Genomic DNA, 115343 nt, shown 5'->3' on the forward strand with positions numbered 1-115343 from the left:
CTGATGCGGACGTGATCGCCCAAACGGCCTCGCAAAGCTTCGACATTTCCGTCTGGCAGTTCCTCACCGCGCCGTTGTTCGGTGCGCGGGTAGATATTGTGCCGAACGCCATTGCCCATGATCCGCAAGGTTTGTTGGAACACGTTCAAGCCCACGGCATCACGGTGCTGGAGAGTGTGCCGTCGCTGATCCAGGGCATGCAGGCCCAGGAGCACATCAGCCTCGACGGCCTGCGCTGGATGCTGCCGACAGGGGAGGCCATGCCGCCGGAGTTGGCCCATCAGTGGCTGTTGCGCTATCCGGATATAGGTTTGGTCAATGCCTACGGCCCGGCGGAATGCTCGGACGATGTGGCGTTCTTTCGCGTCGACCTGGCCTCGACCCGTGGCACTTACCTGCCGATTGGTACGCCGACCGACAACAACCGGTTGTACCTGCTTGATGGTGCACTGGAGTTGGTGCCCCAGGGCGCGGTCGGTGAATTGTGCGTTGCCGGCACCGGCGTCGGTCGCGGCTACGTCAGCGATCCGCTGCGCACCGCCCAGGCCTTTGTGCCCAACCCATTTGGTGCGCCGGGCGAGCGTCTCTACCGCACCGGCGACCTGGCACGGCGTCGCAGTGACGGTGTGCTGGAGTACGTCGGGCGTATCGACCATCAGGTGAAGATTCGCGGCTACCGCATCGAACTTGGTGAAATCGAAGCGCGTCTGCACGAACAGCCCGAAGTGCGCGATGCGGCGGTAGGGGTGCAAGAGGGCGTCAATGGCAAGCATCTGGTCGGCTACCTGGTGGCCGCCGACGCAACGCTCAACCCGAGCGAGCGCCTGGACCGCATCAAGCAACGCCTGCGGGCCGAACTGCCGGAATACATGGTGCCTCTGCACTGGCTCTGGCTTGAACGCCTGCCGCTCAACGCCAACGGCAAACTCGACCGCAAGGCCCTGCCGGCCCTGGACATCGGCCAGTTGCACAGCCAGGACTACCTGGCGCCGCGCAATGAACTGGAAACCACCCTGGCCGGGATCTGGGCCGAGGTGTTGAAGGTTGAGCGGGTTGGGGTACAGGACAACTTCTTCGAACTGGGCGGGCACTCGTTGCTGGCTACGCAGATCGCCTCGCGGGTGCAGAAAAACCTGCAGCGCGATGTGCCGCTGCGGGCGATGTTCGAATGCAGCACGGTGGCGGAATTGGCCGAGTATATCGACGGGTTGGCGGTCAACGAGATCAGTGCCGAGAAGGTGGACCGGTTGAGTGATCTGATGGCGGAGTTGGAGGGCTTGTAATAGTCGTTACCAGCCAAGCTCCTCTTATCAAACTTCAATTAAGCTACTGGTTTTAAAAAGTTAAAATTTAGTCTTAACGCCGGATATTTTGGAGGCGGCCCAGGTTGCTGCACGACGGCGCCACGTCGACGATGTGACCGGGTTGTTGGGTTGTTGGGGCGAGTACATATCCGTTATTTAGGTTACGGCCACTATTGGTTCCGCTTTTACAGCGGGTCACTTTTGAAAAGAGCCCAAAAGTAACCAAAAGGCTCTTGCCCCACCACTCGGCACCTCGCCCAGGCTCGGTGTGCCCTCTCTCCGGCTTGAAACCGTGGGCCGCCGTCATGGGCCATCCTTGGCCCAGGACGGCTAACCCGGCGTCCTGCCGGGTTACCCACGGCTTCAAGCCTGCGTTCGGCCAGCGTGGTTTAACGGGGCGCCTGAGATCAAGATCAAAAGCGACTCGCTGCGCATCGCAGATACGCTGGCGGCGCTTCTGCTTTTCTGTAGGAGCGAGCTTGCTCGCGAAAAACCTGAGAACGCCGCGTTCTTTCTGGTTTCCCGCGTCATCGTTAACGACCTTCGCGGGCAAGCCCGCTCCCACAGGGGGACGCGCAAGCTTCAACGATCAGGTCGGCTATAAGGCCGCCTCGCTGTGTTTTTGATCTTAGGCGCCCCGTTAAACCACGCTGGCCGCAATTCGATGTTGATTTGGGGGGTAAACCGGCAGGGATGCCGGTTTAGCCGCCCCGCGCCATGGATGGCGCGTGGCGGCGGCCCCCCAAATCAATGTCGGATTACGGGCACACCGAGCCTGGGCGAGGTGCCGAGTGGTGGGGCAAGAGCGTTTTGCTTACTTTGCCGCTTTTGCAAAGTGAGCCGCCGTAAGGGCGGAACCTATAGTGGCCGTTGCCCAAATAACGGATATGTACCCAAGACGAAAACCAACATCCTGCTCGGCTGTCAGGCCGCCACGGGAGCAAGCTCCCTAGTTTGCTGCGCGACAGCGTCACATCGAAGATGTGGTGGGGATTCCCACATTTTTGAATGTGTTTACAGTTCAAAGTGTGGGAGGGGCTTGCTCCCGATGGCATCAGTTCAGGCAGCGCTTATTTCGGCCCGAGTATCTTCACCAACTTATCCGGCGACGGCGCCCCCTGCTGCTGCTGCAACCCGCCTTTATCATCCAGATAGAAAATCGCCGGCGTCGCCGACAACTCCAGTTCGTCCATCAACTTCATATTGGCATCGAGCTTGGCCTCGACGTCAGCCGGGATCTTCTCCAGCGCCTTGAGCTGGCTGCCCTTGCCGGCGGCTTCGTGTTCCTGCAAGGCCTTTTGCGGGTCCTTGGCGGCGAGCAGGGCCGCGGACTTGCCTGGGCTGTCTTCGCGGATGATGCCGACCATGATATGGCGCAACTGCACCTTGCCGGCCTTGACCCACGGGCGGGCCTGTTCCCAGAACATGTTGCAGTAGGGGCAGTTGGGGTCGCTGAATAGATAAACGATACGTGGCGCGTTTTTATCGCCGTCCTGGATCCAGCTGCTTTTTTCCATCTTGGCCCAGACTTCCTTGGCCATCGGCGCGTACACCAGTTTTTCCAGGGGCGCGCTGCTCAGGTCATTGCCTTGGGCATCGTAGAGGTTGCCGGCGATGACGTTCTTGCCGTCGGCCGTCAGGTACAGGGCCATGCCACGGTTCTGGTACTGGGCAGCGTAGCCGGTGAGGCCGCTGGGGGCGTCGAATTTGCCGAGGATCTTGGCGCCCTTGGCTTCGATCTGCTTGATCGGTGCTGGCCAGTCTTCGGCCTGGGCCAGGGTGACGGTTGCGCTGAGTGACAAGAAGGTCAAAGGCAGCAGGGTCAGCAGGTGGCGGAGGCGAGGCATGTCGGTTTCCTTGTCTGGGTGTTGTCGAAGGGTTCCATGGCACGGGCCAGGCTGGCATCGGAGAGTTCGCCCAGGTGGCTGTTGATCAGGCGCCCATCGGCTTGGTAGAACAGCGTGGTCGGCAGGGCCATGGAGCCCACGGCCTGGCCGAGGCGGCCGCTGGCGTCGAACAGCACGTTGTCGAGGTTCAGGCCTTGGGTGGCCAGGTAGGTGCTGACGCTTTGCATGCTTTCGGCCTGGTTGACGAACAGGAAGGTAACGTCGGGGCGCATGCGCTGGGCGTTTTCCAGCACCGGCATTTCGCGGCGGCACGGCGGGCACCAGGTGGCCCACAGGTTGATCACCAACGGGCCGCCCTGGTAATCCGCCAATTGCACTACCTCGCCATTGGCATTGCGCAGGGTGATGTCCGGCAGGCGCGTGCCTTTTTCGTAGACGCTGAGGGACAGGCTGGTCATGCCCCAGAACAGCAGGCCAGTGATCACCCCGGCGCTGAGCGGTTTGCGCAGGGCCGGGCGGCGCCAGCCGTAGACCAGCGAGCCGAGGATCAGCGTGATGATCCCGGGCCAGGCGAGAAAGCCACCGTCACGCAGGTCGACCATTTCCACCCAATCGTCGCTGTAATAACTCCAGTACATCAGCACAAAGCTGACGCGGGCCGCCAGCAGGCCCAATAGGAACAGGCTGAACAGCACCGACTCCGGGTTCTCACCACCACGCTTGGCCACCCGCCAGCCCACCAGGGTGGCGAGTATCAACGCGCTGATCAGCAGCAGGTGATTCAGGGCGATGGCGAAGGTGCCGATGGTGAAGGTCAGCATCAGAGGGCGTCCCGCGTCTGGGTCCAGCGTTGCAGGAAGGTGGCGGCATCCACTTCGCCGGTGATGCGTTGGGCACGGCGTTCTTCACCGTCCGGGCCGATCCACACGAAACTCGGTGGCCCCGGCACTTTATAGCGGCCCAGCAGCTCGCGGCTGGCGGCGTTGTCGGCGGTGACGTCCAGGCGCAGCAGTCGCACGTCCTTGAGCGCGGCCATCACCTCAGGTTTGCCGAATACCTGTTTCTCCATGATCTTGCACGACACGCACCAATCGGCGTAGTAGTCCAGCAATACCCATTGGCCCTGTGCCTTGGCACTCTCGAGCTGGCTTTGCAGAGCAGCCGGGTCGTTGATGGTGGTGAACGCATCGTGGGCGCTCGGAGCACTGGCGACCCGTGAGCCACTGTAGACCTTCAACGGTTGCCACAGCTCATCGCTGCCACCGGCTGCACCCACTACCAGCACCGCGCCCCACAGGCCCAGCACCAGGGAACCGGCGCCGAACACCTTGGCCGCCAGGCCGGACTCACGGGCCAGCGTCCAGCCGCAATAAGCCATTACCAGGGCCAAGGCACCCCACAGGCCGATCCACAGGCTGTCGCCGACCACCGGGCGAATCATCAGCACGGCCGTGCCCAGGAACAGGAAGCCGAAGATGCCCTTGAGCACGTTCATCCAGGTGCCCGGCTTGGGCAGGAAGCGATTGCCCACGGTGACCAGCAACAACAGCGGAATGCCGATACCGATACCCATGGCGAACAGGATCAGCCCACCGTGCAGCGCATTGCCGCTCTGGGCGATATACAACAGGGCGCCGGCCAGGGGCGCAGTCATGCAGGGGCCCACCAGCAAGCCGGACAATGCGCCGAGAATGCCGGCACCCACCAGGCTGCCACCGCTTTGCTGGCGGCTGACGTTGTCGAGGCGGTCACGCAGGAAAGCGGGCAGTTGCAGTTCGAAGAAGCCGAACATCGGCAAAGCGAGGATCACGAACAGCGCGGCAAAACTGCCGAGGATCCAAGGAGTTTGCAGCAGCGCGGCGAGGTTGGCGCCGAGCAACGCGGCCATCACCCCCAGGGCCGCATACACCAGCGCCATGCACACCACGTAGCTGCCGGCCAAGGCAAAGCCGCGCCGTGGGCTGGCGCCACTGCCAACCACCAGGCCGGCAAGAATCGGCAACATCGGCAGCGAGCAGGGCGCAAATGCCAGCAGTAGGCCCAGGCCGAAGAACACCAGCAGGCTCCAGCCCAGGCTGCGCTGTTGCAGGCCGCTGGCCAGGCTCTGGTCCTGGGCCTGCGCGGTAGCGGCGACGGCCGGGTTGCCGCCCAGGTCCACGGTAATCGATTGCGGCGGATAACACAGGCCCGCATCGGCACAGCCCTGCCAGCCCAGCTTGACCTGGCCGGTGGCGCCGGCGGGGATCTTCACTTCCAGGCCTTGGCGATACACCTGCTGCTCGCCGAAGAACTCATCGCTATGGGCTTCACCCTGGGGCAGCACGGGTTGTTCGGCCAGGCCGTCGAACTTCATGCGCTGCTGGTACAGGTAGTAACCGTCGGCAATTTGCCAATACAGTTGGGTCTCGCCACTTTCAAGACGTTCGGAGGTAAAGGTGAAAGCTTTGCCCACCGGGAGAAAGTCGGGTTTGGTTTCGAAGGGGTTGCCCGGCGCTGCCTGGGCGAATCCCGCGAACAACACCAGCAGAAAGATAAACAGATGCCGCATGGTCAAGCCTTAGTTCGATGCAAGTGAGGCACACAATGTGTGGCGTTGATTAACCGATGATTAACCGGACGCTATTCTAGAGTGTAGGGATAATCCGATGTTGTGAACTTTGGCGGCATAATGCGCGCTTAATCCGTGCCTTTTCTAATCACCCGCATCTTTTATGAAGGGCTCAGCATGCACGTACTGGTCTGTGAAGACGACGAACTGATTGCCAGCGGCATCGTGGCCGGCCTCACCGCCCAGGGTTTTACCGTGGAGCGCGTGGCCACGGCGGCGGCTGCGCGGGCAATGCTCAAGGCGGCGGCCTTCGACATCATGGTGCTCGACCTCGGCCTGCCGGACGAAGACGGCCTCAAGCTGCTGCAACAACAGCGCAGCCAGGGCCTTGAGATCCCGGTGCTGATCCTCACGGCGCGGGACTCGGTGACCAACCGCGTCGATGGTCTGCAGGCCGGCGCCGATGACTACCTGCTCAAGCCCTTTGACCTGCGCGAACTCGCCGCCCGCCTGCAAACCCTGCTGCGCCGGGTGGCGGGGCGCAGCGTCAACCTGATCGAACATGGGCGCCTGGCCTACGACCCCAGCAGCCGTGAAACCTTCCTGGGTGGCCAGCCGGTGGACCTGTCCCGTCGCGAACAGGCGCTGTTGCAGGCGCTGCTGCACAACAAGGGCCGCGTGCTGTCCAGCGAGCAACTCAAGGACAGCGTCTACGGGTTCAGCGACGAACTGGAAAGCAATGCGCTCAATGTGCATATCCATCACCTGCGGCGCAAATTGGGCAACGGCATCGTCGAGACCGTGCGCGGCCTCGGCTATCGCCTGGGCTCGGCGGATGCTGGAGAGAACAGCAAGTGATGAGCCTGCGCCTGCGCCTGACGTTCAAGCTGGGCGCTGCTTTTGTGCTGATCTGGGTGCTGGCGGCCGCCTGGATGCTCAACGACTTGCGCAACCAGATGATGTTTTCCCTCGACCAGCGCCTGGTGGCCTCGGCGCGCATGGTTGCGGGGCTGACCGAGCAGATGCCGGGGTTGGCCAGTGTCAGCGCCGCTACGCATCTGCGCACCGAACAGCTGAATGTGCCTGGGGGTATGGCGTGCCAGGTCAGCTCCCTGCGCGGCGAGATCCTGGCGCGCAGCCACACCACGCCGGAGGAAGGGCTGGAGTCGCGCAGAAGCGGTTTTCGCGACCAGATGATCGATGGTGTGGGCTGGCGCAGTTTCACCTTGTCCCGAGGTGACTTGCTGATCACCACCGCCGACCGCCAGGTGGAGCGCGAGGCGCTGAACCTGTCGATCCTGCTCGCCGCCTCGGTGCCCGTCGGCGTAGCCTTGCTGGGTTGCCTGTGCCTGTTGTGGCTGGGTATCGGTCAAAGCCTGGTGCCGCTCAACCGCATGCGTGACGCCTTGATGCGCCGCAGTGCCGATTCCCTCGAACCGCTGCAGATCCATCCATTGCCCAGCGAACTCAAGCCGTTGCTCGACACCCAGAACCAACTGCTGCAACGCATCGCCAAGACCATTGAGCGCGAGCGCCGCCTCACCGGTGACGCCGCCCATGAGCTGCGCAGCCCGCTGACGGCGATCAAGACCCACCTGCAAGTAGCGCGCATGACCGAAGGCGCTGCCCGCGACCAGTCCCTGGCCCATGCCGAGGAAGGCGCCGACCGCTTGCATCGCACCCTGGAGCAGTTATTGCTGCTGGCGCGGGTGGAAGGCAGCCTGTCGTTTGACGACGGCTTGCAGTCCAGTGCCGAGGAAGTCGCCAGGTTGGCGATCCAGGATGCCAACGCTGGCGACAATCGTCGGATCGACCTGGTCCTGGCCCATGATCTTGCCGCCAGCCCGGTGGAGATGCCCGTGGGCCTGGCTGTCGCGGCCTTGCGCAACTTGCTGGACAACGCCTTGCGCCACACTCCGGCCGATACCCGGGTGGAGTTGAGCGTGTACAGCAGTGTTGACCAGGTGATTTTCCGCGTGCGAGACCATGGCAAGCAGATCTCCAGCGAAGACCTGCAATACCTCACCCAGCGTTTCTGGCGTAACGGCAACAGCGAAGGCTGTGGCCTGGGTTTGGCTATCGTCCAGGCGATTGTGCAGCGCTGCTCCTGCTCGTTGGCATTCGACAGCCAGCCCGATGGGCTGCGGGTTGACCTGGGCATGCCGCTGCGTCGCTGAACCGCTTTTTCACGTGCCAAATAATTACCGCCCGCCTGACATTCTAGCCTTCAGGATGGCGGTAATTTTTTGCGCTTGAACGGGCCGAATGATTCGGTCCGAAATGAAAAGGACGGCTCTTTTTATGTTGGTGATCGATACCAGTTTTCCTGCCAGGGATTTCAATGACCGCGACGGCGAAAGCGTGCGGCAGGTGATCCTGCATTACACCACCGGGCCCTTTGCCTCGGCCCTGCGCACCCTGACCCAGGGTGGCGTGAGCGCTCATTACCTGTTGCCCGACCCGGATGAGCCCAGTTACCGTGCTGCCGGTTATGAAGAGTTGCGCGTGTTCCGCCTGGTGGACGAGGGCAAGCGTGCCTGGCATGCGGGAGTGAGTCACTGGGAGGGGTGTGACAATCTCAACAGCGGGTCGATTGGCATTGAGATCGTCAACCTGGCGCGGGACGACAAGGGCGTATTCAGTTTTCCGGCGTACCCCCAGGCTCAGGTCGATATGCTTATTGTCTTGATCCGCGACATCCTCGCACGCTATCCGCAGATTGCACCGACTGAGATTCTCGGTCACGCGGATGTGGCGTATTGGCGTAAGAGTGATCCGGGGCCGCGGTTCCCGTGGCATCGATTGCATGACGCGGGACTGGGGGCCTGGTTTGATGAGGCGACGCGCGCGATGTACCAGCGCCGGTTCAATGTCAGGCTGCCACCCGAGGTAGAAGTGGAGCGGGCTTTCCAGCGCTATGGGTATAAGCCGGCGCAGAATCGCCGGGCCTTCGAGCTGCGAACCCGGGCGTTCCAGATGCACTTTCGGGCCCAGAATTATCGCGGCGTCCTGGATGCACAGACCTGCGCGATCCTGTATGCGCTGAACGAAAAATACCGCGGAATTTGATTCGAACGCTGTTCAAATGTGGGAGGGGGCTTGCCCGATTGCGGTGTGTCAGTGAGCAAATACAGTGACTGACACTCCGCCATCGGGGGCAAGCCCCCTCCCACATTTGGCTCTTCATTCATCAGTTAACCAGCCCGTTCCCTAAATCCTCTTCTCGCTGATGCGTCTCCAGAACAGGAAATCCGTGCGCATGCCCTTGGGCCAGACGCCAACGGATTGGCAGTTTGGTCACCATCACCCGCGTATTGAGGGATCCAGAGATGTCAGTCGCTACCAGCCGTACCGAAGACGCCGCGGCGCCTGCGGAAACGCTCTATCAGTTCGACGAAAACCCGCTGCTGGCCCGCCAGCGCCAGCAGGAGTCCAACGCCCGCAGCTACCCGCGGCGCATCCCCCTGGCGCTCAAGCGCGCCAAAGGTATTTATGTGGAAGACGTCGAGGGGCGTCGCTTCATCGACTGTTTGGCCGGTGCCGGGACGCTGGCGCTGGGGCATAACCACCCGGTGGTGATCCAGGCCATCCGGCAAGTGCTGAGCGACGAACTGCCGCTGCACACCCTTGACTTGACTACGCCGGTCAAGGATCAGTTCGTGCAAGACCTGTTCGGCATGCTGCCCGCTGAATTGGCGCGGGAAGCGAAGATCCAGTTCTGCGGCCCCACTGGCACCGATGCGGTGGAAGCTGCATTGAAGCTGGTGCGCACCGCCACTGGGCGCAGCACTGTACTGTCGTTCCAAGGCGGCTATCACGGCATGAGCCAGGGCGCCTTGAGCCTGATGGGCAGCCTGGCGCCGAAAAAACCCCTGGGTGCGTTGCTCGGCAATGGCGTGCAATTCCTGCCGTTCCCGTATGACTACCGTTGCCCGTTCGGCTTGGGCGGCGCAGAAGGTGTGCGGGTCAACCTGCATTACCTGGAAAACCTGCTCAACGATCCGGAGGCCGGCGTGTTGCTGCCGGCGGCGGTGATTGTTGAGGTGGTGCAGGGCGAGGGCGGTGTGATTCCCGCAGACCTCGATTGGTTGCGCGGGCTGCGACGTATCACCGAGCAGGCCGGTGTGGCACTGATCGTCGATGAAATCCAGAGTGGCTTTGGACGCACCGGCAAGATGTTTGCCTTCGAACACGCCGGCATCATCCCGGACGTGGTGGTCATGTCCAAGGCCATTGGTGGCAGCCTGCCGTTGGCCGTAGTGGTGTATCGCGACTGGCTCGACACTTGGCTCCCGGGCGCCCATGCCGGAACGTTCCGGGGCAACCAGATGGCGATGGCGGCGGGCTCGGCGGTCATGCGCTATCTCAAGGAGCACGACCTGGCGGGCCATGCCGCCGCCATGGGTGAGCGCCTGGCGGAACACCTGCGCATCCTGCAGCGCGACTTCCCGCACTTGGGGGATATCCGTGGCCGCGGGCTGATGCTGGGGGTGGAGTTGGTGGACCCGACGGGCACGCCGGATGTCCAGGGCCACCCACCGGCGCATCGCCAGTTGGCGCCGCTGGTGCAGCGCGAATGCCTCAAGCGCGGCCTGATCCTGGAACTGGGTGGGCGCCATGGCAGCGTGGTGCGCTTCCTGCCGCCGTTGGTGATTACCGCCGGCGAAATCGACCAAGTGGCCGAGATCTTCGGGCGCGCCTTGGCGGCGGCGGTTGCCGGCGTCTAATTTTCCAGGCCCTTGATACGTTTCTACAGATATCAGTGCTGCGCGTGGTGCGCAGCCAGCCTTTGAGCGACGGAGAACAGCAATGACCTCAGTATTTGACCGCGATGACATCCTGTTTCAGGTAGTGGTCAACCACGAAGAGCAGTATTCGATCTGGCCCGACTACAAGGCCGTGCCCGAAGGCTGGCGCACTGTGGGCAAGAGCGGCATGAAGAAAGAGTGCCTGGCTTATATCGAGGAAGTGTGGACCGATATGCGCCCGCTGAGCCTGCGCCAGAAGATGGACAGCGCTGAGCTGGTCAACTGATTCACCTCGGTTCAAATGTGGGAGGGGGCAAGTCGAATCGTCGCACCGCCCCTCCCACATTAAGAAGCACTACTGCGGGGTGTGGGTGTACAGGTAATCCGTCGCCAGCGACGCCAGCGTCCTCACTCCCACCACCAACGCCGACTCGTCCACAAAGAACCCCGGGTTGTGATTCGGCGCCGCCTTGCTCATGTCCTGATCCCTCGGGGTCACCCCCAGGAACACGAACAATCCCGGCGCCTCCTTGGCATAAAACGAGAAGTCTTCGGCGCCTCCTACCAACGGGCCTTGCACCACGTCATCCCGGGCTGCCCAACGCAGGCTCGGCAGCATTTTCTCGGTCAGTGCCGGGTTGTTGATGGTGGGGTCGTACTTCTCGATGATCGTCACTTCGGCCTTGGCGCCGCCGCTTTCGGCAATTTTCTCTACGGTCTGGCGCACATCTGCATGCAGCTTCTGGCGAATGCCGTAGTCATAGGAGCGGATGGTGCCGGTCATCTCCAGCGACTCGGGGATGATGTTGTAGCGGGTGCCACCGTTGATGGTGCCGATGCTCACCACCGAGGGCGATGACGAAATATTGGTGCGGCGGCTGACCACGGTCTGCAAACCGACAATGGTTTGTGCGCCGACGGTGATCGGGTCGATGCCGTTCCAGGGCTGCCCCGCGTGGGTCTGTTTGCCGAGGATCTTGATGCGCAGGTCGTCGGAGCTGGCCAGGGTCGGGCCCGGGCGGTAGGCGATCTGCCCGGCCGGTACGCCGGCCCACACATGCAGGCCGAACACCGCATCCGGCTTCGGCGCTTTCATCACGCCTTCCTGCACCATCATCTTCGCGCCCCAGGTGTTCTTGCCGTCGGGGCTGAAGTCGCTCGGGCCTTCTTCGGCCGGCTGGAAATAGAACACCACGGTGCCGGGCAAACGCTCGCGCATGCCGGTAAGAATTTTCGCAGTGCTCAGCAGGATCGCGGTGTGGGCGTCGTGGCCGCAGGCGTGCATCACATCGACTTCCTTGCCCAGGTAGGTGCCCTTGGCCTTGGAGGCGAAGGGCAGGTCGGCGACTTCCTTGACCGGCAGCGCATCCATGTCGGCGCGCAGGGCCACGGTCGGGCCGGGCAGGGCGCCTTTCAAGACGGCGACGACGCCGGTTCGCGCCACGCCCGTCTTGACCTCAAGGCCCAGTTCGCGCAGCTGTTTGGCGACCAGCTCGGCGGTGCGGGTTTCGGCGTTGCCCAGCTCTGGATGGGTGTGGATATCGCGGCGGGTTTCGAGCAGGCTCGGTTCAAGGATCTTCGCCTGGGCGGCAATTTCCTCCCGGGCGCTATCCTGACCACTGCTGGCGGCAATCACTGCGCTGCTGGCAACCCCGCAGAGCAAGCCGAACACCCATTGATGTGTCAAACCGTTCAAACGCATACAAACCTCTCCTTCTTTATTGTTCTGGTTCTTTCTCCTGCACCGTGCCGGCGGTGACCACCTGCACACTCAAGCGCGGTGTCGCCAGGTCGAGCCCGGCTTCATCCAGGTGGCGCTTGAGCGACAGGTTGAACGCCCGCGACACTTCCCACTGCTTGATCGGTGCGGTCTTGAAGCGTGCGCGCAGGATCGCACTGCCGGACTCGAAGCTTTCCACACCCTGGATCTCCAGCGGCGACCAGATATTACGGCGTTGCAGCGGGTCGTTGCGCATGGCATGCCCGACATCGCGCATCAGCTTGATCGCATCGTCGATTTCCATGTTGTAGGGGATCGCCACCCGGAAAATCGCGTAGCCGAACTCCCGGGAGTAGTTCTTGATGCTCTTGATTTCGCTGAACGGGATGGTGTGCACGATGCCGTCGATATCGCGCAGGCGCACGGTGCGGATGGTCAGGCCTTCCACCGTGCCGAGGTGGCCGCCGACGTCTACGTAGTCGTCGATTGCCAGGGAGTCCTCGATGATGATGAACAAGCCGGTGATCAAGTCGGCTACCAGCGACTGCGCACCAAAGCCGATGGCGATACCGATCACGCCCGCACCGGCCAGCAGTGGCGTGACGTTCATGCCCATGTTCGCCAGGGCCACGATGGCGGCGATGATGAAGATGGTCACGAACAGCACGTTGCGGATCAGCGGCATCATGGTTTGCGCACGCGCGTTGGCCAGGCCTTTGCGTGAGCGGGTCAGGGCGTGGTGGATCGCGGTGTCGCTGAGGATCCAGATCAGCCAGGCAAACAGCAAGGTGCCACCGAGGCCGAACAGCTTCACGGCTATTTCATGGCCGTCACCTTCGGTAAAGCGAATCATCGACAGGCCCCACACCCGCAGCCCCAACTCGATAAACACCAGCCACACCACCAGGTGCACCAGGGTGTAGACAAAGCCTTTGAGGCGCTCGGAGTACAGCGCATGGCGCTTGTGCCCGCGTTGCGGCTTGAGGGCGTGGCGGCGCACCAAGCCGTTGATCACCATGCACAACACCAGCAGCACCGTGCACAGCAGCGACTGGCGCAGGGCGGTGCTGGTGTCGCCGGCCGACAGGAAGGTGGCGAACAGTGAGATCCCCACCAACAGCAAGGCTGGGATGTACCAGAAGGTGCCGATGATCGACAGGGTATCGGTGAGGGCGCGGCGGGTCAGGCGGCGCGACAGCGGCTGGTTGCGGATCAGGTGCGCGATCGGCCGGCGGAAACGCAGGATAAATACGCCCGTGGACAGCGCCGCCATCACATTGGCCACAGTCGCGGCAGTGTGGGCCAGGTGTTGGCCGAGCGCCTCGACCAGGCGCGGGTCGCTCAGGGCTTCACCGAAGGCGGCAAAACTGCCGATCCACCACAACGGGCGGAACGCCTGATGGCGCAGGATATACAGGGCGCGGTGGCGGTGTGGGCCGTCGAGCACGGAGAAGGCAATCACGCAGATCGCCGAGAAACAGGTACCGATCACCAAGGCATAGGCCAGCACCATCGCCAGGGATTTACCCAGGGATGACGGCAGGGCGTAGCTGAGGTAAACCGTGATGACCAGGGCGATCAGCCAGGGCCCGAGCTTGCGCAGGGCAAAGCGCAGCATGTCCCAGGTCCGCGGGTGTTGCGGCAACTCCTCGGGCAAGCCGAAGCGCTCGCGTACCCGGTGGCTGAGCCAGATCAACGCGGCGGCCAGCAGACTCCACACCGCCAGGATCACGGCAAAGCCGAAGATGATCGGCAGCCACTCGTTGGCCGGCAGCATCAGTGCACCCAGTTCATCCTTGGCCAGGTCGACTTCATTCGACCAGCGCCCCAGCGGGCTGTCGGCGCCGGAAAACTGCTGCTCAAAGCCCGACAGCGTGCTGCCGATCAACCCGAGCACGCCTTGTTCGGCGGCGGGCTGGGCCTTTTGCGTGGCGGCACGCAGTTTCTTCAGGTCGCTCAGCAATTGGGTGCGCTGCTGGTCGTTCTCCAGGGTCTTGATCACCTCGTCCAGCGACTGCCCCAGTGGCACTTCGGCCTGGGGTTGGGGCTTGCTGGAGCTGCCCAGCATGCCGGGCAAGCCTACGGCTTGGGCGGACGTCAGCGGCAGCAGTGTGAGCAGGGCGATCAGCAGGTAGCAGGGCAGGGCAAACAAACGGGAGAACACGAGGCGGTCAACCTTGAAAACGACGAATTGACCGAGTGTACGAGGCCGCTATGCCCAATGCGAGCGCATTTATCATTCCGCCAGTTTGGCGAGAATCTTGTACACCACGGTACCCAGGATCAACAGCATGCCGATCCACATGCCGAACACGCCGAGGGGCTTGTCGCGAAAGTTGAAACCGACCGCGAGCATGATCATGCCGATCACGATGGGAATCAGCATGGCGTGGAAGGAGGACATTGAGATCATGGGAGCAATAGCCTTGTCACAGTGGAAGTTTTGACAAGTCTAGGCGTGATTGCAGGAAGTGCAGGTGATGCAAGTCAGTTTGGCAGTACACAGAACCCAATGTGGGAGGGGGCTTGCTCCCGATGGCGGAGCGTCAGTCACTGAATCTATTGGCTGACCCACTGCTATCGGGAGCAAGCCCCCTCCCACATTCGATCACATTTCGCCCATCAAATCAGGGCAGGTCGCGGCTCGCATAAAACGCACCCAGCACCTTCACCAGATGCGCCAGGTCATGGCTGCCGCACAGTTCACGAATGGAGTGCATGGCAAAGGTCGGCAAGCCGATATCCACGGTACGCACGCCCAGGTGGCTGGCGGTAATAGGCCCAATTGTCGAGCCGCAACCCATGTCGCTGCGGACTACAAAACTCTGCACCGGCACTTCCTCGGCCATGCACAAGTGGCGGAAGAACCCGGCGGTTTCGCTGTTGGTGGCGTAGCGCTGGTTGCTGTTGACCTTGATCACCGGGCCGGCGTTGAGTTTCGGGCCGTGGTTGGCGTCATGCTTCTCGGCGTAGTTGGGGTGCACGCCGTGGGCATTGTCGGCCGATACCAGCAGGGACTTCTGAATGGTGCGTACGAACTCATCACCTTCGGGCAGCAGGCGGCGCAGGGTCTGTTCCAGCATCGGGCCATCGGCGCCGCAGGCCGAGCAGGAGCCGACTTCTTCGTGGTCGTTGCACACCAGCACGCAGGTTTCGTCGGTCTCGCTGGTCAGCAAGGCTTGCAGGCCGGCGTAGCACGACAGCAGGTTGTCCAGGCGCGCACCGGCGATGAAGTCGCCATTGAGGCCGATGACCGCGGCACTTTGGGTGTCGTAGAAACTCAGCTCGTAGTCGAGCACCACATCAGCGTTCAACCCGTGCTCGCGGGCCAACTGCTCGGTGAGAACGGCACGGAAGTCCACGCGTTCGTCGCCTGCAAATTGCGCGAGGATCGGCGGCAGCTCGGTCTGGGCATTGATCGCCCAGCCTTGGTTGGCTTCACGGTTGAGGTGAATGGCCAGGTTGGGAATGATCGCGATGGGCAGTTTGAAGTCGATCAGCTGGCTTTCGACCTTGCCGTCACGGCGGAAGGTGACGCGGCCGGCCAGGGACAGGTCGCGGTCGAACCACGGTGCCAGCAGCGCGCCGCCATAGACTTCCACCCCTAACTGCCAGAAACCCTGGCGTTGCAGCTCAGGCTGGGGCTTGACCCGCAGGCATGGGCTGTCGGTGTGGGCGCCGACCAGGCGGATACCGCCCTGCAGCGGCGAGTGACGGCCGAGCTTGAAGGCGATGATCGAGGAATCGTTGCGGGTCACGTAATAGCGACCGTTGGCCTCGGTCGCCCAGGTGTCGCGCTCGTCGAGACGCTGGTAACCGGCCGCTTCCAGGCGCTGGGCGAGGGCGGCAGTGGCATGAAAAGGAGTAGGGGAGGCCTTGAGGAAGTCGATCAGGCCTTGATTCAACGCTTCGCGCATAAATAGCTCCAGACAGCAATGCGCGGAGTTTACCGTTCGATGGCCAGAAGTGCACAGAACAAATGTGGGAGGGGGCTTGCTCCCGATTGCGGTGTGTCAGTGAGCAAATACAGTGACTGACACTCCGCCATCGGGAGCAAGCCCCCTCCCACAGTTTTGATTGTATTGCCAATTCTAGAACGGGGCAGGGCACTCAAAGCGCAGCCGCTCGCCGCTTTGCGGATGGGTGAAGCTCAACATGCTTGCATGCAGGCACAGCCGCGGCCAGGCAGCCAACGCTTGTTCATGGGCATACAAGCCATCACCCAGCAACGGATGCCCGATGGACAGCATATGCACACGCAACTGATGCGAACGCCCAGTGATCGGCGTCAGTTCCACGCGGCACCAGTCGCCACAACGCTCCAGCACTTTCCAGAAGGTCAGGGCGTGCTTGCCGAACTCGTGGTCCACCACATGCCGTGGCTTGGTCGGCGGGTCGTAGCGCAGGGGCAGGTCGATGCTGCCGCTGTCCAGTTCCGGCTGGCCCCATGCCAGGGCGGTGTAGGCTTTTTCTGTTTCGCGGTCGTGAAACTGGCGGGACAGTTCGCGGTGGGTGTCGGCGTCGCGGGCCAGCAGGATGATCCCCGAGGTTTCCCAGTCAAGCCGATGGACGATACGGGCTTCGGGGTAACCGTTTTCCTGCAGGCGGGTAATCAGGCAATCCTTGTTGTCGTCGGCGCGACCCGGCACCGAGAGCAGCAGGGTCGGCTTGTTCACCACCAGGACGGCATCGTCCTGATGCAGGATATGGATATTGGACAGCGGCATTAAACAGCCTCGTAACAAACGCCAACGGCCGCTCGACCACCTGGCTCCCGAAGAGGGATCAAGGTGACCGAGCCGCCGTAGCGACCGCCCTTTCGATCAACGATCGGGCAGGGTGATATTGAGTTCCAGAATCGAGCAACTGCCGTCATTTTCCAGGGCGACATGCACGTCATCGTTACCGATATTGACGTACTTGCGGATCACCTCCACCAGTTCCTTCTGCAAGGCTGGCAGGTAGTCCGGCGTGCTGCGTTGGCCGCGTTCGTGCGCCACGATGATCTGTAGACGCTCTTTCGCTACCGACGCGGTACTTGGCTTTTTGTTGGCGCGAAAGAAGTCGAGAAATTTCATTGTTTAGTTGCCTCCAAAGATACGCTCGAAGAATCCCTTCTTCTTGACATCGAGGAAGCGGTGTTCCACGGTCTTGCCCAGCAAGCGATCCACGGCATCGCTGTACGCCTGGCCGGCGTCGCTCTGGTCGTCGAGGATCACTGGCACGCCCTGGTTGGATGCCTTGAGCACGGCCTGGGATTCCGGGATCACGCCCAGCAGGGTCACGGCGAGGATTTCCTTCACGTCTTCAACGCCGAGCATTTCGCCATTGCTGACGCGCTCAGGGTTGTAGCGGGTGAGCAGCAGGTGTTCCTTGATCGGGTCCTGGCCTTCTTCGGCGCGCTTGGACTTGCTGGCCAACAGGCCGAGCATGCGGTCCGAGTCACGTACCGAGGAGACTTCCGGGTTGGTCACCACGATGGCTTCATCGGCGAAGTACATCGCCAGGTGAGCACCGGTCTCGATACCGGCCGGGGAATCGCATACCACGTATTCGAAAGTTTCTTTCAGCTCGGCGAGGACCTTGCCCACGCCCTCCTTGGTCAGCGCATCCTTGTCACGGGTCTGGCTGGCGGCCAGCACGTACAGGTTTTCAAGGCGCTTATCCTTGATCAGGGCCTGTTGCAGGTTGGCTTCGCCGTTGACTACGTTGACGAAGTCGTACACCACGCGGCGTTCGCAGCCCATGATCAGGTCGAGGTTACGCAAACCGACGTCGAAGTCGACGATGACTGTCTTGTGGCCGCGCAGAGCGAGGCCGGTACCGATAGCGGCGCTGGTGGTGGTCTTACCCACACCACCCTTGCCGGATGTAACCACGAGAATCTTGGCCAAGGTGTTTCACCCCTAAGGAAAAAGGACTTTTCAGTCCCTGAAAAACATCTCTTGGAACTCGCTGCAGGCGGACAGCCTTTGTAGGAAAAAGATGCAGTTTCCGCAGGGAAACACCAACTTCCAAATATTCCTACACAAGTCTTGCCGGTTTCGCTTTGCTATCAGAGTCTAGAGATGCTTGGAAAATGCGGCAGTATCCGTTAAAGACGAATGATGTTCAACACATCGCCCGACAGGTTGACCTGCACCGAAGCCCCCCACAGCGGATCACGGCGCAAATCTTCTGAAACCTTGTACTGGCCTGCGATGGACACTAGCTCAGCGGTCAACTGCTGGCAAAAAATCCGGGCCTTGGTATCACCCTTGATGCCGGCGAGGGCGCGTCCGCGCATCGGGCCGTATACATGGATGTTGCCATCGGCAAGAAGTTCCGCCCCCGGGCTGACCGAGGAGATCACCACGAGGTCGCCACCCTGGGCGTAAATCTGCTGCCCGCCGCGTACGGGCGAGGTGATGATCTTTGTTGGCTTGATCGCAGGCTCGGGCGGTTTTTCCGGTTTTTTCTTCTCTTCACCGACCAATGGTTCGAGCGGACGCTCACGGGCGCCGGACGGTGGCAGTACTGGCAGTTCAATGGCGATGGCTGCGGCAATGTCTTCGATACGGCTGGCGCGAATCGCCAGGGTACGCAAGCCATGGGAGCGGCATACGCGCATCAGCCCGGGCAAATCAATCGCCCCTTGGCCGGCCGGGAGCTTGTCCAGGGCCAGCACCAGCGGGGCATTGTTGAAAAAGTTCGGCGCCAGGGCGACCTTGGCGGCCAGTTGGCGGTCCAGGGCATCGAGGTCGTTGCGGGCCAGTTCCAGCACGGTAATGGCGAGCATGCTGCCTTTCAGCTGGAACACGGGATCTTGGTCTAGCGGTTCGGTTTGGCTCATGGTCGGCGAAAGCGGCTTGTCACGAAAAGTGTCGAGACTTATAACGAGAACACTCACCCGCCGCAAGCCGAGTCGAACCGTTGTAGAATGCGCGGCCCTTGTCTTTACCGGAATCTGTAATGGATCGCCCGCGTTTTCGAGCTGTATTTCTTCACCCGCGTTTTTGGCTGCTGTGGCTGGGGCTCGGCCTGCTGTGGCTGGTCACCCAGTTACCGTACCGGGCGCTGTTGACCATTGGTCGCCTGCTGGGCGCGGGCATGTACCGCGTGGCCGGCGATCGCCGCCGTATCGCGGCGCGCAACCTTGAGCTGTGCTTCCCGGAAAAGTCCGCCAAGGAACGCAAACGCCTGCTCAAGGAAAATTTCGCCTCCACCGGCATCGCCTTCTTTGAGATGGCCATGAGCTGGTGGTGGCCCAAGCCGCGCCTGGCGCGCCTGGCCCATGTCGAAGGGCTGGAGCACCTCAAGCAGGCGCAGTTGGAAGGCAAGGGCGTGATCCTCATGGCCTTGCACTTCACCACCCTGGAAATCGGCGCGGCGCTGCTCGGGCAGAAACACACCATCGATGGCATGTACCGCGAGCACGGCAATCCGCTGTTCGACTTTATCCAGCGCCGTGGCCGCGAACGCCACAACCTCGATTCCCTGGCCGTGGAGCGCGACGACGTGCGCGGCATGCTCAAGCTGCTGCGCGCCGGCCGCGCCATCTGGTACGCACCGGATCAGGACTACGGCGCCAAACAAAGCATCTTCGTGCCGCTGTTCGGCATCCAGGCCGCCACTGTCACCGCTACCAGCAAGTTCGCACGCCTGGGCAAGGCGCTGGTTGTGCCGTTCACCCAGGAACGCCTGGCCGATGGCAGCGGTTACCGCTTGGTGATCCATCCGCCGTTGACCGACTTCCCCGGCGAAACCGACGAAGTCGACTGCCTGCGCATCAACCAATGGGTCGAAGCCTCGGTACGCGAATGCCCCGAGCAATACCTGTGGACCCACCGCCGCTTCAAGAGCCGACCGGCGGGTGAACCCAAGCTGTACGAAAAACGCCGCCGATAAGCGCTGGCTTTTCCCACATGGAGTGACGCAATGCGCCCAGTTGAACCGGTCACAGGCTTGATTCTTTCTGGCGGCGGGGCGCGAGCGGCGTATCAGGTGGGAGTATTGGCGGCGATTGCCGAGCTGCTGCCGCCAGGGGCGCCGAATCCTTTTCCGGTGATTGTCGGCACGTCGGCCGGTGCGATCAATGCGGTGAGCCTGGCCAGCGGGGCCACCGATTTCCGTGCGGCTATCCAACGATTGACGGCGTTCTGGCAGGGCTTTCGCAGTCACCAAGTGCTGCGCAGCGACTGGCCGGGGGTGATACGCCAGGCCAGTCGTTTCCTCATCCACAGCCTGTTGGGCCTGGGCGCACAGGTACCAGTGGCACTGCTCAACAGCTCGCCGCTGCGCGAATTATTGCAAGAACGCCTGAACCTGGACGGCATCGACGAAGCCATTCGCTGCAAGCATTTGCAGGCGGTGGCGGTCACGGCCTTCGGTTATGAATCCGGGCAAGCGGTGACCTTCTATCAGGGCGGCGGCACCATCGATGCCTGGTTGCGCCATCGCCGGATCGGCGTGCCCACCCAACTGACGGTGGAGCACCTGCTGGCGAGTTCGGCGATTCCGCTGTTGTTTGCGCCGGTCAAGCTTGATCAGGAGTACTTCGGTGATGGCGCGGTGCGCCAGTCGGCGCCGATCAGCCCGGCCCTGCACCTGGGCGCCAGCCGCGTATTGGTGGTCGGCGTGAGCGGCAACCCACGGGGCAATGAACCTTCGATGCAACGCACCTACACCGGCCAGCAGCCGACGCTGGCGCAGATTGGCGGGCATATGCTCAACAGCACCTTCATCGACAGCCTGGAAAGCGATATCGAACTGCTGGAGCGCTTGAACCAGTTCAGCCGCGTCGTGCCTGCTGATGCAGCGGTACAGGGCCTGGCGCCGGTGGAAGTGCTGGTGATTGCGCCCAGCCAGCCGATCGATGAGATCGCTGCGCGGCATCGCCAGGAATTGCCGGCGGCGTTGCGTTTGTTCTTGCGTGGGCCGGGGGCGACCAAGACCAGTGGCGCGGGGGTATTAAGTTACTTGCTGTTCGAGGCGGGGTATTGCAGCGAATTGATCGAGTTGGGGCGCAAGGATGCGCTGGCCAAGCGCGAAGAAATCACTCGGTTCCTCGGCCTGACGCCGAACTGAAAATGTGGGAGGGGGCTTGCTCCCGATGGCGGCGATTCAGTCACAGATACTTTGAATGACACACCGCTATCGGGAGCAAGCCCCCTCCCACATTTTGTCCAGCAGTGTTTATTAGAAGTGGTACTTGACCAGGAAGCTCGCCGTGTCCTGGGTAGTCTTGAAGGCACCGCTGTCTTCGATCCCGTACTTGTTCTTCCAGTAGTCGTATTCAAAACCCACATACAACTGCTTGTCGCCCCAATGCAGCGCCTTGCCCAGGTCGTATTTGACCTGCGGGTTGAAGTGCAGGTTGGCGTGATAAGTGCCACGGGCGTTCTTGTCGTTATCCACCACCCAGTCCATGAAACCGTCGATCAACACATCGGAGTTGCCCACGGGAATGGTGTAGGACCACACCGGGGTGATCTGCCAGACACCATCACCCGGGCGGTTGCCTTCGGTCTGGCGCTGGTAGAAGTTCAACTGGAAGTAGTCGAAGCCAGGAATGTTCAAGTCGATGGCAGGACCGAGCAGGTAGGATTCGTTATCGCCTTCGCCGAACTCGTAGGTGAAGGCCAGCAACACATCCTTGATCGGGCCGAACGACAGGTCCTTGTCGAAAATCTTGCCGAATGACAACCGTGGGCTGAACTCGCCGTAGTAAGTATTGGGGCCGACGTTGCCGTCTTCCTTGCCGTTGTAAAAGATACGGTCCAGGAAGAAGAAGTTGTCGCCATACTTCCAGGAGTCAGCATGTTCGAAGGTGACGGTTTGTTGGATCTGCGGGTTGACGGTAAAGCTCTTGCCCCACAGGTAAGTCAGGCTGTTGTTCTGCCACTGCAACAAGTCGCCGGCTCCGGCTTGGCCAGCGGCCAGCAGGGATCCTGCCAGCATCAGGCCCTTGAACATAGGTTTCATTCGGTTGCTCCCGAGTTAAAGTTTTTTATGGTTTTCTAATCTGGCGCTCTGATGTGGCGCCTTTGGATTCGCTGAAAAAATCATCTGTTTGGTCAGCTTTTATGCTTACAGCAAAAGCCGCGCCAAGGCGGTTAAAAACCGTCGATTCAAGCGGGCGCGGAGAATACTGGCTCCCACGGCCGGGCTCAAGTGCGCCGTTACAGCGCACGCAGGACGGCCATGGAGCATGCTTCAGGTGTGGACGTGCTCAACGGCAACGCGCTCAGCGCCGCCTAGGATGTTGAACAGTATGTTCAGCGACAACGCGCTGAGGGTGGCCATAGCGATGCCACTATGGGTAATCGGACTCATCCATAGCGGCAATTGCGCGAAGAACTCCGGGCGTACCACGGGGATCAGGCCCATGCCGATGCTTACCGCTACCAGCAACTGGTTACGGCGATCAGCAATGTCGGCTTCCTGCAGGATCTTGATCCCGGTCGCCCCCACCATGCCGAACATGGCAATCGCCGCGCCACCGAGTACCGCCGGCGGGATCGACGCCACCAGGTAAGCGGCTTTGGGCAGCAGGCTCAGCACAATCAAGAAAGCGCCTGCCATGATGGTGACCGAGCGGCAGCGCACGCCGGTCATCTGTACCAGGCCGATATTCTGCGCGAAGGAGGAGTGGGTAAAGGTGTTGAAGAAACCGGCAAAGAACGACGCGCCGGCATCACACAGCAAGCCGCGACGCAGCATCTTCGGTGTGACCTCCTGATCGGTGATCTTGCCCAGGGCGAGGAACATGCCGGTGGACTCGACAAAGATGATCACCACCACCAGGCACATCGACAGGATCGGCGCCAACTCGAACCTGGGCATGCCGAAGTGCAGCGGCGTTACCACCTGCACCCACGGTGCCAGGGCCAGGCCGCTGAGGTCGACCATGCCGAGCAGGCCGCACAAGCCGTAGCCCAGCGCCATGCCGATCAACACCGAGATGTTGACCCAGAAGCCGCGCATGAAGCGATTGATCAGCAGGATGGTGGCCAGTACCAGGGCGGCAATCGCCAGGTAGACCGGTGAGCCGAATGTGGCGGCGGCACTGCCACCCCCGGCCCAGTTCACGGCCACGGGAAACAGCGAAAGGCCGATGGCGGTAATCACGGTGCCGGTCACCAACGGCGGGAAAAAGCGCACGACCTTGGACATGAACGGCGCGATGAGCATGCCGAAGAACCCGGCGGCGATGGTCGCGCCGAAGATGCCCTGCAAGCCGATACCGGGCATGCCGGCCATGGCGACCATGCTGCCGACGGCGGCAAAACTGGCGCCCATCATCACCGGCATGCGGATGCCCACCGGGCCGATACCGAACGATTGCACCATGGTGGCGATCCCGGCCACCAGCAGGTCGGCGTTGATCAGGAAGGCGATTTCTTCACGGCTCAAGCCCGCGGCCTGGCCAATGATCAGGGGCACGGCGACGGCGCCGCCGTACATCAGCAAGACGTGTTGCAGGCCAACCAGAATCAGTTGCAAGAGGGGCAGCCGCACCATGGCGGGCGCGGCAGGAATCTGCGGTTCGACTAACTCGGTCATGCAACACCTCGGATCTTTTTATTTTTGTGTTGTTTGCAAAGCAATTTTCAAAACACAGCAGAACCCCTGTGGGAGGGGGCTTGCTCCCGATAGCGGTGTTTCAGTCACTGATGCTTTGAATGACACACCGCAATCGGGAGCAAGCCCCCTCCCACATTGATCCTGTGTGAACCTGTCAGTTGGTGCGGGCTCCTTGGTTGATCCAAGTGCCGATCAGGTCTCTTTCCTGCTGGGTCATCTGGGTGATGTTGCCCAACGGCATGATCTGGCTGGCGACGGCCTGCGCTTGAATGCGTGCCGCCTGCTGCTGGATCTGTGCCGGCGTGTCGAACATCACCCCAGCCGGCGCGGTGCTGAACAACGGGCTGGTCGGCTTGGCCGAATGGCACACAGTGCAGCGTTGCTCGATCACGTGGTGCACCTGGCCGAAGTCGGTGGTGGCCTGGGCCGGTGCCGGTTCAGCGGCAGGCGCGGCAGGCGCTGCGGGCTTCAAACCCCCGCCCAATGCCGTTTCCGGCAGTGGCTGGTATTCAATCGCCGCAGGCGCCTTGGCCACTTCCGGAGCCGGCTTGGGCCCGGTCACATACGCCAGGCTGATCATCGCCAACGCGCCCACCGGCAAGGTCCACGCGTACTTCTGGCTGTTGTGCCGGGTGTTGAAGTAGTGCCGTACCAACACTGCCGCCACCGCGATCCCGGCCAGGATCAGCCAGTTGTATTGGCTGCCATAGGTGCTCGGGAAGTGGTTGCTGATCATGATGAACAGCACCGGCAAGGTGAAGTAGTTGTTGTGCCGCGAACGCAGCAGGCCCTTGGCCGGCAGCGCTGGATCCGGCGTGCGGTTCTCGGCGATGGCCGCCACCAGTGCGCGTTGCGCCGGCATGATGATGCGGAATACGTTACCTACCATGATCGTGCCGATCACCGCGCCCACGTGCAGGTAGGCACCGCGGCCGCTGAACACCTTGCTGAAGCCGTAGGCCGCCGCAATCAACAGCACGAACAGGATCAAGCCGAGCAGGGCAGGGCGCTTGCCCAGGGCCGAGTCGCAGAGGAAGGAGTAGATGAACCAGCCGGCGAACAACGAGCCGATGCCCAGCAACACGCCTTCGGTGCCGCTGAGGCTGCTGCCGGGGGCGAGCAGGTACAGCGTCGGGTTCCAGTAGAACACCACGCACAGCAGCGCGACGCCCGACATCCAGGTGAAGTAGGCTTCCCATTTGAACCAGTGCAGGTTGTCCGGCATGGTCGGCGGGGCCAGTTTGTATTTTTCCAGGTGGTAGATACCGCCACCGTGGATCGCCCACAAGTCACCGGCCAGGCCGCTCTTGGGGTTGACGCGATTGAGGTTGTTTTCCAGCCAGACAAAGTAGAACGAAGCGCCGATCCAGGCGACGCCAGTGATCATGTGAACCCAGCGCACGCTCAGGTTCAGCCATTCCATCAAATGTGCTTCCACAGTCTTTACCTCTCGCCTGTCACCCTGTTGTCGGGTGATCCGGCCTTCTCTTATTGGTGGGGGGCGAGGATCAACCGCTCATCCTCTTTGAAAAAATGCTCATCGCAGTTATTGCCTGTGCCACTGCGATCAACCACCAGGAAGTCATCCCGCTTTTCGATCGTCAGCACCGGGTGGTGCCAGACGCCGCGATGGTAATTGATGCCCTGCCTGCCGTTGGTGACGAAGGCGCGGACCAAGCCTGATACAGGTGCATCGCCAAGTGGCGCGACCACGATCAGAAAGGGGTTGCCGAGCAGCGGAATAAAAGCCTGGCTGCCCAGCGGGTGTCTTTCCAGCATGCATACGGTCAGCGGCATGTCCTGCGCATCGGCGCGGAAGATGCTGATGATGGCGTGGTCTTCAGGTTGTGCTGTTTCGACCGTAGCCAACTTGTGAAAGCGCATGGTCGACCCGTTGTTGATCATGAAGTGATCGCTGCCGTCGGTTTCGATAACGTCTCCGAAAGGGGCGAAGGCTTCTTTGGTCAGGGGTTCGATCATCAGTGTGCGCATGGCTGTCTTCTTAAGTTTCCAAATTTGATGTTGTCTGGTCTACCGCTATCGCGGGCAAGCCCGGCTCCCACATTTGACCGCGTACCCCTGTGGGAGCCGGGCTTGCCCGCGATTGGGTTCACCCTTATTTCGCTACCTTGCCCAAGACGCGCAGGCGACTCACACCGCCATCCGGGAACACATTCAAGCGGATATGGGTGATCGGCCCCAGCGCCTTGATCTGCTCGGCGAAGGTGTGTTCGGCGTGCATTTCCAGTTTCTGCGCCGGCAGCAGCTCGCGCCAGAACAGCGATTGGGTTTCGATCTGGCTGTCAGTGCCGCCCTTCACGAACGCGCCCTGGATCGAGCAGGTGTCCGGGTAGTTGCCCTTGAAGTGCAGGGTGTCGACGACGATCTTCTCGATCTCGCCCGGGTGACCCAACGCGACGATCACCCAGTCATTGCCAGGTGTACGACGGCGTGCGGTTTCCCAGCCGTCGCCCATGTTGATGCCACGGCCCGGGTTGAGGATGTTGCTCATGCGCCCGAAGTGTTCGTCAGAGCAGGCCAGGGCACGCCCGCCATTGAGCGCGGCAGCCAGGTCGACCTGTTCGTTGTCGCCCACCGAAGACCAGTCGCGGAACGGCACGCCATACACGCGCAGACGGGCTACGCCGCCATCCGGGTAGATGTTGAAGCGCAGGTGGCTGAACGCCTGGTCGTTGTTGATTTCGTGGTAGTGGTGGCTGTTACCTTGCAGCTCTACCGCCGACAGCACTTCCACCCACTGGGTGTTGGCATCCGGCTCGCCCGAGGCCAGGAAGCAGGCCTCCAGGGACGCCGATGGCGGGTAGTTGCCGGTGAAGAATGAAGTGTCGATGTCCACGCCCTTGATCGAGCCGGGCACGCCCAGGCGGATCACTGCGCTGTCGTAGCCTTCGAAGCGCTTGCGGCGTGATTCCCAGCCGTCCATCCACTTGCCGTTGTCATCGAAAACGCCCTCCTTCCACACGGCCGGGGTCGGCTGGAACAGGCGGTTGGCGTCGGCGAACCAGTCATCGGTCACCGAGATGATCTTGGTGCCCAGGCGGGCGTCGGCCAGGTTGACGAACTTCTCGAAAGGTACGGCGTAAGCTTTCATTCTTCTTGTCTGCCTTAGATAGAGTGGCTGGGGATGGTCGTTTAGAGGGTCAGTAAACGGAACAACGCGATCTTGTTGATCTCGTCCAGCGCGCACTTGAACTCGGTGTCTGTCGAGTTGTGTATGCGCGTTTCGAACGCGGCGAGGATCTGGTGCCGGTTGCTGCCTTTTACCGCCATGATGAAGGGAAACTTGAACTTGGCCTTGTAGGCGTCGTTCAGCTCGGTGAAGCGAGAAAACTCTTCGGCCGTGCATTGGTGAATCCCCGCGCCAGCTTGCTCATCGGTGCTGGCTTGGGTCAGTTGGCCCTGGACGGCGGCTTTACCGGCCAGGTCCGGGTGAGCGTTGATCAATGCCAACTGGCGGGTGTGATCAGCACTCAACAGGATATCGCTCATGCGCTGGTGCAGGGTTTCGATCTGGTCGATCGAAGCATCCTGGCCCAGCTCGAAGGCCTTTTCGGCCACCCATGGCGAGTGTTCGTAGATATCGGCAAAGGCCTGGACGAAAGCTTCGCGGCTCAAGGTCGAAGGTTTCAAGGTCTGGAATGCAGTCATTTCGCCGCTCCCGTGCAGGGGTGGGTTTGCTGCCAATGGCGGGCAATGTCGACACGCCGGGTGAACCACACCTGTTCGTGGCTCTTGGCGTATTCGATAAAACGCTTCAAGGAGGCCAGGCGGGCAGGGCGACCGATCAGGCGGCAATGCAAGCCGATGGACAGCATCTTCGGTGCCTCGGCGCCTTCGGCATACAGCACGTCAAACGCGTCTTTGAGGTACTCGAAAAAATCATCGCCCTTGTTGAAACCCTGCACCTGGGTAAAGCGCATATCGTTGGTGTCCAGGGTGTACGGGATCACCAGGTGCGGCTTGCCGGTGGGGTTGTTGGGTTCCCAGTAGGGCAGGTCGTCGTCGTAGGTGTCGCAATCATAGAGGAAGCCGCCTTCCTCCATCACCAGCCGCCGGGTGTTGGGGCCGGTGCGCCCGGTGTACCAACCCAGTGGGCGCTCGCCGGTCAGCTCGGTGAGGATGCGGATCGCTTCGAGCATATGCTCGCGTTCCTGGGCCTCGTCCATGTACTGGTAGTCGATCCAGCGATAGCCATGGCTGCAGATTTCGTGACCGGCATCGACCATCGCACGGATCACATCCGGGTGGCGTTGGGCGGCCATGGCCACGGCGAAGATGGTCAGCGGGATATCGAATTGCTTGAACAGCTTGAGGATGCGCCACACGCCGGCACGACTGCCGTATTCGTACAACGACTCCATGCTCATGTTGCGCTCGCCTTGCAGCGGCTGGGCCGAGACCATTTCCGAGAGGAAGGCTTCGGATTCTTTGTCGCCATGCAGGATATTGCGCTCGCCGCCTTCTTCGTAGTTGAGTACGAACGATAGCGCGATGCGTGCCTTGCCCGGCCAATGGGGGTGAGGAGGGTTACTGCCGTAACCGATCAGGTCGCGTGGGTAGTCAGCGCTCACTGCAGTCTTCCTTCTTGTTCGTCGAGGTGGCGATGAGTGATTGTATACAACTTATTCGCCACTTTGTAAGTGTGCATTTCTGCATTTTTTCTGAACGGTCGGTTTACAAGGGTTGCAAGAAACCTGCCTGACTGGTCAATTTAAACAAAATAACTCCGCTGTCTGCGTAGGTGCATAGAACTGTAGGAGCGAGCTTGCTTGGGAAAAGCTTTAAGTCACCGCGTTTCTCCTGAAGACCCGCGGTATCGTTGGCGTTTTTCGCTAGCAAGCTCGCTCCTACTGGGAGCAGGTCAAGAGACGCGATGAGTAGGTTGAATTTATTGTGTACAATTTTAGTGGAAAGTGTCTTAATCGCTCATCGCCGACTTTTTCACTGCCCTGAAAAAGTGCGGGTTTCTCTTCTACTGACTTCAGGAGGCGCGTAAACGCCATGGGACGTTTGACCACACACGTTTTGGACGCTGCGCACGGCTGCCCCGGCAGCGCGATCAAGGTCGAGCTGTACCGCGTCGAAGGCGCGCAGCTGGAACTGGTTGCCAGCGCCCTGACCAACAGCGACGGCCGTTGCGACGCGCCGCTGCTGCAAGGTGACGACTACCGCAGCGGTGTCTACCAGTTGCAATTCAGTGCCGGCGACTATTACCGCGCCCGTGGTGTGCAATTGCCCCAGCCCGCGTTTCTCGATGTGGTGGTGCTGCGCTTCGGCATCAGCGCCGAACAGGATCATTACCATGTGCCCCTGCTGATTTCGCCTTACAGCTACTCCACCTACCGCGGTAGCTAAGTCGTCGCCGCGCTTGCCCCCAAATGCTCTTCGTTGGTTTCGCCCGCGCACACTGCGGGCTTTTTTTTGCCCGCGGCTTGTGCGCCGCACGCCCAACTATGTAACGCACCCTGGGGGGGCGGGGTGCCTAGGCTCGGCTTTTTCTGTACGGGATAGCCCACCATGAGCACTGACACCACCTCCACCTGGGCCGATAAGCTCGACTTCGACGACCCGCACACTTCACCCGCAGACCGTGAGGAGGCGATGCGTACGTTGCTGACCCGTCGGCTCAACGCGGTCGCGCAACCCAGCCTGGAAATCAATCGGCTCCACGAAGCACAGGCCAGCGCCAGCGAAGCGGCCAAGACCCTCAGTGGCTTGCTCGGGCGCGCGCCCAGAGTACTGGGCATCATGCGCAGCGCGCTGCAGGAGGCGTTTGGCCTGGACCCGGACACCGTGCTGTTCACCGAACCGCGGCCACCGGCCCCGCCCCAGAAGGTCGACAGCCTGACCGAACGCGCACTGGCCTTGCTGATCCAGCCCCACGTGCCAATCAATATCAACCACTTCACCGCGCTGACTATCAAGGGCGATCCGGCCCGTACCTTGCCCTATACGGCCTGGGATGCGCTGGTGCGGGTCAAGGGGTTGGCCTTGCTTGGGCGCATCGAACAGGCGACCCGTGAGTACTGGCAACAGCTGGCCCATGGTTCGTGGTTGACCCGTCGCAGGCGCTGGGCGCAATTGCGTACGTCAATGTTCGCAGCCAATGCGTTGCTGGCCCATCGCGTATACCAACTGTCCGACAGCGGCTTTGACATGCTGCGCAAATTGCTCGAAATACCCGACGCTGACCAGCGCCAGCGGGCCGGCGGCGAATGGGCGAATGTGCACGTGTGCAGGGTCATGTGGCCCGGCACCAACCAGCGCAGCGTGCCGGTTCCAGGGGCCTTGCATATCTATCGCGAGGGCGGTGAGGGGGATTCGCCACACGTGGTGTATCTGCCCGGCCTGTTTCGCCAGTTCTACGAGTTCGGTTCCTGGCACCAATTGGTGTGCGACCTGCCAATACTGGTCAATGGCCCGCTGAGTCGCGTGTTGTGGCAGTGCCTGCCGTTGCGGCGCTGGCATGAACTGTGTGAGGCGCCTGGCGTTACCCCTACGCCGTTCATCCCTCAGCGTGGGAGCCTGTTGCGTGACGACGCGCTGTTCGCCAGCGCCAGCGAGGTGCTGGACGGGCAATGGGATAACGAACTGGCGTGCGCCTTGTCGATCAACCACGCCGCGGTGGGCCTTCAGGGCGCGAACGCGTCCGCGGCTCCCGATGTGTGGCGCTTGCTCAAATTCATCGAGAAAGGGCGTCGGCGCCTGGTCGCCTTCCCGCGCTTGGGACATACCCTGCAGATTTTGCTGGAGTGGGATCGGCAGCGCCGCAGCGGCGAGATCGTGGCGGGGCACCTGGCGCCGGAACTTGCGTTGAAAACCCGCCAGGCGCAGCTCAAACGTTATGAAAAAGCCTTGATGGGCTTGCTCGATGCGACGGATGTGGGCAAGGACAGCGTGGCCTACGAGGATTTCCTCAGCCTTGAACGCCAATGGCAGGCCCAGGTAGCGGCGGCGCGCAAGTGGGCCCAGGGGCCGCTGGCCCGTGTGTTCGAAAAACAGCATTGGCAGGAGCAACCCGAGGGTTCGCGCAATCGTGCTTCCTTGCTGGGCGCGGCACAGCTGCAGGCTCTGCTGTACGAGGCGCAGATGCAGCAGCGCTTGAATCTGATCAGCGATGTGCACCTGGCGCATCTGGAAGCGGCGCTGAGTGAAGCCTGGCAGCCTGGGCAACAGGCCACGGATACCTGCGTGCTGCAAGTCGCGGTAGGCGGCGATGCCGCTACCTTGTACCCGCTGCTCGGCGCGGTGCTGGTGACCGGCAACGCGGCCCAGGCCGACCCCGGCGCCTCGTACCCGGTGCTGCTATATGTGGCCGGCCAGTACGGAGGGCTGGTAGCGTTTGACTCCCTGAATGCTTTTGCCGAGGCGCTTGACGCCAGCCTGAAAAGCCGCGATGGCTCTATGCTGTGGCGCTGTATCGGGCGGCACCAGCGGGAACAAGTGCGCACGGCGATCAGCGCGTTGCCCACGGAGGCCTCCCTGGTGGTGAGCTATGAAATGATCAAGCGTGCCTTGCTCAAGGACCTGTTCATCAAGCATCTGCAACATCACGTCGCGATGAACAAGCTGATTGATCAGGGAGAGCGGCTGTTCAGCGAGGTGAGTGACCGGCAGTTGAGCCGCCTGTTATTGGCCCAGGAATTGTTCGACGGCCTGCAGGTGCCGGCCAATGATGCACGAACCCTGGCCTTGGCCAACCTCAACCTGCTGCAGTCGGCAGCCATCCAGGCGAGCAAGCTGCCCGCCTGGATGGCCACGGCAACCCGCGCCCAACGCCAGCACTACAAGGGTCTGTGTCGCCGCTACCTGGCCAATGCCTGGGCGGTTGAACACAAACTGTGGCTGGAGTTGCCCGACCTGGAATCCTATGCCCGCCAGGCACTGATCGCCCGTTTGAGCCAAGACGGTTTGTACCCGCAATTGGATATCGATAAACCCCTGCTCGATATGCCCGATGATGTGAATTCCCAAATGTGTAGCTGGTCAAGCCAATGCGCGGTAGGGGACCGCAATGTAAAAATCACCGTCAGTCAGCAGCGCACCACCTTCAGCCTGCTGCAATTGGCGCTGCATAACCTTGATCCCAAGGCCCCCTGGACTCGCTGGCGCTTGAACCGTGCACGCTGGCTGGACTCGGCCTGGAAAGACCGACTGAGTGTGTCTTACCTGATCAAGACTCTTGCGTCCCTGGACGTGGGCGGGGAATACGACAAGCTGATCCAGCGTGCATTCTACCCGTCTGGATCGACCCAGGTGCCCGCCCCGGGCCTATCCCAGGCGTTGGTTTATCGGGCCTTACAGCAAAGGGCCCAGATGCAGGTGTACAGCGCCATTCGCCAAGGCTTGAGCGAACAGGCGCAACGTGTGTTCAGTCGCGTCATGGCGGCGCAGGTGGCGAGCGATCTGAAAGGTGATGGGCTGGATGTGCAATTGGGCTTGGTGCGTCTGGTGGGCCATACCCTGGAACATGACCGCCATATCGCCGGGATACTGGTCATGCAGGACAGCCTTTCCGGACTGTGCGTCGTGTACTGGCCCGCCGCTCTGGAAAGCCCACCCATCGCCGAGTACGCCAGCATGGCCCTGGCCGAGCAAGCCTTGAACAAGGTCGGTGCCTTGTCCTTGAACCTGAAAGCGTTGGCGCGCCAGGTGGCGCCCGGTTGGGAGGCCCAGGCCGTCGACAGCTATCCCGGGGAAGATCCGCAGGTGGAACCCCGCCGATTGTTTATACACCGGGTCTATGTACCGGCGGTTGCGCGTTTTGTCAGGCAGCTCGTCAGTTTTTTCACGGTGCGGCACAAGGTGCCAGCGGTAGACCAAGGCAGTGTCGAAGTACAAATCAGCGAGCAGATTGCGCTGGCGCCCGACGGTTGGCTGGCGACGGTGGCCACCTCCCAGGGCAACGCCAGGGCGCTGCTGGCCCACGCGCGGATGTTCGAGCTGCAACGCCGTGCCCAGGCCCAGTCCAATTCTTCCCTGGCATTAGAGGCGTATCGCGAGCAGCGCTTGGGCGAGCAGCACGCCGCGAGCATTCGTGGGCTGTTGTCATTCGTACCGGTGTTGGGCGTGGGTATCAGCTTGTATGAAATGCTGCTCGCGGCGCGGCGCTATCATTTCAGCGGCGATGCCCATGACGCCGTGGATGTAGCGTTCCTTACCCTGATGGCGTTTCTCGATGTGTTGTCGTCCTTTGGTCCTGCCCCCAAGGGCACGCGTGTTGCGCGGGCCTCCCTGTCGCATTTGCATCGTCACCATGGGTTCGCCAGTGGCGTACTCGCCGGCCTGAAAGTGTCGCCTGGCAAACCGCTCAGCCTGCTGAGCCATTTCAAATCCTTGAACAGTCTGGAGGGCGCCGTTGAGTTGAAGTGGCCGGAAGGCAAGGGGCGGTATGTGAAGAATGGCCAGCAGATGGTTACCGAGGGCCAAGAGGCCTACTCGGTGTATCAACGTAAGAATGAATCGGCGCTGCGCCTGAAAGTAACGCAGGGCGATGGACAAGATGAGTTGCTCTTGAACATCGACCAGCCCAGGGAATGGTTGCTGGGGGCCGATGCGCCGCAACCGGGACCCAGTTCGGGCGTGCTCAACCCGTGGCGCGGGCAGGCAGAGACGGTGCAGGACTGGCAACCACCGATTGTGCGTACTGCTACGCAAACCAGAATTGTGCAATCAAGCTCAACGGCTACCCATTGGCAAAATTGGCGCATCCCACCCGGGGAAGTGGGGCAAATATCGCGGTCTCCGTCTGCCGGGGTGTTTTACATTGATCCGGATGCCCGAGGTTTTCCCCACAATGTCATCCGAGTGGCACCTGCCAATACCCAACTGATGTATCCGGTGAGCAGCTATTACAGAATGCTCCCCGAGGGCAACCGGGCTCCGCTGCAGGGCATCCAGTTTATCCACAGGAACGAGCCGCTGGTTTCGTTGGCCCGCGCTGATATTGAGCGTTGGACGATTACGCAAACGCTTGAGCAGCCTGTTCCGGTAACCCATGTTCAAGCCAGTGAATGGCGGTTCCATGCCCCCCTGTTCGACAGGCCTTTGACGGACTATGTGGGCACGGCGTTCCCCACCATGACACCCCAAAGCCGGGAGTTCACCGTCGCAAGGTTGATTGAGTTATCAGGCCCAGAGCGCCCTGCAACGGCCACCCATCTGCTCAACCTGCGAGCGGCGATCGACGATTGGATACCCCAGCCCCCTGCGCGGCCTGGCCAGACGGATGACTTGCTGCGGATGTTGCGCCCTCACGACCTGGGCGAGGCGTACATACACATCGGTTTCGATGGTAAAGCGCCTGGTTTCACGCGCGTAGACTTCACTCCGCCTGTCCCTTTAGAGGCCAGGCTCCAGAGAGATAAGCACCTGGTTGCAGCTCGACAGGCTACGCAACGAGTGGCAATCCGCAGAGTACTCAATGATCAGGGTTTCACTGTACGGGAGCTCCCGGTAGGACGCGACGGGGCAGGTGTGATACCGGACTTGATCGCAACCCATCCCAATTCTCCAAACCGACTGTACTACGTGGCATATCAGTGGCTTGAGAAGGGGAGCATCAGGATGTTGAGCAAGTTCAAGGAGCGTTGGCTGCGCAAAAGTGCGACAGCAGACGCCGAGGTTAAACTTGCGCTGGAGGAAGGGCGCCTGGTTCCCATCATGTCCGGCATTCAATGGCCAGTCTTTGGACGGGTGCCTGCCAGTGTTTACTTCATCAAATTGACTACTGTCCCTTAAGCAGCGACGCCACACCGGCACCGCCGAACAGTGTGGCGCTCACCCGGTTGAACCAGCTTTGGCCCTTGCCGCTGCGCAGATACCGCGCGGCGCCATGGGCGCCCAGGCCGTAAGCCAGCTTGCACAGCAGGTCGAGCACGGCCCAGGTGGCAATCATGACCAGCAGCTGTGGAAAGAACGCTTGCTGACTGTTGAGAAATTGCGGCAGGAAGGCGGCAAAAAACAGGATGTCCTTGGGGTTGCTGGCACCCAACACAAAAGCCCGGCCAAACAGAGCGCCAAAGCGTGGCACTGCCGGCGCCTGCGGGGACTGCGCCACGTGGGCCGGTTGCCGCGCCTGCTGCCAGCTCTGCCAGGCAAGATAGAACAGGTACAGTGCGCCGACGATTTTCAACGCGCTGAACCACTGCTCCGACGCCAGCAACAGCGCGCCCAGGCCCAAGGCCGAGGCGCTCAGCAGGCAGATCGAGGCAAACACGCCGCCCAGAAACGCCGGGTATGAACGGCGCAGGCCGTAGTTGAGGCTGTTGCTGATCATCAGCAGCGACAGCGGGCCGGGGATCAGGATCACAATCAATGCAGCGCCGCTGAACAGCAGCCAGGTTTCCAGGGTCATTCACAGTCCTCCATTGGTGCAAAAGCCTCACCCGGAGGTGAGGCGATTTTTTCAGCTATTCCCGGCCTACAGGAAGATGAACTTGGCGATAAAGATCACGCACAGTACCCACAGGCTGACGGAAATCTCGCGGTACTTGCCGGTGCCAGCCTTGAGCGCCACATAAGTGATAAAGCCCAGGGCGATCCCATCGGCGACCGAGAACGTCAGCGGCATCATGATCGCGGTGACGATCGCCGGGATGCTGTCAGTGGCTTCATCCCAATTGATATGGGCCATGCTCGCCATCATCAGCATCGCGACGTAGATCAGCGCGCCGGCGGTGGCATAAGCTGGAATCATGCCAGCCAGCGGTGCGAAGAACATCGCCGCCACAAACAGCACGCCCACGGTCACCGCGGTCAAGCCGGTACGACCTCCTGCAGCAACACCCGCAGCACTTTCCACATAGCTGGTCACCGGCGGTACGCCGACCATGGCGCCAAACACGCTGGACGCACTGTCGGCTTTCAATGCGCGCGACAGGTTATCGATCTTGCCATCGGCATTCACCAGCCCGGCACGTTGGGCGACGCCCATCAGTGTACCGGCGGTATCAAACATGTGTACAAAAAGAAATGCAAATACCACGCTGATCATGCTGACATTGAATACACCTTTGATGTCCATCGCCATCCAGGTGGGTGCCAGGCTCGGTGGCGTGGAAAGAATGCCGTTGTAGTGCACCAGGCCCAGGCCCCAACCGGCCAGGGTCACGACGATGATGCTGATCAGGATCGCGCCGAATACCCGGTGGTAACTGAGAATGGCGATCAGCAGGAAACACACCGCCGCCAGCAGCGGTGCAGGTTCGTGCAGGGAGCCGAGCTTGATCAAGGTCGCTGGGCTGTCGACGATGATGCCCGCGGTTTTCAGACCGATCACCCCGAGGAACAAACCGACGCCTGCGCCCATGGCATGACGCAGACTCACCGGAATGCTATTAAGCAGCCATTCGCGCACCCGCGACAGTGTCAGGCCCATGAACAGCACGCCGGAAATGAACACCGCGCCCAGTGCGGTTTCCCAGGTGTAGCCCATAGTGCCGACGACGGTGTAGGTGAAAAACGCGTTCAAGCCCATCCCCGGCGCCAGGCCCACCGGCCAGTTGGCGTACAAGCCCATCAACAGGCAACCCAGGGCGGCGGCGATGCAAGTGGCGACAAATGCCGCGCCGTGATCTATACCCGCATCGGCCATGATGTTGGGGTTGACGAAGATGATGTAGGCCATGGTGATAAAGGTTGTGAGGCCGGCGATCAGCTCGGTCTTCACTGTGGTGCCATGCAAGCGCAGTTTGAACAGGCGTTCCAGCCAACCACCTTGCGGCGCGGCGAGGTCAAGCGTAGGGGCTTCGGTTTTGCGGCTATCCACAGCGAGTACTCCTCAAGCGTTTTATTGTTATGTCCAGCGCCGGTTACCTTAAGTGGGCACAGCGCTTTGAGGTACTGGCGGGTTTTGTTGACTGAAAGGTCAGGAACTCGCACGAAACGAATTATGCTTTTGTATACAAATAAAGCAAATAATGTTTTCGATTGTCTGGGCGAAAGAAGATGAAAGGCGGATTTTCATGAAGCAGGAGCAATTTATTCGGTCCGTTACCTTGAAACAATCCTTCGACACCCGCACCTTATCGGCGCAAGCATTCGGTCAGAGCGCACCAGTGGCATAAGGGGAGCCCCATGTACAAGGTTTATGGCGATTACAAGTCGGGCAACTGCTACAAGGTCAAATTGATGCTTAACCTGTTGGGCATCCCGTATCAATGGATCGATGTCGACATCCTCAACGGCGACACCGAGACTGCCGAATTCCTGGCCAAGAACCCCAATGGCAAGATCCCGGTGCTGGAGCTGGAAGACGGCACCTGCCTGTGGGAGTCCAATGCGATTCTTAACTTTCTCGCCGATGGCAGTGAGTTCCTGCCGTCCGAACCGCGCCTGCGCACCCAGGTATTGCAGTGGCAGTTTTTCGAGCAGTACAGCCATGAGCCGTATATCGCGGTGGCGCGGTTTATCCAGTTCTACCTGAACATGCCGGAAGATCGCCTTGAGGAATACAAGACCACCCACAAGGGCGGTTACAAGGCCTTGAGGGTCATGGAGCGCCAGCTGCAAGCCACGCCGTACTTGGTGGGTGAGCAGTATTCGATTGCCGATATTGCGCTGTATGCCTACACCCATGTGGCCCATGAAGGAGGCTTCGACCTGGCGCCTTACCCGGCGGTGCAGGTGTGGTTGCAGCGGGTGGCCAGGCATCCGAAGCATGTGACGATGGTGGATTAATCGCAGGCGCAAAGGTAGGAGGGCTTGCTCCTACTAGCGGCCTGACAGCGTACAGCTATCTGACTGATGCACCGCGATCCAAGTGTGGGAGGGGGCTTGCTCCCGATAGCGGTGGGTCAGTTAATAATTTATGACTGTTATTCCCCCATCGGGACATGGGGATCTACACAACTTCTGGTACGCCGCCGGCCCATGTGGGAGGGGGCTTGCCCCCGATGGCGGCCTCACAGCCGACCAGGATGTTCGGTTGGATCGCGTACATATCCATTGTTTAAGTGACGGCCGCTATTGGTTCCGCCCTTACGGCGGGTCACTTTCGAAAAGCGCGAAAGTAACCAAAGCAGAGCAAGATCAAGAGCGGCTCGCTTCGCATCGTGGTTACTGACGGTCGCATGTCAGAGTTGTGCAGATACCCATGCCCATCGGGAGCAAGCCCCCTCCCACAGTTAGATAGCGATAAGCTGCCAGGCAGCAAGCCCCCACATTCAGCGCAGCGGTGTATCAGGTAATTCCTCATTGAGCAGTTCATAGCAGCGTTGTGCTGCCGAGCTCAATGTCATCCCGCTGCGACTGATCAAGCCAATCTCTCGATTCACCCCGGGATGCTCGATATCGATCCGCTTCAACCCTTCCAGGCTGTCTGCCGCTGACTCCGGCAGCACGCTGATCCCCAATCCCTGGCGCACCAACGCCAATACCGTCGACATGTAGTTGGCCTCCATGCCCGCGTTCAGCGTCAACCGGGTCTCGTCAAACAGGGCGTCCACCTGTTCGCGCACGCTGCTGTCGCGTCCGGTAAGGATGATCGGCTGCTCTGCCAGTTGTTGCAGGGTCAGTGACCGATAGCGTGTCAGCCGATGGTCCAGCGGCACAAACGCACACAAGCGGTCATTCAGCACCGGCACGAATTCCAGGCCATGACTCAAGCGCGCACGTACCCCGATGCCAAAATCCACCTCGCCGTTGCGGACCTGGGCATGAATGCGATGGGCCACCAGATCATGCAGGCGCACCTCAATACCGGCGAAGCGTTCGCGAAACAGGCGCAAGGCCGGGGGCAGGGCGCCGGCGCATACCGAAGGCAGGGCGGCGATGGTCACCACGCCCCGACGCAGGGCGGCCAGGTCGCGGGAGCCGGTGACGATGTTGTCCAGGTCCAGCAGCAGTTTTTCCATCGGCCCGCGGGCCTCATGGCCGGCAGCGGTAATACTCACGTGGCGCGGGCTACGGTCGAGCAGGGCGACGCCGAGCCAGTCTTCCAGTTGTTGCACCTGCACGGTCAGGGCCGACGGCGACAAATGCAGCTCGTTGGCGGCCTTGGTGAAACTGCCGGTGCGGGCAACGGCAAGGAAAGCCTGGATGTGCTGGATCGAGTTTTTCATTCTGTTTTTCCGAACGTGCTAGGCCGAATATTCCAATTTACAAAGACTAACCCGCTTCCAATACTCCAGGGAAAACAATAATCGGCCAACCAGGCCGCCCTGGAGTAACCCATGCTCGCAACCCTGGGTGTCATCACCATCCTCTGCCTGCTCGCTGCCGTCATGAGCAAACGCCTCTCACCGCTGGTGGCCCTGATCGCCTTGCCGATCATCGCCGCGCTGCTCGGTGGTTTCGGTCTGCAGACCAGTGCCTTCATCATTACCGGGATCAAGAACGTCGCCCCCGTGGTCGGCATGTTTGTGTTCGCAATCCTGTTTTTCGGGATCATGACCGACGCCGGCATGCTTGACCCCATCATTGATCGCATCCTGCGCACGGTAGGGACGCGTCCTACGCGCATTGTTGTTGGTACTGCCACCCTGGCTCTGCTGGTGCACCTGGACGGTTCCGGCGCAGTCACCTTTCTGGTGACCGTGCCGGCGATGCTGCCGTTGTATACGCGGCTGGGCATCGACAAGCGCATCCTCGCCTGCGTCTGCGCAATGGCGGCGGGGGTCAACTTTCTGCCCTGGACCGGGCCGGTACTACGCTCGTCGGCAGCCCTGCATGTGCCTGTCGCTGACTTGTTCCAGCCGTTGATCCCGGTGCAGATCGTCGGGCTGATCTTTGTCTTCGCTTGTGCCTGGTGGCTGGGCCATCGTGAAGAAAAACGCCTGGGCCTGGGCGCTGGTTCGACGGTGGATGCGGTACCGCAACGGGTGCTCAGTGATGAAGATATCAAGCTGCGCCGCCCTCGATTGTTCTGGCTCAACCTGATTTTGACCGTGCTGGTGATGGTGGTGATGATCGCCGGTTGGGTCGACCCGGTGGTGATGTTCATGCTCGGCACCGTGATCGCGCTGTGTATCAATTACCCCAACGTCGACGCCCAGCGTGCACGCATCGACGCCCATGCGAAAACCGCGCTGACGATGGCCAGTATCCTGCTCGCCGCCGGGGTGTTCACCGGCATCATGCAAGGCACCGGCATGCTCAAGGCCATCGCTGAAGTGGCGGTGGCGCAGATTCCGGCGGGTCACGGCAAGTTGATCCCGGCAGTGGTGGGCTTTTTATCCATGCCCCTGAGCATGTTGTTTGATCCCGATTCCTATTATTTCGGTGTGATGCCGGTGATCGCCGAAGTCGGCAAGGCCTTGGGCGTCGACCCACTGCAAGTGGCCCAGGCCTCGTTGCTGGGCGTGCACACCACTGGTTTCCCGGTCAGCCCGCTGACCCCTGCGACCTTCCTGTTGGTGGGCCTGTGCAAGATCGAACTGGCCGATCACCAGCGCTTCACCATCCCTTTCCTGTTTGCCGCGTCGGTGTTGATGACCCTGACGGCATTGCTCCTGGGAGTGATTTGAGATGAATACATTGCGTATCGGTTCCGGCGCCGGCTATTCCGGCGACCGTATAGAACCGGCTGTGGAACTGGCCGAACAGGGCGACCTGGATTACCTGGTGTTCGAATGCCTGGCCGAACGCACCATTGCCCTGGCGCAGCAGGTGCGTATCAGCGACCCGCAGGGCGGTTACGACCCGCTGCTGGGTGAGCGCATGCGCCGGGTCCTGCCCTTTGTCGGACGGCTTGCAGGGCGTCGCCGCTTGCGCGTGATCACCAATATGGGCGCGGCCAACCCGCTGGCGGCTGCCATTGAAGTACGGCGTATTGCCGCCGAACTCGGCCTTGGCCTCAAGGTGGTGGCCGTGGTGGGCGATGATGTACTGCATGCCTTGCCTGGCGAGCAGTTACTGGATAACGGCCAGACCGTCGGGTCCCTCGGCGAGCGGCTGATTTCCGCGAATGCCTACCTGGGTGTGGACGGCATTCTTGAGGCGCTGCGCGTCGACGCTGATGTGGTGATCACTGGGCGTGTGGCCGACCCTTCGTTGTTCCTGGCGCCGCAGATGTTTGAGTTCGGTTGGGCCTTTGATGACTGGCAACGCCTGGGCCGCGGCACCTTGGTCGGGCATTTGCTCGAATGCGCGGGCCAGGTCAGTGGCGGTTATTTTGCCGACCCGGGTTTCAAGGATGTGGATGACCTGGCGCGCCTGGGTTTTCCACTGGCTGAAGTCGATGCGGATGGCCAAGCCTTGATCACCAAAGTCGCAGGCTCCGGGGGGCGGGTCAGCCGGGCCACATGCGCCGAGCAATTGATCTACGAAGTGCATGACCCTGCCGCCTATTTGACCCCGGATGTGATCGCCGATTTTTCCCAGGTGGGGTTTGTCGAGGAGAACGTGGACCGGGTGCGTGTCCAGGGCGCTGATGGCCGAGCCCGGCCTGAACAGTTGAAGGTCAGCGTCGGTTATCTGGATGGCTGGATCGGTGAGGGGCAGATGTCCTACGGCGGTCCGGGTGCAATCGCACGGGCCCAACTGGCGCGAGACGTTGTACTCAAACGTCTGGAATTGATGGGCGTGAGGATGCAGGAGGTGCGCGCCGAGTTGATCGGCATGGACGCGCTGCACGGCCAGCGCAGCAGTGTTGAACCCTGGGAAGTACGTCTGCGGGTGGCGGCCCGTTGTGAGGATCGCAGTGAAGCCGTGCACGTCGGCAATGAAGTGGAAACCCTCTACACCAACGGCCCCTCCGGTGGTGGTGGCGCAAGCAAGAGCGTGCGCCAGGTGGTGGCAGTGGCTTCGCTGCTGTTGCCCCGTGACGCGGTCAAACCGAGGATTGAAGTATGAAACTGCACACGCTGGCCCATTCCCGCACGGGCGATAAGGGCGACACTTCGAACATTTCCATCATCGCCTATCGCTGCGAGGATTATCCGTGGCTATGTGAACAGCTGACGGCTGAACGCGTGGCCGAGTTCTTTGCCGGTTTACGTGAGCCCGATGCGGCACCGGTTCAGCGTTATGAGTTGCCGAACGTGCAGGCGCTGAACTTCGTTCTGCCGGGAATCCTGCGCGGCGGCGTGACCCGCTCGCTGGCCCTGGATGCCCATGGCAAGTGCCTGGGTTCGGCACTGCTGGACCTGGATTTGCCAACACCGAACTAGATGCGGGATGGGCGGTGCGACGATTCGACTTGCCCACTCCCACAGTGGTTTCGTGTAGGCCGGTCAGACTGCAGCGAAGCGCTTGTCCAGGTAATCGATGATCACCTTGGAGTCGTACATCCAGGTGGCCTGGCCATTCTCTTCGATGCGCAGGCACGGCACCTTGATTTTGCCACCTTGCTCCAGCAGAGTCTGGCGGTCCTGCTCGTTGTTCTTCGCGTCTTTGAGGGCGACCGGCACGTTGAGGCGATGCAGTGTACGGCGGGTCTTGACGCAAAACGGGCAGGCGTGGAACTGATACAGCGTCAGGCTCTTGGCCGCTTCGTTCACGAGTGCCTGTTGTTCGGCGGGGCGCTGTTTTTTGCGTGGGCGAGTCAGGAAATCGCCTGCGATGATGATTTGGCCGAGGCCCACTCGAAGTGCTTTGACGAACATGGCTGTTACCTCTTGCCCATAACTGAGGGGGCGCAGCTTACCTGATTTCTGCAGGCGAAAAAAAACCGGCGATGAACGCCGGTTTTTTTACCACTCGCCCGTTACTTGATCAGGCTGAGGAATTCGCTGCGGGTAGCCGCGTTGTCGCGGAACTCACCGAGCATCACCGAGGTGATCATCGACGAATTCTGTTTCTCTACACCGCGCATCATCATGCACATGTGCTTGGCCTCGATCACCACGGCCACGCCGAGGGCGCCGGTCACTTCCAGCACGGCATCGGCGATCTGGCGGCTGAGGTTTTCCTGGATCTGCAGGCGGCGCGCATACATGTCGACGATCCGTGCGACCTTCGACAGGCCCAGCACTTTGCCGCTTGGGATATAGGCAACGTGAGCCTTGCCGATAAACGGCAGCAGATGGTGTTCGCACAACGAGTACAGCTCGATGTCCTTGACCAGCACCATTTCGCTGTTGTCGGAGCTGAACAAGGCACCGTTGGTGACTTCTTCGAGGGTCTGTGCATAACCGCGGCAGAGATACTGCATCGCCTTGGCGGCACGCTTTGGCGTGTCGAGCAGGCCCTCGCGGGAGACGTCCTCGCCGAGTTGGCCGAGAATCTCTGTGTAATTCTGTTCCAGGGACATGAAACTACCTGTGGGATTTTCGCAAAGTGCAAGGTTACGGTGGCGGACACATCGCTGCAAGCCTGACGATGGCACTTGTTACTCGTCGCGCCCTTCCAGCATGGTGCGCTTGAGCATCACATACACCGCGCCGGCACCGCCATGGCGGGGCTGGCAGGAGGTAAAGCCGAGCACCTGGGCATGCTGGCGCAGCCAGGTGTTGACGTGACTCTTGATCATCGGCCGCTTGCCGTCCAGCCGCACAGCCTTGCCGTGGGTGACGCGCACGCAGCGGATTTCGAACCGGGTGGCTTCGGCGAGGAAGGCCCACAGGGTTTCCCGGGCTTTTTCCACGTTCATGCCGTGCAGGTCGAGGCTGCCTTCGAACGGGATCTGGCCGGCCTTGAGCTTGCGTATCTGGCTTTCCTGCACGCCGTCGCGAGCCCACATCAGCTCATCTTCGGGGCCGACGTCGATAACGAACTGGTCTGACAGGCCATCCACCGTGGTGGCATCGGTGCGCACGGTCGCGGCCTGGCGCAGCTTGGCGATCTGCGCCCGGTCAGTCTTGGGTTTGCCGGTGTCGGCGCGGTCGTGCTTGATCGGCTTGACGCCGCGCAGCTCGTTCTTGAACAGGGAAAAATCGTCGTCTTGCATGTCAGCCTCCGCGAAGGGCGGGCAGTTTACCTAAATCGCGGCGGCCAGGGCGCAGCAAATGCTATCCAAGCGCCATCAGTCGTGCTTTTTCATCAGGTGCGAGGCGATATTCAACGACAACGGCTGGCGCATCCGCCGACGACTGCGGCGCCACAGCCATACACCCAGCCATATTACGAGCAGGCCAATCACTAACAGGATCGCCGAGACGCCGGGGCTGGCATTCAGTTCGCCCAGTGCCGGTGAATGCCCAAACAGGCCGGCGCCACCAGCGCCCGCCAACAGCACGCCTACTATGGCCAGCAACGCGGCAATGCCGGCTACCAGGCGCAGACGCCAGTTGCTCGGGCCCTTGGGGCGCAAGCGACGAGCATCAAAACCATCGGATATCTTCATTCCGACCTTTCCTCCAGGGTATCGGCCCTTCGACCGGAAGATACACAGGTTGTTCCAGTGCTCGAGGTAAAAGCGCCAAATGAGAGGGCTTTGCGGATGAGCGGCGCAGTCAATACGCCGCTCATTGGGGAGTGATCAGATCAGATCTTTGGTCAAGGCGAGGGTGGCGAAGTTGTCGGCCATGATCGCCATTTCGGTCTGCTGTACGTGCTCGGCACTCAGGATGCCGCCCTTGTAAGGCAGGTCGCGGGTGGCGCAGGCGTCTTCCACGAGGGTGCAGCGAAAGCCCAGGTTCTTGGCCGCACGCACGGTGGTACTGACACTGGAGTGGCTCATGAAGCCGCAGACGATCAGATCCAGAGAGCCAAGGTCCTGCAGGTGTTTTTCCAGGCCGGTGCCGTGGAAGGCGCTGGGCAGCAGCTTGCCGATAATGGTTTCGTCACCCTCAGGCTCCAGGCCCGGAATGAACTCGCCGCGCTCGCCCTGGGGGTCGAACAGGCCGCCGACGGTGCCCAGGTGGCGCACATGCACGATCGGGCGCCCGGCGTTGCGTGCCGCCGCCGACAGTTGCTTGATATGCTCGACAGCCGCGTCCATGCCCGAAAGGGCGAGTGGGCCGCTGAGGTATTCCTTCTGGGCGTCGATGATCACAAGAGTCGCATGATTGAGGTTGGCTGCTGCGTAACCGCGACCGCTGAGTTGAAACATCGTCTTTGGAACGGACATTCTGGGGGCTCCTGTGAGTGGGGCTTTTGCGACATTGTCCACTGGCTGAGCGCTTCTGTGAATCGCTACTATCGTAAGGTACGCCGTTGCTGGCGTGCAGCCATGTCAAGAGGTGGGCCTGTTTAACACAAAGCGGGCCAATTGGATGAAATCCGACGTACGGCGCCGGGGTTTTCGTACATCGTCGGTACAGGTGAAGGCTGTTAGAATCGCCAGTCGTTTTTTCCAGGAGTCTGCCCCCGTGATCACTTCCCGCCTGCGCACCTTGCGCGACCACATCCGTTGGGCTGTCAGCCGTTTCCATGGGGAAGACCTGTTTTTCGGCCATGGTACCGACAACGCCTGGGACGAAGCCCGGCAATTGGTGCTCGGCGCCTTGCACCTTCCGTGGGAAATTGCCGACAGCTACCTGGATTGCAACCTGGAAGAAGAGGAAATCTCCCATGTGCAGCGTTTGCTGCATCGCCGTATCCACGAGCGTGTGCCCACTGCCTACCTGTTGAAAGAGGCGTGGTTCTGCGGCCTGTCGTTTATCGTCGATGAGCGCGTGTTGATTCCGCGCTCACCGATTGGCGAACTGATTGAACACCGCTTCGAGCCATGGCTGGCCCAGCCGCCGGCACGCATCCTCGACCTGTGCACTGGCTCTGGTTGCATTGGCATAGCCTGTGCCTACGAGTTCCAGGACGCTGAAGTGGTGCTGGGTGACTTGTCTTTCGAAGCCCTGGAAGTGGCGAATCAGAATATCGAGCGCCACGGCGTCGACGAGCGCGTCTATACCGTACAAGGCGATGGTTTCGACGGCCTGCCTGGCCAGCGTTTCGACCTGATCGTGTCCAACCCGCCCTACGTGGATGCCGAAGATTTCGCCGACATGCCAGATGAGTACCAGCACGAGCCGGAATTGGGCCTGGCCTGCGGTGACGACGGCCTGAACCTGGTGCGCCGGATGCTCGCCGAAGCGGCCGATCACCTGACCGAGAAGGGGTTGCTGATTGTCGAAGTGGGCAACAGCCAGGTGCACGTCGAAGCGCTGTACCCGGAAGTGGACTTCGCCTGGCTGGACTTCCAGCGCGGTGGGCATGGGGTGTTCATGTTGACGGCTGAGCAGTGTCGCCAACACCAGGCCATTTTCGCTGCCAGGGTTTAACCCAGGTTTAACTGAAGAAACTGGGCCAATGTGGGAGGGGGCTTGCTCCCGATGGGGGAGTGTCAGTAGATGCATTGCTAACTGACACACCGCTATCGGGGGCAAGCCCCTTCTTATCAAACTTCAAGTAATCTACTGATTTTAAAGAGTTAAAATTTAGTCTTAACGCCGGATATTTTGGAGGCGGCCCAGGTTGCTGCGCGACGGCGCCACGTCGACGATGTGACCGGGTTGTTGGGTTGTTGGGGCGAGTACATATCCGTTATTTAGGTTACGGCCACTATTGGTTCCGCTTTTACAGCGGGTCACTTTTGAAAAGAGCCCAAAAGTAACCAAAAGGCTCTTGCCCCACCACTCGGCACCTCGCCCAGGCTCGGTGTGCCCTCTCTCCGGCTTGAAACCGTGGGCCGCCGTCATGGGCCATCCTTGGCCCAGGACGGCTAACCCGGCGTCCTGCCGGGTTGCCCACGGCTTCAAGCCTGCGTTCGGCCAGCGTGGTTTAACGGGGCGCCTAAGATCAAAAGCAAGATCAAGAGCGACTCGCTGCGCATCGCAGATACGCTGGCGGCGCTTCTGCTTTTCTGTAGGAGCGAGCTTGCTCGCGAAAAACCTGAGAACGCCGCGTTCTTTCTGGTTTCCCGCGTCATCGTTAACGACCTTCGCGGGCAAGCCCGCTCCCACAGGGGTACGCGCAAGCTTCAACGATCAGGTCGGCTATAAGGCCGCCTCGCTGTGTTTTTGATCTTAGGCGCCCCGTTAAACCACGCTGGCCGGAATTCGACAGGGATTTGGGGGGTAAACCGGCAGGGATGCCGGTTTAGCCGCCCCGCGCCATGGATGGCGCGTGGCGGCGGCCCCCCAAATCAATGTCGGATTACGGGCACACCGAGCCTGGGCGAGGTGCCGAGTGGTGGGGCAAGAGCGTTTTGCTTACTTTGCCGCTTTTGCAAAGTGAGCCGCTGTAAGAGCCAGCCCTTTCAAGGTCTTTTCGTTTTGGCAGCCTTAAGTACCCTGTCCGTTGAAACATGCGCATTCACCGCGGTGCCTTTAACCCATGTTTTGGGCTTGGGTACCTTGGGGCCACGGGGGCTTTTCGCAACTTGTTTAGGTTGGATATTTTTGGCAAGCGCCAATAAGTGCTGAGCCAGTTTTTCCAACGGAATGACAGGAAGATGTTCCGAGGGCAGCGCAATCTGCATTCCCTCATATCCACTCCTGACCTGAACCGCTAAATGGTAAATCGAGACTTCCCATCCTTCAGGCTGGGTATCCCGATGAGCTTGTTCAACACTGCGTTTGAGAACAGCCAGGACGTTGTAAGCCAATACCGCCGTTGCGAACCCGAGTAAGGCAGCCTTTGGGCTGCCAAGGGTTTCGATCTCACTTTCCAGGATCGCTTCCAGTCGCTGGAACATACCTTCAATGCTCCAGCGGCGGCGATACAGTTCGGCGATCTGTTGTGCACTGACGCTCTCAGGCAGGTTGCTCCAGAACATCAAGCTGCTGTCGCCGGAGTCCGTTGGCGAATGAAGCGTCAGTTCGACACGCCGACATTGGTAACCGCCTTTGACCTGGATGATCTGCTCACGCACAGTGCCAGTTTCCACAGGTACTGGCTCTTGCCACTCACCCTCTTGAATCAAACGTGGATGCTTGGCTTGCTGACGAATGACAAAGCAAGTTTGGACTTGCTCACAAGCCTCCATAACCGGGAGCGTGCAATAAAGCCGGTCAGCCAGCCACACTTGGCCGGGCTCGGCATTGGCCAATAAAGGCAGCACACAAACGCGCTCGCTTGCGTAGGCATCCTCACACGCCTGAAGGTCGACGACCTGATCCAGATCGGGATCGTATGCAACAACCGAAAAACCGGGACGAGCGGCGCCGCGCTCGTTGCGTAAAGCTCCCAGACGTTTCTCAGTGGATGCCAGGTGATTACCATCCACTACCCGAACCTGCCAGCCCGGCAGCATCGCCGTGCAGCCCAGTTCCCGGATGGTTGGAGCCAGGCGCTGTGCACAGCCCGTAATCAGGGCGCGCAACAGAGCAGGCTCGGTACGACTGATCTTGTCGTAGAGCGCCGCCAGGCTAACAGGAAGGTCTTCCAGTTGTCGCGCAGCGGCGTGCAGAGATGGCTTAAAACCCAATGAAACAAGGGACATTAGCTTGATGATGGTCGAGAACAATAGCTCACGAGAATACTGCCGTTGCCGGTGTTCTTCGAAAACCTCATCAATCCACTCGGGGGCAATAGCCTGCTGCAGCGCCAGTTTGGCCATGACACTGGCAGGTGCTTTTTTCTCGAAACGCGCTAGAACTTCCGCCCACATCGTTTAGGTACCCCCTGAATGAAATTTCAGGGGGATTTTACAGAAGACCTTGAAAGGGCTGGCTGTAAGAGCGGAACCTATAGTGGCCGTTACCTAAACAACGGATATGTACCCAGGACGAAAACCAACATCCTCGGCTGTCAGGCCGCCACGGGAGCAAGCTCCCTGGTTTGCTGCGCGACAGCGTCACATCGAAGATGTGGTGGGGACTCCCACATTTGTAATTGCATTCCAGTCTGCTACCGGTGCGTGGCAATCCAGATCAACAAGCCCGCCTGAAACACCGTAAACGCCACCAGGCATGTAATGGTAAAGCGCAGCCCGCTGTCCTCCCGCTTGAACTTGGTGACCTTTTCCTCCTCCTTGCGCAACTTCACTTCCTGTTCCATCAGGTTCTGCTCGGCCTGTTGCAGCATCTGCGCGGCTTCGAGAATCTCCACGAACTGCACCTTCTCGGTGTTCCAGCTGTCGAGCACGCCGCTGACCTTGCCCGGCTGTACATTGCCTTTGAGGTGCTGCACATCGGCATAGGCCACATCAAAGCCCTGGATACGCAGGAAATGATCGCGGCGCAGGCGCGTGGCTTCGTTGAGGGCGTCCTTGTTGGCCAGGTCCACGCCATCGACGCGGTAGTGTGACCACTTCTTCTTTGCCCATGCCGCTGCCTGGGCGACCAGGAAACGGCCGAGACCACGGTTGGCCGGTTCGATTTCCAAGCTGTTGCCTGGGCCAAAGTGCACGCGGTGTTTATCGTGATCGACCCAGATATCCAAGTGATTCTGCTCGCGACGCACCCGTTGGCCGGGCAACTGAATGACCATGCGCAGCAAGCTGTGATGTTTGTCATGGCGCTCGGCATAGCCGAACTGCACGAAGCGCAACGGCCGGGCGCCGGTGGCGCGGTCGGTGGCCAGGGGCGCCAGACGCAGCATCTTGAAATGTTCGGCGTGGACGTCCGCCCACGGCAGGGCCGGCGCCACGACGGCCTCGGGCCCAGTCGGGGTGTCGGCAGTCGATTCGGGTGTTGCTTCGGTGGTTGTCATGCGGCGCGATCCTGTCCAAGCCCGGCGAGCCGACAGTCTTTTTACTGTCGACCCAGGGCTTATCGGCCGTTTTTCCCAGGACTGGAGGCCAATAGTCGCTTAACGGGGTTGAAGTCCGTCGATAAAGCCGACGATGCGCTCGCCCAGCTCAGCGGCGAGGGGCAGTTTCGGGTCGTTGTAGGACGCCAGTTGCTGCTTCACGTTGTTGGGCACGATGCGCATGACGTGGTTCATGCCTTCGATCACCGTCAACTGCGCGTCGGGCTTGGCCTTCTTCAGTTGCCGGGCATCCGCTACACCGACCTGGATGTCGTTGGTGCCCTGGATGATCAACGCCGGCATGCTCAGCTTGGCGAAGGCGGCCGACGGGTCGGCGCGGAACAGGCTGATCAGGTAAGGCTGTACGCTCGGCCGGAAAATGCCCTCCAGCGGACGCGGCACATCGGCATCCACCTGGCCGGCCTTGAGGTGATCGAGGATTTGATTGCTGCGCAGCAGCAGGGCGGGGGGTAAGTGATCGGCCAGTTGCTGGCGAATCACCTGGTCCACCGGGCGGGCGCTGCCGGACAAGGAAATGACCCCCGCCGGCGCCAGTTGCGGGGCGGCGAGTGCCGCCACCAGGGCGCCTTCGCTATGGCCCAGCACGATCAAAGGGCCCATGCGCGGGTCGGCCTTAAGCAACTTGCCCCAGGCCACGGCGTCGGACACGTAGGCGTCGAGCGTCAGGTTGCGCTCATCCGGCGTGGCCGCCAGGCTCGCGGCCACGCCGCGCTTGTCGTAGCGCACGCTGGCGATGTTGTGCCGGGCGAGTACCCAGGCCAGGCGCTTGAGGCTGTCATTGCGGGCGCCGTCGGCGCTGTTGCCATTGCGGTCGGTGGGGCCGGAGCCGGCGATGATCAGCACCACCGGCACCGGTTTATCGGACTGCGGCAACAGCAACGAGCCAAATAGCTCGCCGCTGCCGGTGTCCAGGCTGATCGGGCGTTGCAGTACGACAGGGGAGGCGGCCTGGGCCACAGTGGTCAACAGGGTAAGGGTGAACAGTAAAACTCGCAGCATCATCGCGCCATCATCAGAGAGGTGCCGGTTGGACCAACGTCTACCGGTAAGGTTTCGAGGATGAACTAGTCGGTTAGCCTGCGTATACTGGCCGTCTTAAGTTATTACGGTTGACTTGATTCAACTGATTTCACGGAGCGCCCTGCATGTCCGGCAATACCTTCGGCAAATTGTTCACCGTCACCACCGCGGGCGAAAGCCATGGCCCGGCGTTGGTCGCCATTGTCGACGGCTGCCCGCCAGGCCTGGAGCTGAGCCTGGACGACCTGCAGCGTGACCTCAACCGCCGCAAGCCCGGCACCAGCCGCCACACCACCCAGCGCCAGGAACCGGACGAGGTCGAAATCCTCTCCGGGGTCTTCGAAGGCCGCACCACCGGCTGCGCCATTGGCCTGTTGATTCGCAACACCGACCAGAAGTCCAAGGACTACTCGGCGATCAAGGACCTGTTCCGCCCGTCCCACGCGGACTACACCTACCATCATAAATACGGCGAGCGCGACTACCGTGGCGGTGGCCGCAGCTCGGCGCGGGAAACTGCGATGCGCGTGGCTGCCGGTGCCATCGCCAAGAAATACCTGGCCACCCAGGGCATCGTCATCCGTGGCTACATGAGCCAGCTGGGCCCGATTGAAATCCCGTTCAAGAGTTGGGACTGCGTGCAAGACAACGCCTTCTTCTGCCCCGACCCGGACAAGGTGCCGGAACTGGAAGCCTACATGGACCAGTTGCGCCGAGACCAGGACTCCGTCGGCGCCAGGATCACCGTAGTGGCCGAAGGGGTGAAGCCGGGTCTGGGCGAGCCGATCTTCGACCGCCTCGACGCCGAGCTGGCCCACGCACTGATGAGCATCAACGCGGTGAAGGGTGTGGAAATCGGCGCCGGTTTTGCCTGCGTCGCCCAGCGCGGCACCGAACACCGCGATGAGCTGACCCCGGAAGGTTTCCTCAGCAATAACGCGGGCGGTATCCTCGGCGGTATTTCCTCCGGTCAGCCGATCGTGGCGCACCTGGCGCTCAAGGCGACCTCGAGCATTACCACGCCGGGTCGTTCGATCGATGTACACGGCAACCCGGTGGACATGATCACCAAGGGCCGCCACGACCCGTGCGTCGGCATCCGAGCCACGCCGATTGCCGAGGCCATGATGGCCATCGTGCTGATGGACCACCTGCTGCGCAACCGTGGGCAAAATGCCGATGTACGCGTGAGTACGCCGGTGCTGGGCCAGCTGTGATGTTCTGTGGCGAGGTGCGAGCTTGCTCGCGCTGGGCTGCGGCGCAGCCCCCCATACAATGACCCCACCGCTCCCGTACTGGCGCCTCTCCAGCTTCTACCTGTTCTACTTCGCCCTGCTGGGGGCGACGGCGCCGTTCCTGGCGCTGTACTTCGATCACCTGGGGTTCTCTAGCGCGCGCATCGGCGAGCTGGTGGCCATCCCCATGCTGATGCGCTGCGTGGCGCCGAACCTGTGGGGCTGGATCGGCGACTACACTGGCCGGCGCCTGGCCATCGTGCGGTTTGGCGCGGCGTGCACCCTGGCCAGTTTCTGCCTGATCTTCGTCAGCAAGACCTACGCCTGGCTGGCGATGGTCATGGCCCTGCACGCGTTTTTCTGGCACGCGGTGCTGCCGCAGTTTGAGGTCATCACCCTGGCTCACCTGCACAAGCAGACCTCGCGCTACAGCCAGGTCCGCCTGTGGGGCTCCATTGGTTTTATCCTCACCGTGGTGATCATGGGGCGTCTGTTCGACTGGCTGAGCCTGGATATCTACCCGGTGGTGGTCGTGGTGATCATGGCCGGCATCATTGGTGCCAGCCTGTGGGTGCCGAACGCGCAGCCCACCAGTCACGGCAAGCGCCTGGCCGGAGACGGTTTCCTCATGCAATTGCGTAGTCCCGGGGTGCTGGCGTTTTATGCCTGCGTGGCGCTGATGCAAATGAGCCATGGCCCGTACTACACCTTCCTCACCCTGCATCTGGAACACTTGGGCTACAGCCGTGGGGTGATCGGCCTGTTGTGGGCGCTGGGGGTGGTGGCGGAGGTGCTGATGTTCCTGGCCATGAGCCGCATCCTTGCGCGTTTTTCCGTGCGTCGGGTGCTATTGGCAAGTTTTCTGCTGGCGGCGTTGCGCTGGCTGCTGCTGGGTTCATTCGCCGAGTTTTTCTGGGTGCTGCTCCTGGCGCAGCTGCTGCATGCCGCCACGTTCGGCAGCTTTCACGCGGCGGCAATTGCCTTTGTGCAACGCAGTTTCGGTGACCGCCAGCAAGGCCAGGGCCAGGCGCTGTACGCGGCATTGGCCGGCACGGGCGGCGCCCTTGGTGCCCTGTATTCCGGCTATAGCTGGAACCTGTTGGGGCCAACCCTGACGTTCAGTATCGCCAGCGCCGCGGCCCTGGCTGCCGCCATTATCATTGGCCTTCGATTGCAAGAGCCGAACCAAGGAACCGTGCAATGAGTTATGTAGCCGTCTACCCCATCGCCACCGCGGATACTCCGAACAAGGTGCTCACCCATGTCGCTGACATCCAGTCGACCCTGGCCGAGCACGGCGTACGCTTTGAGCGCTGGCAGCCCAGCCCGGTCGAGAAGGGCGCCAGTGAGGCTGAAATGATCGAGGCTTACCGGGCGCAGATCGATGCCCTTGGGTACGCCGCCGTGGAAGTGATTCGCGTAGAGAATGATCATCCACAGAAAGATGAGTTGCGCACCCAGGGCCTGGCCGAACGAACCTACAGTGAAGATCACGTACGCTTCTTCGTCGCCGGCCAGGGGCTGTTCACTCTCCATATAGACGATTATGTATACGGCGTGCGCTGTGAGAAACATGACCTGCTGATCATCCCGGCAGGTTTACCCCACTGGTTCGATATGGGCGAGAACCCGCACTGTGTGACGCTGCGCTTGTTCAACACCGCTCACGGCCGGGTGCCAAAACTCACCGGCGACGATATAGCGGTTCGTTTTCCGGAATTGGACGACTAAGCATAAAAAATTGAATATTCAACCCAGGCAAGTTGGAATTTGCTGTGGGAAGAAACTTAATTAGTTGTAGGGCGAAGCTGTTTATTCTGTGCTTTACGCTTTCACCCCATTCGTTATGTAACTCTCTGTTCCGCGTCAATGTTTAAGCCATCTGTCAATAGGAGGAATCCGAAAGGTGGCAGCGCATCAGCAGATATCAAAGGAGAGAGCAATGAATGGCCCAGAGCAGACATATCCCCCGTTGGTTATCGTACCCACGGCTGTCAGGAAGCGCCTGAGCTTGTCTGGCAAGCCCCTGACGCCGACGGAGCTGGAAATCCTGCGGTGGGCCTCAGAGGGCAAGACCGTCTGGGAGATCAGCCAGATTCGCGCCACCTCCGAAGCCACAGTGAAATTCCATCTGCGCAATATCTACGGCAAGCTGGATGTCACCAACCGTGTGCAGGCGATGAATGAAGCCTCCCGCCAGGGCTTGTGTTGAAGGCATAAAAAAGGGCCGCGAAGCCTAAAAGCGTCGCGGCCCTTTTCACGTCGATGGCTTAAGCCGAATGGTAAGTCGGCAGCGCAAACCGGTTCTGGCTTTGCAGCATCGAAATCTGTGGCAGCTCACTGGCTTGTTCGGCCAGGTCGCGGCGAATGGCGCTGATCACCCAGGTCAGTTGATCAGCGGTGTGCAGCTGCTGGTAAGAGATCGAACGCTTGACCTGCTTACCTTCGCTGTTGCGCAGGGTCAACAGGATGCCGCCGTCTGGACGTGGTTGGGTGGTGACGTCGTAGTTGGAGAATACTGAAGCGAATTTATCTTGGATCAGGCTCATGTCTATCAGCTCCGTTGGCTCAAGTTGGCAAGCATGGAGTGATAGGTGCAGTGATTGTGCCAGTATTGCTTGTCTCAAAAAAACGTTACAAATCAGCTAGTTATAAATTTTTGCAGTTTTCATTTTCGTGCATTTTGCATGAAGGCCCATCGTGCATCCTGCATTTTGCGTTATCGGGTCGAGCATTTTTCACGCTGGGCCGTCGGCCCTTCACACTATTGACCACGATTTTTTCCAGAAAATTCCATCGCCAATGGCCGCCGTTGCCTGGGATACAAAACTTTTCAAATCCTGCGTGTACAGCCAAAGAATGGCTGACGTATTTTCCTGCGAGCCATTCGGCGAATTCCCATGGGGCCGTCGATGTTTCTGGACCAGACCAAGAATAAGAAAAAGGGACGTTCCGCCATGAGTCATCCGCAAAACGACCTCATCACCTGGAGCATGATGCTGCGCAAGGTGCCTGCTATCGTACGAGCGCTGCCGCGAGTGGTTCGCGGCATGCGCGCTGCCAATGTCACTGACCCCAGGCAACCCTGCGGCTTGGGCTGGCATTTCGAGCAAGCCACGCTGCGCAACCCAGATGGCAACGCCTTGCTTTATGCGGACAGCGCGATCAGCTATCGCGACGCCAATCAGCATGCCAATCGCATGGCCCACTACCTGCAGGCCCAAGGCATTCGCAAGGGGGACGTGGTGGCGCTGTTTATCGAGAACCGCCCCGAGTTGCTGTTGAGCGTGTTGGCCGTGGCCAAGCTGGGGGGCATCTGCGCCATGCTCAACACCTCGCAAACCCATGCGCCGCTGGAGCACAGCCTGACGTTGGTCAGTCCGGCAGCCATCGTGGTAGGCGCGGAGCTGTTGAGCGCCTATGCGGCGGTGCGCGATCAGATCGGGATCCCGGCCGAGCGGACCTGGCTCGTCGCGGAACAACCCGGCAGCGCGACGCCCGCAGGCTACATCGACCTGATGGCCGCCAGCGTCGACGGCCCGGTAGACAACCCGGCGAGCTCCGCGCAGGTTTTCTTCAACGACCCCTGCTTCTATATCTACACGTCCGGCACTACCGGCTTGCCCAAGGCCGGCATCATGAAGCACGGGCGCTGGACCAAGACCGCCGTGAGCTTCGGCAGCATCGCACTGGACATGGGCCCGCAGGACGTTCTCTATTGCACCTTGCCGCTGTACCACGCCACCGGCCTGTGTGTGTGCTGGGGCTCGGCGATTATTGGCGCGTCCGGCTTCGCCATCCGGCGCAAATTCAGTGCCAGCCAGTTCTGGGACGATGCGCGCAGGTTCAACGCGACCACCCTTGGCTACGTCGGCGAGTTGTGCCGCTACTTGCTCGACCAGCCGCCCAGCGAACAGGATCGCGATAACCGTGTGACCAAGATGGTCGGCAATGGCCTGCGCCCCGGTGTGTGGGCAACGTTCAAGCAGCGTTATGGGGTCGAGCATATCTGCGAACTGTATGCCGCCAGCGACGGCAATATCGGCTTCACCAATGTGCTGAATTTCGACAACACCATCGGCTTTTGCCTGCAGCATTGGGCGCTGGTGGATTACGCCCACGACACGAATGAGCCGCTGCGCGGCAGTGACGGGTTCATGCACAAGGTCGCCACCGGCGGCCAGGGCCTGTTGCTGGCGCGAATCGATGAGAAATCGCCTTTCGATGGCTATACCGACCCCGCAAAGAATCGCAAGGTGGTGCTGACCGACGTGTTCGAAAAGGGCGACCGCTATTTCAACACCGGCGACCTGGTGCGTAGCATTGGCTTTGGCCACGCGCAATTTGTCGATCGCCTGGGCGATACCTATCGCTGGAAGGGCGAAAACGTCTCGACCACCGAAGTGGAAAACGTCCTGCTGCAACACCCGCAGATCGCCGAGGTGGTGGCCTACGGTGTCGAGATCGAAAACACCAATGGTCGTGCAGGCATGGTCGCCATCACCCCCAGCGAATCGCTGGCCGCCCTGGACATGCGCCAATTGTTGCAATTCGCCCACGGGCAGTTGCCGCATTATGCGGTGCCGCTGTTCCTGCGTATCAAGGTAAAGATGGAAACCACCGGCACCTTCAAGTACCAGAAAGTGAAGCTCAAGGAGGAGGCGTTCGACCCGGACAAGGTCGGCAATGATCCGGTCTACGCCTGGTTGCCAGGTACGGACAGCTACGTGCCCGTCACCGGGCAGTTGTTGGCGCAGATCCAGGGCGGGCAGTTGCGTTATTGATTCTGGCTATGGCGGCTTTTGACAAAAAAGCCATGACACTGGGGAACTCCCTCGCAACACTGAGCGCCTTATTCAATTACATAAGCCGCCTCAGCAAGGAGCCCCCATGTCAGACCAGCCCAAACAAATGACCGAAGACGAAGCTGCCGAGTTTGCCGAGCAGGTCTTCGACGTTGCCCGCCGCGGTGACGCCGCCATGCTCGCGGCGTTGTTGGCAAAGGGCTTGCCGGCCAACTTTCGTAATCACAATGGCGATACCTTATTGATGCTCGCGGCCTACCACGGCCACCCCGAGGCGGTAAAAGTACTGCTGGAACACCAGGCCGACCCCTTGATCGCCAACGACAAGAACCAGTTGCCGATTGCCGGCGCGGCGTTCAAAGGCAACCTGCCGGTGGTGCAGGCGCTGATCGACGGCGGCACACCGGTTGAGGCGGCGTCGTCGGACGGGCGTACGGCCTTGATGATGGCGGCGATGTTCAATCGCGTTGAAATGGTGGATTACCTGCTCAGTAAGGGCGCAAACCCCAAGGCCACCGATGCACAGGGTGCCACTGCGCTGGCGGCGGCAAAGACCATGGGCGCGGTGGATACGGCGGCGCAGTTGCAGAAACTGGTGTAGGCTACGCGCCCTCCAAAACCCGCCCGCCATAGGATCGCCCATGAAAACCGCCCTCGTCGAACTCATCAGCAAAATCAGCGCCGGCGTCATGGGCGACGATGAGGTCGTGCGTATCGCCGAAGAAGCGGCCCAGGCCTACGCGGACCCGGCGGCGTTCCTGGCGGCCAACCCGGATATCAACTACGACGACAGCTTCCCGATCCCGCTGGGTGAATGGGTGGTGGTCGGTAGCTTGCCGGACACGGTGTTGTTCCAGGCCGATACCTATGTCGACCTGTTTGCCCAGATCGTCGCGTCGTTCGGCCCGGGCGTGGCGTTCAACCTCAAGCCCAAGCAATTGGCCAAGACCGAAGACCTGACTGCGCTGAACCGTATCCAGATCCAGATGAGTGCCCTGAGCCCGGAAGACGGCGGTTATGTGCTGATGAACTTCAGCCAGTTGCTGGACGACGAGATCCAGGCGGTACTGGTATTTGGCAACGACCTGCCACGGGTGCTGGAGTTGTGCGCCGAAGTCGGCATCAAGGCCGAGCCATCCCTGGAAGCCTTGAAGATTGCCGTACACGTCTGAAAATAAAACGGAACCCCCGCCAGGCCTGGCTATCCTACAAGGGCATGCCCTCACTTAGGAGCGACACCATGGGTTCCACTTTTAATGGCCTGATTGGCCTGATCATCCTCGCGCTGGATATCTGGGCGATCATCAACGTGTTCAAAAGCGGCGCGAGCACGGGCGCCAAGGTGCTGTGGATCTTGTTGATCCTGTTGTTGCCGGTACTGGGCCTGATCATCTGGGCGATTGCCGGGCCACGCGGTAACGTGCGGATCTGAAGCCGCCGTAGAGGCGGTGCAGCGCGGCTGGGTCTACGGTGCGTCTGATGCACCGCAGGCGCAGCCGCGTAGCTGGTCACGCTGCCTGTGACAATCGAGCCAGCGCTCTGCGGAAGCCATCCACCTTGTTCGCATCCCCGCGGGTCCTGTGGGTAATAACGCCATAGGCGTAAGGAAGCAGCCCCTCCAGCCAGTCTCGAGGGCGTGCCTCGACGCTATCGTCCAGGGTCGCGACGACCCAGTCCGGCAACCATGACATATCGCGATCAGAGAAGTTGACCTCACCTGCGATCAGCAATGCCAGAGTGGTGCGCAGCGATGATGGGTCTTTCAGCAGGCGCTCCTGCAGTGCCAGGCAAGCTTGCGGGTGATCCAGCAGCTCAAGCAGATCGCCGGGTTTGTCCAGCACCAACGGCGGCACAAGCAGTGCGGACAAGGCCGGTAACGCACCCACCCAACGTTTATGCACCTCCCGATCAATCCCTGCGAAGTCCAGTGCTGGCGGTACATTCGGCGTGTCTTGGATAACCGTTGGCGTCAGGTAGCGCAGGCGAAGGCCCATGAGGTCCATGAACAGCCGGTCACTGACACACAACGACCCCACGGCTGCAGTGGTGGAGGGCGGTGGGCCGATGATGAACGTCGCATTGCGTCGGTGGGGCAGGTGGTGAATGTCGCCCCAGCTGTCATTCAGGCGCTTGGCCAGCCAGGCCTGCGGCGTAGAACCTATGAACGGCTCAAGGTTCATGGGCACGCCAAAACCGTTGAATACCACATGACCGCGAGGGTTCAGGCGGCTTTTGAGCCGTTGGTGAAAACCCTGATCAAACACGATCGGGGCGTAACCCTCCTCGGTGTAGAGATCGACGATGATCACATCGAACCGCTCGGAGGTCGCGCCCAGGAAGTGCGCGGCATCGTCGACCACACTGTCAAAGCGCAGATGCGCTGCCAGTCGGTTGCGGTTTTCCAGGCTTCGCACGGCGGCGGTCTCGTCCAGGTCGACGGCCAACAGGCGGGTCACCCGGGTACTGGCTGCGATGGGCGCCAGCGCCACGCCATCCGAAAGCCCCAGCATCAACACCGAGATGCCCGCCTTCGATGGGTCGCCCAGGAAGCCGATGCAACCCATGTCGTCATAATATTGGCCGCAGAAGATCTGTTCATGGCGAGCGGGTTCAAGCCGGTCCTTGAGGTCTGGCGTGGTCAAAGGCAACTCCATTTGCAAGTGGTGGGTGATGACGAGACGCGTCAGCGCGCGAACGCTGCCGGGTATTTTTCCAGGTAGGCATCGCTCAGTTGCGTGTCCTGGGTGCGCATGAACGTTTTGAAGTCGGGTACCAGAAACACCAGCAACGACAACAGCAGCACCATGACGCCCAGCAGGGTGATGGTCAGCGCGACGCCCAGATGTGCGATCAGGCCGGTCATCGCGAAACTGCCCAAGGGGCTGGCTGCGGCAGAGAGAAACGCCACCGTGGCAAAGATCCGGTTGCGATGGAGTTTGGGGGTTGCCAGTAACCTCACGGCCGAGGTGGGGATGTTGATCAGCATCAGGCCGACGCCCCCGCAGAAAAAGGCCGCCGGCACCAGCAACGACGAAGACACGGTGCCGACCACCACCAGGTTTAACCCCAGTAACGCAAAGCCTGCGGATACACACAGGTCGCGGGGGAGGCGATCGGATAACCAGCCGATGATTTTGTAGCTGCCTGCCAGAATCCCCAGCCCGAAACATGAGTCCAGAAGACCGATGTAAGTGACCGGGTAATGGATGACGTCTTTTACGTAAAGTGGCAGCAGGATGGTGAAAAAGGGAAACAAGGCAAAGTTGATCAGCATCGCGACAATGGCCAGGTAAAACTCGACCTTCACGCCATACACCACCTTGAAGCCGGAGTAGATCATGCGCCAGCCGCTGGTGGAGGGGGCATTGTCGCTGTGGCTGGTGGCACCGACGGAGTTAGGTATGGTCGCTATCAGCGCCCCGGCGAAGAGAATCGCAACGAAATCGGCGGCAAACGCAAATGTGATCCCGAACCCATAGATCAACCCACTGGCCATGACGGGCCCCAGCAGGATCGAAAAGGACGACATCACACTTTTGGTGCGAAAGGCCAGGGAGACTTTATCGTCGTGCGCAAATAAAGGAATGATCGAGGCCTGGAGCGGATCACGTACGCCGACAATCGCGCTGCTGACCATCATCAGCGCGCCCACCGTCCAGGGGTTGAAAGACCCCGTGGCAGACAGTATCACCATCAACAAGGCGGTCAGCAAACTGAGCCAGGAAGCCAGCTTGATGATCAGGATCTTGTTGTACTTGTCCCCCAGCCACCCCAGCAGGGGTTTGGCTAATACCTCGGCTGCGATGGAGCAGGCAATCATATTGGCAAAATAAAGTGCAGACCCGGTTTCCTGCAACGCCCACCAGGCCACCGCCAGTTGATTGCAGCGGCCCCCCAGCACCATCAACAAAAAGCTGAATTGCACTTTCAGCAGACGTCGGTCGATGCCGGGAAAACCCCAGGTGATGCCTGAAGAATTTGCACTCATTGAGGGACCTTTGATCCGGAGGGGATAACTGCGCAATCAGCGGCGTTCACGGCGCGACCAGCGTGGCGTTGTCAGGAAAAGTCGTCAGGTAGCGCTCGATGCCGCCCTCAAGGCTGAAGAGCTCCGCGTGTGGGTGGATGCTGCGAACCGCCAGCAGGGCGGCCTTGCTCCTGACCCCGGATTTGCAATAGAAGACGATACGGCGGGTGGTATCCAGTTCTTGCCGGCGATCGAGTATGTCTTTGAGCGGAATCAAGCGGCCGCCCAGCGAAGCGTGCAGGTGTTCATGGCTGTCGCGTACGTCGACCAGTTGAAAGGGCGCTTGTGACTCGAGCCAATCATGCAATTTGTCGGGCGACAGCCAATCGCTGTCACGCCATGCAGGCGTGGTGGAAGCCCCCAGGGCGGGTGCGGGAAGGCGGTTCCGGTTTTTATGGACGCTCAACAGGTGGAAGGTGTTGTCCAGGCAGTCGATGGACAACAATTTGCCGCTCAATGGCTCCCCGGCCTGGAGGATGAGTTTGAGCACTTCGTTGGCTTGAAAGCAGCCGAGCAGGCCAGGTATGACGCCCAGCACGCCGGCTTGCGCACAGTTTTGCGTCAAGTGTGGAGGCGGTGGGGTTTCGAACAGATCGCGAAAGCACGGCCCCCGCTCCTGGGTGGCTTGGTGGTAGTGATTAAATACCGACACCTGGCCTTCGAACTGACTGATCGAGGCATAGACCATCGGTTTCTCACCGGCGACACAGGCATCGCTGATGAGGTATTTGGTGTCGAAGTTATCCGTGGCGTCGACGATGATGTCGTAGCTCGCCAGCAGCGACAGCACATTGTCCGGGTTCAGCGTGGTGGCAAAGGTATCGACGACGATGTCCGGGTTCAACTGGTTGACGCGCCGCTTGGCGGCCGACACTTTCAGTTCGCCCACATCGGCCACCCCATAGAGAATCTGTCGATGCAGGTTGCTCAGGTCGACGATGTCGTTATCAACGATGCCGAGCGTGCCGACCCCGGCGCCTGCCAGGTACAAGAGCACCGGGCAGCCCAGCCCTCCGGCGCCGACCACCAGCACCTTGCTTTCTTTGAGGCGTTGCTGGCCCTGGGCACCGACTTCACTGAGGATTATCTGGCGGGCATAACGGGAGGTGTCCGTCTTCAGGTCGCACTGCATGTCAGCCACCTGCCACGGCGTTGATCAGAATCAACTGCGCATTACTGTCCAGGACGCGGCCGCGGTCTTGCGCACTCATTACCGGAACCCCGTTGACGAACAAGCCCACGAACGGCAGTGGGTGAAGGTCCTCGGAGAACACCGGGCCAATCAACGCGGGAAACCGCGCGGTCAGGTTGCCCAGTACATCATTGACACACAAACCCTCGGCCTCGTGGGTTTTATGTTGGTCGGTGTAAGGCATGAACTGCCGGGGAAAGTGTACGACTGCCATGGGTCATCCTTGAGCGTTGTCAGTGGTCAGTTCACTGGAGAACGTATCCAGCCTGGAGGTGATCAGCTTGCCGATTTCAGACAATTCGGCGGATGCCTGGAGCGTGGCCAGGCTCTGCAGGAAATACTGGTGCAGAAAATCCAGCCGTTCGGGGCGCGCCCGCCCGGAGCCGCTCGCCACCAGGCGCTGGTGATAGTTCACGGCGCTGACCGCGAACAGGCAAGCCAGCAGGACACCTCGAGGGTTCTTGCCGCCGGTGCCCGATGGCAGCACGTAGTCGTTCGCGCTGTCCTTGAGCTGGAAGTCGTAAATCTCGGCGATCATGCTGCACCAGATATGCGACAGCTCATGCACGAGCAGTTCCTCAAGATCGGTGATGCTGGTGAACGCGTCTTCACCCAGGAACATCTGTTGCGGCAGCACCGGATTGGTCAGGCTGACCTGGTGCGTCAGCAACTTATAGATATTCACTGGCAGATCGAACAGTTTGCTCCAGTGCGGCAGCAAGGCTTTAAGGTTGCTCCTGGCTTCGGCCAGCATGAACTGCTCGGCGTTACCCAGCGCTTGATGGGGTGGAAACTCAGGCGCGCCTTCGACGTGCTGGTGATACAGGTCGGTGGCAAAATCAGGTTGCAGATAAGTGGCTAACGGTAACTCGCTGCCCGCAATATTCCTGCGTACAACGGCGACGAGGGTTAGAAGTTTGGTGCTGTTGAAGTGTGGATTTACAAACGGCAAGCCGTTTATTTCACACAGTATCTCTGATGGCGACATTCTGTTTTACCGTCTTCGTCCATGGTTTTAGTTTGAGAAAATCGATCAAGTCCAGACTTTTTATTCTGTAGGCCGAAAAGTTGGCCAGGGCACTGTCTATGGTGGGTTCCGCGACAGGCAGTGCCATCAAGGCGTCTTTCAGACAACTGAGCGTGCGATGTCCGTACCACATGTTTTTCAGGTAGTGCAGGGTTTGCTGTGCGTGGGCTGGCGTGATGATTTGCTCCGCCGTCCAGTGCTTCAAAAACTGCCGGATATGGATAAGCGGCTCGCTGAGCGAAAGGTAAGGTGCTTGTGCCTGGTGCACCAATGTCACTTCGTCGTCGGACATGTCCGGGTCGCTGGCGAATTGCCGATAGACTTCGCCAAAGCCGGTCATTCCCAACCTGTCCATTTCACAGGCGCGAATGGCCCCCATGGAAGACAGGCCCCAAATGCGCCAACCGGCGTTCAGGGCCGTCAGGATCTCGGCATGCCCGACAGCAGGGTGTGCATGGAAAACGCCATCGACAATCGCAAGATCCGAAGGCGGCGATTGCGCAACCAGGCGTTCTATGTCGCCGCGTTTGACGGGAGGGCATACCACCAGGTCGTCGCTGCACAGCAGTCGGCTGTCGATGCCTTGCAGGGAAGGGCCCGCAAATAGCATGCAGGTTTCAAGCGCTTTGTTTGACATACGTAAGTAACCTCGGACCGACCCTTTTCAACCCGGGTTCAAAGGCTTCAAGTCCCGGAATCATGATTCTGACCACCGTGATGTCGTCCGTGGCCTTGCTAAGCACAACCCTCAGCACGCTACTCAGGCCGATGGCCTGCAACCGCTCGATAAGCAACGTCCAGGCCGATTCGATGGTGGGGATCGCGGCTTCCTGGCAGTTGATGGCGGAGTAATCGATCATCTGTTCACGGGAGGTCGCCACGTTACGCAAGCGTGAGATCGCTTCAAGCTCCACGGAGCGGCCTTTCTTCTCGAAGTATTTGACCCGCTCAATGATGTCGTCCCGGCCTCCGTGGATGTGACTCAGACGGCTTTGGGCCGCTTCGCAGATTGCCCGGATCAAGGCGATTTCCTTGATCGGATGCAGCCCTGAGCCAGTCGCCACAGAGATAGGGGCCTGGGGGGACTCTTCCATGATGAACGCCTGGAAGTAGGCCAGTCCAAAGCAGTTCTCGGTGTAACGGACCGACAGGCTCAGGCCCGCGTCATTGACCTTGCTGATCAGGGCAGCGATCTCTGCGCTGTATTGGTCCAGATGGACGAGGCAGGAACGGTCACGCAGGTGATTAAAGGCCTGGACATCGCGCTCCATCAGCTCGCACACCGCATGCACCGAGGCTTCCACCAAGTCATTGCCGGAGGCCAGGCCACTGGAGCTTTCCCCAAAGAGTTGTTGCCCTGGGTTCTCGGGGTAGGGAATGAACACTAGTTCGGCGGGTGCAAGAACCTTTTTCTCGCGCAATACGTCTTCGACTTCGACGGCCATGATGAGCGCGTCGGCATTGGCAGAGAAGCCATACAGCATGCAGAACTGATTGAACGCTATGCGGCCCTCATGGCTGTCGATGAGTTGCCGGGGAGTGGTCTGCACCAGTGTCAGTTGGGCTGTATTGTATTGCGCAAGGCTGAATTCGATAGCCTCCATGTACGCGCCTATCTTGGCTTCGGCTGGCCTGAGGCCTTTGCCTGCATTGACGCACAGCGAGCCCTTGAGGGCATCGGGTCGGATACTGGCAAACACTGGGATACCGATACGGTCCAGCCAGGTTGTGTCGGTTACACGAGTAATGCCCAGGCGTGGGGCAAGGTCGTTGGTGATGATGGTTAATGTTTCTTCGGCACTGCGACGACGAAGGCTCGAACTAAGCCTTTGCATAAGTTGTTACCTTGGCGTGATGAAAGTTAAACAAGCACACACTGGAAACGGGAGGGAATGACTTCCCTCCCGTTTTTTCAGGCTGCGATTTTCACTTCTTCAGCCAGGGCCAGCGTCAACACGTTGTTGTTCGACTGGTGTGCAACAAAGCCAGCATGCATCAGGCTTTCATCGTTCAGAATGACGGAAAACTTCTCCGCTGTTTCCGAATCCAGTTCCAGTTCAAAGGTTGCATTGTTAACGAGAGCGTCCATTTTGTTTTTCCTATCCATAGCATTGCGTTTAAGGATGTGTGTTGCGCAACGGCTATGAAACTTGCAGGCGGGGGAGCGGGTGTCAAGACAATACAATTATTTTCAATTCTGCCTTTTTGCGATGAAAGGACTGAATGGTTAATTGAAAATATAGGCTGATAGGCGCGTCTGCATTTCATGCAAAAGGAGCCGAAGTCTAATGCAGCAGCAGGTTTGCGCCGTCGCGCGCAACAGCGATGCATAGCTTGGTGTATGACTTTGGCTTCGGTGATTGGGCGCATGTTCAGTCGGTTTCATGACCCCCATAATGGGGACGACTGCCTTCGGCAAATTACCGGTGCGATTGGCGGATACACCGCGCAAAAGTGATGGCGTAAGAATGGCATCTGCGATGCGTCACCCGTACCGATCATTTTTTTTCAGCTGCGTGGACTAAGAATGACCGGGCAATTCGTATTTTGTGTATCGAGATATTCGCTGCACAGAATTTTCACATTCCATCCAAGACAATTCGCCGGCTTTAATCGCCTGGCAAGGCTCTATTCCTGGGATTTCTAAAGACCCTGCCACGTTGCACGTTCAGTAATTAATAGCCTTGCCGGCCTTGATCGGGCACCATTTGTGCCGCCGCGTTAACCGCCTACCCCAGCCAGCCTGGGCGAGGGACGGACGCCACTGCCTTATTTCGCAACTTAAACTTCCAATGGGTCCTAAAACGACATGGCAAACCCGGACGCCCTGAATCAGCAGCGAGCTGCAAATCGCCTGCTGCAACCGACCGTCAAATCCCATCTGGCTTACACGCTGCTGTGCGCACTGGTCATGATGGTGATGTTCTCCCTGCTGCGCCTGGCGTTGCTGGTCTACAACCGCGAGATGATCCTGGATACGCCGGCCTCGACGTTCCTGGAAGCGTTCGCCAACGGCCTGCGCCTGGACATCCGCCTGGTCATGTACCTGCTGATTCCGCTGTTGTTGGCGCTGTTCAGTGTGCGGGCCATGGCGGCGCGCGGGTTCTTCCGCTTGTGGCTGACCGTTGCGTCGAGCATCGCCTTGTTCCTGGGCCTGATGGAGATGGACTTCTACCGCGAATTCCACCAGCGCCTCAACGGTCTGGTCTTCCAGTATGTGAAGGAAGACCCGAAAACCGTGATGAGCATGCTCTGGTACGGGTTCCCGGTGGTGCGTTACCTGCTGGCCTGGGCTGTGGGCACGCTGATCCTGAGCATGGCCTTCAAGGGCGCCGACCGCGCAACGCGCCCGCGTGGACCCTTCAGTGGCGGCACCATCAGCACGCGCCAGGTGGCACCGTGGTACAGCCGCATCGCGGTGTTCGTGGTCTGCCTGCTGGTCGCCGTGGTCGCCATCCGGGGCACCCTGCGTCAGGGCCCGCCGTTGCGCTGGGGTGACGTCTACACCACCGATTCCAACTTCGCCAACCAGCTGGGCCTCAATGGCACCCTGTCGCTGATCGCTGCGGCGAAGTCGCGCTTCTCCGAAGATCGCACCAATATCTGGAAAGCCACCCTGGAACAGCCATTGGCCACCCAGACCGTGCGTGACATGCTGGTGTTACCGCAGGAAAAACTGGTGGATACCGACACCGCCGCCGTGCGCCGTGACTTCACGCCACCGGCCGAGAAGACCCTGCCGATCAAGAACGTCGTGGTGATCCTGATGGAAAGCTTCGCCGGTCACTCGGTGGGTGCATTGGGACGTCCGGGCAATATCACCCCGTACTTCGACAAGCTGACCAAGGAAGGCTTGTTGTTCGACCGCTTCTTCTCCAACGGTACCCACACCCACCAGGGTATGTTCGCCACCATGGCCTGCTTCCCGAACCTGCCGGGTTTCGAATACCTGATGCAGACCCCGGAAGGCAGCCACAAGCTGTCGGGCCTGCCGCAGTTACTCAGCGCCCGTGATTTCGACGATGTGTATGTCTACAACGGCGATTTCGCCTGGGACAACCAATCGGGCTTCTTCAGCAACCAGGGCATGACCAACTTCATTGGCAGAAATGACTTCGTGGACCCGGTGTTCTCCGACCCGACCTGGGGCGTGTCCGACCAGGACATGTTCAACCGTGGCCTGGAAGAATTGAAAGCCCGTGAAGGCGGCAAGCCGTTCTATGCTCTGCTGCAGACCTTGTCCAACCACACACCGTACGCGTTGCCGACGCCATTGCCGGTTGAAAAAGTCACCGACCGTGGCAGCCTCAACGAGCACTTGACGGCCATGCGCTACTCCGACTGGGCCTTGGGCCAGTTCTTTGAAAAGGCCCGCAAGGAACCGTACTTCAAGGAGACCCTGTTTGTGATCGTGGGTGACCACGGCTTCGGCAACGAGCAGCAGATCACCGAGATGGACCTGGGCCGCTTCAACGTACCGATGCTGATGATCGCGCCGGGCATGCAAGAGAAGTTCGGCGAGCGTGATCACACGGTGGGCACCCAGATCGACATCGTGCCGACCATCATGGGTCGCCTGGGCGGCGACACACTGCACCAGTGCTGGGGTCGTGACCTGCTCAACCTGCCGGAAGGCGACAAGGGCTTCGGCGTGATCAAGCCGTCGGGCAGCGACCAGACCGTAGCCTTGCTCACCGGTGACCGTGTGCTGGTATTGCCCAAGGAAATGCCACCCAAGTTATGGGAATACACACTGGGTGCCGAACCGACCGGCAAGGTGATCCCGGAGTCGCCGGACGAGGCTGCACTCAAGCAGAAACTTGAGTCGTTCCTGCAAACTGCAACCAAGAGCCTGCTGGATAACACCGCGGGTGTCGTGGATGGTAAGCCGGACTAACTGACTGGCAATAAAAAAGAGGCCTTCCAGAAGGCCTCTTTTTTTTGCTTCTTAAACGCTTGGCGCGGCGTTTATATCCGGCCGAGCAACAACAGTACCAGCAGCACTACCAGCACGACACCGAGGATACCCGACGGGCCATAGCCCCAGTTACGCGAGTGCGGGAACACCGGCAGGCCACCCACCAGCAGGAGAATCAGGATAATGATCAGAATGAGGCTCATGGTTTTTTCCTTATAGGTCTTTGATAAAGACCGGTTATTTACGATACCCCCGTCTATCTGATTACGGGCGCCTTACTAACTCCGACTCTGTCATTGCACAGAAAATTCAGTGTTTTTTAAAAGCATTTCGTTCAGACGCTTATTTCTTTTAACACGTACGCAGATCTACCTGACTAGTTGAAGTTTATTGAACTTAGGCTATAGGCCGGTATCTGACCGAGCCCGCGGTTTGCCTGGGGCATTCATCACTCTGATGGTGAGTGGGTGCAGGAAAAACCTTCGCTACACTGCCGGTCACTTCTTTCGTGAACCACAAGGCTACTTCCTATGCAAAACCGCATGATGATCACTGGCGCCGGGTCCGGCCTGGGTCGTGAAATCGCTCTGCGCTGGGCCCGTGAGGGTTGGCAGTTGGCCTTGTCGGATGTCGGCGAGGCCGGGTTGCAGGAAACCCTCAGGCTGGTTCGCGAGGTGGGCGGTGACGGTTTCACCCAGCGCTGTGACGTGCGTGACTACAGCCAGCTCACCGCGTTGGCCCAAGCGTGCGAGGTGAAGCTGGGTGGCATTGATGTGATCGTCAACAATGCCGGCGTGGCCTCAGGCGGGTTCTTCGCCGAACTGTCCCTGGAGGACTGGGACTGGCAGATCGCAATCAACCTGATGGGCGTGGTCAAGGGTTGCAAGGCGTTCCTGCCGCTGCTGGAAAAAAGCAAGGGCCGGATCATCAACATTGCGTCGATGGCCGCGCTGATGCAGGGCCCGGCCATGAGCAACTACAACGTGGCCAAGGCCGGCGTGGTGGCGTTGTCGGAAAGCCTGCTGGTGGAACTCAAGCAGCAGGAAGTCGGCGTGCATGTGGTATGCCCATCGTTTTTCCAGACCAACCTGCTCGACTCCTTCCGGGGGCCGACCCCGGCCATGAAGGCACAGGTGGGCAAGCTGCTCGAGAGTTCGCCCATCACCGCGACTGACATCGCCGATTACATCTACCAGCGTGTGGCCGCAGGCGAATTCATGATCCTGCCCCATGAGCAAGGGCGCATGGCCTGGGCGTTGAAACAGAAAAACCCGCAGTTGTTGTATGACGAAATGACGCTGATGGCTGACAAAATGCGCGCCAAGGCCCAAGCAGTTAAAGGCTGATCAGGGCGAGGTCTGTCAGTTAAATTACCTTCTTGGGTAGGCAGCGCCTGATTTGATCGCAAGCCATTGCCGGTCCATTTTCAAGGGCGCATGGTCAAGGTCCTGTCACTCGAAAAGGACAACCGCCATGCTGGTCTTGAGCCGCAACCTAGGCGAAGCCATCTCCATCGGCGATGACATCGTCGTGCATATCCTCGAAGTAAACGGGACCCACGTGAAATTCGGCATCGACGCGCCAAAGGACGTGAAAGTGCACCGAGCCGAGGTGTACCAGAGGATTGTCAAACACCAGGGGCCCGCCACCCATCCGGTGCCGGTCCCCAATCTCTAGGCGCAGGTGTTCAGTCGAACAGATGCTTGGGCACATCGTGCTTGAGCATCAGTTGGCATTGCTCGCTCTCGGGGTCGAAGACGATCAGTGCCTGGCCCTTGGTCAGCGCCTGGCGCACGCGCAGCACGCGGGTTTCCAGGGGCGTATCGTCGCCATTATCAGTGCCGTCGCGGGTGACGAAGTCTTCGATGAGGCGGGTCAGGGTGTCGACTTCAAGTGCATCGTAGGGAATCAGCATACAAGCCTCTGGGGTCAGGTCCCGGCGATGCTACTGCGCCGGGACCTTTGTTGCCAGTACCAGGAATTGCCCGTGTCAGGACTTCTGACCGACCAGGCTGTCCACTGACGGCACGCGGGTGTCGCTTTCCATTTGCGTTTCATGCTCAATCTGATGACTGAACCGATCCAGGGAGCCCTGGGCCGGTTGCGCATCGCTGGCGAACACTGGCGGGCTAAGGATGTACGCGCCCAGCAAGCGACTCAGAGCGGCCAGGCTGTCGATGTGGGTGCGTTCGTAGCCATGGGTGGCATCGCAACCGAAGGCCAGCAGGGCGGTGCGGATGTCATGACCGGCAGTCACAGCCGAGTGCGCATCGCTGAAGTAATAACGGAACAGATCGCGGCGCACCGGCAGGTCGTTATCAGCCGCCAGGCGCAGCAGGTGCCGCGACAGGTGATAGTCATATGGCCCGCCGGAATCCTGCATCGCCACGCTCACCGCATGTTCGCTGGAGTGTTGGCCGGGGGCGACCGGGGCGATATCGATGCCGACAAACTCACTGACATCCCAGGGCAGGGCGGCCGCCGCGCCACTGCCGGTCTCCTCGGTGATGGTGAACAGCGGGTGGCAGTCGATCAGCAGCGGCTCGCCACTGTCGATGATCGCCTTGAGCGCGGCAAGCAGGGCGGCGACACCGGCCTTGTCATCCAGATGGCGAGCACTGATGTGCCCGCTCTCGGTGAACTCCGGCAGCGGGTCGAAGGCCACATAGTCACCGATGCTGATGCCCAGGGAGTCGCAGTCGGCGCGGGTGGCACAGTAGGCGTCCAGGCGCAGCTCCACGTGATCCCAGCTCACTGGCATTTCATCCACGGCGGTGTTGAACGCGTGCCCGGAGGCCATCAACGGCAACACGCTGCCGCGAATCACGCCGTTATCGGTGAACAGGCTGACACGGCTGCCTTCGGCAAAGCGGCTTGACCAGCAGCCCACTGGGGCGAGGGTCAGGCGGCCGTTGTCCTTGATCGCACGCACGGCGGCGCCGATGGTGTCCAGGTGCGCGGAGACGGCCCGGTCCGGGCTGTTTTTCTGGCCCTTGAGAGTGGCGCGAATGGTGCCGCGCCGGGTCATCTCAAACGGGATGCCAAGTTCTTCCAGGCGTTCGGCGACGTAGCGCACGATGGTGTCGGTGAATCCTGTCGGGCTGGGGATGGCGAGCATTTCCAGCAGCACTTTTTGCAGGTAGGCGAGATCGGGTTCGGGGATAGTTCGGGTCATGGAAACTCCTGATGAGTTGGGGGCATCGATGGTTTCGATGAAAGGGTTGAGAGATTCGTTGCCTGTGCCGGCCTCATCGGGGGCAAGCCCCCTCCCACAGGCAAATGTGGGAGGGGGCTTGCCCCCGATAGCGGTTTCACATTCAACACAATCCTCAAGCGGTCGGCTGACTGTGCGGAAACAACAAATCCACAAACTTTTCTGCGGTAGGTTGCGGTTCATGGTTGGCCAGCCCGGCCCGTTCGTTGGCTTCGATAAACACGTACTCCGGTTGGTCGGCCGCCGGCACCATCAGGTCCAGCCCGACCATGGGAATATCCAGGGCGCGGGCAGCACGCACGGCGGCGTCCACCAGCGTTGGGTGCAGGATCGCCGTGACATCTTCCAGGCAACCCCCGGTATGCAGATTGGCGGTACGTCGCACGGCTAGTTGCACGCCCTGGGGCAGGATGCTGTCGTAGCCATAACCTGCGGCTTTGAGGGTGCGCTCGGTTTCCGCATCCAGGGGGATTTTGCTCTCGCCATCGGTGGCAGCCTGGCGACGTCGGCTCTGGGCTTCGATCAACGCGCGGATGGAATGCTGGCCGTCGCCGATTACCTCGGCCGGGCGACGAATCGCGGCGGCGACCACTTCAAAACCGATCACCAGGATGCGCAGGTCCAGGCCCTCGTGGAAGCTTTCCAGCAACACACGACTGTCGAACTGGCGCGCCGCCTCAATGGCTTGCTGCACCTCCTCAATGGTTTGCAGGTCTACCGCCACGCCCTGGCCTTGCTCGCCGTCCAGCGGCTTGACCACGATGCGCTGGTGTTCATCGAGGAACTCCAGGTTGTCGTCGGCACTGCCCGCCAACTGCTGCGAGGGCAGTTGCAGGCCGGCGGCCTTGAGCACCTTGTGGGTCAGGCTCTTATCCTGGCACAGGGTCATGCTGATGGCGCTGGTCAGGTCGCTCAGGGATTCCCGGCAACGCACGCGGCGCCCGCCATGGCTGAGGGTGAACAGGCCCGCGTCGGCATCGTCGACCTGCACATCAATGCCGCGCCGATGGGCTTCCTCGACGATGATCCGTGCATAGGGGTTGAACTCCGCCTGCGGCCCGGGGCCGAGGAACAGCGGCTGGTTGATGCCGTTCTTGCGCTTGATCGCAAAGGTGGTCAACGCGCGGAAGCCAAGCTTGGCATACAGGCTCTTGGCCTGGCGGTTATTGTGCAGCACCGACAGGTCCAGATAGCTCAAGCCACGGCTCATGAAGTGCTCCACCAAGTGGCGCACCAGCACTTCACCCACGCCTGGGCGCGTGCATTGCGGGTCGACGGCCAGGCACCACAGGCTGCAACCGTTTTCCGGATCCTGGAAGGCTTTATGGTGATTGAGGCCCATCACGCTGCCTATCACCGCCCCAGTGTCTTCATCCTCGGCCAGCCAGTACACCGGGCCGCCTTGGTGGCGCGGGGTCAGGCGCTCGGCATCGACGGGCAACATGCCGCGGCCTTGATACAGTTGATTGACCGCCTGCCAATCGGCATCGCTTTGCACCCTGCGAATGCGAAAGCCGCGAAACACCCGGGTTGCCGGGCGATAATCGCTGAACCACAAGCGCAGGGTGTCGGACGGATCCAGGAACAACTGCTGAGGGTCTATCCCGAGGATCTGCTGGGGCGCTGCCACATAGAGCGCGATGTCGCGCTCGCCGGGCTGCTCATTGAGCAGTTCCTGGGCCAGGCTGGCCGGGTCCGGGAAGGTATGGCCGATCAGCAACCGCCCCCAGCCGCAATGCACGGCAATCGGCTCGGCGGCCAGTGGGCTGCCATCTTCGGCCAGGCGCGCCTGCAGGCGCTCGTAGGTCGGCGCCTGGCCCTTGAGTAAGCGTTGGCTATACGCCGCGGCATTCGGTTTCATCGATCAGATTCCTTGTTCGCTGAGCCACAGGTTCAGCGCCGCCAACTGCCATAGCTTGGAGCCGCGCAGCGGGGTCAGTTGACCCTGGGGGTCGGTGAGCAAGCGGTCGAGCATGGCCGGGTTGAACAGGCCACGGTCCTGGCTCGGGTCCAGCAGCAGCTCACGCACCCAGTTCAAGGTGTCGCCTTGCAAGTGCTTGAGGCCGGGCACCGGGAAATAGCCTTTCTTGCGGTCGATGACTTCGCTGGGGATAACCCGGCGTGCCGCTTCCTTGAGTACCTGTTTGCCGCCGTCGGGCAACTTGAACTTGCCCGGCACGCGGGCCGACAGCTCCACCAGGCGGTAGTCGAGAAATGGCGTACGCGCTTCCAGGCCCCAGGCCATGGTCATGTTATCCACGCGCTTGACCGGGTCATCCACCAGCATCACCGTGCTGTCCAGGCGCAGGGCCTTGTCCACGGCGGCATCCGCTCCTGGCATGGCAAAATGTTCGCGCACAAAGTCACCGGCGGCGTCGTTGGCGGTCAGCCATTTCGGCGCGACAGTGGCCGCGTAGTCGTCGTAACTGCGATCGAAGAAGGCATCGCGGTAAGCGGCGTAGGGATCGCTCGCGCCATCCACCTGCGGGTACCAGTGGTAACCGGCAAACAGTTCGTCGGCGCCCTGGCCGCTCTGCACTACCTTGCAATGCTTGGCCACTTCCCGCGACAGCAGGTAGAAGGCGATGCAGTCATGGCTGACCATCGGCTCGCTCATGGCGCGGAACGCCGCCGGCAATTGCTCGATGATTTCGCTCTCGGCGATGCGCAGTTGGTGATGACGGGTGCCATAGTGCTTGGCGATCAGGTCCGAGTACTGGAATTCGTCGCCGCGTTCGCCACCAGCATCTTCAAAGCCGATGGAAAAGGTCGACAGGTCCTGCACGCCGACTTCACGCAGCAGGCCGACGAGCATGCTCGAATCGACGCCGCCGGAGAGCAGCACGCCCACATCCACAGCGGCGCGTTGACGGATGGCCACGGCTTCGCGGGTGCTGTCGAGGACGCGGTCGGTCCAGTCTTCAAGGCTGAGGTTCTGCTCATCCTCATGGGGGCCGTAGGGCAGGGTCCACCAGGTTTTCTGCTCGGTCTTGCCGCTGGCATCGATGCGCATCCAGGTGGCGGGCGGCAGCTTTTCGATACCCGCCAGCAAGGTGCGCGGTGCGGGCACAACGGCGTGGAAATTCAAATAATGATTAAGGGCCACTGGGTCCAGGATCGGGTTGATATCGCCGCCCTTGAGCAGCGCCGGCAAGGCCGAGGCAAAGCGCAGGCGCTGGCCGGTGCGCGACAGGTACAAAGGTTTTACGCCCAAGCGGTCACGGGCGATGAACAGGCGCTGGGCGTCACGTTCCCAGATGGCGAACGCGAACATGCCATTGAGCTTGGGCAGCAGTGCCTCACCCCAGGCGTGATAACCCTTGAGCAGCACTTCGGTGTCGCCGCCCGAATAGAAGGCGTAACCCAGGGCTTCCAGCTCTTGACGCAGTTCCGGGAAGTTATAGATCGCGCCGTTGAAGGCCAGGGACAGCCCTAGTTGGGCGTCGACCATCGGTTGGGCGGAGCCATCCGACAGGTCCATGATTTTCAGGCGACGGTGGCCCAGGGCAATCGGCCCTTGGGCATGGAAGCCCCATGCGTCGGGGCCTCGGGGGGCGAGGTGATGAGTGATGCGTTCTACCGCTGCCAGGTCGGCAGGTTGATGATCAAAGCGTAACTCGCCAGCTAATCCACACATAAAGTCCTTACCGGTTTTTCCGTTGGGGAGAGGTCAACACATCGCGCGCTGAACGCGCAGGTACTCTGAAACTGACCCAGGCATACCCGTGGAGTTTTAGAACGATAAGTTATAAGCGATCAGGGCATGAGGCGCTGATCAGTGTTCGCGGCTTGGCGCAGGCTCTGGGGCCAGTGCGTTAGATAGGTCAAGGATGCACGCAAATTGTGGGCTGATGGACCGCGCAAACCAGCAGGTATTCAAACCCATTCCCGGAGGCGGCGGGCATATGGTGGAGCGTCATTATTCAAGGTTGTCATGGAGGTCATGGATGTCACAGGTAAGTGAGGTGGTTACGCCAACGGTGTGGGCACAGTTGCCCGGCAAGCTGCTGGAGGCCACCCAGGATCTGGATATAACCCAAGTGCTGCTCGACCGGTTGCCCGGCTGGATGGTTCGTGCTGACGCTCGCAGCCTGGCGCATATCAAGCGCGAGCACGTGGACAGTGAAGTACTGCGCGAGGCGCTCAATACGCTACTGAAGAACCTGGAACCGCTCGATGAGTTCTGCAGCGAGCGACTTGAAGCGTTGCTGGTTTCCAAGGGGCAGCATCTGGATGTGAAACACGATGTGCTGGAGTTGCCCCACCGCTCAATGACCAACGCCAACCCGGACCTGCTGGGCCCGCTGTTGATGACGGTGACGGTCGAGAAGCGCACGCTGCTGCAGGCCGCCATGCAGAATTTCAGCGCTTCCCAGGCTGAGGACGGTGGCCTGGGGATCGGCGCACTGGTGCGTAACGTCGGCACGGGGCTTGAGGTCGAGTCAATGAGCGCTGTCGAGTTTGCCGGTTACTGTCGCGAGCTGGATCTGGGCGCGGCCTATCAGGAACATCTACGGGAGGTCTTCGATTTGCCCGCCCCCGGTGAAGTGATGGCGGCGGATGCCTTTAACCCGGCGGCCAGGGACATTGGCCGGCTCAAGTTGAGCGACATGCGCCTGGACCTGCATATCGCCCTGGGCAAGGGGCACGTGCGCCAGGAGACCGGCACGCTGCTGTTCAAGGTGCTTTGGTCAGGCAGGGACACTTATCCAACCCGCGACCTGTTGCTGGAGGGCCGCGCGCTGGTCTGGCATGGGTTGAACATCGACCAGGCCTGCGCGTGGAGTGTGCTGGTGTTTTCCGGCAGTGCCGAGCAAGACCTGTCCTCGGGTCGCTGCGTGGTGTACATGCCCAACGATCCAGCCCGCCCATGGTTCGAGTACGACACCCTGGCGGCGTTCAAGGGCTATCTATCGTCCAAGCTGCAGGAGCCTGCCTATCGCGAGTTCTTCAAAGGCTATCTGGATGAATCCGAACGCGTGGACTTTTTCCAGCGCTTTGATACCCGCAAGGCCGTGGAAAGCCTGGAGGCGGTATCGGCCCCGGTCAGCGTGTCGCGGTTTTTTTTCGATGCCTACGTGGGCAAGGCGCAATTGGATGCCAGGGTGTTGGCGGTGCCGGTGGCAGAGGTCGACGAGGAGGCCCGCCGATCACTGATCGAGCGGTATGTGGAGCTGGGGCTGACATTGGCCAATATCGCCGGTTTTTTCGTGCCGGGCCTGGGCCAGTTGATGCTCGGGGTGGGTGTCGGCCAGCTGTTGGGCGAGGTCTATGAGGGCGTACAGGACTGGCAGCACGGGCACAAGACCGATGCGCTGGAGCACATGACCAATGTGGCTGAAGGCATTGCGTCAATGGCGCTGATGGCCGTCGGGGGCAAAGCCGTGGGGGCTCTGTTCAAGGACGCTTCGCGTATGCCGGCGAGTTATTTCGAGCAGTTCGAGGCGGTCAAAGCCGCGCAGGGCGAGTCACGGTTATGGCGACGCGACCTGCGCCCTTACCAGCAGTCGGTGGCTGCCGAGGTGCTCGCCACGCCCAGTTACAAAGGCATCTACCAATATCAAGGGCGCTCTTATATCGCGATTGACGGCGCGATCTACCGGGTGTCTTTCGATGCTGGCGTCGGTCGCTGGCGGGTACTGCATCCGGTGCGTCAAACGGCTTATCGCCCGCTCTTGGAACACAATGGTTTCGGCGGCTGGCGCCATCAGGCCGAGCAGGTCGAGCAGTGGAACAGCCCGGCTTATGTACTCGAACGCCTGTCTCCCGGACTCAGATCACTGCCCGACGGCCGCCTGGATGAAATCATCAGCACCACCAACAGCCGGTTGCCCTGGTTACGCCAACTGGCCCAGTACAACCAGCCCTTGCCGCAGCGGCTGCGCGACTGTGTGATGCGTTGGCGCCAGGAGCAATTGATTCGCGACCTGGCCTGGCAACTGGAATTCCAGAACCAGCCCGATGCCGGTACGGGGGTCGTGCAAATGCTGGCTTTGCCGATGCTGGAAGGGTGGCCCAAGGGGCGTTTTTTCGAGCTGCTGGACGCCGAGGGAAACTTGCTCAAGCGCTATCCCGATACCGCTCCATTCGATTACGAAGACATGAGCATCCACGTCAGTGAGCAGCAACTCAAGGACGGCCAGGTGATGCACACGCTGCTCGAGACCTTCAGCGCCAAGGAGCGCGACGTGCTGCTGGGTGAAAAAGCCGACATCCAGCAGGCCCATAAGCTACTGCGTGCGCGTTTGCTGGCGGGGGTAAAACGGCATTACCGCACGCTGTTCGACCAGCTCTGCGAACATGCTGATCCGCCCGCTTCGGGCATTGCCGACGTGCTCAAACACCGCTTCCCAGAATTGCCCACCGGGATGATCGAGGAGCTATTGTCCCAGGCGTCATCGCTTGAGCGTCTGTATCTGCGTGAGACTGGCAGCGTGCCCTTGCGCCTTTTTCAGCGTGCCGGGCAGGCGTTGCGCGAACTGCAGGAAGACCGTGCGGTGGCCGGTTTCTACCTGCCACCGTTGGCCACCGAATCAACTGAGCGCCTCGCGGTCAGCCTACTGGGGCGGTTACCGGGATGGCCGGCGCAACTGCGCTTGCAAGTGTATGAACAGGCGCTGGACGGCGCCTTGCTCGGCAAGCTGGAAACTCCCACCGCGACGCGTTTGCGCAAGCTGGTCAAGTCCGCCCGGGGCTACCAGGCCTTCGACGAGCAGGGCCAGGCCCTGCATGAGCCGCTGCCGGGGCCGTTGGGCTTTTACCAGGCGCTGCTGAGCACGCTTTCGGCCACAGAACGCACCGGCCTGGGGATTTACTCCACCGGCGAGCGGGGGGCCAGACAGCTGCAGTTGAAACTGCGCTGGCGGGTCGGGGATGAACGTGACCTGGTAGCCGGGCATCTGCGCCGCGCCTCTGCCGAACCCCTGCCGTTGTGGCGCGAGGGTTGCGTGCAGGCTTCACCGCCTGAGGTCACGCCACAGCCGGCGGCACTGATACGCAAGGTGAAAAAACTCTATCCCTTGCTGAACGACGCCCAGGCCTCAAGCCTGATCGAAGAGCTGGGGGCTGACCACATGGCCCGTGCCCGCGCGGTCAAGGGCCTGCAGAACGACTATGAAACCCTGCGCTCAGTGCTCAATACCTGGCGCCATGACCGGGCCGCGCTGGCGAAAATCCCCGGTACGCCTGCGGACGCCCGGTTTGGTCGCAAAATCATCGCACGGCGGCTGAAAGCCTGCTGGCGGCGGATGACCACCTTGAATAAAGAGGCCGGCGTGTCCCTCGACGGGATGCTCGGCGGGCCGCTGCCGATATTGCCACCCGAGATCAAATTCACGCATGTACGCCAACTGTCGATGAAGAACATGGGCGTCGGCGATGAAGTGGCGTATTTCCTCAAACACTTCCCCGGGCTCAAGTCCCTGGAGCTGTCGGGCAACCGCTTGACCCGTCTGCCGGAGGTACTGTCGCACATGCCGCAGTTGCAAGCCTTGTACCTGGATGACAATCAACTGGTGCTGACCAACTACATGCGCACCAAGCTGGCAGACCTGCGCACCCTCAGGATCATGAACCTGGCGGGCAACCCGCTGGTTGATCCGCCTAAGGTCGATCACCTGTTCGACTTGCACCAATTGATCCTGCATGACTGCCGGCTCAAGACCTTTCCCGAACACTTGTGGCGTTTGCCCTACCTGACCAGTGTGGACCTGCGCGAGAACGACATTACCGAGCTGCCGGCGTGGTTGTTCACGGCGCATCGGGATCGCACCCGGGGTATCAACTTGCGCCACAATCCATTGTCGGCATCCACAAGCCGGCAAGTGCTCGATTATCGTCGCCAGCGCGGCGTGGGCATGGGCTTTTACGAAGACGATGACGCACGCTTGAACGAGCAGGCCGCTCGCGAGTTGTGGATGCCCGATTCGCGGCAGACGGACTACGCGCAGAAAGACCTGATGTGGCAAATGTTGAAGGATGACAGGCACAGTGACGGCTTGTTCAAGTTGCTGGCCGAGCTGGGCGGAGCGGCCGACAGCGAGCATGTGCGTGAAGACATGACCCGGCGCGTGTGGCGGGTACTCGAGGCGAGCAGCCAGCGCGCCGACCTGGCCACCGAAGTATTTGAACGTGCATTCACCCCGTATAACTGTGATGACGGCGCGGCGGTGAGCTTCAGCGCCCTGGAAATCCTGGTTGAAATCAGCGATGCGCGCATGCAGGTCGAGGGCGGCCAGCTGTCCGCCAAGCCCTTGTTGGCGCTGGGGCGCGGCCTGTATCGGCTCGATCGCCTGGAAAGCATTGCGCGCAACCACAGCATCGCCAACCCCGGCGGCGATGCCTTGGAGGTCAGCCTGGCCTACCGTACCGGCCTGGCCAGCCGTTTCTATCTGCCAGGGCAGCCTAAGCACATGCGTTATGCCAGTTTGGGCGGTGTCACCCCGGCGGCGCTGAGTGATGCGGAACTGAAGATCAAGGCCGCGGAAATATCGCCTCTACTGTTGCGTTTCCTCATTAATCTGCCGTTCTGGACGGACTACCTCAAGCGCGCCTATGCCGCCAGTTTCAGCACCCTTAACGAGCCGTTCGAGACGCGTATGCAGGCAGTGTTCGAACAAGGCGCGGATCTTGATGACGAAACCTACCGATCACGCATGGATGGCATTCTGCGGGAGCAGGTCACCGCCGAAGAGGTCGCCTTCGAGCGCCTGACCCTGGCGGCCATGCGCGCTGATGAACTGGGGGTGTGCGAAATTCGCTAGGCAGGGTTCATGGGGTCTGCCCAGGCTTGCCGCGAATCAGCTCGCGCAAGACAAAGCGGTTGGGATGGCACGCCTGGGCGACAGGAGCGGGCAATGGCAGCGGTTCGTTATCCAGCCAGGCGGCCAACAGTTCTGCCGACAAGGGCGCGGTGATCAAACCGCGTGAGCCATGGCCGCTGTTGATGTACATGCCGTCCAGCCAGGGGCAGGGCATATCGGGCACTTGCCGGGCATCCCGGGCGAGTACGCCGTAGGCTTGGGCGAAGGCCGCTGCATCGGCCAGCGGGCCTACGATGGGCAGGTAGTCGGGGCTGGTGCAGCGAAATGCCGCACGGCCTTTCAAGGTTTCCAGCGGCAAGGCATCGGCTTGCAGGGCATGCAGCAGCGGTGGGGAGATTTCCCTCAGCAGGGCCAGGTTATCGGCATGTTCGGCCAGGGTGGGGGTCAAGTCGTCGCTGTTGAAAGCAAAACTGGCGCCCAGGGTATGTTCGCCCAGGCGTGCGGGGGCGACGTAGCCTTGGGCACAGACCACCGTGCTCAAGTGTTGGCTTTCAGTGGTTTGCGCCAAGCGGGTGATTTGCCCACGAATCCGCTTGAGGGGCAGGGCGGCACTGAAGGGGAAGCGTTTGACCTCGGCGGCCCCGGCGAGGACCACCACCGGTGCACTGGCGATCAGCGCCTCGGCGTCACGGGCCTGCCATTGGCCGTCGACCTGCTGCAAGGTCAGCGCTTCCTGATGAAGGCGCACCTCAATACCTGGATGGCGGGCCTGCCACTCGCACAACGCTGGCGGATGGACCCAGCCGCCCTCGGGGAAAAACAACCCGCCCTGGTCCAGCGCCACGCCAGCGAGGGCTTGGGCCTGGGCTGCATCCACCGGGTGCAGCAGGTCCGGGGCAAACGCCTGCGCCAGTTGTGCCTGGCGCTCGGCTTCCTTGGGGTTGAACGCCAGTTGCAGCACGCCGCAAGCGTCCCAATCCACACCGCGCTGCAACTGCTCGAGCAGCCTGCGGGTGTAGCCGAAGCCGCTCACAATCAACTGCGACAGTGTGGTGCCATGGGCCGACAGCTTGAGGTACAGCACCCCTTGCGGGTTGCCGGACGCCTCCTGGGCCAGCGCCGCATGCCGCTCCAGCAGGCACACCTGCCAGCCGCGTGCCGCCAGGCTGGCCGCGGTGGCACAACCGGCCAGCCCCGCGCCGATCACCAGGGCGCGGCGTTCTGCATAGTGGGTGGTTGGGCGGGCGAACCACGGTGGTGTAGCCGTGGGCCTGGGAATATCGGCTGGCCAGCCGACGAACTCACCGCGCAGGATTTCCCACTTGTGGCCGATGCCCGGCGTGCGCTTCATCTTGAAGCCCGCCGCGTTGATCAGGCGCCGCACCCAGCCAGTGCTGGTGAAAGTGCTGATGGTCGAGCCCGGCGCCGCCAGGCGCGCCAGTTCGGCAAACAGCTCGGCGGTCCACATATCGGGGTTTTTCGCCGGGGCAAAGCCGTCGAGGAACCATGCATCAATCTGTGCATCCAGTTGCGGCAGTTGTTCCAGGGCATCGCCGATCAACAGGGTCAGGGTCACGCGGCCTTGGCCCAGCACCAGGCGCTGGAAACCCTGGTGGATGGCGATGTATTGCGCCAAGAGTTGTTCGGCCAAGGGTTGCAGTTCAGGCCAGAGGGCCAGGGCACGTTGCAGGTCAGTGTGGCTGAGCGGGTATTTTTCCACGCTGACAAAGTGCAGCCGTGCGCCGGCCACCGCATGCTGCTCGAACAGTTGCCAGGCGCAGAGGAAATTCAAGCCGGTGCCGAAGCCTGTCTCGCCGATTACCAGTCGCCCGCCGGCAGGCAAGGCGGCGAAGCGCTCCTGCAGGCGGTTTTGCTCAAGGAACACATAACGGGTTTCTTCAAGGCCCGACTGGTCGGAGAAGTACACATCGTCGAACACCCGCGAGTGCGGGCGGCCTTGGTCATCCCAGTCGAGCTGGGCGTGGGTGATGGGGTTCATGGCGGCTCATAAAGGAAAGCGGGCAAAGACAAGGCGGCCATTCTAGCCGATCAACAGGGGTTGGATTGACCCAAGGCAATCCCGGGTGGAATTTCCTGCCACAGGCCGTTGCCCAATCCGCTAGTCTTGAGCCATCTTGAAACGGAGCTGCCCATGTTCGAATCCGCCGAAATCGGTCACGCCATCGACAAAGACACCTATGACGCCGAAGTGCCGGCCCTGCGCGAAGCCTTGCTGGAGGCGCAATACGAACTGCAGCAGCAGAAGCGCTTCCCGGTGATCGTTTTGATCAACGGCATCGAGGGCGCCGGCAAGGGCGAGACCGTCAAGCTGCTCAATGAGTGGATGGACCCGCGCCTGATCGAAGTGCGTACCTTCGACCAGCAGACCGACGAGGAACTGGCGCGCCCACCGGCCTGGCGCTACTGGCGGCAACTGCCGGCCAAGGGCCGCATGGGTATCTTTTTCGGCAATTGGTACAGCCAGATGCTGCAAGGCCGGGTCCATGGCCAGATCAAGGACGCCCGTCTCGACCAGGCCATTGCCGGTGCCGAGCGCCTGGAAAAAATGCTCTGTGACGAAGGCGCGCTGATTTTCAAGTTCTGGTTCCATCTGTCCAAGAAGCAGATGAAAGCACGCCTCAAGGCCCTGGCAGACGACCCGTTGCATAGCTGGCGCATCAGCCCGCTGGACTGGCAACAGTCCAAGACCTACGACAAGTTCGTGCATTTCGGTGAGCGCGTGCTGCGTCGCACCAGCCGGGATTACGCACCCTGGCATGTGATTGAAGGGGTGGACAGCAATTACCGCAGCCTTACCGTGGGCAAGATCCTGCTCGAAGGCCTGCAAAATGCCTTGAAAATGCCCAAGGGCAGGGCCAGCGGCATGAACCCGGCGCCGCTGCCGTCGGCCGTGGACCAGGTAAGCCTGCTCAACAGCCTCGACATGACCCTGCGCCTGGACAAGGACGACTATGAAGAGCAACTGATCACCGAGCAGGCGCGCTTATCCGGCCTGATGCGCGACAAGCGCATGCGCAAGCACGCGTTGGTGACGGTGTTCGAGGGCAACGACGCGGCGGGCAAGGGCGGCGCGATCCGTCGTGTCGCCGCGGCCCTGGACCCACGCCAGTACCATATCGTGCCAATTGCCGCGCCCAGCGAAGACGAACGCGCCCAGCCCTACCTGTGGCGGTTCTGGCAGAAGATCCCGGCACGCGGCATGTTCACCGTGTTCGACCGTTCCTGGTATGGCCGTGTGCTTGTGGAGCGCGTCGAGGACTTCTGCACCCCGACGGACTGGATGCGCGCCTATGGGGAGATCAATGATTTCGAGGAGCAGTTGCGCGATGCTGGCGTGATCGTGGTCAAGTTCTGGCTGGCCATTGATAAGCAAACGCAGCTGGAACGTTTTCAGGCCCGTGAAGAGATCCCGTTCAAGCGCTTCAAGATCACCGAGGACGACTGGCGCAATCGCGACAAGTGGGACGACTACCGTGCAGCCGTGGGCGACATGGTTGATCGCACCAGCACCGAGGTGGCGCCCTGGACCCTGGTGGAAGCCAATGACAAGCGCTGGGCGCGGGTCAAGGTGCTGCGCACCATCAATCGTGCGTTGGAAGACGCATTCGATAAAACCGACAAGCACGACAAAAAGAAAAAGAAATAGCGCGGATCAAACATTGGTCCAAATGTGGGAGGGGCGGTGCGACGATTCGACTTGCTCCCGATAGCAGGCTGTCAGTACCTGCATTTGCAACTGACCCACCGCTATCGGGGGCAAGCCCCCTCCCACATTGGATCGCCACACATCAGGTAGGCCGTGTGTTGGCCCCATGCTTTTGCATTTACGCAGTGAATGATCATCGCAGCCGGCCGGGCCTGGCTCTATCCTCGATCCACAACCACAAGATCGAGGTAAGCCCATGCGTGAAGTAGTGATCGTCGACAGCGTGCGAACCGGCCTGGCCAAGTCCTTTCGTGGCAAGTTCAACCAGACCCGTCCCGATGACATGGCAGCCCATTGCGTCAATGCGCTGCTGGTCCGCAATGGCATCGATCCGGCCATGGTGGAGGATTGCATTGTCGGCGCCGGCTCCAACGAAGGCGCCCAGGGCTATAACATCGGGCGTAATGTGGCGGTGCTCTCTCAACTGGGTACCGGCACGGCGGGCATGACCCTCAACCGTTTCTGTTCGTCGGGCTTGCAGGCGATTGCCATCGCCGCCAACCAGATTGCCTCGGGCTGCAGCGACATCATTGTCGCTGGCGGTGTGGAGTCCATCAGCCTGACCATGAAGAGCGTCAACACCGACAACCTGATCAACCCACTGCTCAAAGAGCAGGTGCCGGGCATCTACTTCCCCATGGGGCAGACCGCCGAAATCGTCGCCCGTCGCTATCAGGTCAGCCGCCAGGAGCAGGACATCTACGCCCTGCAGAGCCAGCAGCGCACTGCCCAGGCCCAGGCCGATGGCTTGTTCAATGATGAAATCGTGCCGATGGCGGTCAAGTACAAGGTCGAGGACAAGCACAGCGGTGAAGTGCAGATCCTCGACGGCGTGGTGGACCGCGACGACTGCAACCGCCCGGACACTACACTGGAAAGTCTCAGCGGTTTGAAGCCGGTATTTGCCGAAGATGGCTCGGTGACGGCGGGCAATTCCTCGCAGCTCTCCGACGGGGCCTCGATGACCCTGGTGATGAGCCTGGAAAAAGCCCTGGCGTTGGGGCTCAAACCCAAGGCGTTTTTTCGTGGCTTTACCGTCGCCGGTTGCGAACCGGATGAGATGGGCATTGGCCCGGTGTTCTCGGTGCCCAAGCTGCTCAAGGCCAAGGGCTTGCAGGTGGCAGATATCGACCTGTGGGAGCTCAATGAAGCCTTTGCTTCACAGTGCCTTTATGCACGCAACCGCCTGGAAATCGATAACGCCAGGTACAACGTCAATGGTGGCTCGATCTCCATTGGCCACCCGTTCGGCATGACCGGGTCGCGGCAGGTGGGGCATCTGGTGCGCGAACTGCAACGACGTAATTTGCGCTATGGGATTGTCACCATGTGCGTGGGCGGGGGTATGGGCGCTACCGGGCTCTTCGAAGCCGTACGCTGATCAAAATGTGGGAGGGGGCTTGCCCGCGAAGACGTCGACCCAGCAAACATTGATGTTGGCTGACCCACCGCTATAGGGAGCCAGCCCCTCCCACAGTTGGCCATCCGCGTATCCGAATCTGGTCACTTACCCCTAGAATGGCGGCTCCTCCACCTCTGGCTTTTTTTGGGGCACTCATGCACATCTCTTCCGGCCGCTGGGTCTACGGTTTCTTGCTGACTCTGCTGACCGCCTTTCTGTGGGGCATTCTTCCGATCAAGCTCAAGCAGGTCCTGCAGGTCATGGACCCGATCACCGTCACCTGGTTTCGTCTCACAGTGGCCGGCACTTGCTTGTTTGTGTACCTCGCCGTCGCCAAGCGCCTGCCCAGCCGCAAGGTGCTCGGCCCCAAGGGCGGTTGGCTGGTGGCCATGGCCGTGTGCGGGCTGGTGGGTAACTACGTGCTGTATCTGGTTGGCCTGAAGATGCTCAGCCCCGGCACCGCTCAACTAGTGGTGCAGATGGGCCCGATCTTCCTGATGATCGCCAGCGTGTTTGTCTTCAAGGAGCGTTTCAGCCTGGGGCAGGTCCTCGGCCTGGTGGTGCTGATTATCGGCTTCGGCCTGTTTTTCAATCAGCGCCTCGTGGAGTTGCTGACGTCCCTGGGCACCTATACCGCCGGGGTGCTGACCATCCTGCTGGCCACCTCGATCTGGGTGTTCTATGCCTTGGGCCAGAAGCAATTGTTGACGGTATGGAATTCCTTGCAGGTGATGATGGTGATCTACCTGTTCTGCGCGCTGCTGCTCACGCCGTGGGCGCACCCCTTGGAAGCGTTGCAGTTGAGCCCGCTGCAAGGCTGGTTGTTGCTGGCGTGCTGCATGAATACGCTGGTGGCGTATGGCGCGTTTGCCGAAGCGCTGGCCCACTGGGAGGCGTCGCGGGTGAGTGCAACCCTGGCGTTGACGCCGCTGGTGACCTTTGTCGCAGTGGCGCTGGCGGCGTGGCTGTGGCCGGATTATGTCCAGGCAGAAGAGATCAACGCCCTGGGCTACTTCGGCGCATTCGTGGTGGTCTTGGGGTCGGCTGCAGTCGCCCTGGCGCCGTCGCTGCTCGCCGGGCTCAAGGCCCGGCGGCTGCGTATGATGGTTTAGTTACCCAACATGTTTTCCGGGCGTACCCACTGGTCGAACTCGGCGTCGGTGAGGTAGCCCAGCTCCAGCGCGGCTTCGCGCAGTGTCAGCCCTTCGGCGTAGGCCTTCTTGGCGATCTCTGCCGACTTGTCGTAGCCGATATGCGGGTTGAGTGCGGTGACCAGCATCAGCCCGCGCTCCAGGTGTTCGGCCATTTTCTCGGCGTCGGGCTCAAGGCCTGCGATGCAGTGCTCCTGGAAGTTGTTGCAGCCGTCGGCCAGCAGGCGGATCGATTCAAGCAGGTTGTGAATGATCACCGGCTTGTACACATTCAACTGCAAGTGCCCTTGGCTGGCCGCCATGCCGATGGTCACGTCGTTGCCCAGCACCTGGCAGGCCAGCATGGACAGGGCTTCGCACTGGGTCGGGTTGACCTTGCCCGGCATGATCGAACTGCCGGGCTCATTGGCCGGCAACTTGACTTCGGCCAGGCCGGCCCGTGGGCCTGAACCCAGCAGGCGCAGGTCGTTGGCAATTTTCATCAACGCTACGGCCAGGGTTTTCAATGCGCCGTGCAAGGTCACCAACGGCTCATGGCCGGAGAGGGCGGCGAATTTGTTCGGCGCGGTCACGAAGGGCAAGCCCGACAACGCTGCCAGCTCGGAAGCAATCGCCTCGCCAAAGCCGTGGGGTGCATTGAGCCCGGTGCCCACCGCTGTGCCGCCTTGGGCCAGCTCGCACACGGCGGGCAGGGCGCTGCGGATCGCTCGCTCGGCGTAATCGAGCTGGGCGATAAACGCCGAGAGTTCCTGGCCGAAGGTGATCGGCGTGGCGTCCATCATGTGGGTGCGCCCGGTCTTGACCAGCTTCATATGCCGTGCAGCCAGCTCCGCCAGGCCACCGGACAAGGTCGCAATCGCCGGCAGCAACTGCTGATGCACCGCCTGCACTGCGGCAATGCTCATGGCAGTAGGGAAGCAGTCGTTGGAGCTCTGGGAGCGGTTGACGTGATCATTGGGATGCACCGGGCTCTTGCCGCCGCGGTTATTGCCGGCCAGTTCGTTGGCGCGACCGGCGATCACTTCATTGGCGTTCATGTTGCTCTGGGTGCCACTGCCGGTCTGCCAGACCACCAGAGGGAACTGGTCGTCATGTTGACCCTCGAGGATCTCGTCGGCGGCCTGTTCGATCAGCCGGGCGATATCGGCGGGCAGGTCGCCGTTGCGATCGTTGACCCGGGCGGCGGCCTTCTTGATCAGGGCCAGGGCATGCAATACCGCCAGCGGCATACGCTGCTCGCCAATCGCGAAGTTGACCAGCGAACGTTGGGTTTGCGCGCCCCAATACGCATCATCAGGGACCTGTACTTCTCCCAGGCTGTCGGTTTCGATACGGCTCATCGGGCACCCTCCTTATCCAGTCGTGATTGGTCAGTTTAGGCCCTGGCGGCCGCCATGGGTTCCCTAAACCCACATTTGTGTCATCGCGCCCCGCAAAACCAGGGCCTGCGTAGGGGTGGGGTTGAGCCCTGAGGTTTTTTAGGCGCAGAATGGTCGCCCTTGGGGTCTTACCTCGCCTGCTAGAAAAGGAAACTCGATGACTCGTCTTCGTGCCATCTGTACCGCGGTTGCTCTGGTTTGCGCCAGCGGCCAGGTTTTTGCCGATACCGCCAGCCACAACGCCAGTGCCGAAGCCTTCCTTACCCTGGCCCATGCTGACAAGCTGGGGACCCCGGTGTACATGCAAGTGCAGCAAATGTTCGCCCAGCGCTTCGAACAGACCAAGGCGCCTGCCGCCAAGCAGTCTGTACTGGACAGCTACCAGGCCAAGGCCAACGCCGCCCTGGACCAGGCTATCGGCTGGCCGAAGCTGAAACCGGACATGGTCAAGCTCTACACCACCAATTTCAGCGAGTCGGAGCTCAAGGACCTGGTAGCCTTCTACCAGTCGCCACTGGGCAAGAAAGTCCTGGAAAAAATGCCACAACTGACCCAGCAATCGGCCCAGATGACCCAGGCCAAGCTGGAAAGCGCGGTGCCGGTGGTGAACAAGCTGTTGGAAGACATGACCAACGAGCTGACGCCAAAAGCCGCCGCACCGGCCAAGAAGAAGTAAGCAGGAATGACCATGCAACAGCGTATCGAAACGGCGCTCGCCGCCCTGGAGCCGCAACACTTGAACGTGCTGGATGAAAGCCATATGCATAGTCGTGGGTTGCAGACCCACTTCAAGGCCGTACTGGTCAGCTCGCAGTTCGAGGGGCTCAACCGCGTCAAGCGCCACCAGAAGGTCTACGCCATCCTGGGTGACCTGATGAGCGAGTTTCATGCGTTGGCGCTGCATACCTATACGCCTGATGAATGGGCGAAAATCGACGCAGCCCCGGCCTCGCCGACCTGCGCCGGCGGGCATTGAGCGCAGCCTCGACCCGCGCTAGCGGGTCGGGGCGATGCCAGTACCTGGATACACAAAACATCCTCCAGCACCACCTTTCTCCACACCTCATCCCTAGGCTTTCAGGACTACTTATCCAGCAATAAGGTCTTGAGGTCATGTCTGCTTCCATCCATCGAAATACACCTATCTTGAAGGCCACGGATCCTCGCGGACTGGCTGTACGTACTGTTGAATATCACCGCCAGAGCGTGACCCAGACTCCGCAGGCACGGGTTACCCGCCAGGTTTTTGGGGCCAATGGTTTTTTGTCCAGTCAGTGGGACCCGCGGCAATGTGCGCGCGGAGCTGGTGGTGCGGCATCGCAATCGAACATTTTAAGTCTGTCGGGCGAGGCGGTTCGCACCGAGAGCGCCGATGCCGGCTGGCGCCTGATATTACGCGGCGAAGCGGGCCAGCCGCTGCACACCTGGGATTCGCGTCAAGCCCACCAGGAGCAACGCTACGACCGTCTGCTACGCCCGGTGGCAGTATTTGAACAGACTGCGAATGAGCCACGGCCGCGTTGTGTAGAGCGCCTGGCCTATGGGGCAGCCGAGGTGGCCGGCAACCGTTGTGGACGGCTGATTCGTCATGCGGACCCGGCCGGTGTTGTGTTGATGGATGAGTACGGGATCGGTGGGAACGTCATCAAGCAGACTCGACGGTTTCGCATGGACACTTCGGCAGTTGACTGGCCATCGAGCGATGACAATCAAGCTGAACAGCTGGAAACCAAAGCCCATACCACGACCTGGCGCTACGATGCCTTGGGGGCGCTGCTGGAGCAGATCGACGCCAGGGGCAATCGCCGGCACTGGCGCTATGGGCGACAAGGTTGGCTGCAGGAGGTTGCGCTGACCCTGCGTGAGGGCACACGCCAAGTGTTGATGAACCAGCGGGTGTACAACGCCAGCGGCTTGGTGGAGTCCGAGCGGCTGGGCAATGAAGTCACCAAGGTGGCGAAATACGCCGCTGAGGATAACCGTTTGCTGCAGTTGACGGTGTATCGCAAGGGCGAGGCCGCCCAGCCTTTACAGGACCTTGTGTACGAGTACGACCCGGTCGGTAATATCCTCAGCCTCAGCGACCAGGCCCAGCCGACTCAATGGCACAGCAATGCGCGCATTGATGCGGTCAGTCGTTACCGGTACGACAGTCTTTACCAGTTAACCCAGGCCAGCGGTCGGGAAAATGCTGCTGGCAGCAGTGGTCAGGCAGCCCCGGGGCGGGTGGCGTTTGGTGCAACCGACGACGGACTCTGGCGCAATTACACCCAGCATTATACCTACGACGAGCATGGCAACCTGACACGCCTGCGCCATGTGGCGAGCAGTGGCGCAGGGTATACCCGGGACATGAGTGTAGCGGTGGGCAGCAATCGCGCCTTGTCGGTCACTGACGGTGCGGCGCAACATTGGGCGACGATGTTTGATGCCAACGGTAACCAGCAAGCGCTGGGCGGCGGCCAACAGTTAGGCTGGAACGTGCGTAATCAACTCACCCATGCCACCCAGGTGCGGCGTGACCAGGGTGATCCTGATGTGGAAAGTTACCTCTACGACGGCCAGGGCCAGCGGGCTGCCAAGATCAGAAGCCAACGGGTCGCGGGTAAACCCCATAGACAATTGACGTGCTACCTGCCGGGTTTGCACCTGCATGTACAACCTGGCAAGCGTTTGAACGTGCTGGAGATTGATACGGGCGGTGGTCGTGTCACGGTGTTGCAATGGGAGCACGGTCGCCCCAGCGATATGAGCGCCGAGCAGTTGCAATTCAGCATCCTCGATCACCTCAGTAGCAGTTTACTGGAGCTGGACGAACACGCGCAGTTGCTGAGCCAGGAGCACTACTATCCTTATGGCATGACGGCGTGGTGGGCTACCAACGATACGCAGCGAGCCAACTATAAGGTTCGCCGCTACGCGGGTAAGGAGCGCGACGCGACAGGATTGTATTACTACGGATATCGGTATTACGCGCCGTGGCTGCAACGCTGGATCAGTCCGGATCCACAGGGTGACGTGGATGGCTTGAATCTGTATGTGATGGCGCTGGGCAATCCCTTGCGGTTCAGGGATGCCGATGGTGGGCAAACGTTGTTCGGCGAGCAATTCCAGCCAGGTCGAGGCGATATCCTTTTCGGCTTGGCGAATACTGTGCGTATCTATCGTAGCTTCTGGTCGAAGCTGACGGCACGTGGAGACATCATGGCCGCCTATGTCGGAATTGATGAAATAGGGCCGGCAACGGCGGCGCTGGTAGAAAGCGTCAGTGCGCACGTTCGGTACGGGCTCGGCAGGATCAGCGAGGCCAGGTACAGGCAAACGATCAGTGAGCAAGGCGTACAGGTCGCACGACAGTTCTATGGCGCTGTTGTGGCGAAGTATTCGGGCTGTACATCGACCACCGCCAACCGGGAGTTCGCGAAGAAATTTGTCAGTGATCTTGCTTCTGGCGACTATTCATTCGAGCGCACCCTTGAAGACTACATAGACGTGGACTTGATTGACTTCCAGCATAAGCTGGTCAGCCGCATCAGTAAGTCGTCATTGAAGACCCTGACGGCCCCTGAAAGCATGCGTCATGTGCATTTTGCTCTTGATGATCTGGACCTGAATCTGGTGATCGATAAGTCCCAGTCTTCTGCCACAGGTTCGGAACTGCGCTGGCTTTATCGGCATCGACAGCAACTGGCAGGCCGCGTGACGTTCTATCGGCGCCAACAGCGGGTCGATGCGCCTTGGGAGTCCAACTCGTCCGCGTGGCGCAGCTATAAACCCGCCAGTACCAGGGCTTCAAGGCGGGCGGTACGCTGATTGAACGAATCACCGTGGCGGTGCCTCAACGGCGTCGGCCACGGTGGTTACATGGTTAAGGTTTAGAGGTTTGCTCTGTCGGAGGCGGCTCCCAGGTATCGTTTTCATCCTCGCTGACGGTGTACCAGGCCCAGTAGGTGGTTTGTCGCATTCCCCCTCGGGCCGTGAGAGTACGCACGGGCCGCCCCAGGGCGTCATGAAACTGTGTGTCGCTGTGCAGCAGGGGGTTACCGTCGATGTACCTGTGATGATCGGCGTAATAGGTGCGATACACCCGGATAATCAGCCCCCTGGGGCTGTATTCGTTGTGCTCGTTGACGCACCAGCGCGGGTCAGTCTGAACCGTCTGGAGGGCGCCGTTTTTGACCCTCAGGTCACCCTTGTCGTCCACGGCATAGGCCGGCCCCGGCTCGGCTTTCTGTTTACTTTGCAAGATGCGGCCAAAGCCGTCCTGGGCGACCAGGGTCATGTGGATGAGCTGTTCCTGATCGTCGGTATAGCGATCAGCGGCCAGCATCAGGCTTCGTGCGGGTTCGCGCCTGGCCTTTTGGATCAAGTCAGACAAGGCTTTCTCACTCGCACTCAACGTGCTGGCCTTTTTTTTCAAGCGCAACCTGGCGGTGGCGCGTATATGCCCGTCGGGCAAAAGGTAGCGCTGAGTGACCCAGTCCGCCTGCCTGTCTGTGGTGGCAATCGAGCCCATCCAACTGAACGCGTCGTAGAGCCAGGCTTTGGCCGCTTCGCGCAGGAGGGTTGCGGGTGTTTGAATTGCGAGTTCAATAGGTGTGTCTAGCGGCCTGCGATACGCTGACAATTGCCCGAAACCGATGGACTTTCCCGATTCTTGCCCTTGGATGCTGGTCGCGATCAAACGACCGAACCCATCGTAGAGGGCTTGCTCGGTCGTGCCGTTTGGATCGGTGATACTGATCGGCTGCAGCAGACGGTAGTCGTGCTGGACGCGGGTGATGCAGCCATCGGGTTGTTTCACCTGGATGACCTGAAGCCCGTAAGTGTCATAGGTCAGCGTGGTTTCGTTCTCGGCCAGCGTCAGACGCCAGGTGCGTAAGCGATAGAAGTGCTTGGCGTTGAAGTAGCGTGGAAACTGACGGCGGATCGACCAAAGGGAAGGGGCTTGGCGTTCCTGATCATTGGCATGGAAAAACACCGCCATGGGGCGATAGCCGATTCGGCGCAGCCGGCTCGGAAGGTCTTCGGCGGGTTGGCCCGGCATGTCGGGAATGCTCTCCAGCGCCTGCAGCGCGTCAGGGGCCAGCTCCGCGGTTTCTTGATAATCAGCCAGCCCCTGGAAGGTTGCCGTTCCAGGGGCCAGGGTCAGCCCCTTGCCGCCCGGCTCACGATAGTACTGGATCGACAAGCCGCTCAGCTCGCGTGGTGCCTGCGGCCCCAGCGGCCCTGACAGCCGGTTGATCAACGTCTCGTAGTTGATCGCCGTCGTGTTCAACCCGGCAGGTGGCTGGCCGTTGGGCAGGGTCCAGGCGTTGTCGCGTCGACGATAGGGCAAACCCAATCGCCATTGGTCGTCGTTTGATAGATGAATCCATTGCGCCAAGGTTTCGCTCAGGTAAAAGACCTGCTGAGCCGGGTCGTGGGTATCACGCCACCATTGTTGCTGATGCTCATCCTTGAGCAGTGCCGGAGGCGCATCGCGGGCGGCCTTGCGCCGCGCGCCGTGCACAGTGACGTTGTGGACCAGGCTGCCATAGGCGTCCCAGCGCAGGTTGACCTGGTGTTCGCAGACCGGATCATCGGGCACCTGTTCGTATTGATAGTGTACGGACTCCAGCGTCAGCGGCAGCATGCGTGGCCTGGGGTGTGAGCCAGCCTGGGGCAACCGACGGACCATATAGCGGTACTGCTGCACCGAGCAGGGTGTGCGCTCGGCCGAGTCAAGGGCGAACACCTCCACCCGTACCGGCAGGCCCCTGAGCGCGTAGGCTGCTGCCCGTGCTTCCTGTGGCGTGGGCGACGCGATCAGGCTGTCGTGGTGGTCGGTCGGTTGCGGCTGTTCGGGGGCATCGTGTGTGGCCAGCAATGTGGGGCCGAGTTTGGTGGCGTCGGCGTCATGGCGGCTGTAATGGTCTTGGGGCATGTCCAGCGCTTGGCCGGTGTGAAACCAGCGCTTGGTTTGCGAACCTGCTACAGAAACTTCACTGGCGCGGGTTTCTTCGCCGGTTTGCAGCAACAAGCCGAAACCCTGGAAGGCGCGCTCATCGGCATCGTAATACGCCTGACGGTAGCTGAAACGCTGAGTCAGTCGCTGATGGCTGATCTCATCGCGCCATTCCTGGTGTTTAATCAGGTTGAGCGCGAATGGCAGCTGGCTAACCACAGGCCTGTCTTCACTTTGACATTGCTGTTTCTCGTCCAGCCATTCCTGGGCGCTGCTGCGATAGCGCACCTCGACTTGCGCGCCGAGGTTGTTGTGAGTACCGCTGAGCAAACAGGGCTTGCGATCAAAAAAATCGTAGCGCCAATGGCGCGGATGCGGGTGCGTGACGCTGATGACCAGGCTGGCGTAACCATTGCCTTGCAGATCCGCCACGTTCACCTGGCACAGGGAGTCGTACTGTACGCCGGATGGCCACGGTAATACCAAGGGGGTTGTGGCAAAGCCATTGCCGCCCTTATTGGTGAAAATGCGCACTTCATCGGTCGTCAGGTACAGCAGGTCGCTGGCACCGCAGCCATCCAGATCGGCCAGCAATACGTTGGCGGCGTTGAAGGTTGTTTCTCTGAAGGGCAGGGCAGCCAACACTCTACCCTTGCCGAACCGCCCATGGCCCAGATTGGGCCAGCATTTGATTTCGTTGTGACGGATACGCACCAAGTGCTGCTGGCCGCTGCCAAGTATGTCGCTGAAGCCGACCCAGTCGGCGGAAGAACGGGTGAAGGACGGCAAATCATCGCCGTCAACCTTGTGCGCCTGCTCGACGCCCTGCCCGAAACCGCTTTGCCGATTGGCATACAGGCGCACGCTACGCGGGCCCACGAGCGTGAGATCAGCCAACCCGCTGCCCATCAGGTCGGCAAATATCGCATGGGGGTGTAAGAACTCCACCGGGAACGCGTCGAACCGTACGAAACCCGCTTCTTTGCGCTGGGGGGCCAGGCTGAAGAAGCCGCTCATACCCGGTCGGGCCAGCACCCATTCCAGACGTCCGTCCCCATTTATATCAAGCAAGGCCTGATAGACGGGGCGTGAACGGTCGGCCACCGCAATAGCAGGCAGTTCTTGAGGAGGAGCGTATGCCACCTGGTCGCCTGTGGACGCCTCGGCCCGCTGAGGTGCGCGGTAATACCAGGCTTGATCACCGCGATACAGGATCCCCGGCACGCCTTCGCCGTATAGATCCACCAGTTGATAGCGCTGGCCGTCATTGAGGCTCGGCACGTCAACAAAACGCTGGTAGCGACGGGTATCCAGTTTCAGGCTGGAGGATTGATACAGGTATTCTTGCGGCGGCAGGCTGGTGAGTGTTCCTTGGGCATCAACGGCCTGCTCGTAGACCGCGAGCAGAGTGTTGAGCCCGTTGCGAAAGGTGTAGTGTTCGAGCCTCAGGCGCTTGACCAGTATAGGGCTGGGGCCCATGTCGGGCTCATCCGCAAAGGCGTGAAACATCAGGATTTGCCGGCATAGGCGCAGTGTTCGTAATTCAAAGCCAAAGATGAAGCTGGAAAACGCATCTTCGCGTGAGAGCCACGGGTTGAGGGCCTCATAGGAAGGCAGCGCGTCGCTGGCGGTGTTGCGTTGGCCATAGTCGAACAGCAAGTAAAAATGCCATGCCTGACTGGAAAGGTCGTCGCTTTTGAGCAGATACAGTGTCTCTTTTTCCCTGGCCTTGACGTTGCCATAACACACTTTATGCAGATAACGCTGGGCTCGGCAGTCATGGGGGGCAGTGCCGGTCTCGGTCTCGGTCAGGTACTGGTAGCCGATATGCTCGCCATGGGCGTTCAGGCTTTCCTCGAGCAGCCATTGCGCCACATGGCTCAGGTTGTCGGGGTCAGCGATGCGCGCCGCGTAGGTTTTGCCGTAGACATGCCGGCTGCCGTCAGCCGCCTGGATCAGCCAGAACCCGGCGGCGTCGCCGTCTGAGTGCCAATGCTCGATGCGCTCGAAACGCTGTTCGACCCTGGGAAAGTAGCGCGTGACGAGGTAGTGGCGTCCCAGCGGCACCTGATCAAAATGATCACGCGGCGTCTGTACAAGCGTGCCCTCAGTGGTGCGTTCGGGCATCCAGTGCTGTGCATCCGGGCCTTGGAACGTATCGGCTGCGGTGTAATGTGGGACGCCCTGCTGAGTGCGCCGTGTGACGGCACCCGGCTTGACGTCCCAGCCGAAGCCGAACGCACTGTTACCCGCCGTGCTTTGATAGGTCAATGACAGCGTGGGTGCATAACCACGGCCAGTGGAAATCGGCAACGCAACCTCGAAGGTCGCCGTGCCATCGGCGCCCACGTTGCCCCAGCCTTTGGCGGCCCCTTCGATGACGGTGCCGGCATTGGGCAGCGAAGGCACCTTCAGGGGCGATTCATTGGCTGGGTTGCTCATGTATCGCTCCTGCCAGGCCTTGCGGTATAGCGCACATGGACAATGATGTCGGTGATGGATTCAAGCAGGGCTTTTTGTTGCAGCGCATTGGTAAAGTTCAAGCGCCAGCACGACACTGCCCCGGTGTATTCAAACGGCAGGTAACGTGGATCGTTGTCGAAGTTGAGGGTAAACAGGCCGTCGTCGTCCAGCCCGCGTGACAAGGCGATTTGCTGGTGTGCCCTGAAGTCGGTCCTGGTGGTGCCGTCGGGCATCTGGATTTCATTTCGGGTCTGGGTCAGTGTTGCCTTGATGTCTTCATAAGGCCCCAGCAAGGCAGGTAGTGAGACGCTGACGTGCTTGATGCGGCGCAGGGTGTGCCCTGGGTAGTCCTCATCCAGCAACGCTTGAGTCAGGGCGAAACTGATCGTACCGCTGCTTACCAGTTGCGCCTTATGCTCAGCCCAGGTTTTGGCGGGAGCGGTGATTTCGGGGGGGCGTTTGTCGGTCGTGACCAGGCACTCGATCAGACGATGGCGCAGTGACACGGTTTTGCTGATTTCCAGCTCGCGTGGCGTGTGTTGCAGGTACGCGGTGTTCATTTTTACCAGGTTCAGTTTCAAGCTTTCGGCACTTAACAGTCCGCGGGATGTGTGATGCCAGGCCCCACCTTGAAAGAACTGTCGGCTGTCGGCGGTCTCATACTGCCAGCAGGCTTCAGCGGCGAGGCACAGGGAGTGGACGCTGTCATACAGCGCGTAATAGAACGTGCTCAGTTGCGCGGTGAGCCATTGATAGAGTTGTGCTCCGGTAAAGCGCATGCCGAGCAGTTGGTAAGCGGACTTGGCCTGGCTCAATGCGGTGTGGGCGCTGTGTAGTTGCAGGCGAGTGGCTTTTTCCTGCTCGGCATGCACCAGCAGCAGGGTGTCGATCTGGGCCAGTTCAAGGCGGGCCTGTTGCTCGGCATGGGCCCACTCCTGAGCGCGACGATTTAACTGTTCAATGCGCTCCAGTTCATTACCGTTGGCGCGAGCGGTGTTGGCTTCACCCTGGGCGAAGGCCTGGAAGGCATGGAACGCGCCCTCAAAACGCATGCCACCGAACGACGTACCGAAGATATTGGGCGCGAGCATGGCGGCCCCGGCGCCCATCCCGGCAATTGCGACTTTTCTCTCCCATGCGGCGCTCTCCAGATAGTGCTGGCCGGCCGAAATTTCACCGGTGCTGATACCTTCACGCAACTGACGCGTCACGAAGTCCAATCGCCCCTCGACGATTGCTCGGCTGCGGCGCAGCGCGTCTTTGTTTTTTTCATCGATGGCCAGGGCCTGGGTCTGCTGGGTCAGCACCAGTTCGGCCAACTGCCAGGCGTTTTGCTGTTGCACCTCAAGGTAATGCGCCTGTTCCTTGCGCTCGATCAGCGTGAGCAGCGTGGTGCCGAACTGCGCCAGGCTGTCGACCGCACTCAAAGCGTGCCCCAGCATGACCTGGAACCGGTAGTGACCCACTTCAGGACGGCTCGGTAGATAGGCACTGGTGCCACCCGCAGCGCCCGGTGCGTTGCGCGTCAGCAACGCGGCAGGGGACAAGGGGGGCGCAAAGAGTGTCTGGCGTAAAGGCTTGCCGGAAATATCCAGATGATGGCGTAGCCCGTGCAGGCGACTCTCCAATGTGTCCCAGCGTGCTACCAGTTGCGTATTCAACGGCCGGTATAAATAGGGGCTGTCTGTAAACCAGGCGTGTTGCCCGGTGAATTTGCACTGCTGGGACAATAGCGAGGTGTATTCGGGTTGATGTTCCAACCGGCGTATTGCCTGGGAGGATGTCGTCGCCAGTGCGTTCAGATCACGCGACGTCCAGGTATCGGCGCGCGTGACCGTCGGACGCATGCCGAGCAGGTTCTGCGCCTGGATGTACCAGAGTTTGGCTTCGGCCAGGCTGTCGGGGCTCAGTTGGCGATAAGCCGCGTCGCCCCGGTTGATCAAAATATCCACATTGAGGTGGTACAACGCTTTGCGCAGGTATATCGGAAAACTCAGCGCCCGGTAATGCGGGCTCTCGGGGTGCTGGCAGGCGTAGCTCAGCTCTATGGGGTTGCTTGGCAGCGCGCCGAGAGCGCCCTTGTTTGGGTGGTGAGGGTCGAACAGGTAGTGCAACCAGGTTTCGGCGTAAGCGTATTGCTGTTGCTGGTTGAAGTAATGAGCGATGGTCCAGGGTAAATAGATAAACAGTTCGCGCAGACTTTTACCGTGGGCACCCTGAAAATCCAGAGGCTCGGGGGAGGCACCTGCGTCCAGCGCCGGTTCTGTCCAGTCCTCGGGGGAACGTAAAAATGATGGGTCGAAGCCGAGCCTGGCAGTCTGCGTCAATTTACTCGCAACGGTGGTATTGAGTCGAATGGCTGGGATAGCCGGGGCGAAGCTTGTGGAAAAATCAATGTACTCGGTTGTCTCTCCGGTATTTTGCTGTTGGCGCGTGATACGCGGAGAATGCGCAGACTTGTCAACGGCAACGGATGTGGCAAGGGAGCATTTGACTGCCTTGAGCGCATAGCCGAGAACCTTCACCTTATACTCTTGGCTCTCAAGCGTGATGACCCCATGGATCACCGTGATGGCTGATGCGGGTTGCTCACTGGGTAACGTTATCCGTGTACTCGCCAAATGCCCGGCTGCTAATTCGGGGGAGGCACCCGCCAGGCTTTCGTGTTCGGTGTCCGTGTAGTTGAGGATTTGGGCGGTGTTGTTGTTGATGGCTTGCGGAGTCGGCACGTCTGTGAGTTTGGACTGCATGATGACGTGCTTGTAGAAACGCAAAATGGGCGCGGAAGTGTTGGTGGACTCTAGCCTCACGTCATTCACAAAGTGCAGTTTTTGGTTGGCGGTCTCGTCACCTGGCAGGTTATAGCCGCTGTAGCGGTCGAGTATCGTCAGGAAGGGATCCTGATAATGGGTATATAAGTGCAGGAATGCATTTTTGTTGAGAAGCTTCCCGGCCAGGGAGAATTCAAAGGCGGTGTAGGATTGACCTTCATAGCCTCTTCTCAAGTCGTTCCTCGTTATCGTCTCTTTTTTGTCGAGGCTAAATAATATGGAGCCTTTGTCATAAATGGCGTTGGAATAGCTTTTTCCGCTCCTAGGGTTTTTGAAAAACATCGAGTGATACGTAGCCTTCACTTCGGGGAATATCGCGCAGTCGATCCTCAGGACCGAGCCGCTGATGAGTTCAACTTCGGATAAAGCCGGGTCATGCAACGCAGAGTTGGTGACCAGGGTAATGCTCATCTGCGCGTAATGGGAGGCAAGGGTGATGCTGTACGTCTGCAGGAAGGGCTTGGCGATTTTCGAGGTGAAGACGAACTCGTTGGTGACGGGATCAAAGTTTTTGCTGGCAGTATCGGTTACGACTATATCGGTGCTTTTGGATTCAAAGTTCCACTTCTGTTGATCTTCTATTTGGGGGGGGTGAGCTTCCAGGACTACCGTGCTTTTGTCCTCTCCCTGCGCTACGTGAGTCTTGAATTGTAAGTTGTCCTTGTTTATATCGAAAAACAGACGGAAGTATTGGTGGGCGAACGAGGGGAGCAACACGCTGGAAAATACGTTGTCCTGATCGACGCCGCCCAACAAAGCGGTCTGCAGTGGGGTATTTTTTGTGGACTCATAGGCTTCCAGCAACCTCACGGTTTCCTGGGCAACTTCTGAGCCCGGCACGATCTTGTATCGGCCAGGGCTGCCCGCGCAAGCGACGATTTTTATCCCTAATGACTGATCGACACTGATGGCTTGGAAGAACTCGCCCATTTGGCCGCTGCCATGATTGAGCGTATTGGCCCTTATACCCAGGAACAGTGTGTGAGGGGAGCGGCTATCGACCACGGCAACGGTCTGCGTGAGGCTGATTAGTTGCGCTGACGTGAGTGCGTTGATGCCCCGCGTAACGCAGTGCTCTTCCAGGCCCGTGTGCGGAAGGCTCCAAGTGCCATCCAGTTTTTTATAGGAGAAACACAGGCGAAACTTCACGAACCGGCTGTTCAGCCACTCAGCCTGGCGTTGTTTTTCGTCGTTGTCGTCGTTCTCATACTCACCATTGCCGTTTCCCGGTGCCTTGAAGGATTGGTAGGGGGCGGGCTTGATGCTCTCGGCCCAAACAATGAACAACCGATGATTGAACATTACGGGGCGAATACTGTGGGCGGGCGTATCGGCGCAAAACGTCAGGTTGATCGGTGTCCAGTCTGTCCAGGCCAGGGGCGCAGGTCCCTCGGTCTTGACGGTGGAGCGTTTGGACAGGTCCAGCGAACGCCAGTAATAGAGCTCATCGCTGGTGGATTTGCCGACGAAGTAGTAGGTGCTGGTATTCCACTGTTTGACATTGCCATCGATGTAGCCATTGAGCGTTTGAATGTTGGCGACTTCTTCGAACCGTGACAGGTAGCCTTGTACGGCGTTCTGCAGGGTGTCAGGCTGGATTCGATGCTGGTTGAGCTCGTTTTCCAGTTGCTCGAAGCTCTGGCTCTTGTCCTCGCGCAGCGTGGGGTCGAGGAAGTTTTGCGGGTGATAGCGCAGTTGCTGGCTAGCGCTCCACAGGGGGTAACTGTGCAGGGACTTCTGCCAGGCGAGGGTTTCGTGAACCGACATGCCCCGGGTTTCATAACCTGGTTCGAGGCCCGAGTGAATCCGGTTGATGTAGTGCTGCAGGCTGGTGATCGCACTGGCGACCGGGCTGGTTGGCACCGCTTGGCTGACTTGTACGTCCACTAGCCAGTAGTCGTACAGGTCGCTGGGTGTGCGCAACGAGTCTTTAAGGGCGGGGCTGATGCAGTGAGCCAGATAGTAGCTCAGCATGGCATCACGCCAGGCTTCATTGAGGCGCTGGTCGAGGGGCTCAGACATGGTCATTCCTTGAGTCTGCTGGTAGAGAGTAAGCGGTTATTGATGTGCGGCGATGATGGCTTCGCCCACTAGCTTCCATTGATTGAAGTCGCTGGCGTTATCCAGTTCGCTGGTGTTGAGCAGGGTTTGGCTGGAGAGCCGGGTGATGGTGCAGGCTTGTCGACAGCGCATGATCCAATCCAGTTGGTCCATGGACTTGACCGCGCCTGTGGGCAAGGTCTCAGTGAGTACCCGCAGTTCTTTTTCGTCCCACCCCAACCATTGGCTTAGCCGGGTATCGAGGGGTTGAGGCCCGTTGCTGTTGGCGCTCTGGAAGTACGCCAAGAGGCTGTCCTGTGCCAGGCCATACGTATCGCAGCAGTCTCTGAAACGCTGCAATAGATAGAGTGTGCCCAGGTTCAGCTCGACCAGTTCCGTGGGGGATTTTTTGCTGTCCAGCCAGTGGGGGTTGATCAGTAATTGACGCAGTGAGGCGCTGTTGACTGGCAACGGCAACAGCGTGGTGATGTCCGGCGCCAGCAGAATCAGGTGGTTGGGCTCAGTCTGCGTTTTTTTGAAATGTAGGTTGTAGTAAAGCTTAAGCTCATTGCTGTAGAGGGCCGGCGCCGGTTTTTCCAGGAACTGTTGGATGCAAGCCTCAAGTCCCTTTGGCAGTAAGTCGACCCAGCGCTTGAGCGCTGGGTTATCAGTGGCGGGTTCCAGCAGCAGTCGCTGGCGCAACTGCGTTACGCTGGTGTTACTGTTCCTGAGCCAGGTGACGGCCCAGTCCAACTGCATGAGTACATCGAGAAAGTCCATCTCGGTGCTCAATGTGGGGGTGGCCAGCTTGCTCCAGGTGGACGGGCCGAGCACGTCGGCCAGCTGTTTGCAGTGCAGCACAGAAAGGCCGAAAACCTGGGCGATACGTGCCAGCCGATAGATCCGGGAGTATGTGACAAGGTTCCTGAGGACAGGGGTGGGGAGCACGTCTGTCAGCAGTTGCAGCGAATCCGGGGTGTCACTCAACGCCAACGCGGCGCAAAGCTGCTGGCGGGTATGCGAATCGAAGACTTGGTCGTCCAGCGCCAGTGGTCGCCCGGACAACAGTGTGCGATTGAACACCTGATCGAATAAGGGTTGCTCGTTGGCGCTGGCCTGTACGGGCAGGCGATCCAGCCACGCCGCAAACTCCAGCGGCTTGAGCCGGTAGCGCCCACGGAGGTAGCGGTAGACACCTAGTGCGCGCAGGGTGGTGTGGCTTATCTGAAGAGCGGCGTTGGCGGTGCCCTCAAGCACCATGGCGCTGACGATCAGCGTATCCAGTTCGGCAAACGGTAGATCGACCCACTTTTGCAGGCGGATCATCCGATGCAGACGGTCGAACCGGTCGGGGCTGGTATTGAGTAGTGTCGCAATTTTCCCGCCGTCGGCGTGGCCGACTTCCAGCTTGGGCAGACGGTCTGTGCCATTGACATAGCGGGCACCATAGATCAGCAACGTTTGTTTAGGCGCCGAGCGGGAGGCATGGGGGGCGAAACTGTTTTGCGCCAGGAGGGCTTGCAACTGGGTACTGTCCAGCGCCGTACATCTCAAAAAGTCGTCAAGGTTTTCCGGTGCACGGGATCTGCCAAAGTAGGTTTCAAATAGTGTGCTCTCCGTGACGGGCGGTTGCGTCAACAGCTTTTGCTGCTGCGGATTCAGTTCGCTTAGCAGGCATTGCGCGTCACCATTGCGCTTTTTGACCGTGCCGTACAGTGCGTTGCCGGCATCGTCAAACGGCAGCCGCTTGCTGAGTCGATAATTCAATTCGCCCAAGGCGTGTTGGGTTCCCGACAGCCCCAGGCGGCATTGCAGGTGATGATGGTGGTAAGGCAGCGTCAAGGGGTAGTGTTGCTTGCTGAGCAGCAGGTGCAGCTCTTCTTGCGGGTGATGGTGTTTGATCTGGTTGCGCAACAGGTCATCGATCAGCGTCAGCAGCGGGCGCTGGGCAAAGGTCGTGTCGTGGTCAATCAGTAAGTTTTTCAGGTCCGGGCGCCGCTGGCTCAGGAGGATTTTGTGTTGCGTTCCCGTCCCGTTGTTTTCAAGCTGAGTTGCAAAAAGAAACAGTGTGCGCAGGTAGGCAACCGGTGAGTCGATAGCGGCGATGGCATCGGGATGACAGACGTTCCCCCAATCCTCGTTGAGCAGGCTGGGTACGTTGGATCCCAGGTCGCGTTTGCTACGCGTGGAGGCTGGGGGGGCGTTGACTGGTTGTTGGTCGTACAGCCATTGTAATTGCGTGGCGTAGGACAACGCGTTTTCGTAAGCGTGGGCGCCATCGTCATCATTGTAGCGGGCCAGTTGACGGATGAACTCGGCCTTGGGCAGCTCGACGATGTCGAAGACGCTGGTGAAGCCTAGTTGGTTCATGGCGCTGGTGAAGTCGACCTTCCCAACACCTGGAGGGGCGGGCCGTTCCACCAGTCTGGCCAATAAAGAACGGTTTGAAGTTTCCATGTCATCGATCTTCCTGTGAGCCCAAAGGTGGATCCAATGGACGACGCAAGACGCTATCACGCAGGCTGTACGGGCCGAGGTCAGCCAATGCCGTGAGCGAGTCAGGGAAATATCGGTGACTGAGTGTCGATGCAGTGGTGTTGTGGTTTTGCTAGAATGTGCGCCGCGCGGCTTGGCCTGCATTTTTCTGCATCCGGTTCACCCCTTACGAGGGTAGCCACCTGGAGACAACACCCATGACTCAACCGATTGTCGTGGCGGCACTGTATAAGTTCGTCACCCTCGAAGATTACGTCGCCCTGCGCGAGCCCCTGTTGCAGGCGATGGTCGACAACGGCATCAAAGGCACCTTGCTGATCGCCGAAGAAGGCATCAACGGCACCGTTTCCGGCAGCCGCGAAGGCATTGATGGCCTGATGGCCTGGCTGAAAAAAGACCCCCGCATGGTCGATATCGACCATAAAGAGTCCTACTGTGACGACCAGCCCTTCTACCGCACCAAGGTCAAGCTCAAGAAAGAGATCGTGACCCTGGGCGTTGAAGGCGTCGACCCGAACAAGAAGGTCGGCACCTATGTCGATCCGAAGGACTGGAATGCGCTGATCAGCGATCCGGAAGTGCTGTTGATCGACACCCGTAACGACTACGAAGTGTCCATCGGTACCTTTGAGGGCGCAATCGACCCGAAAACTACCAGTTTTCGCGAATTTCCCGACTATATCAAAGCCAACTTCGACCCGGCCAGGCACAAGAAGGTCGCCATGTTCTGCACCGGCGGCATTCGTTGCGAAAAAGCCTCGAGCTACATGCTCAGCGAAGGTTTCGATGAGGTTTACCACCTCAAGGGCGGCATCCTGAAGTACCTCGAAGAAGTGCCCCAGGAAGAGACCAAATGGCAGGGCGACTGCTTTGTGTTCGACAACCGTGTCACCGTGCGCCACGACTTGAGCGAAGGCGACTACGATCAATGTCATGCTTGTCGCACGCCGGTGAGCATCGAAGACCGCGCATCCGAACATTATGTGGCCGGCATCAGTTGCCCCCATTGCTGGGATAAGCTGCCGGAGAAGACCCGTCGCAGCGCGATCGACCGCCAGAAACAGATCGAACTGGCCAAGGCCCGCAATATGCCGCACCCGATTGGCTTCAACTATAAGCAAACCCCTTCCGAGGCCTGAGCCATGTCCGCGCGCCTGCTCTATGTAATGGACCCGATGTGTTCCTGGTGCTGGGGTTTTGCTCCGGTAGCGCAGGCGCTGGTTGAGCAGGCCCGGGAGGCCGGCGTGGACGTGCACCTGGTGGTGGGCGGCCTGCGCACCGGCAGCGGCGCGGCGTTGGAGCCGACCACCCGGCGCTATATCCTGGAGCACTGGCAGGCCGTCACCGAGGCCACCGGCCAGCCGTTCAAGCGCGAGGGTGCGTTGCCCGACGGTTTTGTCTACGACACCGAGCCGGCCTGCCGCGCCATCGTCACGGCGCGCAGCCTGGCGCCGGATTGCGCATGGACGTTGCTGGGCCTGATCCAGCATGCATTTTATGTCGAGGGCCGCGATGTGACCCTTGCCAGTGTGCTGGTGGAACTGGCGGAGCAGGCGGGCATACCGCGCATCGAGTTTGCCGGCGCCTTCGACCGTGCCGAGCAGCATGCGGCGACGGCGGCCGATTTTACCTGGGTGCAGGATTTGGGCATCGCTGGCTTCCCTACCTTGCTGGCCGAGCGCGATGGGCAACTGGCCTTGCTGACCAACGGCTACCAACCGTTGTCCGAACTGTCGCCATTGCTCGCCCGCTGGTTGGAGCGAGCCGCCTGTGTATGAACAACCCCAACGCACCGACCGCCTGACCTGGGCCGAAATTCGCCGCCTGGCCCTGCGTCACAAGAAGTCCCTGTGGGTCGCCAACGGTGTCGCTGTACTGGCGACCCTGTGCAGCGTGCCCATCCCGCTGCTGTTGCCCTTGCTGGTGGACGAAGTGCTGCTCGGCCATGGCGACGCCGCGCTCAAGGTGATGAACCACGCGCTGCCCCTGGGTTGGCAGAAAGCTGCCGGCTATATCGGCCTGATGCTCTTGGTGACCCTGGCCCTGCGTTGTGGCGCGCTGGTGTTCAACGTAGTGCAGGCGCGCCTGTTTGCGCGCTTGGCCAAGGACATCGTCTATCGCCTCCGCGTGCGCCTGATCGAGCGCCTCAAGCGAATCTCCCTGGGCGAGTACGAAAGCCTGGGCAGCGGAACTGTCACCACGCACCTGGTCACCGACCTGGACACCCTGGACAAGTTCGTCGGTGAAACCCTCAGCCGTTTTCTGGTAGCGATGCTGACACTGGTCGGCACTTCGGCGATCCTGGTGTGGATGCATTGGCAGCTGGCGCTGCTGATCCTGTTGTTCAACCCGCTGGTGATCTACGCCACAGTGCAGTTGGGCAAACGCGTCAAACACCTCAAGAAGCTCGAGAACGACAGTACTTCGCGTTTTACCCAGGCGCTGACTGAAACCCTGGATGCCATCCAGGAAGTGCGCGCCGGTAATCGCCAGGGCTTTTTCCTGGGGCGCCTTGGCCAGCGTGCCCAGGAAGTGCGCGACTACGCCATTCATTCGCAATGGAAAACCGACGCGTCCAGCCGCGCCAGTGGTTTGCTGTTCCAGTTCGGTATCGACATCTTTCGTGCGGCGGCCATGCTGACCGTGCTGTTTTCCGACCTGTCCATCGGCCAGATGCTCGCCGTGTTCAGCTACCTGTGGTTCATGATCGGCCCGGTGGAACAACTGCTGAACCTGCAATACGCCTATTACGCGGCCGGTGGCGCGCTGACGCGGATCAACGAGCTGTTGGCGCGTGCCGATGAACCGCAATACGCAGGCGGCGCAGATCCGTTCAGCGGGCGGGAAACCGTCGGCATCGAGGTGCGCGGCCTCGACTTCGGCTACGGCGAAGACCTGGTGCTTGATCAATTGAACCTGGCCATCGCACCGGGTGAGAAGGTCGCGATTGTCGGCGCCAGCGGCGGCGGTAAAAGTACCCTGGTGCAACTGTTGCTGGGGCTGTACACGGCGCAGGCGGGCAGTATTCGTTTTGGCGGTGCGACCCAGCAGGAGATCGGCCTGGAAACCATTCGCGAGAACGTCGCGGTGGTGCTGCAACACCCGGCGTTGTTCAATGACACCGTACGCGCCAACCTGACCATGGGCCGCACGCGTTCCGACCAGGCCTGCTGGCAGGCGCTGGAAATCGCCCAGTTGGAGGCGACGGTCAAGGCACTGCCCCTGGGCCTGGACAGCGTGGTAGGGCGCTCTGGCGTGCGTTTTTCCGGTGGGCAAAGGCAACGCCTGGCCATCGCCCGCATGGTGCTTGCCGAGCCTAAGGTGGTGATTCTGGACGAAGCCACCTCGGCGCTGGATGCGGCTACCGAATATAACCTGCACCAGGCACTGGCGCGGTTTCTCAGTGGGCGTACTACACTGATCATCGCCCACCGGCTGTCTGCAGTGAAGCAGGCTGACCGGGTGCTGGTATTCGATGGCGGGCATATCGCCGAGGATGGCGACCATCAGCAACTGATCGCCGATGGCGGATTGTACGCAAAACTGTACGGTCATCTGCAACAAGTGCGTTGATTTAGCTTAGGCTGTGCTATCGGAGGCGGATTTTCGCGTGCGTATTGAGCTGTGCATGTGCAAGGGACTTCATGAAGCAAAAGCGGACTCTCGGAACGCCACGGCTGCTGGGTATCGTCTGGCCCTTTATCGCCGTTGTCTTGTTCCAGGCATTGTTAGGCTGCGGCAGTCTCTACGTGCTTTCTGCGGTGCGTGGCTATGTGGCTGGCGAAAGCTTGTGGTCCAAGGGCCAGAAAGACGCGATCTACTACCTGACGCTCTATGCCGATAGCCGTGACGACGCCACTTACCTCAAATACCAACAGGCCATTGCCGTGCCCCAGGGCGGGCATGAATTGCGTGTCGCCCTGGACAGTGCCAAGCCTGACCTGGCTGCCGCACGCCTGGGCATTCTCAAGGGCGGCAATCACCCGGATGACGTCCCCAGCCTGATCTGGCTGTACCTCAACTTCCGCCATTTCAGTTATCTGGAAAAAGCCATTGAACTGTGGACAGTCGGCGATGCTTATCTGGAACAACTGGATGAACTGGCCCGGGAGATGCACCGCGCCATCGGCACTGACCAGGTCACGGACAATGATGTGCGTAGCTGGAAGGCGCGCATCATCGCCATCAACGAGGGAGTGACCCCGGCGGCCAAGGCGTTCAGCGATGCCTTGGGCGAAGGTTCGCGGATGATCCTGCGCCTGTTGTTGATCACCAACCTGGCCACGGCCCTTGGCTTGATCATCCTGGCGCTGCTGCGCACCCACAAGTTGCTGGCCCAGCGCCATGCATTCGCCGACGCCCTGCAAGCGGAGAAGGAGCGCGCGCAGATCACCTTGGAGTCGATCGGCGATGGAGTGATTACCACTGACGTCGACGGGGCCATTGCCTATATGAACCCGGCGGCCGAAGTGTTGACCCACTGGAAGTCGGAACAAGCCCAGGGCTTGCCGTTGGCGGCATTGTTCAAGTTGCTGGATGAAAACGCCGAGCCCGATGGCTTCACCTTGATCGAACACATCATCAAGGGCCAGCTCAGTGGCGGCAGCGAGCATTCCAAGCTGATCCAGCGCCTGGACGGCAGCACCGTCTCGGTCACCCTGGTCGGCGCGCCGATCCGCAGCGCCGGCAAGATCAGTGGTGCGGTGCTGGTGCTGCACGACATGACCCAGGAGCGCCAGTACATCGCCAACCTTTCCTGGCAGGCGACCCACGATGCCTTGACCGGCCTGGCCAATCGTCGCGAATTCGAGTTCCGCCTTGAACAGGTGCTGCAACACGTCACACGCCAGCAAACTGGGCGACATGCGCTGATGTTCCTCGACCTCGACCAGTTCAAGCTGGTCAATGACACCTGCGGCCATGCCGCAGGCGACGAGTTGCTACGCCACATCTGTGCGCTGTTGCAATCGGACTTGCGCGAGGGCGACACGTTGGCGCGCCTGGGCGGCGATGAGTTCGGCATCCTGCTGGAGAACTGCCCGCCGACGGTGGCGGAAAAGATCGCCGAGAGCTTGCGTCATACCGTGCAAAGCCTGCACTTTGTGTGGAAGGGCCGGCCGTTCATGACCACCGTCAGTATTGGCCTGGTGCATATCTCGCAAACCCCGACCACCTTGGAAACCTCGCTGCGCGCTGCCGACATGGCCTGCTACATGGCCAAGGAGAAGGGCCGCAACCGCGTGCAGGTCTACCACGCCGACGATTCCGAGCTGTCCCTGCGCTTTGGTGAGATGGCCTGGGTGCAGCGGCTGCACATGGCCCTTGAAGACGATCGCTTTTGTCTCTACGCCCAGGAAATTGCGCCTTTGGGCCAGACCGAAGCCGGCAACGGGCACATCGAAATTCTCCTGCGCCTGCATGATGAGGCGGGGCGAATCATCCTGCCTGACAGTTTTATCCCCGCGGCCGAACGCTACGGCTTGATGACTTCCCTGGATCGCTGGGTGGTGGAGAACGTATTCAAGATTATCGCCCGTTGCATGAATGAACGTCCGGGCCGGCCCATGGCGATGTGTGCGATAAATCTGTCAGGCATAACTATTGGCGATGATGATTTTCTCGGTTTTTTGCGTGAGAAATTCGACACTTACAACATACCGCCAGAAATGATTTGTTTTGAAATAACTGAAAACAGTGCTATAGCCAATTTGGGTAGTGCGATTCGCTTTATTAATGAACTCAAAGCCTTAGGCTGCCATTTTTCCCTCGACGACTTTTGCGCCGGAATGTCCTCATTCGCATATTTGAAACATTTACCTGTAGACTTCCTGAAGATCGATGGAAGTTTCGTAAAGGATATGCTGGACGACCCGATTAACCGCGCTATGGTCGAAGTGATCAACCACATCGGCCACGTCATGGGTAAGCGCACAATTGCCGAGTTTGTTGAAACACCCCAGATCGAACAGGCGTTGCTTGAGATCGGTGTGGATTACGCTCAGGGCTACCTGATTGAACGCCCGCAGTTGTTTACCTTTGATAGCTTGCAGTGTCGACCTGCCCGGCCGCAGCCACTGTTATTCAAGGCGCCCGGCACTTTCCGCTGAAACATTTGCTGGTCTGTACAATCACACTTAAAAGGAGCCCTACAGTGATCGACACCTTCAACAGAACCGGCCCGCTTATGGAAGCCTCGAGTTACCCCGCCTGGGCGCAGCAATTGATCCAGGCCTGTAGCGAGAGCAAGCGCCGGGTTGTCGAGCACGAACTGTATCAGCGCATGCGCGACAACGCCCTCAGCGCCCAGACCATGCGCCACTACCTCATTGGTGGTTGGCCGGTGGTCGAACAGTTTGCCTTGTACATGGCGCAGAACCTGACCAAGACCAAGTTTGCCCGCCACCCGGGGGAGGACATGGCACGACGTTGGCTGATGCGCAATATCCGCGTGGAACTCAACCATGCCGACTATTGGGTGCACTGGGCGCGCGCCCACGGCGTCAGCCTGGAAGAACTGCAGGCGCAGGACGTACCGCCGGAACTGCACGCACTGAGCCATTGGTGCTGGCACACAAGTTCGGCCGATCCGTTGATCGTCGCGATTGCCGCCACCAACTACGCGATCGAGGGGGCGACTGGGGAGTGGTCCGCCGTGGTCTGCTCGACCGGTGTGTATGCTGCCGCCTTCCCTGAGGAAGATCGCAAGCGCGCGATGAAGTGGCTCAAGATGCACGCCCAGTACGACGATGCCCACCCGTGGGAAGCCCTGGAAATCATCTGCACCCTGGCCGGGACCAACCCGAGCAAGGCGCTCCAGGAAGAGCTGCGCCAGGCGGTGTGCAAGAGCTACGACTACATGTACCTGTTTCTGGAAAGCTGCATGCGCCTGGAGAACGCGCAGAAAGACCAAGACAAGGCGGCGGTTCGCGAGCGCCCAATGCGCGTCGCCAGCGAGGCATGAGGTAAGTGCGATGGCGGGGGCTTACCCCGCCATTGCCAAGCGGTTACGGCCTTCGCGCTTGGCCACGTACAACGCGTTGTCTGCCCGGCGCAACAGGCTTTCAGCCGACTCGGCCGCCAATAGCGTCGAGCAGCCCAGGCTCACCGTCAATTCGATCCGCGTGCCCTCCACCCAGTAGTCCTGGGCTTGTGCCGCCTGGCGCAGGCGTTCACCGACCATCCTCGCGGCCTCGCGACTGGTGTTGGACAGCAGGATCAGAAACTCTTCCCCGCCAAAGCGGAACACCATGTCCACGTTACGCAACTGGCGCTTGATCGCCCCGGCCACGGCGCGCAGCACGCTGTCGCCAGCGGCGTGACCATGGGTGTCATTGATTTTTTTGAAATGGTCGATGTCCAGCATCAGCAACGACAGAGGATGCAGGTGCCGCCTGGCCATGTCGATTTCCCGTTGCAGGGTCTGGTCCATGGCGACGCGGTTGCCGGTTTCGGTCAACGGGTCACGCAGGGCGCTGCGGGTGGCGGCGCGGTAGAGCAGGGCGTTGCGCATCGGGTAAAGCAACGTTACCAACAGCGCCTCGAGCTGGTTCAGCTCCTCTTCGATCAGGCGTTGGTTACGGCGCAATACCAGTTCGCCCAAGTGCTCGCCCTCGTGGCTCAAGGTGTAGCTCACCGAATGGTGGCCACGATGGCCGAACTCCAGGCGCAGGTCGCTGGCGGCATGGCGATATTGCAACGCATCCAGTGGTACCAAGCGCTGTATTTCGCGAAAGAACAGACTGAGGATACGCTCCGGCTCAAGGCTGGTTTGCAGCTGCTGGCTCAATTGCTGGCGAAGTTCGGTGAGGGTTGCAGGGCGACGTGGGCGAAGGGAAGGCTGACCCAACCCCAGGCGCTGCAATTTGGCACTGTCGAAGTCAATTGCGTTGGTCTGGGTGGGTGTTTTCATAAACGAATGGCCTCTAAGCACTTGGCTGTCTTACAGGCGGGATGAGAGTGGCGAACGCCAAGCGTCTTACTGTTCCTTCAGTACCGTAAAACATTGGAAACAGTTTAAACCGCTTTGCCTCGGGTTATAACCCCGGGGCACTGCCGCACGTCTTGTCATCGCCTCACCTGCTTGAAGAGTATTAGAGCGAGATTCGTGCCAAGTTTATACAGTCAATAAAAATCGTTATGGAAATCCTGAAAAAGACTTCCTGATTTGGCAAAATCTCCGGACACCAATCGCCGAGCTTTTCAATGAAGCAAATGACCTTCGCCGATGCCGAGTACGCCGGTAAGCGCAAGCAGACCCGCAAGGAATTGTTCCTGATCGAGATGGATCGGGTCGTACCCTGGAAGGGTTTGATTGCCCTGATCGAACCTCATTACCCGAAGGGCGAAGGGGGTCGTCCGGCCTATCCTTTGATGGCGATGCTGCGGGTTCATCTCATGCAGAACTGGTTCGGTTACAGCGATCCTGCGATGGAAGAAGCGCTGTACGAGACGACGATCTTGCGCCAGTTTTCCGGTCTGAGCCTGGAGCGGATCCCAGATGAAACTACCATCCTCAACTTCCGTCGCCTGCTGGAAAAGCACGAGTTGGCCGTTGGTATTCTCGGCGTGATCAATGGCTATCTGGGCGACCGTGGCTTGTCGCTGCGACAAGGCACCATCGTCGATGCCACGCTGATTCATGCGCCCAGTTCGACCAAGAACAAGGACGGCAAACGCGACCCTGAGATGCATCAAACCAAGAAAGGTAACCAGTATTACTTCGGTGCCAAAGCTCACATTGGTGTCGACGATGAGTCAGGGCTGGTGCACAGCGTGGTGGTCACTGCGGCCAACGTCGCGGACATAACCCAACTCGACAAACTGCTACACGGTGCTGAGAACGTGGTCTGCGCCGATGCAGGCTATACCGGTGTCGAGAAGCGCGAAGAGCATGCGGGACGCCACGTCATCTGGCAGATTGCAGCCCGGCGCAGTACCTACAAAAAACACGGTAAACGCAGCGCGCTGTACAAAGCGATGCGCAAGATCGAGAAAGCCAAGGCCCAGGTTCGCGCCAAGGTTGAGCATCCATTTCGAGTGATCAAGCGTCAGTTTGGTTATACGAAAGTGCGTTTCCGAGGCTTGGTGAAAAACACTGCTCAGATGGTGACGCTGTTCGCCCTGTCGAACCTTTGGATGGCGCGTCGATATTTGCTCTCCAGCGCAGGAGAGGTGCGTCCGTAATGAGGAAAATAGCTGCTGCGAGGAGCGTTCAGCGGAAAAAATGGATGGAATAGGCGGCAGACGTGATCGGTTTTGAACGGCCGCCGTTTTTTGAAAGCACCTATGGCTCAGCAGTCGAAAAATAGCGGCCTACTTCAGACTATCCTTATAAATCAATCGACTGTATTTAAGGTCAGAAAAGTCTGGCAAACAATGGCGCCAGTTAATTGGCTGGTTGGAGCTGGAGTTGCTACAGCTTGCCCAGTTTTACTCTTTTTGCGGGTCAGGTTGTTTGTCGAAAATAAAGAAATCTGGATTGAGCCGCAAATACAGCACGGCTCCCATCACGATAAAATCCAGGCATACGTTAAGGTCGAGAGGTATCGCCGAGCAGCAAGGCTAGACCAGGGTGCTGCGATCGATCTGTGCGATTGAAGTAACCCCGGTCAGGGTCATCGCCACGCGCATTTCCTTGGCGAAGATATCCAGCAGGTTCTCCACCCCGTGCTGGCCCTCGGCGGCCAGTGCATAGGCGGCGGCACGCCCGAGCAGGCATGCCTTGGCACCCAGGGCGAGCATGCGCACTACGTCGAGCCCCGAGCGAATGCCGGAGTCCACCAGCACAGTCAGGTCGTCGCCCACGGCTTCGGCAATCGGCGGCAACGCCTTGGCCGTGGACAGCACGCCGTCGAGCTGGCGACCGCCATGGTTGGAGACCACGATACCGTCGGCGCCGAAACTCACCGCATCCTTGGCATCCTGTGGGTCGAGGATGCCCTTGATGATCATCGGGCCTTTCCAGAACTCGCGGATCCATTCCAGGTCTTTCCAGCTGATCGATGGGTCGAAGTTGTTGGCGAGCCAGCCGATGTAGTCTTCCAGGTGGGTGGGTTTGCCCAGGTACCTGGAGATATTGCCCAGGTCGTGGGGGCGACCCATCAGGCCTACATCGAAGGCCCATTGCGGCTTGGTGATCGCCTGCAACATGCGCCGTTGCGCCGCGTATGGGCCGGACATGCCCGAGTGTGCATCGCGGTAGCGTGCGCCGGGTGTCGGCATGTCGACAGTGAACACCAGCGTGGTGACTCCAGCCGCCTGCGCCCGCTCCAGCGCGTTGCGCATAAAGCCGCGATCCTTGAGCACATACAGTTGGAACCAGATCGACTGCGGGCTTTGCGAGGCCACTTCTTCAATCGAGCACACCGATACCGTCGACAGGCAGAAGGGAATGTTTTTATTGGCCGCCGCCTTGGCCGCTTGCACTTCCCCGCGCCGCGCATACATGCCGGTCAGGCCCACTGGGCTGAGGATCACCGGCATCGCCAGTTCAGTGCCAAACAGCTCGGTGCTCAGGCTCAGGTTGTCGACATTGCGCAGGATGCGCTGGCGCAGGCTGATCTCGACCAGGTCCGAACTGTTGGCGCGCAGGGTGTGCTCTGCATAGGCGCCGCCGTCGATGTAGTCGAACAGAAAGCGCGGCAACTTGCGCTTGGCTGCAGCGCGGTAGTCGGAAGCGGACGAGATGATCATCTACGGTGTCTCCACAGGGCAAAGTGCTACACCATAAGCAAAATCGTGACATGATAAAAACAACTTTTATCACTGATATCCAGTCGCAAAAGGAATACTGATGAACCTGCGAACCCTGCGTGCGTTTGTCGAGGTGGTGCGCCAGGGCGGCTTTTCCCAAGCGGCCGATACGGTGGCGCTGACCCAGTCCACCGTCAGCAAGGCGGTCAAGACCTTGGAGGACGAGCTGGGCACGCCGCTGCTTAATCGCCTCGGCCATAAGAACGAACTTACCGCTGCCGGTGAAATTGCCTACCGCCGCGCCCTGGTGATACTCGCCGAACGCAACGACCTGGTGGCTGAAATCAATGACCTGCGCGGCCTCAAGCGTGGTGTGCTACGCATTGGCCTGCCGCCCGTAGGATGTGGCGTGTTGTTTGCCGCCATGTTTGCCGCTTACCGCAGCCGTTACCCGGATATCGATATCGAACTGACCGAATACGGCAGTAAAAAACTGCGCGAATGCCTGGAGGCGGGGGAGGTCGACCTCGCGGCCCTGCTGTTGCCGGTAGACGAAGGCTTCGACTACCAGCCGGTACGCAACGAACCCCTGATCGCTGTGCTGCCTATCAGTCACCCGTTGGCGCGTCGCAAGCGCATCGACTTCACCGATCTGGCGGACTCGCCATTTATCCTGTTCGAGGCCGGCTTCGCCCTCAACGCCAAGATCCTCAGCGCTTGCGAGCGCAAGGGCGTGGCCCCCAAAGTCACCGCCCGCAGCGGGCAGATCGACTTTATCGTCGACCTGGTCGCCGCCGGGCTGGGAGTCGCCTTCCTGCCACGCATGCTGGCGCACAAGCACCAACACGCCGGCATCGCCTTGATCCCCCTGGACGAACCCCACACCGACTGGCACATCGCCCTGGCCTGGCGCGCCAGCGCCCACCTGCCACCCGCGGCCCGGGCCTGGCTGGATTTGGCCCTGGAGCCGGCGTTTTCAAGCGGTCATGGCGGTTAATCGCGACAAGTGTCAGGGAAGGCTTGACTTCTTCTTTTTAATCAGTAACATACGGCGCATTCCGCGATAGCTCAGTTGGTAGAGCAAATGACTGTTAATCATTGGGTCCCTGGTTCGAGTCCAGGTCGTGGAGCCAGATAGAGAAAAGCCTGCAGAGATGCAGGCTTTTTTTTTGCTTTGCGCCCACCATGGGGCGCAATCTTGTGGGTAAAAGTCCCACCGTAAGCTGATCACAGCGAACGAAGTGAAGCGCAACTGCATGAGGGCGACCGAATGTGGGGAGCAAGCGTGAATCGAAACCGCGAACAGCGGGGAGGCGTGGGTCAAGTCATTGCTACAGGGAACTGACGCGCCGGTTAACCCACCATACGAAGGTAGCTCCCAATCATTAGCTATCTGCCAACCATGAACGAAAATCCGGTAACTGTTGGGCCAAATCTGCGTTTCTACATCCAAGACTGGCGAGATTGATCGACTCACCCATTGGTACGCAGCGGACTTTAAATCTTGATATTCAACATTCGATAGCCGAACCATAGGTCCAGCGTGACCTATTGCTCGACCTTGTTCAGCGCTGTCTGGCTTGCTTCGACATACGGAATTGGAAGGTTAGTCCGAAACCTTTAGAGCATCGTGAACTCAGTAACCCACCAAAATTTCCGCTGGCTTTTTTGAAGCGTTATATGCAAGCGAGAAGGCCTTGCAGAATGCAATAAAACCTTAACTTGGCCT

90 protein-coding genes, 1 tRNA gene and 1 pseudogene (1 of these 92 cut by a window edge) are annotated in these 115343 nt (G+C 60.3%); 41 read left to right on the top strand and 51 right to left on the bottom strand.

Annotation, left to right across the window (positions count from 1 at the left end):
• A protein-coding gene (locus tag BLU48_RS04335; protein WP_057023001.1) for a non-ribosomal peptide synthetase crosses the window boundary here: on the top strand, positions 1-1283 show its 3' end. Its footprint begins 11614 nt before the window's first position; 1283 of the gene's 12897 nt are visible here — the last part of the coding sequence; its start codon lies beyond the left edge, outside the window; it ends in the stop codon at positions 1281-1283.
• Positions 1284-2374: 1091 nt separating this feature from the next.
• Here the strand turns inward: BLU48_RS04335 and dsbG are convergent.
• From dsbG to dsbD, 3 genes are read right to left on the bottom strand one after another with little or no spacing between them, the layout of a single operon-like run.
• Complete coding sequence (dsbG, locus tag BLU48_RS04345) at positions 2375-3151, bottom strand: thiol:disulfide interchange protein DsbG (RefSeq protein WP_057022999.1); 777 nt, start codon at positions 3149-3151, stop codon at positions 2375-2377.
• Positions 3127-3972: a TlpA disulfide reductase family protein gene (locus tag BLU48_RS04350; RefSeq protein ID WP_057022998.1), complete on the bottom strand. Its 846-nt coding sequence runs from the start codon at positions 3970-3972 to the stop codon at positions 3127-3129. The genes dsbG and BLU48_RS04350 overlap by 25 nt, the downstream gene beginning before the upstream one ends.
• The gene (gene dsbD / locus BLU48_RS04355) at positions 3972-5699 is read right to left on the bottom strand and encodes a protein-disulfide reductase DsbD (RefSeq protein WP_057022997.1); all 1728 of its coding nucleotides are present in this window, start codon (positions 5697-5699) and stop codon (positions 3972-3974) included. Before dsbD ends, BLU48_RS04350 begins: the two co-directional genes overlap by 1 nt.
• A gap of 177 nt (positions 5700-5876) precedes the next feature.
• Between dsbD and BLU48_RS04360 the strand changes: the two genes are divergently transcribed.
• The 5 genes from BLU48_RS04360 (at position 5877) to BLU48_RS04380 (ending at position 10733) form a co-directional block, all read left to right on the top strand.
• The gene (locus BLU48_RS04360; protein WP_057022996.1) at positions 5877-6557 is read left to right on the top strand and encodes a response regulator; all 681 of its coding nucleotides are present in this window, start codon (positions 5877-5879) and stop codon (positions 6555-6557) included.
• Complete coding sequence (locus BLU48_RS04365; RefSeq protein ID WP_057022995.1) at positions 6557-7876, top strand: sensor histidine kinase; 1320 nt, start codon at positions 6557-6559, stop codon at positions 7874-7876. Before BLU48_RS04360 ends, BLU48_RS04365 begins: the two co-directional genes overlap by 1 nt.
• Positions 7877-8000: 124 nt before the next feature.
• Positions 8001-8768, top strand: coding sequence for an N-acetylmuramoyl-L-alanine amidase (locus BLU48_RS04370; protein WP_057022994.1), 768 nt, complete (start codon positions 8001-8003; stop codon positions 8766-8768).
• A 260-nt stretch (positions 8769-9028) separates the two neighbouring features.
• On the top strand, positions 9029-10426 hold the full coding sequence (locus BLU48_RS04375; RefSeq protein WP_057022993.1) for an aspartate aminotransferase family protein: 1398 nt from the start codon (positions 9029-9031) through the stop codon (positions 10424-10426).
• An 82-nt stretch (positions 10427-10508) separates the two neighbouring features.
• Entirely contained in the window at positions 10509-10733 is a 225-nt protein-coding gene (locus BLU48_RS04380) for an MbtH family protein (RefSeq protein ID WP_057022992.1), read from the top strand.
• A gap of 69 nt (positions 10734-10802) precedes the next feature.
• Here the strand turns inward: BLU48_RS04380 and BLU48_RS04385 are convergent, their stop codons facing one another.
• The 8 genes from BLU48_RS04385 to minC form a co-directional block, all read right to left on the bottom strand.
• Entirely contained in the window at positions 10803-12149 is a 1347-nt protein-coding gene (locus BLU48_RS04385; RefSeq protein ID WP_057022991.1) for an amidohydrolase, read from the bottom strand.
• A gap of 16 nt (positions 12150-12165) precedes the next feature.
• On the bottom strand, positions 12166-14331 hold the full coding sequence (locus tag BLU48_RS04390) for a mechanosensitive ion channel family protein (protein WP_057022990.1): 2166 nt from the start codon (positions 14329-14331) through the stop codon (positions 12166-12168).
• Positions 14332-14403: 72 nt separating this feature from the next.
• On the bottom strand, positions 14404-14580 hold the full coding sequence (locus tag BLU48_RS31970) for a hypothetical protein (protein ID WP_164484829.1): 177 nt from the start codon (positions 14578-14580) through the stop codon (positions 14404-14406).
• 214 nt (positions 14581-14794) lie between these two features.
• Positions 14795-16084 (bottom strand): M18 family aminopeptidase, encoded by a 1290-nt coding sequence (locus tag BLU48_RS04395; RefSeq protein ID WP_005789967.1) that lies wholly within the window; start codon positions 16082-16084, stop codon positions 14795-14797.
• Positions 16085-16258: 174 nt separating this feature from the next.
• A complete protein-coding gene (locus BLU48_RS04400; RefSeq protein WP_005789965.1) occupies positions 16259-16894 on the bottom strand; it encodes an RluA family pseudouridine synthase in 636 nt (211 codons plus the stop codon).
• 96 nt (positions 16895-16990) lie between these two features.
• Positions 16991-17245, bottom strand: coding sequence for a cell division topological specificity factor MinE (gene minE, locus BLU48_RS04405; protein WP_003175252.1), 255 nt, complete (start codon positions 17243-17245; stop codon positions 16991-16993).
• Positions 17246-17248: 3 nt separating this feature from the next.
• Positions 17249-18061 (bottom strand): septum site-determining protein MinD, encoded by an 813-nt coding sequence (minD, locus tag BLU48_RS04410; protein ID WP_003175251.1) that lies wholly within the window; start codon positions 18059-18061, stop codon positions 17249-17251.
• 200 nt (positions 18062-18261) lie between these two features.
• The gene (gene minC, locus BLU48_RS04415; protein ID WP_034117002.1) at positions 18262-18999 is read right to left on the bottom strand and encodes a septum site-determining protein MinC; all 738 of its coding nucleotides are present in this window, start codon (positions 18997-18999) and stop codon (positions 18262-18264) included.
• 119 nt (positions 19000-19118) lie between these two features.
• Between minC and BLU48_RS04420 the strand changes: the two genes are divergently transcribed.
• A complete protein-coding gene (locus BLU48_RS04420) occupies positions 19119-20054 on the top strand; it encodes a lipid A biosynthesis lauroyl acyltransferase (RefSeq protein WP_057022989.1) in 936 nt (311 codons plus the stop codon).
• A 30-nt stretch (positions 20055-20084) separates the two neighbouring features.
• Positions 20085-21233 carry a patatin-like phospholipase family protein gene (locus BLU48_RS04425; protein ID WP_057022988.1) on the top strand — a complete coding sequence of 383 codons (1149 nt, stop codon included), beginning with the start codon at positions 20085-20087 and terminating at the stop codon, positions 21231-21233.
• 111 nt (positions 21234-21344) lie between these two features.
• Here BLU48_RS04425 and BLU48_RS04430 read toward each other — a convergent pair whose 3' ends face one another.
• From BLU48_RS04430 to puuE, 7 genes are all read right to left on the bottom strand, one after another.
• Positions 21345-22130: an outer membrane protein OmpK gene (locus BLU48_RS04430; RefSeq protein ID WP_057022987.1), complete on the bottom strand. Its 786-nt coding sequence runs from the start codon at positions 22128-22130 to the stop codon at positions 21345-21347.
• Positions 22131-22361: 231 nt separating this feature from the next.
• Positions 22362-23711 carry a nucleobase:cation symporter-2 family protein gene (locus BLU48_RS04435; RefSeq protein ID WP_057022986.1) on the bottom strand — a complete coding sequence of 450 codons (1350 nt, stop codon included), beginning with the start codon at positions 23709-23711 and terminating at the stop codon, positions 22362-22364.
• Between the two features lie 175 nt (positions 23712-23886).
• Complete coding sequence (locus BLU48_RS04440; protein ID WP_043049811.1) at positions 23887-25170, bottom strand: urate hydroxylase PuuD; 1284 nt, start codon at positions 25168-25170, stop codon at positions 23887-23889.
• A gap of 50 nt (positions 25171-25220) precedes the next feature.
• Positions 25221-25724: an ureidoglycolate lyase gene (locus tag BLU48_RS04445; protein ID WP_005789953.1), complete on the bottom strand. Its 504-nt coding sequence runs from the start codon at positions 25722-25724 to the stop codon at positions 25221-25223.
• A 124-nt stretch (positions 25725-25848) separates the two neighbouring features.
• Positions 25849-26844: an allantoicase gene (gene alc / locus BLU48_RS04450; protein WP_057022985.1), complete on the bottom strand. Its 996-nt coding sequence runs from the start codon at positions 26842-26844 to the stop codon at positions 25849-25851.
• 41 nt (positions 26845-26885) lie between these two features.
• Entirely contained in the window at positions 26886-27401 is a 516-nt protein-coding gene (uraD, locus tag BLU48_RS04455; protein WP_057022984.1) for a 2-oxo-4-hydroxy-4-carboxy-5-ureidoimidazoline decarboxylase, read from the bottom strand.
• The gene (gene puuE, locus BLU48_RS04460) at positions 27398-28324 is read right to left on the bottom strand and encodes an allantoinase PuuE (protein WP_057022983.1); all 927 of its coding nucleotides are present in this window, start codon (positions 28322-28324) and stop codon (positions 27398-27400) included. Before puuE ends, uraD begins: the two co-directional genes overlap by 4 nt.
• Before the next feature lie 430 nt (positions 28325-28754).
• Here puuE and uraH point away from each other — a divergent pair, with 430 nt between their 5' ends.
• Together uraH and BLU48_RS04470 are read left to right on the top strand one after the other, a co-directional pair.
• On the top strand, positions 28755-29108 hold the full coding sequence (gene uraH / locus BLU48_RS04465) for a hydroxyisourate hydrolase (protein WP_038447273.1): 354 nt from the start codon (positions 28755-28757) through the stop codon (positions 29106-29108).
• A gap of 162 nt (positions 29109-29270) precedes the next feature.
• Positions 29271-34493 (top strand): dermonecrotic toxin domain-containing protein, encoded by a 5223-nt coding sequence (locus tag BLU48_RS04470; RefSeq protein ID WP_057022982.1) that lies wholly within the window; start codon positions 29271-29273, stop codon positions 34491-34493.
• Here BLU48_RS04470 and BLU48_RS04475 read toward each other — a convergent pair.
• A complete protein-coding gene (locus BLU48_RS04475; RefSeq protein WP_057022981.1) occupies positions 34480-35109 on the bottom strand; it encodes a LysE family translocator in 630 nt (209 codons plus the stop codon). The genes BLU48_RS04470 and BLU48_RS04475 overlap by 14 nt on opposite strands.
• A 66-nt stretch (positions 35110-35175) precedes the next feature.
• On the bottom strand, positions 35176-36522 hold the full coding sequence (locus tag BLU48_RS04480) for an NCS2 family permease (protein ID WP_057022980.1): 1347 nt from the start codon (positions 36520-36522) through the stop codon (positions 35176-35178).
• 308 nt (positions 36523-36830) lie between these two features.
• On the opposite strand from BLU48_RS04480, the gene BLU48_RS04485 reads away from it, so the two are divergent.
• Positions 36831-37433 carry a glutathione S-transferase family protein gene (locus tag BLU48_RS04485; RefSeq protein WP_057022979.1) on the top strand — a complete coding sequence of 201 codons (603 nt, stop codon included), beginning with the start codon at positions 36831-36833 and terminating at the stop codon, positions 37431-37433.
• Between the two features lie 485 nt (positions 37434-37918).
• On the opposite strand, the gene BLU48_RS04490 is transcribed toward BLU48_RS04485, so the two are convergent.
• A complete protein-coding gene (locus tag BLU48_RS04490) occupies positions 37919-38815 on the bottom strand; it encodes a LysR family transcriptional regulator (RefSeq protein WP_057022978.1) in 897 nt (298 codons plus the stop codon).
• Positions 38816-38926: 111 nt separating this feature from the next.
• On the opposite strand from BLU48_RS04490, the gene BLU48_RS04495 reads away from it, so the two are divergent.
• Genes BLU48_RS04495 through BLU48_RS04505 form a run of 3 tightly spaced genes read left to right on the top strand, consistent with a single transcriptional unit; the run spans position 38927 to position 41863 of the window.
• Complete coding sequence (locus tag BLU48_RS04495; RefSeq protein ID WP_046071850.1) at positions 38927-40219, top strand: CitMHS family transporter; 1293 nt, start codon at positions 38927-38929, stop codon at positions 40217-40219.
• Position 40220: 1 nt separating this feature from the next.
• Positions 40221-41546: an acyclic terpene utilization AtuA family protein gene (locus tag BLU48_RS04500; protein ID WP_057022977.1), complete on the top strand. Its 1326-nt coding sequence runs from the start codon at positions 40221-40223 to the stop codon at positions 41544-41546.
• Positions 41543-41863, top strand: a complete 321-nt coding sequence (locus tag BLU48_RS04505) for an AtuA-related protein (protein ID WP_057022976.1) — start codon at positions 41543-41545, stop codon at positions 41861-41863. Before BLU48_RS04500 ends, BLU48_RS04505 begins: the two co-directional genes overlap by 4 nt.
• A 63-nt stretch (positions 41864-41926) precedes the next feature.
• On the opposite strand, the gene BLU48_RS04510 is transcribed toward BLU48_RS04505, so the two are convergent.
• From BLU48_RS04510 to BLU48_RS04530, 5 genes are all read right to left on the bottom strand, one after another.
• Positions 41927-42298, bottom strand: a complete 372-nt coding sequence (locus tag BLU48_RS04510) for a glutathione S-transferase N-terminal domain-containing protein (RefSeq protein ID WP_057022975.1) — start codon at positions 42296-42298, stop codon at positions 41927-41929.
• A 101-nt stretch (positions 42299-42399) separates the two neighbouring features.
• A complete protein-coding gene (gene folE, locus BLU48_RS04515) occupies positions 42400-42945 on the bottom strand; it encodes a GTP cyclohydrolase I FolE (protein ID WP_043051833.1) in 546 nt (181 codons plus the stop codon).
• Positions 42946-43023: 78 nt separating this feature from the next.
• On the bottom strand, positions 43024-43581 hold the full coding sequence (locus BLU48_RS04520; RefSeq protein WP_057022974.1) for a Smr/MutS family protein: 558 nt from the start codon (positions 43579-43581) through the stop codon (positions 43024-43026).
• Between the two features lie 75 nt (positions 43582-43656).
• Positions 43657-43977, bottom strand: coding sequence for a hypothetical protein (locus BLU48_RS04525; RefSeq protein WP_057022973.1), 321 nt, complete (start codon positions 43975-43977; stop codon positions 43657-43659).
• A 135-nt stretch (positions 43978-44112) separates the two neighbouring features.
• Positions 44113-44703, bottom strand: coding sequence for a cysteine hydrolase family protein (locus BLU48_RS04530; protein WP_043051836.1), 591 nt, complete (start codon positions 44701-44703; stop codon positions 44113-44115).
• A 241-nt stretch (positions 44704-44944) separates the two neighbouring features.
• On the opposite strand from BLU48_RS04530, the gene prmB reads away from it, so the two are divergent.
• Entirely contained in the window at positions 44945-45853 is a 909-nt protein-coding gene (prmB, locus tag BLU48_RS04535; protein WP_046071857.1) for a 50S ribosomal protein L3 N(5)-glutamine methyltransferase, read from the top strand.
• Between the two features lie 582 nt (positions 45854-46435).
• Here prmB and BLU48_RS32550 read toward each other — a convergent pair.
• The 4 genes and pseudogenes from BLU48_RS32550 to BLU48_RS04555 all read right to left on the bottom strand — a co-directional run.
• Positions 46436-46555, bottom strand: a pseudogene (locus BLU48_RS32550) (outer membrane lipoprotein carrier protein LolA); the annotation flags it as partial.
• 275 nt (positions 46556-46830) lie between these two features.
• Positions 46831-48132 (bottom strand): IS4 family transposase, encoded by a 1302-nt coding sequence (locus BLU48_RS04545; protein WP_083348213.1) that lies wholly within the window; start codon positions 48130-48132, stop codon positions 46831-46833.
• A 290-nt stretch (positions 48133-48422) separates the two neighbouring features.
• Positions 48423-49226 carry a hypothetical protein gene (locus BLU48_RS04550; protein ID WP_046071858.1) on the bottom strand — a complete coding sequence of 268 codons (804 nt, stop codon included), beginning with the start codon at positions 49224-49226 and terminating at the stop codon, positions 48423-48425.
• A 99-nt stretch (positions 49227-49325) separates the two neighbouring features.
• On the bottom strand, positions 49326-50288 hold the full coding sequence (locus BLU48_RS04555; RefSeq protein ID WP_057025504.1) for an alpha/beta hydrolase: 963 nt from the start codon (positions 50286-50288) through the stop codon (positions 49326-49328).
• Between the two features lie 143 nt (positions 50289-50431).
• Here BLU48_RS04555 and aroC point away from each other — a divergent pair, with 143 nt between their 5' ends.
• The 4 genes from aroC (at position 50432) to BLU48_RS04575 (ending at position 53753) form a co-directional block, all read left to right on the top strand.
• A complete protein-coding gene (aroC, locus tag BLU48_RS04560; protein WP_057025503.1) occupies positions 50432-51523 on the top strand; it encodes a chorismate synthase in 1092 nt (363 codons plus the stop codon).
• Positions 51524-51581: 58 nt separating this feature from the next.
• Positions 51582-52745, top strand: coding sequence for an MFS transporter (locus tag BLU48_RS04565; RefSeq protein WP_057025502.1), 1164 nt, complete (start codon positions 51582-51584; stop codon positions 52743-52745).
• Positions 52742-53272, top strand: a complete 531-nt coding sequence (locus BLU48_RS04570; protein ID WP_057025501.1) for a 1,2-dihydroxy-3-keto-5-methylthiopentene dioxygenase — start codon at positions 52742-52744, stop codon at positions 53270-53272. Before BLU48_RS04565 ends, BLU48_RS04570 begins: the two co-directional genes overlap by 4 nt.
• A 211-nt stretch (positions 53273-53483) precedes the next feature.
• Positions 53484-53753 carry a response regulator transcription factor gene (locus tag BLU48_RS04575; RefSeq protein ID WP_046071863.1) on the top strand — a complete coding sequence of 90 codons (270 nt, stop codon included), beginning with the start codon at positions 53484-53486 and terminating at the stop codon, positions 53751-53753.
• A gap of 58 nt (positions 53754-53811) precedes the next feature.
• Here the strand turns inward: BLU48_RS04575 and BLU48_RS04580 are convergent, their stop codons facing one another.
• The gene (locus tag BLU48_RS04580; RefSeq protein WP_003172952.1) at positions 53812-54090 is read right to left on the bottom strand and encodes a DUF3509 domain-containing protein; all 279 of its coding nucleotides are present in this window, start codon (positions 54088-54090) and stop codon (positions 53812-53814) included.
• Between the two features lie 408 nt (positions 54091-54498).
• On the opposite strand from BLU48_RS04580, the gene BLU48_RS04585 reads away from it, so the two are divergent.
• The 4 genes from BLU48_RS04585 to BLU48_RS04600 all read left to right on the top strand — a co-directional run bounded on the left by BLU48_RS04585 (position 54499) and on the right by BLU48_RS04600 (position 57778).
• Positions 54499-56325 carry a long-chain-acyl-CoA synthetase gene (locus BLU48_RS04585; protein WP_057025507.1) on the top strand — a complete coding sequence of 609 codons (1827 nt, stop codon included), beginning with the start codon at positions 54499-54501 and terminating at the stop codon, positions 56323-56325.
• A 106-nt stretch (positions 56326-56431) separates the two neighbouring features.
• Complete coding sequence (locus BLU48_RS04590; RefSeq protein WP_057025500.1) at positions 56432-56947, top strand: ankyrin repeat domain-containing protein; 516 nt, start codon at positions 56432-56434, stop codon at positions 56945-56947.
• Between the two features lie 40 nt (positions 56948-56987).
• On the top strand, positions 56988-57518 hold the full coding sequence (locus BLU48_RS04595; protein ID WP_057025499.1) for a hypothetical protein: 531 nt from the start codon (positions 56988-56990) through the stop codon (positions 57516-57518).
• 68 nt (positions 57519-57586) lie between these two features.
• Positions 57587-57778, top strand: a complete 192-nt coding sequence (locus tag BLU48_RS04600; RefSeq protein ID WP_003172956.1) for a PLDc N-terminal domain-containing protein — start codon at positions 57587-57589, stop codon at positions 57776-57778.
• 76 nt (positions 57779-57854) lie between these two features.
• Here BLU48_RS04600 and BLU48_RS04605 read toward each other — a convergent pair whose 3' ends face one another.
• The 8 genes from BLU48_RS04605 to BLU48_RS31610 form a co-directional block, all read right to left on the bottom strand.
• Positions 57855-58988, bottom strand: coding sequence for a spermidine synthase (locus BLU48_RS04605; protein WP_057025498.1), 1134 nt, complete (start codon positions 58986-58988; stop codon positions 57855-57857).
• A gap of 41 nt (positions 58989-59029) precedes the next feature.
• Positions 59030-60334 (bottom strand): MFS transporter, encoded by a 1305-nt coding sequence (locus tag BLU48_RS04610; protein WP_057025497.1) that lies wholly within the window; start codon positions 60332-60334, stop codon positions 59030-59032.
• A gap of 46 nt (positions 60335-60380) precedes the next feature.
• The gene (gene moeB, locus BLU48_RS04615) at positions 60381-61505 is read right to left on the bottom strand and encodes a HesA/MoeB/ThiF family protein (protein WP_082636737.1); all 1125 of its coding nucleotides are present in this window, start codon (positions 61503-61505) and stop codon (positions 60381-60383) included.
• 1 nt (position 61506) lies between these two features.
• Entirely contained in the window at positions 61507-61779 is a 273-nt protein-coding gene (locus tag BLU48_RS04620; protein ID WP_057025496.1) for a MoaD/ThiS family protein, read from the bottom strand.
• A gap of 3 nt (positions 61780-61782) precedes the next feature.
• Positions 61783-62553 (bottom strand): hypothetical protein, encoded by a 771-nt coding sequence (locus BLU48_RS04625; protein WP_152973744.1) that lies wholly within the window; start codon positions 62551-62553, stop codon positions 61783-61785.
• A complete protein-coding gene (locus tag BLU48_RS04630; RefSeq protein WP_082636736.1) occupies positions 62528-63229 on the bottom strand; it encodes a TfuA-like protein in 702 nt (233 codons plus the stop codon). The genes BLU48_RS04625 and BLU48_RS04630 overlap by 26 nt, the downstream gene beginning before the upstream one ends.
• Positions 63210-64427, bottom strand: a complete 1218-nt coding sequence (locus BLU48_RS04635) for a YcaO-like family protein (RefSeq protein ID WP_057025494.1) — start codon at positions 64425-64427, stop codon at positions 63210-63212. The genes BLU48_RS04630 and BLU48_RS04635 overlap by 20 nt, the downstream gene beginning before the upstream one ends.
• Before the next feature lie 77 nt (positions 64428-64504).
• Positions 64505-64681 carry a hypothetical protein gene (locus BLU48_RS31610; protein ID WP_156382953.1) on the bottom strand — a complete coding sequence of 59 codons (177 nt, stop codon included), beginning with the start codon at positions 64679-64681 and terminating at the stop codon, positions 64505-64507.
• A 720-nt stretch (positions 64682-65401) separates the two neighbouring features.
• Between BLU48_RS31610 and BLU48_RS04640 the strand changes: the two genes are divergently transcribed.
• Complete coding sequence (locus BLU48_RS04640; protein ID WP_057025493.1) at positions 65402-67489, top strand: LTA synthase family protein; 2088 nt, start codon at positions 65402-65404, stop codon at positions 67487-67489.
• A 71-nt stretch (positions 67490-67560) separates the two neighbouring features.
• On the opposite strand, the gene BLU48_RS04645 is transcribed toward BLU48_RS04640, so the two are convergent.
• Complete coding sequence (locus tag BLU48_RS04645; RefSeq protein ID WP_015885095.1) at positions 67561-67713, bottom strand: DUF3309 family protein; 153 nt, start codon at positions 67711-67713, stop codon at positions 67561-67563.
• A 327-nt stretch (positions 67714-68040) separates the two neighbouring features.
• On the opposite strand from BLU48_RS04645, the gene BLU48_RS04650 reads away from it, so the two are divergent.
• Together BLU48_RS04650 and csrA are read left to right on the top strand one after the other, a co-directional pair.
• Complete coding sequence (locus BLU48_RS04650; RefSeq protein WP_057025492.1) at positions 68041-68856, top strand: SDR family oxidoreductase; 816 nt, start codon at positions 68041-68043, stop codon at positions 68854-68856.
• Between the two features lie 127 nt (positions 68857-68983).
• Positions 68984-69187 carry a carbon storage regulator CsrA gene (csrA, locus tag BLU48_RS04655; RefSeq protein WP_057025491.1) on the top strand — a complete coding sequence of 68 codons (204 nt, stop codon included), beginning with the start codon at positions 68984-68986 and terminating at the stop codon, positions 69185-69187.
• A 10-nt stretch (positions 69188-69197) separates the two neighbouring features.
• Here the strand turns inward: csrA and BLU48_RS04660 are convergent, their stop codons facing one another.
• From BLU48_RS04660 to BLU48_RS04675, 4 genes are all read right to left on the bottom strand, one after another.
• Positions 69198-69425 carry a YheU family protein gene (locus tag BLU48_RS04660; RefSeq protein ID WP_003192759.1) on the bottom strand — a complete coding sequence of 76 codons (228 nt, stop codon included), beginning with the start codon at positions 69423-69425 and terminating at the stop codon, positions 69198-69200.
• Between the two features lie 75 nt (positions 69426-69500).
• A complete protein-coding gene (locus BLU48_RS04665) occupies positions 69501-70685 on the bottom strand; it encodes an osmoprotectant NAGGN system M42 family peptidase (protein ID WP_057011711.1) in 1185 nt (394 codons plus the stop codon).
• Between the two features lie 154 nt (positions 70686-70839).
• Positions 70840-72585, bottom strand: a complete 1746-nt coding sequence (ngg, locus tag BLU48_RS04670) for an N-acetylglutaminylglutamine synthetase (protein ID WP_057025490.1) — start codon at positions 72583-72585, stop codon at positions 70840-70842.
• A gap of 3 nt (positions 72586-72588) precedes the next feature.
• Positions 72589-74361, bottom strand: coding sequence for an N-acetylglutaminylglutamine amidotransferase (locus BLU48_RS04675; RefSeq protein ID WP_057025489.1), 1773 nt, complete (start codon positions 74359-74361; stop codon positions 72589-72591).
• A 310-nt stretch (positions 74362-74671) separates the two neighbouring features.
• Between BLU48_RS04675 and BLU48_RS04680 the strand changes: the two genes are divergently transcribed.
• Positions 74672-79486 (top strand): NEL-type E3 ubiquitin ligase domain-containing protein, encoded by a 4815-nt coding sequence (locus tag BLU48_RS04680; protein ID WP_057025488.1) that lies wholly within the window; start codon positions 74672-74674, stop codon positions 79484-79486.
• Between the two features lie 7 nt (positions 79487-79493).
• Here the strand turns inward: BLU48_RS04680 and mnmC are convergent, their stop codons facing one another.
• Complete coding sequence (gene mnmC / locus BLU48_RS04685) at positions 79494-81485, bottom strand: bifunctional tRNA (5-methylaminomethyl-2-thiouridine)(34)-methyltransferase MnmC2/FAD-dependent 5-carboxymethylaminomethyl-2-thiouridine(34) oxidoreductase MnmC1 (RefSeq protein ID WP_057025487.1); 1992 nt, start codon at positions 81483-81485, stop codon at positions 79494-79496.
• Positions 81486-81638: 153 nt separating this feature from the next.
• Between mnmC and pap the strand changes: the two genes are divergently transcribed.
• From pap to BLU48_RS04700, 3 genes are all read left to right on the top strand, one after another.
• A complete protein-coding gene (pap, locus tag BLU48_RS04690; RefSeq protein WP_057025486.1) occupies positions 81639-83153 on the top strand; it encodes a polyphosphate:AMP phosphotransferase in 1515 nt (504 codons plus the stop codon).
• A gap of 256 nt (positions 83154-83409) precedes the next feature.
• The gene (locus BLU48_RS04695) at positions 83410-84594 is read left to right on the top strand and encodes a thiolase family protein (protein ID WP_057025485.1); all 1185 of its coding nucleotides are present in this window, start codon (positions 83410-83412) and stop codon (positions 84592-84594) included.
• A 176-nt stretch (positions 84595-84770) separates the two neighbouring features.
• On the top strand, positions 84771-85727 hold the full coding sequence (locus tag BLU48_RS04700) for a DMT family transporter (RefSeq protein WP_057025484.1): 957 nt from the start codon (positions 84771-84773) through the stop codon (positions 85725-85727).
• Here BLU48_RS04700 and BLU48_RS04705 read toward each other — a convergent pair.
• On the bottom strand, positions 85724-87106 hold the full coding sequence (locus BLU48_RS04705) for a class II fumarate hydratase (protein WP_057025483.1): 1383 nt from the start codon (positions 87104-87106) through the stop codon (positions 85724-85726). The two genes, BLU48_RS04700 and BLU48_RS04705, sit on opposite strands and share 4 nt — an antisense overlap.
• Positions 87107-87302: 196 nt before the next feature.
• On the opposite strand from BLU48_RS04705, the gene BLU48_RS04710 reads away from it, so the two are divergent.
• The 3 genes from BLU48_RS04710 (at position 87303) to BLU48_RS04720 (ending at position 90958) form a co-directional block, all read left to right on the top strand.
• Complete coding sequence (locus tag BLU48_RS04710) at positions 87303-87821, top strand: DUF2059 domain-containing protein (protein WP_003236690.1); 519 nt, start codon at positions 87303-87305, stop codon at positions 87819-87821.
• A gap of 6 nt (positions 87822-87827) precedes the next feature.
• Positions 87828-88121, top strand: a complete 294-nt coding sequence (locus tag BLU48_RS04715) for a BolA family protein (RefSeq protein ID WP_057025482.1) — start codon at positions 87828-87830, stop codon at positions 88119-88121.
• A gap of 137 nt (positions 88122-88258) precedes the next feature.
• Positions 88259-90958 (top strand): RHS repeat-associated core domain-containing protein, encoded by a 2700-nt coding sequence (locus tag BLU48_RS04720; RefSeq protein WP_082636734.1) that lies wholly within the window; start codon positions 88259-88261, stop codon positions 90956-90958.
• A 55-nt stretch (positions 90959-91013) separates the two neighbouring features.
• Here the strand turns inward: BLU48_RS04720 and BLU48_RS04725 are convergent, their stop codons facing one another.
• From BLU48_RS04725 to BLU48_RS04735, 3 genes are read right to left on the bottom strand one after another with little or no spacing between them, the layout of a single operon-like run.
• On the bottom strand, positions 91014-95534 hold the full coding sequence (locus BLU48_RS04725) for a SpvB/TcaC N-terminal domain-containing protein (protein ID WP_057025481.1): 4521 nt from the start codon (positions 95532-95534) through the stop codon (positions 91014-91016).
• A complete protein-coding gene (locus tag BLU48_RS04730) occupies positions 95531-100408 on the bottom strand; it encodes a Tc toxin subunit A-related protein (protein WP_057025480.1) in 4878 nt (1625 codons plus the stop codon). The genes BLU48_RS04725 and BLU48_RS04730 overlap by 4 nt, the downstream gene beginning before the upstream one ends.
• A 36-nt stretch (positions 100409-100444) precedes the next feature.
• Positions 100445-102883: a Tc toxin subunit A gene (locus BLU48_RS04735; protein WP_057025479.1), complete on the bottom strand. Its 2439-nt coding sequence runs from the start codon at positions 102881-102883 to the stop codon at positions 100445-100447.
• 236 nt (positions 102884-103119) lie between these two features.
• Here BLU48_RS04735 and trhO point away from each other — a divergent pair, with 236 nt between their 5' ends.
• The 5 genes from trhO (at position 103120) to BLU48_RS04760 (ending at position 109883) form a co-directional block, all read left to right on the top strand.
• A complete protein-coding gene (gene trhO, locus BLU48_RS04740; RefSeq protein WP_043047608.1) occupies positions 103120-104061 on the top strand; it encodes an oxygen-dependent tRNA uridine(34) hydroxylase TrhO in 942 nt (313 codons plus the stop codon).
• Positions 104062-104064: 3 nt separating this feature from the next.
• Positions 104065-104700: a DsbA family protein gene (locus tag BLU48_RS04745; protein WP_057025478.1), complete on the top strand. Its 636-nt coding sequence runs from the start codon at positions 104065-104067 to the stop codon at positions 104698-104700.
• On the top strand, positions 104693-106495 hold the full coding sequence (locus BLU48_RS04750; protein ID WP_057025477.1) for an ABC transporter ATP-binding protein: 1803 nt from the start codon (positions 104693-104695) through the stop codon (positions 106493-106495). The genes BLU48_RS04745 and BLU48_RS04750 overlap by 8 nt, the downstream gene beginning before the upstream one ends.
• A gap of 71 nt (positions 106496-106566) precedes the next feature.
• A complete protein-coding gene (locus tag BLU48_RS04755) occupies positions 106567-109029 on the top strand; it encodes an EAL domain-containing protein (protein WP_057025476.1) in 2463 nt (820 codons plus the stop codon).
• 77 nt (positions 109030-109106) lie between these two features.
• Positions 109107-109883, top strand: coding sequence for a TenA family transcriptional regulator (locus BLU48_RS04760; protein ID WP_232923421.1), 777 nt, complete (start codon positions 109107-109109; stop codon positions 109881-109883).
• A 21-nt stretch (positions 109884-109904) separates the two neighbouring features.
• Here BLU48_RS04760 and BLU48_RS04765 read toward each other — a convergent pair whose 3' ends face one another.
• Positions 109905-110831, bottom strand: coding sequence for a GGDEF domain-containing protein (locus BLU48_RS04765; RefSeq protein ID WP_057025475.1), 927 nt, complete (start codon positions 110829-110831; stop codon positions 109905-109907).
• 293 nt (positions 110832-111124) lie between these two features.
• On the opposite strand from BLU48_RS04765, the gene BLU48_RS04770 reads away from it, so the two are divergent.
• Complete coding sequence (locus BLU48_RS04770) at positions 111125-112105, top strand: IS5 family transposase (protein WP_057025744.1); 981 nt, start codon at positions 111125-111127, stop codon at positions 112103-112105.
• Between the two features lie 378 nt (positions 112106-112483).
• On the opposite strand, the gene lldD is transcribed toward BLU48_RS04770, so the two are convergent.
• Positions 112484-113614, bottom strand: a complete 1131-nt coding sequence (lldD, locus tag BLU48_RS04775; protein WP_057024553.1) for an FMN-dependent L-lactate dehydrogenase LldD — start codon at positions 113612-113614, stop codon at positions 112484-112486.
• A 100-nt stretch (positions 113615-113714) separates the two neighbouring features.
• Here lldD and BLU48_RS04780 point away from each other — a divergent pair, with 100 nt between their 5' ends.
• Together BLU48_RS04780 and BLU48_RS04785 are read left to right on the top strand one after the other, a co-directional pair.
• Complete coding sequence (locus tag BLU48_RS04780; RefSeq protein WP_057024554.1) at positions 113715-114611, top strand: LysR family transcriptional regulator; 897 nt, start codon at positions 113715-113717, stop codon at positions 114609-114611.
• A 60-nt stretch (positions 114612-114671) separates the two neighbouring features.
• Positions 114672-114747 (top strand) — tRNA-Asn (locus BLU48_RS04785).
• Positions 114748-115343 lie beyond the last annotated feature (596 nt).

Origin of the sequence: Pseudomonas synxantha (assembly GCF_900105675.1) — a bacterium.
GTDB lineage: Bacteria > Pseudomonadota > Gammaproteobacteria > Pseudomonadales > Pseudomonadaceae > Aquipseudomonas > Aquipseudomonas synxantha.

Bases quoted from the DNA above. Each gene is read 5' to 3' on its own strand.
- BLU48_RS04710 (WP_003236690.1), top strand. From the start codon at position 87,303: ATGACTCGTCTTCGTGCCATCTGTACCGCGGTTGCTCTGGTTTGCGCC.
- BLU48_RS04565 (WP_057025502.1), top strand. From the start codon at position 51,582: ATGACCCCACCGCTCCCGTACTGGCGCCTCTCCAGCTTCTACCTGTTC.
- BLU48_RS04760 (WP_232923421.1), top strand. From the start codon at position 109,107: ATGGAAGCCTCGAGTTACCCCGCCTGGGCGCAGCAATTGATCCAGGCC.
- BLU48_RS04630 (WP_082636736.1), bottom strand. From the start codon at position 63,229: ATGTCAAACAAAGCGCTTGAAACCTGCATGCTATTTGCGGGCCCTTCC.
- minC (WP_034117002.1), bottom strand. From the start codon at position 18,999: ATGAGCCAAACCGAACCGCTAGACCAAGATCCCGTGTTCCAGCTGAAA.
- BLU48_RS04380 (WP_057022992.1), top strand. From the start codon at position 10,509: ATGACCTCAGTATTTGACCGCGATGACATCCTGTTTCAGGTAGTGGTC.
- csrA (WP_057025491.1), top strand. From the start codon at position 68,984: ATGCTGGTCTTGAGCCGCAACCTAGGCGAAGCCATCTCCATCGGCGAT.
- lldD (WP_057024553.1), bottom strand. From the start codon at position 113,614: ATGATCATCTCGTCCGCTTCCGACTACCGCGCTGCAGCCAAGCGCAAG.
- dsbG (WP_057022999.1), bottom strand. From the start codon at position 3,151: ATGCCTCGCCTCCGCCACCTGCTGACCCTGCTGCCTTTGACCTTCTTG.
- BLU48_RS04665 (WP_057011711.1), bottom strand. From the start codon at position 70,685: ATGACCCGAACTATCCCCGAACCCGATCTCGCCTACCTGCAAAAAGTG.
- BLU48_RS04590 (WP_057025500.1), top strand. From the start codon at position 56,432: ATGTCAGACCAGCCCAAACAAATGACCGAAGACGAAGCTGCCGAGTTT.
- BLU48_RS04765 (WP_057025475.1), bottom strand. From the start codon at position 110,831: ATGAAAACACCCACCCAGACCAACGCAATTGACTTCGACAGTGCCAAA.
- BLU48_RS04360 (WP_057022996.1), top strand. From the start codon at position 5,877: ATGCACGTACTGGTCTGTGAAGACGACGAACTGATTGCCAGCGGCATC.
- BLU48_RS04585 (WP_057025507.1), top strand. From the start codon at position 54,499: ATGAGTCATCCGCAAAACGACCTCATCACCTGGAGCATGATGCTGCGC.
- BLU48_RS04530 (WP_043051836.1), bottom strand. From the start codon at position 44,703: ATGTCCGTTCCAAAGACGATGTTTCAACTCAGCGGTCGCGGTTACGCA.
- BLU48_RS04725 (WP_057025481.1), bottom strand. From the start codon at position 95,534: ATGAGCAACCCAGCCAATGAATCGCCCCTGAAGGTGCCTTCGCTGCCC.
- BLU48_RS04375 (WP_057022993.1), top strand. From the start codon at position 9,029: ATGTCAGTCGCTACCAGCCGTACCGAAGACGCCGCGGCGCCTGCGGAA.
- BLU48_RS04770 (WP_057025744.1), top strand. From the start codon at position 111,125: ATGAAGCAAATGACCTTCGCCGATGCCGAGTACGCCGGTAAGCGCAAG.
- BLU48_RS04650 (WP_057025492.1), top strand. From the start codon at position 68,041: ATGCAAAACCGCATGATGATCACTGGCGCCGGGTCCGGCCTGGGTCGT.
- BLU48_RS04745 (WP_057025478.1), top strand. From the start codon at position 104,065: ATGTCCGCGCGCCTGCTCTATGTAATGGACCCGATGTGTTCCTGGTGC.
- BLU48_RS04420 (WP_057022989.1), top strand. From the start codon at position 19,119: ATGGATCGCCCGCGTTTTCGAGCTGTATTTCTTCACCCGCGTTTTTGG.
- BLU48_RS04400 (WP_005789965.1), bottom strand. From the start codon at position 16,894: ATGCCGCTGTCCAATATCCATATCCTGCATCAGGACGATGCCGTCCTG.
- BLU48_RS04695 (WP_057025485.1), top strand. From the start codon at position 83,410: ATGCGTGAAGTAGTGATCGTCGACAGCGTGCGAACCGGCCTGGCCAAG.
- BLU48_RS04550 (WP_046071858.1), bottom strand. From the start codon at position 49,226: ATGACAACCACCGAAGCAACACCCGAATCGACTGCCGACACCCCGACT.
- BLU48_RS04700 (WP_057025484.1), top strand. From the start codon at position 84,771: ATGCACATCTCTTCCGGCCGCTGGGTCTACGGTTTCTTGCTGACTCTG.
- BLU48_RS04645 (WP_015885095.1), bottom strand. From the start codon at position 67,713: ATGAGCCTCATTCTGATCATTATCCTGATTCTCCTGCTGGTGGGTGGC.
- BLU48_RS04780 (WP_057024554.1), top strand. From the start codon at position 113,715: ATGAACCTGCGAACCCTGCGTGCGTTTGTCGAGGTGGTGCGCCAGGGC.
- BLU48_RS04660 (WP_003192759.1), bottom strand. From the start codon at position 69,425: ATGCTGATTCCCTACGATGCACTTGAAGTCGACACCCTGACCCGCCTC.
- trhO (WP_043047608.1), top strand. From the start codon at position 103,120: ATGACTCAACCGATTGTCGTGGCGGCACTGTATAAGTTCGTCACCCTC.
- ngg (WP_057025490.1), bottom strand. From the start codon at position 72,585: ATGAAACCGAATGCCGCGGCGTATAGCCAACGCTTACTCAAGGGCCAG.
- BLU48_RS04385 (WP_057022991.1), bottom strand. From the start codon at position 12,149: ATGCGTTTGAACGGTTTGACACATCAATGGGTGTTCGGCTTGCTCTGC.
- BLU48_RS04520 (WP_057022974.1), bottom strand. From the start codon at position 43,581: ATGCAAGACGACGATTTTTCCCTGTTCAAGAACGAGCTGCGCGGCGTC.
- BLU48_RS04370 (WP_057022994.1), top strand. From the start codon at position 8,001: ATGTTGGTGATCGATACCAGTTTTCCTGCCAGGGATTTCAATGACCGC.
- BLU48_RS04635 (WP_057025494.1), bottom strand. From the start codon at position 64,427: ATGCAAAGGCTTAGTTCGAGCCTTCGTCGTCGCAGTGCCGAAGAAACA.
- BLU48_RS04620 (WP_057025496.1), bottom strand. From the start codon at position 61,779: ATGGCAGTCGTACACTTTCCCCGGCAGTTCATGCCTTACACCGACCAA.
- BLU48_RS04445 (WP_005789953.1), bottom strand. From the start codon at position 25,724: ATGCGCACACTGATGATCGAACCCCTGACCAAAGAAGCCTTCGCCCCT.
- BLU48_RS04640 (WP_057025493.1), top strand. From the start codon at position 65,402: ATGGCAAACCCGGACGCCCTGAATCAGCAGCGAGCTGCAAATCGCCTG.
- BLU48_RS04735 (WP_057025479.1), bottom strand. From the start codon at position 102,883: ATGGAAACTTCAAACCGTTCTTTATTGGCCAGACTGGTGGAACGGCCC.
- uraH (WP_038447273.1), top strand. From the start codon at position 28,755: ATGGGACGTTTGACCACACACGTTTTGGACGCTGCGCACGGCTGCCCC.
- BLU48_RS04680 (WP_057025488.1), top strand. From the start codon at position 74,672: ATGTCACAGGTAAGTGAGGTGGTTACGCCAACGGTGTGGGCACAGTTG.
- BLU48_RS04505 (WP_057022976.1), top strand. From the start codon at position 41,543: ATGAAACTGCACACGCTGGCCCATTCCCGCACGGGCGATAAGGGCGAC.
- BLU48_RS04485 (WP_057022979.1), top strand. From the start codon at position 36,831: ATGTACAAGGTTTATGGCGATTACAAGTCGGGCAACTGCTACAAGGTC.
- BLU48_RS31610 (WP_156382953.1), bottom strand. From the start codon at position 64,681: ATGGACGCTCTCGTTAACAATGCAACCTTTGAACTGGAACTGGATTCG.
- BLU48_RS04755 (WP_057025476.1), top strand. From the start codon at position 106,567: ATGAAGCAAAAGCGGACTCTCGGAACGCCACGGCTGCTGGGTATCGTC.
- BLU48_RS04495 (WP_046071850.1), top strand. From the start codon at position 38,927: ATGCTCGCAACCCTGGGTGTCATCACCATCCTCTGCCTGCTCGCTGCC.
- BLU48_RS04500 (WP_057022977.1), top strand. From the start codon at position 40,221: ATGAATACATTGCGTATCGGTTCCGGCGCCGGCTATTCCGGCGACCGT.
- minE (WP_003175252.1), bottom strand. From the start codon at position 17,245: ATGAAATTTCTCGACTTCTTTCGCGCCAACAAAAAGCCAAGTACCGCG.
- BLU48_RS04475 (WP_057022981.1), bottom strand. From the start codon at position 35,109: ATGACCCTGGAAACCTGGCTGCTGTTCAGCGGCGCTGCATTGATTGTG.
- BLU48_RS04580 (WP_003172952.1), bottom strand. From the start codon at position 54,090: ATGAGCCTGATCCAAGATAAATTCGCTTCAGTATTCTCCAACTACGAC.
- BLU48_RS04595 (WP_057025499.1), top strand. From the start codon at position 56,988: ATGAAAACCGCCCTCGTCGAACTCATCAGCAAAATCAGCGCCGGCGTC.
- BLU48_RS04350 (WP_057022998.1), bottom strand. From the start codon at position 3,972: ATGCTGACCTTCACCATCGGCACCTTCGCCATCGCCCTGAATCACCTG.
- BLU48_RS04545 (WP_083348213.1), bottom strand. From the start codon at position 48,132: ATGGCCAAACTGGCGCTGCAGCAGGCTATTGCCCCCGAGTGGATTGAT.
- BLU48_RS04730 (WP_057025480.1), bottom strand. From the start codon at position 100,408: ATGTCTGAGCCCCTCGACCAGCGCCTCAATGAAGCCTGGCGTGATGCC.
- BLU48_RS04555 (WP_057025504.1), bottom strand. From the start codon at position 50,288: ATGATGCTGCGAGTTTTACTGTTCACCCTTACCCTGTTGACCACTGTG.
- folE (WP_043051833.1), bottom strand. From the start codon at position 42,945: ATGTCCCTGGAACAGAATTACACAGAGATTCTCGGCCAACTCGGCGAG.
- dsbD (WP_057022997.1), bottom strand. From the start codon at position 5,699: ATGCGGCATCTGTTTATCTTTCTGCTGGTGTTGTTCGCGGGATTCGCC.
- moeB (WP_082636737.1), bottom strand. From the start codon at position 61,505: ATGCAGTGCGACCTGAAGACGGACACCTCCCGTTATGCCCGCCAGATA.
- BLU48_RS04675 (WP_057025489.1), bottom strand. From the start codon at position 74,361: ATGTGTGGATTAGCTGGCGAGTTACGCTTTGATCATCAACCTGCCGAC.
- BLU48_RS04490 (WP_057022978.1), bottom strand. From the start codon at position 38,815: ATGAAAAACTCGATCCAGCACATCCAGGCTTTCCTTGCCGTTGCCCGC.
- BLU48_RS04510 (WP_057022975.1), bottom strand. From the start codon at position 42,298: ATGTTCGTCAAAGCACTTCGAGTGGGCCTCGGCCAAATCATCATCGCA.
- uraD (WP_057022984.1), bottom strand. From the start codon at position 27,401: ATGACTGCATTCCAGACCTTGAAACCTTCGACCTTGAGCCGCGAAGCT.
- BLU48_RS04575 (WP_046071863.1), top strand. From the start codon at position 53,484: ATGAATGGCCCAGAGCAGACATATCCCCCGTTGGTTATCGTACCCACG.
- pap (WP_057025486.1), top strand. From the start codon at position 81,639: ATGTTCGAATCCGCCGAAATCGGTCACGCCATCGACAAAGACACCTAT.
- BLU48_RS04610 (WP_057025497.1), bottom strand. From the start codon at position 60,334: ATGAGTGCAAATTCTTCAGGCATCACCTGGGGTTTTCCCGGCATCGAC.
- alc (WP_057022985.1), bottom strand. From the start codon at position 26,844: ATGAAAGCTTACGCCGTACCTTTCGAGAAGTTCGTCAACCTGGCCGAC.
- BLU48_RS04430 (WP_057022987.1), bottom strand. From the start codon at position 22,130: ATGAAACCTATGTTCAAGGGCCTGATGCTGGCAGGATCCCTGCTGGCC.
- BLU48_RS04720 (WP_082636734.1), top strand. From the start codon at position 88,259: ATGTCTGCTTCCATCCATCGAAATACACCTATCTTGAAGGCCACGGAT.
- mnmC (WP_057025487.1), bottom strand. From the start codon at position 81,485: ATGAACCCCATCACCCACGCCCAGCTCGACTGGGATGACCAAGGCCGC.
- BLU48_RS04570 (WP_057025501.1), top strand. From the start codon at position 52,742: ATGAGTTATGTAGCCGTCTACCCCATCGCCACCGCGGATACTCCGAAC.
- BLU48_RS04470 (WP_057022982.1), top strand. From the start codon at position 29,271: ATGAGCACTGACACCACCTCCACCTGGGCCGATAAGCTCGACTTCGAC.
- BLU48_RS31970 (WP_164484829.1), bottom strand. From the start codon at position 14,580: ATGATCTCAATGTCCTCCTTCCACGCCATGCTGATTCCCATCGTGATC.
- BLU48_RS04625 (WP_152973744.1), bottom strand. From the start codon at position 62,553: ATGTCGCCATCAGAGATACTGTGTGAAATAAACGGCTTGCCGTTTGTA.
- BLU48_RS04435 (WP_057022986.1), bottom strand. From the start codon at position 23,711: ATGACCGAGTTAGTCGAACCGCAGATTCCTGCCGCGCCCGCCATGGTG.
- BLU48_RS04600 (WP_003172956.1), top strand. From the start codon at position 57,587: ATGGGTTCCACTTTTAATGGCCTGATTGGCCTGATCATCCTCGCGCTG.
- aroC (WP_057025503.1), top strand. From the start codon at position 50,432: ATGTCCGGCAATACCTTCGGCAAATTGTTCACCGTCACCACCGCGGGC.
- BLU48_RS04705 (WP_057025483.1), bottom strand. From the start codon at position 87,106: ATGAGCCGTATCGAAACCGACAGCCTGGGAGAAGTACAGGTCCCTGAT.
- BLU48_RS04525 (WP_057022973.1), bottom strand. From the start codon at position 43,977: ATGAAGATATCCGATGGTTTTGATGCTCGTCGCTTGCGCCCCAAGGGC.
- BLU48_RS04365 (WP_057022995.1), top strand. From the start codon at position 6,557: ATGAGCCTGCGCCTGCGCCTGACGTTCAAGCTGGGCGCTGCTTTTGTG.
- BLU48_RS04715 (WP_057025482.1), top strand. From the start codon at position 87,828: ATGACCATGCAACAGCGTATCGAAACGGCGCTCGCCGCCCTGGAGCCG.
- BLU48_RS04395 (WP_005789967.1), bottom strand. From the start codon at position 16,084: ATGCGCGAAGCGTTGAATCAAGGCCTGATCGACTTCCTCAAGGCCTCC.
- BLU48_RS04425 (WP_057022988.1), top strand. From the start codon at position 20,085: ATGCGCCCAGTTGAACCGGTCACAGGCTTGATTCTTTCTGGCGGCGGG.